113 protein-coding genes and 2 riboswitches (1 of these 115 running past the window's edge) are annotated in these 112,241 nt (G+C 71.7%); of the genes, 57 read left to right on the top strand and 56 right to left on the bottom strand.

Annotated elements, in window-relative coordinates; genetic code table 11:
* Together V6U86_RS25705 and V6U86_RS25700 are read right to left on the bottom strand one after the other, a co-directional pair.
* Positions 1–685: the 5' portion of an APC family permease gene (locus V6U86_RS25705; protein ID WP_334507378.1), read on the bottom strand. Its footprint begins 554 nt before the window's first position; only the first 685 of its 1,239 coding nucleotides appear in the window; it begins with the start codon at positions 683–685; its stop codon lies off the left edge, out of view.
* Positions 686–694: 9 nt separating this feature from the next.
* Positions 695–1,432 (bottom strand): phosphatase PAP2 family protein, encoded by a 738-nt coding sequence (locus tag V6U86_RS25700; RefSeq protein ID WP_334507413.1) that lies wholly within the window; start codon positions 1,430–1,432, stop codon positions 695–697.
* A 132-nt stretch (positions 1,433–1,564) separates the two neighbouring features.
* Between V6U86_RS25700 and V6U86_RS25695 the strand changes: the two genes are divergently transcribed.
* Positions 1,565–2,776 carry a DUF4032 domain-containing protein gene (locus tag V6U86_RS25695; RefSeq protein WP_334507376.1) on the top strand — a complete coding sequence of 404 codons (1,212 nt, stop codon included), beginning with the start codon at positions 1,565–1,567 and terminating at the stop codon, positions 2,774–2,776.
* A 324-nt stretch (positions 2,777–3,100) separates the two neighbouring features.
* Here V6U86_RS25695 and nagA read toward each other — a convergent pair whose 3' ends face one another.
* The 3 genes from nagA to V6U86_RS25680 all read right to left on the bottom strand — a co-directional run bounded on the left by nagA (position 3,101) and on the right by V6U86_RS25680 (position 6,281).
* Positions 3,101–4,210: an N-acetylglucosamine-6-phosphate deacetylase gene (gene nagA / locus V6U86_RS25690; protein ID WP_334507374.1), complete on the bottom strand. Its 1,110-nt coding sequence runs from the start codon at positions 4,208–4,210 to the stop codon at positions 3,101–3,103.
* A complete protein-coding gene (locus tag V6U86_RS25685; protein ID WP_334507372.1) occupies positions 4,207–5,178 on the bottom strand; it encodes an ROK family protein in 972 nt (323 codons plus the stop codon). Before V6U86_RS25685 ends, nagA begins: the two co-directional genes overlap by 4 nt.
* Before the next feature lie 173 nt (positions 5,179–5,351).
* On the bottom strand, positions 5,352–6,281 hold the full coding sequence (locus tag V6U86_RS25680) for an SIS domain-containing protein (protein WP_334507370.1): 930 nt from the start codon (positions 6,279–6,281) through the stop codon (positions 5,352–5,354).
* A gap of 199 nt (positions 6,282–6,480) precedes the next feature.
* On the opposite strand from V6U86_RS25680, the gene V6U86_RS25675 reads away from it, so the two are divergent.
* From V6U86_RS25675 to V6U86_RS25635, 9 genes are all read left to right on the top strand, one after another.
* The gene (locus V6U86_RS25675) at positions 6,481–7,266 is read left to right on the top strand and encodes a DeoR/GlpR family DNA-binding transcription regulator (RefSeq protein ID WP_053654382.1); all 786 of its coding nucleotides are present in this window, start codon (positions 6,481–6,483) and stop codon (positions 7,264–7,266) included.
* Positions 7,267–7,387: 121 nt separating this feature from the next.
* On the top strand, positions 7,388–8,398 hold the full coding sequence (locus V6U86_RS25670) for an ABC transporter ATP-binding protein (RefSeq protein WP_334507366.1): 1,011 nt from the start codon (positions 7,388–7,390) through the stop codon (positions 8,396–8,398).
* Positions 8,395–9,411, top strand: a complete 1,017-nt coding sequence (locus V6U86_RS25665) for an ABC transporter permease subunit (RefSeq protein ID WP_334507364.1) — start codon at positions 8,395–8,397, stop codon at positions 9,409–9,411. Before V6U86_RS25670 ends, V6U86_RS25665 begins: the two co-directional genes overlap by 4 nt.
* A 110-nt stretch (positions 9,412–9,521) precedes the next feature.
* Entirely contained in the window at positions 9,522–9,920 is a 399-nt protein-coding gene (locus V6U86_RS25660; protein ID WP_334507362.1) for a DUF3263 domain-containing protein, read from the top strand.
* A gap of 242 nt (positions 9,921–10,162) precedes the next feature.
* On the top strand, positions 10,163–10,801 hold the full coding sequence (locus V6U86_RS25655) for a hypothetical protein (protein ID WP_334507360.1): 639 nt from the start codon (positions 10,163–10,165) through the stop codon (positions 10,799–10,801).
* On the top strand, positions 10,798–11,193 hold the full coding sequence (locus V6U86_RS25650) for a phage holin family protein (protein WP_334507358.1): 396 nt from the start codon (positions 10,798–10,800) through the stop codon (positions 11,191–11,193). The genes V6U86_RS25655 and V6U86_RS25650 overlap by 4 nt, the downstream gene beginning before the upstream one ends.
* Before the next feature lie 22 nt (positions 11,194–11,215).
* The gene (locus V6U86_RS25645) at positions 11,216–11,815 is read left to right on the top strand and encodes a DUF3618 domain-containing protein (protein ID WP_334507357.1); all 600 of its coding nucleotides are present in this window, start codon (positions 11,216–11,218) and stop codon (positions 11,813–11,815) included.
* Positions 11,784–12,671: a hypothetical protein gene (locus V6U86_RS25640; RefSeq protein ID WP_334507355.1), complete on the top strand. Its 888-nt coding sequence runs from the start codon at positions 11,784–11,786 to the stop codon at positions 12,669–12,671. Before V6U86_RS25645 ends, V6U86_RS25640 begins: the two co-directional genes overlap by 32 nt.
* Before the next feature lie 149 nt (positions 12,672–12,820).
* Positions 12,821–13,330, top strand: a complete 510-nt coding sequence (locus tag V6U86_RS25635) for a GNAT family N-acetyltransferase (RefSeq protein ID WP_334507353.1) — start codon at positions 12,821–12,823, stop codon at positions 13,328–13,330.
* Between the two features lie 53 nt (positions 13,331–13,383).
* Here V6U86_RS25635 and V6U86_RS25630 read toward each other — a convergent pair whose 3' ends face one another.
* The 8 genes from V6U86_RS25630 to V6U86_RS25595 all read right to left on the bottom strand — a co-directional run bounded on the left by V6U86_RS25630 (position 13,384) and on the right by V6U86_RS25595 (position 22,664).
* The gene (locus V6U86_RS25630) at positions 13,384–14,316 is read right to left on the bottom strand and encodes an SMP-30/gluconolactonase/LRE family protein (protein ID WP_334507352.1); all 933 of its coding nucleotides are present in this window, start codon (positions 14,314–14,316) and stop codon (positions 13,384–13,386) included.
* A gap of 93 nt (positions 14,317–14,409) precedes the next feature.
* Positions 14,410–16,623: an AAA family ATPase gene (locus V6U86_RS25625; RefSeq protein WP_334507350.1), complete on the bottom strand. Its 2,214-nt coding sequence runs from the start codon at positions 16,621–16,623 to the stop codon at positions 14,410–14,412.
* A 36-nt stretch (positions 16,624–16,659) separates the two neighbouring features.
* Positions 16,660–17,172, bottom strand: coding sequence for a hypothetical protein (locus V6U86_RS25620; RefSeq protein WP_334507348.1), 513 nt, complete (start codon positions 17,170–17,172; stop codon positions 16,660–16,662).
* Positions 17,173–17,210: 38 nt separating this feature from the next.
* Positions 17,211–17,969 (bottom strand): GTP-binding protein, encoded by a 759-nt coding sequence (locus V6U86_RS25615; protein WP_334507346.1) that lies wholly within the window; start codon positions 17,967–17,969, stop codon positions 17,211–17,213.
* On the bottom strand, positions 17,947–18,429 hold the full coding sequence (locus V6U86_RS25610) for a DUF742 domain-containing protein (protein WP_334507344.1): 483 nt from the start codon (positions 18,427–18,429) through the stop codon (positions 17,947–17,949). The genes V6U86_RS25615 and V6U86_RS25610 overlap by 23 nt, the downstream gene beginning before the upstream one ends.
* Positions 18,426–18,899 carry a roadblock/LC7 domain-containing protein gene (locus V6U86_RS25605; RefSeq protein ID WP_334507342.1) on the bottom strand — a complete coding sequence of 158 codons (474 nt, stop codon included), beginning with the start codon at positions 18,897–18,899 and terminating at the stop codon, positions 18,426–18,428. Before V6U86_RS25605 ends, V6U86_RS25610 begins: the two co-directional genes overlap by 4 nt.
* Positions 18,896–21,499, bottom strand: coding sequence for a sensor histidine kinase (locus tag V6U86_RS25600; RefSeq protein ID WP_334507339.1), 2,604 nt, complete (start codon positions 21,497–21,499; stop codon positions 18,896–18,898). The genes V6U86_RS25605 and V6U86_RS25600 overlap by 4 nt, the downstream gene beginning before the upstream one ends.
* Positions 21,486–22,664 carry a hypothetical protein gene (locus V6U86_RS25595; protein ID WP_334507337.1) on the bottom strand — a complete coding sequence of 393 codons (1,179 nt, stop codon included), beginning with the start codon at positions 22,662–22,664 and terminating at the stop codon, positions 21,486–21,488. The genes V6U86_RS25600 and V6U86_RS25595 overlap by 14 nt, the downstream gene beginning before the upstream one ends.
* A 372-nt stretch (positions 22,665–23,036) precedes the next feature.
* Between V6U86_RS25595 and V6U86_RS25590 the strand changes: the two genes are divergently transcribed.
* On the top strand, positions 23,037–25,901 hold the full coding sequence (locus V6U86_RS25590; protein ID WP_334507335.1) for an alpha/beta fold hydrolase: 2,865 nt from the start codon (positions 23,037–23,039) through the stop codon (positions 25,899–25,901).
* Entirely contained in the window at positions 25,901–26,767 is an 867-nt protein-coding gene (locus V6U86_RS25585; RefSeq protein ID WP_334507332.1) for an ABC transporter permease, read from the top strand. Before V6U86_RS25590 ends, V6U86_RS25585 begins: the two co-directional genes overlap by 1 nt.
* A 9-nt stretch (positions 26,768–26,776) precedes the next feature.
* Here V6U86_RS25585 and V6U86_RS25580 read toward each other — a convergent pair whose 3' ends face one another.
* Positions 26,777–27,466 carry a DUF4232 domain-containing protein gene (locus V6U86_RS25580; protein ID WP_334507330.1) on the bottom strand — a complete coding sequence of 230 codons (690 nt, stop codon included), beginning with the start codon at positions 27,464–27,466 and terminating at the stop codon, positions 26,777–26,779.
* A 520-nt stretch (positions 27,467–27,986) separates the two neighbouring features.
* Between V6U86_RS25580 and V6U86_RS25575 the strand changes: the two genes are divergently transcribed.
* Entirely contained in the window at positions 27,987–28,442 is a 456-nt protein-coding gene (locus V6U86_RS25575; protein ID WP_334507328.1) for a DoxX family protein, read from the top strand.
* Positions 28,443–28,825: 383 nt separating this feature from the next.
* On the opposite strand, the gene V6U86_RS25570 is transcribed toward V6U86_RS25575, so the two are convergent.
* Positions 28,826–29,131 (bottom strand): ArsR/SmtB family transcription factor, encoded by a 306-nt coding sequence (locus V6U86_RS25570; RefSeq protein WP_334507326.1) that lies wholly within the window; start codon positions 29,129–29,131, stop codon positions 28,826–28,828.
* A gap of 91 nt (positions 29,132–29,222) precedes the next feature.
* Here V6U86_RS25570 and V6U86_RS25565 point away from each other — a divergent pair, with 91 nt between their 5' ends.
* From V6U86_RS25565 to paaN, 4 genes are all read left to right on the top strand, one after another.
* Positions 29,223–30,185 (top strand): DMT family transporter, encoded by a 963-nt coding sequence (locus V6U86_RS25565; RefSeq protein WP_334507324.1) that lies wholly within the window; start codon positions 29,223–29,225, stop codon positions 30,183–30,185.
* Between the two features lie 67 nt (positions 30,186–30,252).
* Positions 30,253–30,388, top strand: a riboswitch (SAM riboswitch).
* A gap of 10 nt (positions 30,389–30,398) precedes the next feature.
* Positions 30,399–31,685, top strand: a complete 1,287-nt coding sequence (thrC, locus tag V6U86_RS25560) for a threonine synthase (RefSeq protein WP_334507322.1) — start codon at positions 30,399–30,401, stop codon at positions 31,683–31,685.
* Positions 31,686–31,920: 235 nt separating this feature from the next.
* A complete protein-coding gene (locus tag V6U86_RS25555; protein ID WP_334507320.1) occupies positions 31,921–32,940 on the top strand; it encodes a GNAT family N-acetyltransferase in 1,020 nt (339 codons plus the stop codon).
* Positions 32,941–32,989: 49 nt separating this feature from the next.
* Entirely contained in the window at positions 32,990–34,663 is a 1,674-nt protein-coding gene (gene paaN / locus V6U86_RS25550) for a phenylacetic acid degradation protein PaaN (protein WP_334507318.1), read from the top strand.
* Positions 34,664–34,948: 285 nt separating this feature from the next.
* On the opposite strand, the gene V6U86_RS25545 is transcribed toward paaN, so the two are convergent.
* A complete protein-coding gene (locus V6U86_RS25545; protein WP_334507316.1) occupies positions 34,949–35,479 on the bottom strand; it encodes a GNAT family N-acetyltransferase in 531 nt (176 codons plus the stop codon).
* Between the two features lie 322 nt (positions 35,480–35,801).
* Between V6U86_RS25545 and V6U86_RS25540 the strand changes: the two genes are divergently transcribed.
* On the top strand, positions 35,802–36,005 hold the full coding sequence (locus tag V6U86_RS25540; RefSeq protein ID WP_030327804.1) for a cold-shock protein: 204 nt from the start codon (positions 35,802–35,804) through the stop codon (positions 36,003–36,005).
* Positions 36,006–36,217: 212 nt separating this feature from the next.
* Here V6U86_RS25540 and V6U86_RS25535 read toward each other — a convergent pair whose 3' ends face one another.
* Positions 36,218–36,991 carry a ribosome-inactivating family protein gene (locus V6U86_RS25535; RefSeq protein WP_334507313.1) on the bottom strand — a complete coding sequence of 258 codons (774 nt, stop codon included), beginning with the start codon at positions 36,989–36,991 and terminating at the stop codon, positions 36,218–36,220.
* 467 nt (positions 36,992–37,458) lie between these two features.
* Between V6U86_RS25535 and V6U86_RS25530 the strand changes: the two genes are divergently transcribed.
* Complete coding sequence (locus V6U86_RS25530; protein WP_334507311.1) at positions 37,459–38,640, top strand: hypothetical protein; 1,182 nt, start codon at positions 37,459–37,461, stop codon at positions 38,638–38,640.
* Between the two features lie 272 nt (positions 38,641–38,912).
* Complete coding sequence (groL, locus tag V6U86_RS25525) at positions 38,913–40,535, top strand: chaperonin GroEL (protein WP_334507308.1); 1,623 nt, start codon at positions 38,913–38,915, stop codon at positions 40,533–40,535.
* A 58-nt stretch (positions 40,536–40,593) separates the two neighbouring features.
* On the opposite strand, the gene V6U86_RS25520 is transcribed toward groL, so the two are convergent.
* The 3 genes from V6U86_RS25520 to V6U86_RS25510 all read right to left on the bottom strand — a co-directional run bounded on the left by V6U86_RS25520 (position 40,594) and on the right by V6U86_RS25510 (position 44,664).
* Positions 40,594–40,845 (bottom strand): hypothetical protein, encoded by a 252-nt coding sequence (locus V6U86_RS25520; protein ID WP_334507306.1) that lies wholly within the window; start codon positions 40,843–40,845, stop codon positions 40,594–40,596.
* A 78-nt stretch (positions 40,846–40,923) separates the two neighbouring features.
* Entirely contained in the window at positions 40,924–41,859 is a 936-nt protein-coding gene (locus tag V6U86_RS25515; RefSeq protein WP_334507304.1) for a GNAT family N-acetyltransferase, read from the bottom strand.
* 60 nt (positions 41,860–41,919) lie between these two features.
* Entirely contained in the window at positions 41,920–44,664 is a 2,745-nt protein-coding gene (locus V6U86_RS25510; RefSeq protein WP_334507302.1) for a S8 family serine peptidase, read from the bottom strand.
* A gap of 505 nt (positions 44,665–45,169) precedes the next feature.
* Here V6U86_RS25510 and V6U86_RS25505 point away from each other — a divergent pair.
* Together V6U86_RS25505 and V6U86_RS25500 are read left to right on the top strand one after the other, a co-directional pair.
* Positions 45,170–46,987, top strand: coding sequence for a glycerol-3-phosphate dehydrogenase/oxidase (locus V6U86_RS25505; protein WP_334507411.1), 1,818 nt, complete (start codon positions 45,170–45,172; stop codon positions 46,985–46,987).
* A gap of 88 nt (positions 46,988–47,075) precedes the next feature.
* Positions 47,076–47,612, top strand: a complete 537-nt coding sequence (locus V6U86_RS25500) for a hypothetical protein (protein ID WP_334507300.1) — start codon at positions 47,076–47,078, stop codon at positions 47,610–47,612.
* A gap of 79 nt (positions 47,613–47,691) precedes the next feature.
* Here V6U86_RS25500 and V6U86_RS25495 read toward each other — a convergent pair whose 3' ends face one another.
* Complete coding sequence (locus V6U86_RS25495) at positions 47,692–49,092, bottom strand: FAD-binding oxidoreductase (protein ID WP_334507298.1); 1,401 nt, start codon at positions 49,090–49,092, stop codon at positions 47,692–47,694.
* A 68-nt stretch (positions 49,093–49,160) separates the two neighbouring features.
* Between V6U86_RS25495 and V6U86_RS25490 the strand changes: the two genes are divergently transcribed.
* On the top strand, positions 49,161–49,445 hold the full coding sequence (locus V6U86_RS25490) for a DUF4031 domain-containing protein (RefSeq protein WP_334507296.1): 285 nt from the start codon (positions 49,161–49,163) through the stop codon (positions 49,443–49,445).
* Here V6U86_RS25490 and V6U86_RS25485 read toward each other — a convergent pair.
* On the bottom strand, positions 49,417–50,073 hold the full coding sequence (locus tag V6U86_RS25485) for an HD domain-containing protein (RefSeq protein ID WP_334507294.1): 657 nt from the start codon (positions 50,071–50,073) through the stop codon (positions 49,417–49,419). The genes V6U86_RS25490 and V6U86_RS25485 overlap by 29 nt on opposite strands.
* Positions 50,074–50,179: 106 nt before the next feature.
* Here V6U86_RS25485 and V6U86_RS25480 point away from each other — a divergent pair, with 106 nt between their 5' ends.
* A complete protein-coding gene (locus V6U86_RS25480) occupies positions 50,180–51,415 on the top strand; it encodes an FUSC family protein (protein WP_334507292.1) in 1,236 nt (411 codons plus the stop codon).
* A 13-nt stretch (positions 51,416–51,428) separates the two neighbouring features.
* On the opposite strand, the gene V6U86_RS25475 is transcribed toward V6U86_RS25480, so the two are convergent.
* Positions 51,429–52,679 (bottom strand): aminotransferase class V-fold PLP-dependent enzyme, encoded by a 1,251-nt coding sequence (locus tag V6U86_RS25475; protein WP_334507290.1) that lies wholly within the window; start codon positions 52,677–52,679, stop codon positions 51,429–51,431.
* A 46-nt stretch (positions 52,680–52,725) separates the two neighbouring features.
* Positions 52,726–52,846, bottom strand: a riboswitch (SAM riboswitch).
* A gap of 23 nt (positions 52,847–52,869) precedes the next feature.
* Here V6U86_RS25475 and V6U86_RS25470 point away from each other — a divergent pair.
* Complete coding sequence (locus tag V6U86_RS25470; protein ID WP_334507288.1) at positions 52,870–54,360, top strand: PrsW family intramembrane metalloprotease; 1,491 nt, start codon at positions 52,870–52,872, stop codon at positions 54,358–54,360.
* A gap of 51 nt (positions 54,361–54,411) precedes the next feature.
* On the opposite strand, the gene V6U86_RS25465 is transcribed toward V6U86_RS25470, so the two are convergent.
* Together V6U86_RS25465 and V6U86_RS25460 are read right to left on the bottom strand one after the other, a co-directional pair.
* The gene (locus V6U86_RS25465) at positions 54,412–54,579 is read right to left on the bottom strand and encodes a hypothetical protein (RefSeq protein WP_334507286.1); all 168 of its coding nucleotides are present in this window, start codon (positions 54,577–54,579) and stop codon (positions 54,412–54,414) included.
* Between the two features lie 93 nt (positions 54,580–54,672).
* Entirely contained in the window at positions 54,673–55,011 is a 339-nt protein-coding gene (locus V6U86_RS25460; protein WP_030327790.1) for a GroES family chaperonin, read from the bottom strand.
* A 160-nt stretch (positions 55,012–55,171) separates the two neighbouring features.
* Between V6U86_RS25460 and V6U86_RS25455 the strand changes: the two genes are divergently transcribed.
* Positions 55,172–56,482 carry an AI-2E family transporter gene (locus V6U86_RS25455; protein WP_442935010.1) on the top strand — a complete coding sequence of 437 codons (1,311 nt, stop codon included), beginning with the start codon at positions 55,172–55,174 and terminating at the stop codon, positions 56,480–56,482.
* 182 nt (positions 56,483–56,664) lie between these two features.
* On the opposite strand, the gene V6U86_RS25450 is transcribed toward V6U86_RS25455, so the two are convergent.
* Complete coding sequence (locus V6U86_RS25450) at positions 56,665–58,869, bottom strand: ATP-dependent DNA helicase (protein WP_334507281.1); 2,205 nt, start codon at positions 58,867–58,869, stop codon at positions 56,665–56,667.
* Positions 58,870–58,970: 101 nt separating this feature from the next.
* On the opposite strand from V6U86_RS25450, the gene V6U86_RS25445 reads away from it, so the two are divergent.
* The 4 genes from V6U86_RS25445 to V6U86_RS25430 all read left to right on the top strand — a co-directional run bounded on the left by V6U86_RS25445 (position 58,971) and on the right by V6U86_RS25430 (position 62,238).
* Positions 58,971–59,477, top strand: a complete 507-nt coding sequence (locus V6U86_RS25445) for a DUF402 domain-containing protein (protein WP_334507279.1) — start codon at positions 58,971–58,973, stop codon at positions 59,475–59,477.
* Positions 59,478–59,530: 53 nt separating this feature from the next.
* A complete protein-coding gene (locus V6U86_RS25440) occupies positions 59,531–60,472 on the top strand; it encodes a PPK2 family polyphosphate kinase (protein WP_334507277.1) in 942 nt (313 codons plus the stop codon).
* Positions 60,473–60,599: 127 nt separating this feature from the next.
* Positions 60,600–61,226, top strand: coding sequence for a DUF47 domain-containing protein (locus tag V6U86_RS25435; protein WP_334507275.1), 627 nt, complete (start codon positions 60,600–60,602; stop codon positions 61,224–61,226).
* A 4-nt stretch (positions 61,227–61,230) separates the two neighbouring features.
* Positions 61,231–62,238: an inorganic phosphate transporter gene (locus V6U86_RS25430; RefSeq protein WP_334507273.1), complete on the top strand. Its 1,008-nt coding sequence runs from the start codon at positions 61,231–61,233 to the stop codon at positions 62,236–62,238.
* 57 nt (positions 62,239–62,295) lie between these two features.
* Here V6U86_RS25430 and V6U86_RS25425 read toward each other — a convergent pair whose 3' ends face one another.
* A complete protein-coding gene (locus V6U86_RS25425; RefSeq protein WP_334507271.1) occupies positions 62,296–63,264 on the bottom strand; it encodes a Gfo/Idh/MocA family protein in 969 nt (322 codons plus the stop codon).
* 279 nt (positions 63,265–63,543) lie between these two features.
* On the opposite strand from V6U86_RS25425, the gene V6U86_RS25420 reads away from it, so the two are divergent.
* The gene (locus V6U86_RS25420) at positions 63,544–64,377 is read left to right on the top strand and encodes an NUDIX hydrolase (protein WP_334507269.1); all 834 of its coding nucleotides are present in this window, start codon (positions 63,544–63,546) and stop codon (positions 64,375–64,377) included.
* 421 nt (positions 64,378–64,798) lie between these two features.
* Here the strand turns inward: V6U86_RS25420 and pstB are convergent, their stop codons facing one another.
* The 7 genes from pstB to V6U86_RS25385 form a co-directional block, all read right to left on the bottom strand.
* The gene (gene pstB, locus V6U86_RS25415; protein WP_334507409.1) at positions 64,799–65,575 is read right to left on the bottom strand and encodes a phosphate ABC transporter ATP-binding protein PstB; all 777 of its coding nucleotides are present in this window, start codon (positions 65,573–65,575) and stop codon (positions 64,799–64,801) included.
* 17 nt (positions 65,576–65,592) lie between these two features.
* Positions 65,593–66,681 carry a phosphate ABC transporter permease PstA gene (pstA, locus tag V6U86_RS25410; RefSeq protein WP_334507267.1) on the bottom strand — a complete coding sequence of 363 codons (1,089 nt, stop codon included), beginning with the start codon at positions 66,679–66,681 and terminating at the stop codon, positions 65,593–65,595.
* The gene (gene pstC, locus V6U86_RS25405) at positions 66,678–67,769 is read right to left on the bottom strand and encodes a phosphate ABC transporter permease subunit PstC (protein WP_334507265.1); all 1,092 of its coding nucleotides are present in this window, start codon (positions 67,767–67,769) and stop codon (positions 66,678–66,680) included. Before pstC ends, pstA begins: the two co-directional genes overlap by 4 nt.
* 26 nt (positions 67,770–67,795) lie before the next feature.
* Entirely contained in the window at positions 67,796–68,905 is a 1,110-nt protein-coding gene (gene pstS / locus V6U86_RS25400; protein WP_334507263.1) for a phosphate ABC transporter substrate-binding protein PstS, read from the bottom strand.
* Between the two features lie 291 nt (positions 68,906–69,196).
* Positions 69,197–70,123: a mycothiol synthase gene (gene mshD, locus V6U86_RS25395; RefSeq protein WP_334507261.1), complete on the bottom strand. Its 927-nt coding sequence runs from the start codon at positions 70,121–70,123 to the stop codon at positions 69,197–69,199.
* A gap of 97 nt (positions 70,124–70,220) precedes the next feature.
* The gene (locus V6U86_RS25390) at positions 70,221–71,114 is read right to left on the bottom strand and encodes a polysaccharide deacetylase family protein (RefSeq protein WP_334507259.1); all 894 of its coding nucleotides are present in this window, start codon (positions 71,112–71,114) and stop codon (positions 70,221–70,223) included.
* Between the two features lie 155 nt (positions 71,115–71,269).
* Positions 71,270–71,989: a winged helix-turn-helix transcriptional regulator gene (locus V6U86_RS25385; protein WP_181518701.1), complete on the bottom strand. Its 720-nt coding sequence runs from the start codon at positions 71,987–71,989 to the stop codon at positions 71,270–71,272.
* Between the two features lie 241 nt (positions 71,990–72,230).
* Between V6U86_RS25385 and V6U86_RS25380 the strand changes: the two genes are divergently transcribed.
* The 7 genes from V6U86_RS25380 to V6U86_RS25350 all read left to right on the top strand — a co-directional run bounded on the left by V6U86_RS25380 (position 72,231) and on the right by V6U86_RS25350 (position 77,507).
* The gene (locus V6U86_RS25380; RefSeq protein WP_334507257.1) at positions 72,231–73,289 is read left to right on the top strand and encodes a hypothetical protein; all 1,059 of its coding nucleotides are present in this window, start codon (positions 72,231–72,233) and stop codon (positions 73,287–73,289) included.
* A 104-nt stretch (positions 73,290–73,393) separates the two neighbouring features.
* Entirely contained in the window at positions 73,394–74,182 is a 789-nt protein-coding gene (locus tag V6U86_RS25375) for an LmeA family phospholipid-binding protein (protein ID WP_334507255.1), read from the top strand.
* 105 nt (positions 74,183–74,287) lie between these two features.
* Positions 74,288–74,365 carry an Ms5788A family Cys-rich leader peptide gene (locus V6U86_RS25370; RefSeq protein WP_310503780.1) on the top strand — a complete coding sequence of 26 codons (78 nt, stop codon included), beginning with the start codon at positions 74,288–74,290 and terminating at the stop codon, positions 74,363–74,365.
* 202 nt (positions 74,366–74,567) lie between these two features.
* A complete protein-coding gene (locus V6U86_RS25365) occupies positions 74,568–75,416 on the top strand; it encodes a sulfurtransferase (RefSeq protein WP_334507253.1) in 849 nt (282 codons plus the stop codon).
* Between the two features lie 2 nt (positions 75,417–75,418).
* Entirely contained in the window at positions 75,419–75,739 is a 321-nt protein-coding gene (locus V6U86_RS25360) for a DUF1416 domain-containing protein (protein WP_334507251.1), read from the top strand.
* 284 nt (positions 75,740–76,023) lie between these two features.
* Positions 76,024–76,530 (top strand): winged helix-turn-helix domain-containing protein, encoded by a 507-nt coding sequence (locus V6U86_RS25355; protein WP_334507399.1) that lies wholly within the window; start codon positions 76,024–76,026, stop codon positions 76,528–76,530.
* 113 nt (positions 76,531–76,643) lie between these two features.
* Positions 76,644–77,507, top strand: coding sequence for a hypothetical protein (locus V6U86_RS25350; protein WP_334507249.1), 864 nt, complete (start codon positions 76,644–76,646; stop codon positions 77,505–77,507).
* Between the two features lie 19 nt (positions 77,508–77,526).
* Here V6U86_RS25350 and V6U86_RS25345 read toward each other — a convergent pair whose 3' ends face one another.
* The 3 genes from V6U86_RS25345 to V6U86_RS25335 all read right to left on the bottom strand — a co-directional run bounded on the left by V6U86_RS25345 (position 77,527) and on the right by V6U86_RS25335 (position 80,412).
* The gene (locus V6U86_RS25345) at positions 77,527–79,581 is read right to left on the bottom strand and encodes an amylo-alpha-1,6-glucosidase (RefSeq protein ID WP_334507246.1); all 2,055 of its coding nucleotides are present in this window, start codon (positions 79,579–79,581) and stop codon (positions 77,527–77,529) included.
* Entirely contained in the window at positions 79,578–79,958 is a 381-nt protein-coding gene (locus V6U86_RS25340; RefSeq protein ID WP_334507244.1) for an SCP2 sterol-binding domain-containing protein, read from the bottom strand. Before V6U86_RS25340 ends, V6U86_RS25345 begins: the two co-directional genes overlap by 4 nt.
* 79 nt (positions 79,959–80,037) lie before the next feature.
* On the bottom strand, positions 80,038–80,412 hold the full coding sequence (locus tag V6U86_RS25335; protein ID WP_112584197.1) for a DsrE family protein: 375 nt from the start codon (positions 80,410–80,412) through the stop codon (positions 80,038–80,040).
* Positions 80,413–80,424: 12 nt separating this feature from the next.
* Between V6U86_RS25335 and mtfM the strand changes: the two genes are divergently transcribed.
* Positions 80,425–80,529 carry a small membrane protein MtfM gene (gene mtfM / locus V6U86_RS25330; RefSeq protein ID WP_030327764.1) on the top strand — a complete coding sequence of 35 codons (105 nt, stop codon included), beginning with the start codon at positions 80,425–80,427 and terminating at the stop codon, positions 80,527–80,529.
* 232 nt (positions 80,530–80,761) lie between these two features.
* Complete coding sequence (locus V6U86_RS25325; RefSeq protein WP_238660123.1) at positions 80,762–81,349, top strand: FABP family protein; 588 nt, start codon at positions 80,762–80,764, stop codon at positions 81,347–81,349.
* A gap of 21 nt (positions 81,350–81,370) precedes the next feature.
* Here the strand turns inward: V6U86_RS25325 and V6U86_RS25320 are convergent, their stop codons facing one another.
* Positions 81,371–82,249 (bottom strand): aminotransferase class IV, encoded by an 879-nt coding sequence (locus tag V6U86_RS25320; protein WP_334507236.1) that lies wholly within the window; start codon positions 82,247–82,249, stop codon positions 81,371–81,373.
* Between the two features lie 69 nt (positions 82,250–82,318).
* On the opposite strand from V6U86_RS25320, the gene V6U86_RS25315 reads away from it, so the two are divergent.
* From V6U86_RS25315 to V6U86_RS25300, 4 genes are all read left to right on the top strand, one after another.
* The gene (locus V6U86_RS25315) at positions 82,319–82,747 is read left to right on the top strand and encodes a Fur family transcriptional regulator (protein WP_238666982.1); all 429 of its coding nucleotides are present in this window, start codon (positions 82,319–82,321) and stop codon (positions 82,745–82,747) included.
* Positions 82,744–83,856, top strand: coding sequence for a CAF17-like 4Fe-4S cluster assembly/insertion protein YgfZ (ygfZ, locus tag V6U86_RS25310; RefSeq protein WP_334507230.1), 1,113 nt, complete (start codon positions 82,744–82,746; stop codon positions 83,854–83,856). Before V6U86_RS25315 ends, ygfZ begins: the two co-directional genes overlap by 4 nt.
* A 23-nt stretch (positions 83,857–83,879) precedes the next feature.
* The gene (locus V6U86_RS25305; RefSeq protein WP_334507228.1) at positions 83,880–84,707 is read left to right on the top strand and encodes a 3-keto-5-aminohexanoate cleavage protein; all 828 of its coding nucleotides are present in this window, start codon (positions 83,880–83,882) and stop codon (positions 84,705–84,707) included.
* Positions 84,708–84,801: 94 nt separating this feature from the next.
* Complete coding sequence (locus V6U86_RS25300) at positions 84,802–85,761, top strand: asparaginase (RefSeq protein WP_334507226.1); 960 nt, start codon at positions 84,802–84,804, stop codon at positions 85,759–85,761.
* A 133-nt stretch (positions 85,762–85,894) separates the two neighbouring features.
* On the opposite strand, the gene V6U86_RS25295 is transcribed toward V6U86_RS25300, so the two are convergent.
* Entirely contained in the window at positions 85,895–86,692 is a 798-nt protein-coding gene (locus tag V6U86_RS25295) for an alpha/beta fold hydrolase (RefSeq protein ID WP_334507224.1), read from the bottom strand.
* Between the two features lie 112 nt (positions 86,693–86,804).
* Here V6U86_RS25295 and V6U86_RS25290 point away from each other — a divergent pair, with 112 nt between their 5' ends.
* The 6 genes from V6U86_RS25290 to V6U86_RS25265 all read left to right on the top strand — a co-directional run bounded on the left by V6U86_RS25290 (position 86,805) and on the right by V6U86_RS25265 (position 91,019).
* Positions 86,805–87,404, top strand: a complete 600-nt coding sequence (locus V6U86_RS25290) for a helix-turn-helix domain-containing protein (RefSeq protein WP_442935009.1) — start codon at positions 86,805–86,807, stop codon at positions 87,402–87,404.
* A complete protein-coding gene (locus tag V6U86_RS25285; protein WP_334507222.1) occupies positions 87,401–88,030 on the top strand; it encodes a hypothetical protein in 630 nt (209 codons plus the stop codon). Before V6U86_RS25290 ends, V6U86_RS25285 begins: the two co-directional genes overlap by 4 nt.
* Before the next feature lie 71 nt (positions 88,031–88,101).
* On the top strand, positions 88,102–88,416 hold the full coding sequence (locus tag V6U86_RS25280; RefSeq protein ID WP_334507220.1) for a DUF2516 family protein: 315 nt from the start codon (positions 88,102–88,104) through the stop codon (positions 88,414–88,416).
* Complete coding sequence (locus V6U86_RS25275) at positions 88,413–89,300, top strand: alpha/beta fold hydrolase (RefSeq protein WP_334507218.1); 888 nt, start codon at positions 88,413–88,415, stop codon at positions 89,298–89,300. The genes V6U86_RS25280 and V6U86_RS25275 overlap by 4 nt, the downstream gene beginning before the upstream one ends.
* Positions 89,301–89,311: 11 nt before the next feature.
* Positions 89,312–90,049, top strand: a complete 738-nt coding sequence (locus V6U86_RS25270; RefSeq protein WP_334507216.1) for an alanyl-tRNA editing protein — start codon at positions 89,312–89,314, stop codon at positions 90,047–90,049.
* 55 nt (positions 90,050–90,104) lie between these two features.
* Positions 90,105–91,019: an SDR family oxidoreductase gene (locus V6U86_RS25265; protein ID WP_334507214.1), complete on the top strand. Its 915-nt coding sequence runs from the start codon at positions 90,105–90,107 to the stop codon at positions 91,017–91,019.
* Here the strand turns inward: V6U86_RS25265 and V6U86_RS25260 are convergent.
* Genes V6U86_RS25260 through V6U86_RS25240 form a run of 5 tightly spaced genes read right to left on the bottom strand, consistent with a single transcriptional unit; the run spans position 91,010 to position 95,575 of the window.
* On the bottom strand, positions 91,010–91,978 hold the full coding sequence (locus tag V6U86_RS25260; protein ID WP_334507212.1) for a helix-turn-helix transcriptional regulator: 969 nt from the start codon (positions 91,976–91,978) through the stop codon (positions 91,010–91,012). The genes V6U86_RS25265 and V6U86_RS25260 overlap by 10 nt on opposite strands.
* A 23-nt stretch (positions 91,979–92,001) precedes the next feature.
* Positions 92,002–92,643, bottom strand: coding sequence for a response regulator transcription factor (locus tag V6U86_RS25255; protein WP_334507210.1), 642 nt, complete (start codon positions 92,641–92,643; stop codon positions 92,002–92,004).
* Positions 92,640–93,908: a sensor histidine kinase gene (locus V6U86_RS25250; RefSeq protein WP_334507208.1), complete on the bottom strand. Its 1,269-nt coding sequence runs from the start codon at positions 93,906–93,908 to the stop codon at positions 92,640–92,642. The genes V6U86_RS25255 and V6U86_RS25250 overlap by 4 nt, the downstream gene beginning before the upstream one ends.
* 11 nt (positions 93,909–93,919) lie before the next feature.
* Positions 93,920–94,654 (bottom strand): ABC transporter permease, encoded by a 735-nt coding sequence (locus V6U86_RS25245; protein WP_334507206.1) that lies wholly within the window; start codon positions 94,652–94,654, stop codon positions 93,920–93,922.
* A gap of 12 nt (positions 94,655–94,666) precedes the next feature.
* Positions 94,667–95,575 (bottom strand): ABC transporter ATP-binding protein, encoded by a 909-nt coding sequence (locus V6U86_RS25240; RefSeq protein ID WP_334507204.1) that lies wholly within the window; start codon positions 95,573–95,575, stop codon positions 94,667–94,669.
* 200 nt (positions 95,576–95,775) lie between these two features.
* Between V6U86_RS25240 and V6U86_RS25235 the strand changes: the two genes are divergently transcribed.
* Entirely contained in the window at positions 95,776–96,567 is a 792-nt protein-coding gene (locus V6U86_RS25235) for an EI24 domain-containing protein (protein WP_334507202.1), read from the top strand.
* Position 96,568: 1 nt separating this feature from the next.
* Positions 96,569–97,093 carry an O-acetyl-ADP-ribose deacetylase gene (locus V6U86_RS25230; protein ID WP_334507200.1) on the top strand — a complete coding sequence of 175 codons (525 nt, stop codon included), beginning with the start codon at positions 96,569–96,571 and terminating at the stop codon, positions 97,091–97,093.
* Between the two features lie 267 nt (positions 97,094–97,360).
* Here V6U86_RS25230 and V6U86_RS25225 read toward each other — a convergent pair whose 3' ends face one another.
* Both V6U86_RS25225 and V6U86_RS25220 read right to left on the bottom strand, forming a co-directional pair.
* Complete coding sequence (locus V6U86_RS25225) at positions 97,361–97,552, bottom strand: DUF397 domain-containing protein (RefSeq protein WP_334507198.1); 192 nt, start codon at positions 97,550–97,552, stop codon at positions 97,361–97,363.
* Positions 97,543–98,346, bottom strand: a complete 804-nt coding sequence (locus tag V6U86_RS25220; RefSeq protein WP_334507196.1) for a helix-turn-helix domain-containing protein — start codon at positions 98,344–98,346, stop codon at positions 97,543–97,545. Before V6U86_RS25220 ends, V6U86_RS25225 begins: the two co-directional genes overlap by 10 nt.
* A 189-nt stretch (positions 98,347–98,535) precedes the next feature.
* On the opposite strand from V6U86_RS25220, the gene V6U86_RS25215 reads away from it, so the two are divergent.
* Positions 98,536–98,841: a hypothetical protein gene (locus tag V6U86_RS25215; RefSeq protein ID WP_334507194.1), complete on the top strand. Its 306-nt coding sequence runs from the start codon at positions 98,536–98,538 to the stop codon at positions 98,839–98,841.
* Entirely contained in the window at positions 98,838–99,113 is a 276-nt protein-coding gene (locus V6U86_RS25210) for a hypothetical protein (protein ID WP_334507192.1), read from the top strand. The genes V6U86_RS25215 and V6U86_RS25210 overlap by 4 nt, the downstream gene beginning before the upstream one ends.
* Positions 99,114–99,138: 25 nt before the next feature.
* Here the strand turns inward: V6U86_RS25210 and V6U86_RS25205 are convergent, their stop codons facing one another.
* From V6U86_RS25205 to V6U86_RS25170, 8 genes are all read right to left on the bottom strand, one after another.
* Complete coding sequence (locus V6U86_RS25205; RefSeq protein ID WP_334507190.1) at positions 99,139–100,035, bottom strand: GNAT family N-acetyltransferase; 897 nt, start codon at positions 100,033–100,035, stop codon at positions 99,139–99,141.
* 1 nt (position 100,036) lies between these two features.
* On the bottom strand, positions 100,037–100,450 hold the full coding sequence (locus tag V6U86_RS25200; RefSeq protein WP_334507188.1) for a RidA family protein: 414 nt from the start codon (positions 100,448–100,450) through the stop codon (positions 100,037–100,039).
* Positions 100,451–100,670: 220 nt separating this feature from the next.
* Complete coding sequence (locus tag V6U86_RS25195; protein WP_334507186.1) at positions 100,671–101,678, bottom strand: LacI family DNA-binding transcriptional regulator; 1,008 nt, start codon at positions 101,676–101,678, stop codon at positions 100,671–100,673.
* Positions 101,679–101,697: 19 nt separating this feature from the next.
* Entirely contained in the window at positions 101,698–103,077 is a 1,380-nt protein-coding gene (locus V6U86_RS25190) for a GH1 family beta-glucosidase (RefSeq protein WP_334507184.1), read from the bottom strand.
* Positions 103,074–103,907 carry a carbohydrate ABC transporter permease gene (locus V6U86_RS25185; RefSeq protein WP_334507182.1) on the bottom strand — a complete coding sequence of 278 codons (834 nt, stop codon included), beginning with the start codon at positions 103,905–103,907 and terminating at the stop codon, positions 103,074–103,076. Before V6U86_RS25185 ends, V6U86_RS25190 begins: the two co-directional genes overlap by 4 nt.
* A complete protein-coding gene (locus tag V6U86_RS25180) occupies positions 103,904–104,902 on the bottom strand; it encodes a carbohydrate ABC transporter permease (protein WP_334507180.1) in 999 nt (332 codons plus the stop codon). Before V6U86_RS25180 ends, V6U86_RS25185 begins: the two co-directional genes overlap by 4 nt.
* A gap of 69 nt (positions 104,903–104,971) precedes the next feature.
* Complete coding sequence (locus tag V6U86_RS25175; protein WP_334507178.1) at positions 104,972–106,276, bottom strand: ABC transporter substrate-binding protein; 1,305 nt, start codon at positions 106,274–106,276, stop codon at positions 104,972–104,974.
* 182 nt (positions 106,277–106,458) lie between these two features.
* Entirely contained in the window at positions 106,459–107,217 is a 759-nt protein-coding gene (locus tag V6U86_RS25170; protein WP_334507177.1) for a maleylpyruvate isomerase family mycothiol-dependent enzyme, read from the bottom strand.
* Between the two features lie 114 nt (positions 107,218–107,331).
* Between V6U86_RS25170 and V6U86_RS25165 the strand changes: the two genes are divergently transcribed.
* On the top strand, positions 107,332–108,369 hold the full coding sequence (locus V6U86_RS25165; RefSeq protein WP_334507397.1) for a UDP-N-acetylmuramate dehydrogenase: 1,038 nt from the start codon (positions 107,332–107,334) through the stop codon (positions 108,367–108,369).
* Positions 108,370–108,392: 23 nt separating this feature from the next.
* On the opposite strand, the gene V6U86_RS25160 is transcribed toward V6U86_RS25165, so the two are convergent.
* Complete coding sequence (locus tag V6U86_RS25160) at positions 108,393–109,181, bottom strand: class I SAM-dependent methyltransferase (RefSeq protein ID WP_334507175.1); 789 nt, start codon at positions 109,179–109,181, stop codon at positions 108,393–108,395.
* A complete protein-coding gene (locus V6U86_RS25155) occupies positions 109,178–109,942 on the bottom strand; it encodes an SDR family oxidoreductase (protein WP_334507173.1) in 765 nt (254 codons plus the stop codon). Before V6U86_RS25155 ends, V6U86_RS25160 begins: the two co-directional genes overlap by 4 nt.
* A 204-nt stretch (positions 109,943–110,146) precedes the next feature.
* Here V6U86_RS25155 and mshA point away from each other — a divergent pair, with 204 nt between their 5' ends.
* Positions 110,147–111,511 carry a D-inositol-3-phosphate glycosyltransferase gene (mshA, locus tag V6U86_RS25150; RefSeq protein WP_334507171.1) on the top strand — a complete coding sequence of 455 codons (1,365 nt, stop codon included), beginning with the start codon at positions 110,147–110,149 and terminating at the stop codon, positions 111,509–111,511.
* Between the two features lie 94 nt (positions 111,512–111,605).
* Entirely contained in the window at positions 111,606–112,121 is a 516-nt protein-coding gene (locus V6U86_RS25145; protein ID WP_334507169.1) for a YbjN domain-containing protein, read from the top strand.
* Positions 112,122–112,241 lie beyond the last annotated feature (120 nt).

The raw sequence follows: 112,241 nt of genomic DNA, 5'->3' as shown, positions 1-112,241 counted from the left end.
GGTAGATCACGAGCACCACCCCGAGCGCCAGCGGCAGCGCGCGCGGAATGGTCCGCTGCGGGTCGCGGACCTCCTCGCCGAGCGTGGCGATCCGGGCGTACCCGGCGAAGGCGAAGAACAGCAACCCGGCTGCGGTGAGCACACCCCGCGCCGAGCCGCCGGGCTCGCCGAGCCGGCTCAGGTGCACCGGCCCGCCCAGCAGGCCGACGATCGTGACGAGGGCCAGCACCGCGAGCACCAGCGCGACCAGCGCCCTGGTCACGGCTGCGGTCTTGCCGATGCCGCGCAGGTTCACCGCGGTCACCGCGAGCACCGCGGCGGCGGCGACCAGCCGGGCCTGGCCCGGCCACAGGTACGCCCCGATGGTCAACGCCATCGCCGCGCAGCTCGCCGTCTTGCCGACCACGAAGCCCCAGCCGGCCAGGAACCCGGCGAACGGCCCGAGACGCTCCCGCCCGTAGACGTAGGTGCCGCCGGACTCCGGGTAACGGGCCGCGAGCCGCGCCGAGCTGGTCGCGTTGCAGAAGGCGACGAAACCCGCCAGCACCAGCGCGGGCAGCAGGCCGGCGCCGCCGGCCGCCGCCACGGCCGGGCCGAAGACCACGAAGATGCCCGCGCCGAGCATCGAGCCCAACCCGATGACAACCGCATCGGGTACGCCCAGCCGCCGCGCCAGTCGATCCACGACCAAACCCTAGGGGTACGAGGTGAACGGCCGGTCCCATGCGCGTAGCCGGCCGGGGAGCGGCAGATCGTCCCACGGCACCCGGTGCAGCAGCCGGTCCAGGAGAAGGCCCAGCAGCAGCCCGGCCACCGAGTCGGTCAGCCAGTGCCAGCCCAGGTAGGTGGTGGTGGTGAGGACGACCAGCGGTGGCACGATGCGGATCACGGTGACCAGCCGATCCGGTAGGCGCCGGCTGAAGCTGCGGGCCAGTGGGGCGAGCAGCAGTGCGATGACCCCGTACCAGACGATGGCGTTGGCGACGTGCCCCGACGGGTAGGACTGGGCGAACCGGACCGGCAGGTCGTCGTGGAACAGCGGCAGGGTCTGCTCGGGCGGCAGGAAGGGCTCCTTGACGCTGGCGCTCGGTGCCGCCCGTGCGGTCCAGACCTTGAGCGGACCGATCGTCAGGTAGGTCAGCACGAAGCCGACCACCGGCGGCAGGATCGGCCGCACCGACCGCAGCCGGACGGCCAGCAGCACGCCCAACCCGGCGGCGATCAAGGTCAGTGGGGTGCCCTGGCCGAGCAGGTTGAACACCCGGGCCACCCAGTAGGCGACCGTCGGTCGGTGCCCGTCGGCCCAGTCGGCGACCGCCCGGTCCAATCCGAAGAGCTGATCGGCGGCGAGTGCCACCGTCAACCCGACCAGACCGACGAGCAGGAGCGCGTCGAACCACCAGCCGGCCGGGCGGACGGGCCGTAGCCGCAGGTCACGTCGTACCGCTGTGGGTTTGAGCACGCGACCACGCTACCGGCCCGGCGCCAGGCCGGGGTGTGCGGCGCTGTGGGCCCAACCACGATCAGGAGCGGATACCGGGGGCGACCAGTCATGCTTGTGCCCGTGCGGATCACGTCTGCCCTCGTGGACCCGGCGCTGCTCGACCTGCCCTGGTCGACACCGCTGGAGGAGTGGCCTGCCCAACACCTGGTCGCGCTGCCGCAGGGCATCTCCCGGCACATCGTCCGGTTCGTCCGGTTGGGCGACTACGTGTACGCGTTCAAGGAGACCCGCGAGCGGATCGCCGAGCGGGAGTACGACCTGCTCCGGTCCCTGGAGCGGATCGACTTTCCCTCGGTCGAGGCGGTGGCGGTCGTCGCCGACCGGCAGACCGAGGACGGGGAGCCGCTCGAATCGGTGCTGATCACGCGGCACCTGCAGTTCTCGCTGCCGTACCGGGCGCTCTTCTCGCACACCCTTCGGCCGGAGACGATGAGCCGGCTGCTCGACGCGCTCGCCGCCCTGATCGTGCGGATGCACCTGACCGGTTTCTTCTGGGGTGACTGCTCGCTGTCGAACACGCTGTTCCGGCGGGACGCGGGCGCCTTCGCCGCCTACCTGGTGGACGCGGAGACGGGCGCACTGCACAACTCGCTCTCCAACGGTCAGCGCGGCGAGGACCTGGAGATCGCCCGCGTGAACATCTTCGGTGAGGCGTTGGACCTGCAGGCCGCCGGCCTGCTGCACGAGTCCATCGACCCGGAGGTGGTCTGCGAGGAGGTCGTGCAGCGCTACGAGCGGCTCTGGCACGAGATCACCTACGAGCAGGCGATCGAGCGGGAGGCCCGGCACGACATCGAGGGTCGGATCCGCCGCCTCAACGAGCTGGGCTTCGACGTCGCCGAGGTAGCTATGTCGTCAATCGACGGTGGGCGTTTCCTGGTCCGGCCGAAGGTCGTCGACGCCGGCTACCACACCCGGCGGCTGCTGCGGCTGACCGGGTTGGACGCCGAGGAGAACCAGGCGCGCAAGCTGCTCAACGACCTGGATGCCTACCGGGCGGAGAGCGACCTGATCGACGAGCAGCAGGCCGCTCACCGCTGGCTCACCGAGGTCTTCGAGCCGGTGGTCAGGGCTGTCCCCGCGCACCTGCGCCGCAAGCTGGAGCCGCAGGAGCTGTTCGCCCAGATCATCGAGCACAAGTGGCTGCTCTCCGAGCGGGCCGGCCGGGACGTCGGGATGCGCCACGCGGTGCAGTCGTACCTGTCCGACGTGCTGGTGCACCGCCCCGACGAGCAGGCCGTTCTCGGCGTGGAAGTCGACAGCCTGAACTGAGACCCAGCCTGGCCGCCCGAGGCTGCGGCGGCGGTCCGGGGCTGTCATGGTCCGGGGCTTGGCGGTTCGGCTGGGCCTGGCGGTTCGGCTTGCTCACAACGATGCCTCGTCGGCTCGGGCGTGACGACCGGACTATCTCACCGCTGCCTTTGGAGCTGATGTCGTAAACGATTCAGCCCCGTCGGTTCGGCCAGGCAGCGAGGCCTGAGCACCCTGACGATGAGACTGATGTCGTAAACGATTCAGCTCCAAAGGCTCTCCAGGTGCCATGTCGAGCTGGCCCGCATGTGGAGCAGGAGCAGGCTGCGCGCGAAAGCCCCGGCGTCACTCCACCCAGGAGCCCCCGCGCAGCACCCGCACCACGTTCAGGTCGTCGTCGAGCACCACCAGGTCGGCGCGGAGGCCCACCTGGAGGGCCCCGACCCGGTCGCCCAGGCCGATGGCCCGCGCCGGGGTGGTGGCCACCATCCGGGCGGCGTCGGCGATCGGGATTCCGGCGTTCACGGCGTGCCGCAGCGCGGCGTCCATGGTCAGCGTGCTGCCGGCGATCGCGCCGTCGCGGGCGAGCCGGGCCACCCCGTCGGCGACGGTGACGGCCTGGCCGCCCAGCTCGTACTCGCCGTCCGGCATTCCGGCGGCGGCCATCGCATCGGTGATCAGCGCGGCGCGGTCCGGGCCGGCGGTCGCCGTGACGAAGGTCAGCATGCCGTCGTGCAGGTGCACCCCGTCGGCGACCAGTTCGCAGATCACGGTGGGCGCGTCGAGCAGCGCCACCACCGGCCCCGGCTCGCGGTGGTGCACCGGCCGCATCCCATTGAACAGATGGGTGCCGACACTGGCGCCGGCGGCGACCGCGGCGCGGGTCTGCTCGTACGTGGCGTCGGTGTGGCCCACCGCAGCCACCACCCGCTGCGCGGTGAGCAGCTTGATCGCCTCCAGTGCGCCGTCGCGCTCCGGGGCGAGGGTGACCATCCGGATCGCGCCCCGGCCCAACTCGATCAGCTCGGTCAGCTCGTCGGTCGACGGGTCGCGCAGGTACTCGGGGTTCTGCGCGCCGCAGCGGGCGGCCGACAGGTACGGCCCTTCGAAGTGGACCCCCGCCAACACGCCTTCTTCGACCAACGGGGCGAACGCCTCGGTGGCCGTACGCATCAGCGGAAAAGGTGCGCTGACCAGGCTGGCCAGCAGGGTGGTGGTGCCATGGGTCAGGTGGAAGCCGGCCGCCGCGCGGGCCTCGCCGGCGTCCCCGGTGGTGAAGGTGTGGCCGCCACCGCCGTGGGTGTGCATGTCGACGAAGCCGGGCAGGATCCAGTGCCCGTCGCGCACCGACGGATACTCGGCCACCGCTGTGATCCGATCGCCGTCCCACTCGACACAGCCCTGTCGGATGACTCCGGTCGGGGTCACCACTCGGCCGTTCACCCGTACGGTCATCGCTTCTCCTGATGGTCACGGACACCTACGGCGTCCAGGGCGAGCAGGGCGGCACCGAGGCAACCGGCCTCGTCGCCGAGGGCTGCCGCGACCAGTTGCGGCTCCCGGTGGAAGGTCATTCGTTCGTGCAGCGCCGCCCGCAGCGGGGTCAGCAGCCCATCCCCGGCCTGGGCCAGGCCGCCTCCGAGCACGATCGTCGCCACGTCGAACAGCGCCTGCCCGCTGGCCAGCCCGTCGGCGAGCGCAGTGATCGCCTCCTGCCAGACCTGGCCGGCGAGCGGTTCGCCGGCTGCGGCCCGCTCGGCCACCTCCGCCGCGGTCACCGTCACCGGAGCGTCGGTGGTCTCGCCGGCGAGTTCGGCGTAGCGGCGGCCGATCGCGGCGGCCGACGCGACCGCCTCCAGGCAGCCGGGGCGGCCGCAGCCGCAGCGCGGACCGTCGGGCCGGACCAGGATGTGGCCGATCTCCCCGGCCGCGCCGTTGGCCCCGACGGCGGCCATGCCGTCGACGACGTGCGCAGCGGCGATGCCGGTGCCGATCGCCACGAACAGCACGTGCCCGGTGCCGCGTCCGGCGCCGAGCCGGGCCTCGGCGAGGCCACCGACCCGCACGTCGTGGCCGAGCGCCGTCGGCAGGCCGAGCCGCGCCACCGTCAGGTCCCGCAGGGGTACGTCCCGGAAGCCCACGTTCGCCGACCAGACCGCGACGCCGCGCGCCTCGTCCACCACCCCGGGCACGGCGATGCCGACTGCGATCGGGGTGAGCCCGTCGGCGCGGGCCTTGTCGGCCAGCCCGCCGGCCACGTCCAGGATGGTGCCGACCACGGCGGCTGGGCCGCGTGCGGCGTCGGTGGGGTGCCGCTCGGTGCGTACCACGACGCCGTCCGGTCGGACCAGGGCGCACTTCATGCCGGTGCCCCCGACGTCCAGCGCAACGACCACGCGGTCGCGCACGCCGCCGTCGCTCACGGTGCCAGCTCGGTTCGCGACTGCGGGGCTCGCAAACCCGGCTCACTCCTCGCGCTCACGGTGCCAGCTCGGTTCGCGACTGCGGGGCTCGCAAACCCGGCTCACTCCTCGCGCTCACGGTGCCAGCTCGGTTCGCGACTGCGGGGCTCGCAAACCCGGCTCACTCCTCGCGCTCACGCCAGCACCACGGACCGGGTCAGGTGTCGGGGCGCGTCCGGGTCGAGGCCCCGGCTGGTCGCCAGCGCGACCGCGAAGCGTTGGGCCAGGATCAGGTCGGCCATCGGGTCGACCGGCGTACGCCCGGCTGACCAGCTGCCCAGCACCGTGCGCCAACCGTGTGTGCGGCTGTGCACGAACGCCGCGCCGGTGGCGGCGACGTCCTCGGGCAGCCCGTCGGGGAGCTCACCGAACGCCCAGACCAGCCGGCCCGGCGCGGCGACCGAGATGGGCCCGTGCCGGTAGTCCATCGCCGGGTACGCCTCGGCCCAGAAGGTGGCCGCCTCGCGGCACTTCAGCGCCGCTTCCTGGGCCAGCCCGACCGTCCACCCCCGACCGAGGAAGGTGACCTGCTCGATGGTGGCCGGGTCGATCGGCAGCGGGGACCGCACCGCCACCTCGGCGTCGGCGGCGAGCGCGGTCACCGGGTCGCCGAGCTGGGCCCGGAGCAGGGCCAGCGCGGTGGTCGCGAAGCGGGTCTGCACCACCGACCGCTCGTCGGCGAAGGGCATGGTCACGGTGGCGGTGGCCAGCTCGACCGCCGGGGACGCCGGGTCGCCGACGATGACGGTGGTGGGTGTGCGCCCGCGCAGCGCGGCGAGCAGGTCCAGCACCTCGGTGGTGGTGCCGGAACGGGTGATCGCTATCAGGCGGTCGTAGCGGCGGCCGGCGGGGAACTCGGACGCCTGGAACGCGTCGGTCTCACCCTGGCCGGCCTGCTCGCGGCGGGCCGCGTACGCCATCGCCATGAACCACGACGTGCCGCAACCGACGACGGCGACCCGCTCGCCGGGGCGTGGCAGGTCACCGCGTACGACCTCGGCCAGCCGGGCCGCCTCCCGCCAGCAGTCGGGTTGGCTCGCGATTTCCGCGTCCACGTACGCCATGGGAACTCCTCGCAGGGCCGATCGGTGCTCAATACGGCTCGTTAGACCCGCATTTCGCGCGTTATTCTGCGCGAGCGCGGGTGACCATGGCAACCGACCAGTCGATCGCGCAGGTCAGTCTTTTGCGCCAGCCTAGTTTCGCGCACTAGTGTGCACGCAATCAATCACCGTCCGTGCAGTTGCTGGGAGGGCCCCCGCGATGGACCGGTACGCCAGATGGAACGCCCTGCTCGAAATGTTGACCGACAACGGCCGGGTCAGCGTCGAGGCGGCGGCCGAGCGGCTGGACGTCTCGCAGGCCACCATCCGGCGTGACTTCGACCAGCTCGCGCAGCAGCAGATGATCACGAGAACCCGGGGCGGCGCGGTCGCCAACGGCGTGTCGTACGACCTGCCCCTGCGCTACAAGACGGCCAAGCACTCGGCCGAGAAGCAGCGGATCGGGGCGGCTGCCGCAGCGCTCGTCACGCCGGGCACCGTGGTCGGCCTCAACGGCGGCACCACCAGCACCGAGGTGGCGAGGGCGCTCGCCGTCCGACCGGATCTGAACACCAGCGCCGAGGGTGCCCAGCTCACCGTGGTGACCAACGCGCTGAACATCGCCAACGAGCTGCTGGTCCGGTCCCGGATGAAGGTGGTGGTGGCCGGCGGGGTGGTGCGTCCGAAGTCGTTCGAGCTGGTCGGTCCGCTGGGCGGGGCGCTGCTGCGCGAGGTCACCCTGGACGTCGCCCTGCTCGGTGTGGACGCGATCGACCCGCAGCTCGGCGCAGCCGCCCACCATGAGGGGGAGGCGGCGATGAACAACCTGATGGTGGCCCGCGCCAAGCGCGTGGTGATCATCGCGGACTCGTCCAAGCTGGGCGGTCACGCCTTCGCCCGGATCTGCCCGGTCGAGCGGGTGGAGACGCTGGTGACCGACTCCGGTGCCGCGCCGGAGGTGGTGGACGCGTTCCGCGCTGCCGGCGTCCAGGTCGTCTGCGCCTGAGCGGTCACGCTCCGTCAATGAATTAGCCCGATCGGCGCGTCGATGCATACCGCGTATTGCGCGGCCCTACATACCGCGTATGGTGTCGGCTGTCACGCCCACCCATCGGGGGAGGTGCAGCTTGCCAGCTGTCCTGGAGATCGAAGGTCTACGTAAGACGTACAAAAGTCGTCGACGCGGCACCCGCAACGCGCTCGACGGCTTCGACATGCGGGTCGACGCGGGGCAGGTGCACGGCTTCCTGGGCCCCAACGGGTCCGGCAAGACCACCACGCTGCGTACCCTGCTCGGCCTGATCCGACCCGACGGCGGCCGGATGGCGCTGCTCGGGCACGAGGTCCCCGACGCGCTGCCCACGGTCGCCGGTCAGGTCGGCGCGATCGTGGAGAGCCCGCAGTTCTTCCCGCACTTCACGGCACGGGACACGCTGTCCCTGCTGGCCGGTGCCGGCGAGGTGCCCGCGACCCGGGTCGACGAGGTGTTGGAACTCGTCGGGCTGCGCGACCGGGCCGGCGAGCGGGTCAAGACGTACTCGCTGGGTATGAAGCAGCGGCTCGCCGTGGCCTCGGCCCTGCTGAAGAACCCGAAGCTGCTCATCCTCGACGAGCCGGCCAACGGCCTCGACCCGGGCGGCATCCGGGAGATGCGCACCCTGATGCGTACCCTCGCCGAATCCGGAATGACAGTGGTGCTGTCCAGCCACATCCTCGGCGAGATCCAGCTGATCTGCGACTCGGTCACGATCATCTCGCTGGGCCGGCGGGTCGCGTTCGGCCCGGTCGACGAGGTGCTCGCGCAGCACTCGTCCGGTGCGGTCCGGATCCGGCTGGAGGCGGTCAGCGACCTGCAGGTGGCCACCGAGGTGCTCACCCAGGCGGGGATCCGGGTCACCGGTCACCCGGACCACCTCATGCTGGCCGGTGTCGACAAGCCGGCGTCGGTGACCCGGCTGCTCGCCGAGAAGAACCTCTACGTCAGTGAGCTGGCGCCGATCGCCGTCGATCTGGAGAGCGTCTTCCTCGAACTGACCGCCACCGTGCCGGTCCCCGGCCAGCACCGGCAGGTCGACGAGTCCATGAAGGTCGGCGGCACGGGTCAGCCCGGGCCCGCCGGGGGAGGGTGGGGCGCGTGAGCCTCTTTCGTACGGAGCTGCGCCGGCTCAGCAAGCGGCGCTTCACCCGCTACATGACACTGCTCGGCCTGCTGGTGCTGGCCGCCGTGGTGGTCGGGGTGTTCTTCACCAACCAGAAGATCGACGCCGGCCAGCTCGCCAAGGCCGAGCGTCAGGCCGACCAGCAGTACCAGGAGCAGGTGCGCTGGAGCGAGCAGGAGCGCGCCGCGTGTGAGCAGGCCAAGACGGCCGGCACGGCGACCGACGGCCGCTACCCGGACGACTGCTCGATGATCACGCCCCCGCCCCGGGAGCAGATCGAGGCGAGTTGGTTCCTGCCCTCGACGTTCGACTTCAGAAAGACGTTCGACGAGACTCTGATCCCGTTCGCGGCGATCCTCGCCCTGGTGGGGTTCGTCATCGGCGCGTCCTTCGTCGGCGCCGAGTGGAGCACGGGCGGCATGATGAACCTGCTGCTCTGGCGGCCGAAGCGGCTCACCGTGCTGCTCACCAAGCTGGCCGCGCTGCTCACCGGCATCCTGGCGGTGACGCTTCCTGCCGCAGTGCTGTGGTTCGCCGGGTTCTGGGCGGTCGCCACGTTCCGGGGCAGCACCGAGAAGATGACCTCTGGCGTCTGGCAGTCATTCGTGCTGACCGGGCTGCGCGGCGTGGCGCTGGTGTTGGTGTTCACCACCATCGGCTTCGCCCTCGCCTCGCTGGGTCGACACACCGCGATGGCCCTCGGTGGCGTGGTGGCGGTGATGGTGGTCGGGCAGTTCGGCCTGGGCATCCTGCTGGACATGGCGGGCGTGCGGTTCGCCGAGGCCTGGCTGTTGCCCACGTACGCGCTGGCCTGGATGACGAAGACGGTCACCTTGCAGGACTGGAACGCCTGCAACGCGACCTACTACGGGGAGTGCAAGCCGGCCACGATGGACATCACCTGGCAGCAGTCGTCCGTCCTGCTCTCGGTCGGGGTGGTGGTGATCCTCGGGGCGGCGCTCTGGGCGATGCGTCGCCGCGACATCTCCTGACCTGACCGAAGTGACGCGGCGCGGCCGGCCCGGCCGTCGGGGTTCCCGGCGGTGCGGGCCGGCCGCGCCGCTTGCTGCGTCCCTGGTCGCAGCTGACTAGGCTGAGCGACATGTCCGCCGACACCACCCCGGCCGCCCCCGAGCCGTCCATCGACGCTCGTCCGGGTGAGGCCGCAGGTGCTGCCGGGCCGACCGTTCCGAATCCCCGACCGGCGCCGCCCATCGAGACCGCCGACGTGCCCCCCGCGGGCGAGCCGGCGCAGCCCGCCGAGCCCGCGCCGGGGCTGACCGAGCGGGAGCGGGCCATCCTCGCCTTCGAGCAGCAGTGGTGGCGGCACGCCGGCGCGAAGGAGCAGGCCGTCCGCGACACCTTCGAAATCTCGTCGACCCGGTACTACCAGCTGCTCAACGGTCTGTTGGACAATCCGGCCGCCCTCGCCGCCGACCCCGTGCTGATCAGCCGACTCCGCCGGTTGCGCTCCTCACGAGCCCGCAACCGCCGTCGCTGACCCCGCGCGAGGCCCGTCCGTTCCCGCCCCAGCCCCGGCGCCCAGCCCCAGCCCCAGCCCCGGCGATCTTGCACTTTCTGTCGTCGATTCGCGTTCTTTGAGCATTTTGCCGGGACAGCAAGTGCAAGATCGCGGAGGTGGTCAGCCGGGCGGCACTGCGGCCGCATGCCGGCTGGCCCGGCGGGTAGGCGAGAGGCGCGCCGAGGCCGCTTGCGACCTCGGGCCCAGGAAGGGAGCGGGGTATGACGGCAACGAACCAGAGCGGCAGAGGACAGCAGGCTCGCCAGGAAGCCTCGCGCGTCGGCCAGCAGGCCGCGCAGGCCGGGGGTCAGGTCGCCCACACCGCAGCTGAGCAGGGTGGGCAGGTGGCCGCAGAAGCGCGGCGACAGGCCCAGCAGTTGACCGGTGAGGCGACCGGGCAGCTCCGGGAGCAGGCGCAGTCGCAGCAGCGGCGGGCCGCCGAGGGTCTGCGTGACCTGGGGCAGAACCTCAGTTCGATGGCCGAACGGGACGGCGATTCCGGGCTGGCCGGCCAAGTTGTACGCAAGGCGGCCGATGCCGCCCAGCAGGCCGCCGGTTGGCTCGACGAGCGCGAACCCGGCGAGGTGTTCGACGAGGTGCGCACGTACGCGCGGCACCATCCGGCGACGTTCCTCGCAGGGGCGGCGGTGGCCGGGCTGCTGGTCGGGCGGCTCACCCGTGGCCTGACCGCGCCGGCCTCGGGCAACGGTCAGGGTGCGAGCGCGCCCGGTGCTGCGTCACCCGCGCAGGGCGCACCGGCGGACGTCGGCCAGCAGCCGTACGTGGGGACGGCACGGGCGCAGAACGTCTCGCCCGCCGGTGAACAGGCGCGGGACCTGCCCGGCGGGGTGGCACCGTGAGCGCCCCGGAGAAGGAGCGGACCCAGGCCTCCGTCGGCGATCTGATCGGCGATGTGACCCGGGACATGTCCACTCTGGTGCGCAAGGAGGTCGAGCTGGCCAAGGCCGAGTTGCGCGAGGAGGCCAGCCAGGCGGGTAAGGCCGGCGGTATGTTCGGCGGCGCCGCGTTGGCCGGGTTCCTGGCGGTGCTCTTCGTGTCGTACGCCCTCTGGTGGGGGCTGTCCAACACGATGGACCAGGGGTGGGCGGCGCTGATCGTCGCGGTCCTCTGGGCCGCCGTGGCCGGTGGTCTCTTCATCAACGCCCGGACCCAGCTGAAGCGGGCTCGTGCGGTGCTGCCCCGGACCAAGCAGACTGCCCGAGAGCTACCGGACGCCCTGCGGGGTCGGTGAACGAGTCGGGAGGGAACAGGTCATGTCCAGTGATCCGGATCGGATCCGGCGGGAGATCGAGACCACCCGCAACGAGTTGAGCAGTGACGTCGACGCGCTGACCGACAAGGTCAACCCGCGTCGGATCGCCGGTGACCGCGTCGGGCAGGCCCGCGGCGCGTTCACCCGAGCGAAGGAGAAGATGATGGGCAGCTCGAACCACCTGGGGCAGGAGGCTGGCCAACGGATGTCGCACGCGGCCGGTTCGGTACGCAACGAAACCCGTTCACTCGGGCAGCAGTCCCGCGAGCAGGCTCAGGGCAACCCGATGGCCGCCGGCCTGGTCGCCTTCGGAGTCGGTCTACTGGCCGCCTCCCTGATCCCGCCGAGCGGACGTGAGCGACAACTCGCCGGGCGCGCGCGGAGCATGGTGAGTGAGCACTCTGGTGAGCTGCGCGAGCAGGCGAGCCAGGTTGGCCACCAGATGCAGGACAACCTGCGGGAGCCCGCGCAGCAGGCGGCGCAGTCGGTCCGGTCCAGCGCCCAGCAGGGCGTGTCCGCGGTACGCGACCAGGGCCGTTCGGCCGCCGGTCAGGTGCAGGGAGAGACGCATGCGGCCGTCGACGACCTTCGACAGCGCTGACCCGACCGATGCGCCGGGGCCGACGCCGGTGATGCGGGTACGCTCCGCCTCCGCGCCGGCCCCGGGCCGGCCGGTGAACGAGGACCTGGTCTTCCGCTTCGGCCCGTTGGTCGGTGTCCTGGACGGCGCGACAGTCCCGGACGGTTTCGACACCGGCTGCGTGCACGGGCCCGAGTGGTACGTCCGGCACCTCGCCGCCCGGATCGGCGTCGCCGAGGCGGTACGCCCGGCCGCCCGGCTGACCAGCAACCTGGCCGCGGCCATCCTCGCGGTGCGCGCCGACCACGGCGGTCAGTGCGACCTCGACCATCCGGGCACCCCGTCCAGCACGGTTTGCCTCCTGCGGGACTGCGGCGACCAGGTGGACTACCTGGTGCTCTGCGACAGCCCGCTGGTCCTCGACGCCGGCGGGCAGGTCAGCGTGGTCACCGACAACCGGCTGGTCACGGCGATGACGGAGCTGCGGGAGACCGTGGCGATCGTGCCGGACGGCACTGCGGACCCGGTCACCCGGTTCCGGCACGCCGTGAGCGTCCAGCGGGAGCGGATGAACCGCACCCACGGCTACTGGGTGGCGGCTGCCGACCCGGACGCGGCGTTCCACGCGGTGACCGGGACGGCGCCCCGGCACGGTCCGGGGGCGCTCCGGCGGGCGGCCCTGCTCAGTGACGGCGCGTCCAGCGCGGTGGAGCAGTTCGAGTTGACCGACTGGGCTGGTCTGCTGGACCTGCTGAGCGTCGACGGTCCGGGCGCGCTGATCGACCGGGTGCGGGACGCCGAGCGTGACCACCCGGACCGACTGCGCCGGCACAAGTCCACCGACGACGCGTCGGTGGTGTTCTGCGAGTTCGGGTAGGCGGTTTCAGCATTCGGCACCCGGTCGGGTGACAACGGAGCGTGATGTGGAACACCTGGGCCGCCCGACCGGCCGGTACCGCTGTCCGGACCGCCAGTGGATGGCCAATGGGGTGGACTTAGCCCGATGAGGGCGGCAGACTGCGGCACGTGGCGGGTGCTGTCCGGCTGGAGCCGGTGGACGAACGGAACCTGGAGCCGTTGCTCTCCGTAGCGGCTGCGGAGGCGGAACCCGGTGACGTCATGCCCCCGGTCGAAGCGCCCGCCGGCTGGTCGCTCGCCCGCCGCGAGGCGTTCCGCGAATTCCACCGGGCGAGTTTCGGCGGGCTGGACGGTCCGACCCGTTCGCAGATGTACGCCATCCTCGTCGGTGGCGAGGTGCTGGGCATGGTCCGGATGACGCGCTGTGATGAGCCCGGCACGGTGGAGACCGGGATGTGGCTCGGCCGCTCGGCGCGCGGGCAGGGAATCGGCGCGGCCGCCCTGCGGGAGTTGCTGAACGCCGCGGCTCGGGCCGGTATGCGGGCGGTGGTCGCCGAGACGACCCCTGACAACATCGGCGCGGTTTCGGTGCTGCAGAAGTGCGGCGCGAAACTGCGCGAGGACGACGGCAAGGTACGCGCCGAGATCTGCCTCGATTCGACGCCTCCCGCCTTCTGAGGTGCCAGGTGGGGCCGGCGGCGACCGCAGGGGCCGCCGCCGACCGCCCGGGGTCAGGCCGGCAGCCGGACGATGTCGTAGTCGGTGCTCGGCGTCGACTCCACGTCGAACCGGCCGTTCACCACGTACAACGCCGAGCCGAGCAGGTCGCCGGTGGCCGGCGACCGCAGCTGCGGGCCGGTGATCTCCCGCTGCACCACTCCGGCGGTGTACCCGGCGTTCATCCGGACCACCGCGACGACGTTGGTCAGGTTCCGGATCACGTAGAGGGTGCGTCCGCGCAGCACCAGCCCGTCGGCCCGTTCCACCGAGTAGCCCCCGAGGTCGACGAGGCGGCTGCCGCCGGTACGCGGGTCGACGCGTACGAGCTGACCGGTCAGCATCTGCGCGACCAGCAGGTCACCGTCCGGCAGTGCCACGATCCCGTTGTGGTAGACGTCCGGAGTGGCCGCCGGACCGCTGAGCTGCAGCACCCGGAAGGCGGTGGGGGCCGGAAGGCGACCACCCGGGCCCAGGGGCACCACATACAGCACCTGCCGCGCGGAGTCGGTGAAGTAGACCGCTCGCTGGGTGATCACGAGGTCGTTGACGTAGCTGCCCGGAACATCGGTGAACTGGTAGTGGGCCAGCCTGGTGCCGGTGTTCGCGTCGTACACGCTCGCGCCCCCGCCGGAGAAGTCGGCGGTCCAGAGCCGGCCCTGCGGGTCGAGCTTGAGGCCCGCCTTGTCGGTGCCGGGTGTGCCGGGGATCAGCACCGAGCCGCGGCCGGTGCGTAAGTCGCCCCGCCACACGGCACCGTCAAGAATGGACCCCACGAAGACGGTGGTGCCACGACCGATCGTCAGTCCTTCCGGAGTGAACCCGTTCGGCAGCGCGATCCTGTCGGGGAACGGCTTCGCCGGATGAGCCGCCGCCGGTGCACCGACCGAGACCAGGGTCGCCGCCGCCACGAGGGGGACGATGAGAAGAGAGAGCAGCTTGCGCAAGGAACACCACCTGACGTCGCAGTGGATAACTCCACTGAGGAATGTGACGTCTTAGGAACGCCCTGGGCGCGACGAAAGGTTGTACTGGTCTGGTCACTCCCTGCCGGCGGCGTACGCGGCCAGGCTGGCGACCTGGGCCGGATCGAGCGACGGGCGTACGCGGGCGCGGGCGGCCGACACGTGCTCGGCGGTGACCGTGGCGGCGGCGAGCGACTCCCGCATCGCGGCCAACGCCGCCTCGCGGATCAGCGCCGCGCAGTCCGCGGCGGAGAAGCCGGTCAGCTCGTCACCGAGGGCGGCCAGGTCGACCTCCGGTGCCAACGGCACCTGCCGGGACGCCGCCCGCAGGATCTCCGCTCGGGCGGGCCCGTCCGGCGGTGGCACGTAGACCAGCCGTTCCAACCGGCCCGGCCGCAGCAGCGCCGGGTCGACCAGGTCCGGCCGGTTCGTCGCGCCGACCACCACCACGTTGCGCAGTGTCTCCACCCCGTCCAGCTCGGTGAGCAGGGCGGCCATCACCCGGTCCGTGGTGCCACCGTCGGTGGCCTGGCCGCGCACCGGTGCGAGCGCGTCCACCTCGTCCAGGAAGATCAGGGTGGGGGCCGCCTCCCGGGCCCGACGGAACAGCTCGCGGACCGCGCGTTCGCTCTCACCGACCCACTTGGAGAGCAGTTCGGCGCCCTTGACCGACAGCACGTTGGCCCGCCCCGAGCCGGCCAGCGCGGTGACCAGGTACGTCTTGCCGCAGCCCGGCGGCCCGTACAGCAGCACTCCGCGTGGCGGCTGCACCCCGAGCCGGGCGAAGGTGTCCGGGTAGGTCAGCGGCCACAGCACCGACTCGGTCAACCTCTGCTTGACCTCGTCCAGCCCTCCCACGTCGTCCAGGGTCACCGACGCCAGATCCAGGGTGGACGCCGCCATCGTGGTGGGCCGGACCACCTCCCGGGCGGCGGTGAAATCGGCCATCGACACCGTCGGCGTCTCGGCGGACTTCTGCCGCAGCGCCGCGCGTACCCCGGCCTCCCGGACCAGTGCGGCCAGGTCCGCCGCGACGAACCCGGGGGTGCGCGCGGCCACGTCGTCCAGCCGGACGTCGTCGGCCAACGGCACCTGCCGGGTCAGCACGGTGAGCTGTTCGCGGCGCAGCGCCTGATCCGGGAGTGGGATGCTGATCCGCAGCGACAGCAGGTCGGGTGCGCGCAGTGCGGGGTCGACCGCCTCCGGCCGGCTGGTGGTGCAGACCACGGCGATGCCGGCGCGAATGCTCTCCACGAGCACCTGACGGAACACCGTCGCCACCGGGCCGGGATCGTCCGCGGGTGCGAGCGCCTCGACGTCGGTGACCAGCAGCACCGCCGGCCCGCCGGCGCGGGCCGCCGTCGCCGCGCCGCGCAACCGCTCGGCGGCGGCCTGACCGGCCAGCGCCGCCACCTCCGGCGCCCAGAGTGGGTGGACGCGGGCACCAACCCGGGCGGCCACCGCCCGCACCAGCGCCGACTTACCGGAACCCGCCGGGCCGACCAGCAACACCCCCAGCGAGATGGTGGTGCCGAGCCGGCCCAACACCTCCCGGTGGTGGAAGCCGAGATCCAGCAGTTCGGTCAGCTCCTCGGCCTGGGCCCGCAGCCCCGGCAACTCGTCCACGTCTGGTGCGTCCTCCGCCGGCACGGCGTCGGTGCTCGCACCCGGCCGGGCCGGCGCGGTGTCGACCGGGGCCGGCCCGGCGTGGGTGGTCGCGCCGTGCTGCCAACCGATCACCGTGCCCATGGTGACCAGCGCGCCGGCCGCCGGCTCGACCGTGACCACGGTGAGCAGCGTGCTGGTCCAGGCGAAACCGACGGTGTTGGCGAGGCTGCGCCGCGCCGCCTCGACCAGGCTGCGGACCGAGGCGTCCGGCAGCACGTCCTGCGGCAGCAGCGACACGTCATCCCCGGCGGTGAGCACCTTGCCCAGCAGGGCGAGCCGGAGCATCTCCGGGCTGACCGCCGCGACGACCTCCACCGGTCCGGCCAGGACGACCCGGCTCGCCGGAACCAACGGCACCGGAGTCACCCGCACCTGACCACCGTCGCGCAGACCCAGGTTGCCCAACGTCAGGTCGTCGGCGTACAGCAGAGCGCTGCTCGCGCCCGGCCCGGCAGCCACCGCGATCCCGGCCGTCTCCCGGCGACCGGCAAGGCGTACCGGGTCGCCGGGGCGTAGCCCCAGCGCGGTCAGCGCCTCCGGGTGCAGGCGCACGATGCCCCGTCGGGCGTCCAGCGCCGCCGGCCGCAGGCTCGCCGTCAGGGTCAGGTCGGGTTGCGCCACTGCCCGACCGTAGCCGTCAGCGGCCAGCCCCGCCGGTCAGCGCCGCGGATCCAGTTCGTCCAGGAGCGTCGGGTCGCGTCGGATCAACTCGGCCAACCGGGCCGCCGGGTCCGGGGTCAGCCCGTCCGGGCCGGGAGCCCAGGCCGGCACCGTCCGGCCGGAGAGCGGCCAGGCCGGCGGGGGGTCCACCGGGGTCGGCGGAGGCACCGGTCCGACCGTGACCGCGGGCCCGTCCCAGGCGACCCGCATCGGGTACGCCCGCCCGGCGTGCTCCACCTGCACGGTCACCGCCAGCCCGGGGTACGCCCCGACGACCTGGCGGACCGCCTCGGCCACCTCCTCGACGGGTCCCCATCCGGCCACCTCGCTCGGGGCCTCCACCCCCGCGTGCCGCGGGTCGTGCCGACCCGACCGGGTGTTGCGGGTGTCGCCGCCGAGGCCGGGCGGGCTCGACGGTGCGGTGGTGTCGTCACGGTCGGCGGCCCGACGGCGCGACGCCTCCTCACGTCGGGCCAGCCGGGCCAGCGTCTCGTCCAGGTCGCCCCTCACCAGATCACCTCTTCCCGCCACGGCCGGAGCTGGCTGGCTCAGGCCTTCCTGTCCCGGGTAGCGCGGTCCAGCGCGCGGTCCAGGACGACCAGTAGGGCGTCCCGCACCGACAGCCGGTCGCGGGCATCGAACTGCACCAGGGGTACATGATCGCCGATGGCCAGCGCCCAACGGATCTCGCCGAGCTCCAGGGCCAGTCGCCCGTCGAAGGCGTTGACCCCGACGACGAACGGCAGCCCGGCCCGTTCGAAGAAGTCGATGGCCGGGAAACAGTCGTCCAGCCGGGAACTGTCCACCACCACCAGTGCGCCGAGCGCTCCCCGGGCCAGGTCGTCCCACATGAAGCCGAACCGGGTCTGCCCCGGCGTGCCGAACAGGTAGAGCTTCAGGCTCCGGTCGATCGTCACGCAGCCGAAATCCATCGCCACCGTGGTGGTGGTCTTGGCGGACCGGGCACCCGGGTCGTCCACGCCGATCCCGGCGCTGGTCATCTCGGCCTCGGTGGTCAGGGGCGCGATCTCGGAGATCGCCCCCACGGTGGTGGTCTTGCCCACCCCGAACCCACCGGCCACCAGGATCTTGACCGGGATCGGCGGTGCGGCCGGCTTACCGACCGGAGGCGGCACCGACCCCGTTGCGGAGGAGGGCCGGTACGGCGGCGGTGCGGACGCCGGTGGCCCGGCCCGGCCGACTATCGGCCCGGTGCCCGCAGACATGCCGTAACGGGCGGCGGCGCTGTTCGCGGCGACCCCGCCGAGCGGGGCGGCCGGCCATTCAGGAGATCGCACGGAGTCCATCAATCACTCGCAGGATGAGATCGGGGTCGACAGCGTCGTCGGTGTCGGTGACGTGCACGTCCAGGTGCCCGGCGGCGCGTAGGTCGCCGACCAGGACCCGGACCACGCCGAAGTGCAGTCGGGCGCGGGCCGAGATCTCGGCCACCGAGATTGGCTCGACGCAGAGCGCGATGATCGTCTGAAGTTCCGGTGCCAGCAGGGCGCCGGGCGGGCCGACCCACCCGGCGCCGTCCATGCGGACGGTCACCTGGGTCTCCAGCCCGATCGCCGGGTCGGCGCCCGCCACCCGCCCGGCGGTGAGCACGAACGGACGAGGACCGGACGGCTGCTCCTCGGCCGGCTCCGGCAGCACCGGTGTCGCCGCCGCGCCGTCCCCGAACGATTGTGACGTGCGCAGGTACGGGCGGATCCGAACTCTGGGTTCCGAATCCGGATCGTCGCCGGCGACGTCGGGGGTCACTGCTGAACGGCGTTCTTCAACTCGACGATCAGTCGCGGGGTCAGGGCGCCACCGGCCCGCCCGGCGAAGAGCGTCATCTCGTACGCGACGGTGCCCAGGTTCGCCGACCGGTCGGCGACCACCCCGAGCACGGAACCGCTGCTGATCGCGCTGATCAGCAGGTAACCGTCGGCCATGTCGACGATCACCCGGTTCAAGCCGCCGAGCGCGTACCAACTGGCGGCCCCACCGGCGAGGCTGGTCATCCCGGACACGACGGCGGCCAACCGCTCCGCGTTGGACCGGTCCTTGATCGCCGACATGGCCATCAGCAGACCGTCCGAGGAGACCGCGATCGCCTCCAGGACCCCGGCGGTGCTGGACGTGAAGGAGTCCAGCAGCCAGTTGAACGTACGGGCCTCCGGGCTGAGGTCCCCATTGGCGCCGGGCTGAGTCTGGTCGACGTTTTCGTGCAGGAAGGGGCTGGTCACCGTGATGATCCTTCTTCGTTCCGGTGGTCGGGGCTGACTTCGCGGAGAGCGCGGGCGACGCCCGCCTCGAACTCGCTGATGAGGTCGCGGACCTCGGCCGGGTCACCGAGGTGGGTAGTGGGCGGTTGGCAGGCCGGGACGGCGGTGAGGTTCTCCCCCGGTACCCGTCGGCTCAACCGGGGCCGCTGCGGTGCCGCATCGGTCGAGCCGCCACCGCGCGGCACCGTGGGGCCGGCGCCACCCGGTGTGCTGGGCAGGTCGACGGTCGTGCCCAGCCCTGCCGCAACCCGGGCCGACGGGTCGCTGGTCGTCCGCGCCGACGCACTGTCGGCGCCCGGTGCCACCTGCGACTCGGCGCGGCGTACCCCGGCTTGGAAGGCCTCGACCAGCGCGCGGGCGGCAGCGGGGTCCGCGCTGGTGGCGTCCACCGGCCGGGTCGTCGCGGCGGTGGCGTGCAGACTGGCCCCGGGCACGCGCTGCCGCACCCGTGGCCCAGCTGGCGTGCCCGCCGGTTGCGCGCTCTGGGGTTCGGGAACGGTCTCCTCCGGCTGACCCCGGCCGAACGCGTTCCAGGACGGGCCGGCGTCCAGGCTGCGGGTGGCCCGGCTGAGCAGGTCCGAGTCGAAGCGTGCCGGCACGGCGACGGCCGTCGCGCGGGGCCGCGCCTCGTGCTCGGCGTCGAGGGTCGCAGTGGTACGCCGATCCGGCACCGCGGCGCGGGCCACGGTGACGCCGGCGCGGTCGGCGCGGCGCAGCACCAGCGACGCCGACGGGATCTCCAGCTGTGCGGTCACCCCACCGCCGCCGGTGGCGGCCAGGGCAACCTGCCAGCCGTGCCGACGGGCCAACCGGCCCACCACGAAGAGGCCGAGCACCTCGGTCGGGGCCAGGTCGAGCCGTTCCCGGCGGGTGAACCGGGCGTTCTCCTCGGCCAGCCGTTGCTCGCTCATGCCGATGCCGTGGTCCACCACCGTGAGCCGCGCACCGAGGCCGGACGTCTCGGCGGTCACCAGCACCCGGGTCTGCGGCGGGGAGAAGACCGTGGCGTTCTCCATCAGCTCGGCCAGCGCCAGGACGAGGTCACCGACCACCGCCGGGGCGGCCGAGACGCCCGCCGGCACCTGCACCTCCACCCGCGTGTAGTCCTCGATCTCGCCGAGCGCCAACCGGACCACGTCGGCCAGCGGCACCGGCGCGGTGTGCGCGTCGGCCCCGGCCGAGCCGGAGAGCACCACGAGGCTGCCGGCGTTGCGCCGCAACCGGCTGGAGATGTGGTCGAGTCGGTACAGGTGCTCCAGGCGGCCGGGGTCGGCCTCCTGCTGCTCCAGCCGGTCGATCAGTGCGATCTGCCGACCCACCAGATTCTGGGTACGCCGCCCGACGTGGCCGAACATCTGCGCCACGTTGCGTCGGCCGGCGACCTGCCGCTCGACCAACTGCGCCGCAGTGTTCTGCACCCGGTCGAAGGCCCGCGCCAGGTCGCCGATCTCGTCGTTGGCGCGGATGTCCACCGGCTCCAACCGGACCGCCTGGGGTCTCTCCGTCTCGTCGTCGGTGACCCGGACCAGTTCCGCCTCGGCGACCCGGGCGACCCGGTCGGCCGAGCGGGTGAGCCGGGTCAGCGGTCGGGCCACCGTCCGCGCCACCGCCACGCTGAGCAGCACCACCAGCGTCAGGATCAACGCCGCCAAGGCACCGACCAGGTACGCGGCGGTCAGCGCCCGCCGCTGCTCGGCAGTTACCTCGGCGAGCACGTCGGCGACCAGCTTCTTTTCCACGAACTGGCCGAGCCGGATCATCGTGCGGACGGCCGGGAAGAGCGCCTCCAGCGGCACGTCGCGGACCGCGCCGGCCGGATCCCGGGCGCTGGTTACCAGGAAGTCGGGGCTGGTACGCGCGGCCACCGCCGCCTCGTTGAGCTGAGCCACCGTGAGCTGCTCGGGCGTGATCAGGCTGCGGAAGCGCGAGTTGTCGACCTGGAGCGCGGCGATGCACGCCACGTACCCGGCTGTGGTGTCCGGGGTGCCGATCGCCTTGACCAGCAGGCTCAGGGTGGCGCAGGCGCCGAGGCCCTCGTCAGCGCGGAGCAACCCGTCGAGGGCGAGCACCTGCCGGCCAGGCAACGTGTTGGTGTCCACGCTGAACGGCAGCCGCAGTGATTCGATGATCCCCTTGTTGACCGGGCCGAACGCGTCCATCACCTGACCGGGGTTGGCGGCTCGGGTCAGGACGGCCGTCCGCAGGTCGATGAGACTGGACACGCCGTCGAGGGCGCGGTCGACCTCGTCGGTCAGCGCGTCGCTGCGCGCCGCCCGGAGGTCGGCCACCCGGTCGTCCACGTCGGCGGACTTACGGACCAGCTCACCGCGTTCGACCCGGCCGAGCAGGAAGCCGACGGAGAGGACGCGTTCCTGCTGGAGATCCTGGACGAGGCTGCCGACCCGGCTGGCCAGCCGGACCCGCTCAGCGGTGTCGGCGGCCCGCTGTGCCGCGGCGACCCGGTCGAGCATCACCGGCACGGCCAAGCCGACCATGCTGAGCAGCGGGATCACCACGAGCAGGGCGAGCTTGCCGCGGATCCGGAGCCTACCGAGCAGCATCGAACGCCCCCCACGGTGCGGTCTCCGCATCAGCGGTCGCGCCGACCGGTTGCAGTGCCCGTGGCTCGTCGGCCGGCGGTTGCCACGGGTCCCGGTGTGGCGGGGTGTCGGGGCCTTCCGCGTGAGCCGCGGCCAGGGCGGCCCGACGGCGGGCCCGGCGGGCGGCGGCGACCAGCAACGCGGCGAGCCAGCCCAGCAACAGGGCGGCGACGACCCCCGCGCCGGCGGTCGACCAGCGGTCCCGGTTGAGTCGGTCGATGCGCTCGACCAGCAGGGCGTCCAGTTCGCTGAGGATGACCGGCTGAAGTTGGCGGGCCGAGTTGTGTGAGTTGACCGCGGCGGCACTCAACTGGCTCGGGTTGACCACGCCGGTGTCCTTGCCCGGCAAGGAGTACGCGGCAAGCGCCTCCGTCGAACGCTGATAGGTGTCCAGCGGGGTCAACACGTTGGCGCCGAGGTCGGTGCTCTCCGAACCGTCCACGGCCGAACGCAGGTTGTCGACGAGGTCGGCGGCGGGCGCCAGGGCGGAAACCCGTAGGCCGCTCAGCTCCATCAGGCCGCGCGGCTGGTCGGCGGCGGGGCGGCGGGAGACCAGCGTGCCGAGGTCGGCGAGCCGGCCGGCGGCGACCACCGCCTCGGGCAGTTCCTGGCCGGCGCTGTCCTGGAGGAAGAACGAGTCGGAGTCGGGGTCGCGGACCAGCCCGGAGCTTTCCCGGACCTTTCGGTGCAGGGCCAGCAGCAGGTCGGCGACTTCGGTGTACGCGGTGTAGGCGGCCTCGGGGTCGGCGACGCTGCGACCGCGCAGCGCCTCCAACTTGGCCCGTACGCCGGCCCAGCGCTCCTGGCTGAGCAGTTCCCCGCCGATGCGGGCGTCCACCGCGGCGGTCTCCTCGACCGCCTTGTTCAACGCCTCCCGTGCCACCGGGCGGCCGTTGACCGCGTTGGACTGGGCCTCCACGAGGGCGTCGGTGACCGCCGCCAGAGCGGTGAGGTACTGGACGCCGAGCCGTTCCCGGGCGGCGAGGTCGCGGTCGTCGGTGATCTGCCGCCAGTTCGACGTGACGAGCAGGCCCAACGGTGCCAACAGCGCTCCGATGAGCAGCAGGGGCAGCAGCCGGCCCAGCGTGGACGGCCGTCGACGGGCCCGCGGCGCGGGGACTGTCATGTGTGTCTCCTCCGGCGTGGGGCGCGGGTCGGCGCGGCGTCGGGCTAGCCGACAAGTCCCGTCCACCGGACCGGAAAACTAATCGAACCCCGGACTGGTCAGACCTCACTGAACGAGTCAGGTTTACGTCAGTTCGAGTCATGTCACCATTTGTCCTCGTTGCCGGCACGCTCCGTGTCGGCTGTGGGCGTGACATGGAGGGATCGATGTGGATATCCGCGGAAGATCGGAATTCACGGGATCCGAAGTCAACTCGCTGTGCCGCGTCGGACGTTGCGCGCTCGCACCCCACTCCGCACCGATCGGGGCAACCGGACGGACGTACGGCGGATCTCAGCCAACGCTCAGGCTGCGGGCCGTACCGTGTGCCGCATGACATCGCCGTCGCCGGCCGCGTGGTTCCGGCGTGCCCTGCCCACCCGTCGCCGCGCGACCGCCGCCGTGGTGGTCGTCGTGCTGTTGGCCGCCGCCGTGACCTGGGCGGTGTGGCCGCAGGGACCGGGCGTACGCACCGAGAGCGCGATGCTCACCGTCCGCTCCGGACCGTCCGGCGACCAGCCGGTGAACCTGGACACCACCCTCTACCTGCCGGACGACGCCTCGTCCGGTCGGAAGGTGCCGGCGGTGCTGTTGGCGCACGGGTTCGGCGGCACGAAGGAGTCGGTGCGTTCCGACGCGGAGGAGTTCGCCGGGCGCGGCTACGCGGTGCTCACCTGGACCGCCCGGGGTTTCGGCCGCAGCGGTGGTGAGATCCACCTGGACAACCCGGACTACGAGGTGCGCGACGCTGAGCGGCTGCTGGACTGGCTGGCCGCCCGGCCGGAGGTGCGCACCGACGCGGCCGGCGATCCGAAGGTCGGTGTGGTCGGCGGCTCGTACGGCGGTGGGTTGGCGTTGCTGCTGGCCGCCCAGGACCGTCGGGTCGACGCGATCGTCCCCATGATCACCTGGAACGACCTGTCTCGGGCGTTCCTGCCGGAGAGCACCGGCGCAGCGCCGACCGAGGGCGTGTTCAAGAAGGGCTGGGCCGGCCTGTTCTTCGGCGGGGGCGGCAACGTGGGCTCCGGCCCGGCCGGGCTCTCCGGCGCGACGGCGGCCCAGCCGCAGGGCGCACCGGCGTCGGCCGGCCCGCCCAGCCCCGGGCCGGGTGCCGGGCCGGGCACCGGCCCCGGTGGCGCCCCGACCGGTGCCGCCGACCCGTCCTGCGGCCGCTTCGCCGCAGACGTGTGCGCCGCGTACCTCCGGATCGCCACCACCGGACGCGCCGATCAGGCCGCCGTGGACCTGCTGCGCCGCTCCAGCCCGGCGGGTGTGCTGGATCGGATCAAGGCGCCCACCCTGCTGGTGCAGGGCGAGGCGGACACCCTCTTCCCGCTCGGTGAGGCGGACGCGAACGCCCGCGGTATCGCCGCCACCGGCACCCCGGTACGGGTCGCCTGGTTCACCGGTGGGCACGACGGCGGCAGTGGACCCCGTTCGGACTCCGACCGGGTGAAGTTCCTGACCGTCCAGTGGCTCGACCACTACGTCAAGGGCGAGGGCGACGCGCCCGGCGAGGACTTCACCTGGTCACGGATCGCCGGTTTCGACGCGCTCGACCGGGGTCTCGTCGCCACCGGTTTCCGCCGCGCCGACTACCCGGGCCTGACCGGCAACGCCCGCCGGGAGGTGACCGTCACCGGCCCGGCGCAGCCGATCGCGAACCCGCCGAACGGCAACCCGGCCGCCATCTCCTCGATCCCGTTCGCGGGCGGACTCGCCTCGCTGCTGGACGGCGTGGCCGGCGACGTGCCCGGCCAGCACGCCCAGTTCGAGTCCACCCCGCTGACCGAGGCGGTCGACGTGGCCGGGGCACCCACCGTCACGCTGCGGGCCGCGTCGCCCACCGGCGAGGCGGTGCTCTTCGTCAAGCTCTACGACGTCGACAAGGACGGCGCGGCCACCCTGCCGAACGGCCTGGTCGCCCCGATCCGGCTCACCGGTCTGCCGCAGCAGGTGCAGGACGCCCGCCCGGTCACCGTGACGCTGCCCGGGATCGTCCGCCGGGTGGAGGCCGGACACCGGCTGCGGCTGGTGGTCGCCACCTCCGACCAGGCGTACACCACGCCCGCCGAGCCGACCGTCTACACGGTGGCCGCGGACGGCGCGGTCAGCCTGCCCACTGTCGACGGCGAGCCGATCCCCACCGCGGCCACGATCTGGCGCTGGGTGCTCGCCGGTCTGCTCGCCGCCATCGTGATCGGGCTCGTCGTGGTCGTCGCCCTGGTCCGCCGCCGGCACCGCCGCCAGGACCGGTCGGTGCATCCGGAGTACGCGGACACCCCGCTGGCCGTGCGCGCACTGCGCAAGGAGTACGCGGACGGCTTCGTCGCCGTGTCGAACGTGGACTTCGAGGTGCACCCGGGTCAGGTCGTGGGTCTGCTCGGGCCGAACGGCGCCGGCAAGACCACCACTTTGCGGGTGCTGATGGGGCTGACCCAGCCGACCGCCGGGGAGATCTACGTCTTCGGTCGGCGGCTGGTGCCCGGCTCGCCGGTGCTGTCCCGGATCGGGGCGCTGGTGGAGGGGCCTGGCTTCCTGCCGCACCTGTCGGGTCTGGACAACCTGAAGGAGTACTGGCGGGCCACCGGGCGGCCGTGGGAGGACGCACAGTTCGACGCGGCGCTGGAGATCGCCGGGCTGGGTGACTCCGTGCACCGGAAGATCAAGAACTACAGCCACGGGATGCGTCAGCGTCTCGCCATCGCCCAGGCCATGCTCGGCCTCCCCGAACTGCTGGTGTTGGACGAGCCGACCGACGGGCTCGACCCGCCGCAGATCGCCGAGATGCGCCGGGTGCTCCAGCGGTACGCAACGGACGGCCGGGCGGTGCTGGTCTCCAGCCATCTGCTGGCCGAGGTGGAGCAGACGTGCACGCACGCGGTGGTGGTGAACAAGGGCCGGATCGTGGCGTCCGGGCCGGTGGAGGAGATCGTGGGCGAGTCGCCGAGCGTGCTCTTCGATGTCACCGACCCGGTGGCGGCGCGGGCGGTGCTGGACCGGCTGCACGGGGTCCGCGTGTTGCCGGAGAGCGACGGCCAACTGGTGGTCGACACCAACGGCACGGCCCGCAGCGAGGTGGTGGCGGAGTTGGTGCGCGCCGGCATCGGAGTGGATCGGGTGGTGCCTCGGCGGCGCCTGGAGGACGCGTTCCTCGCCCTGGTGGGCGAGAACTCTCGGGGAAGCGGTGACCGGTGATGGTTGTTACTGACGCGGGTGAGGCCCGTGGCTACCGGCCGTCGGCCACCATGCCGTTCGTGGCGGAGTTCCGTCGGCAGGCGTCCCGCCGGCGGACCCAGCTGGCGCTCGGGTTCATGGTGTTGCTGCCGCTGATCATCCTGATCGCGTTCCAGTTCAATTCCGGTGGCGACGACGACAACGGCCGCAACGAGTTCGCCAGCCTGGTCGAGCTGGCCACCTCGGGCGGGCTCAACTTCACCCTGTTCTCGATCTTCGTCTCGGCGTCGTTCCTGCTGGTGGTGGTCGTCGCGCTGTTCTGCGGCGACACGGTAGCCAGCGAGGCGAGCTGGGGCAGCCTGCGGTATCTGTTGGCGATCCCGGTGCCCCGGGCGCGGTTGTTGACGGTGAAGCTGGTGGTCGCGCTCGCGTACTCGGGACTGGCCCTGCTGCTGTTGGCCGGCACCGCGTTGCTGGCCGGCACCCTGCGCTACGGCTGGTCGCCGCTGCGCAGCACGGTCGCCGCCGAGTTGGAACCCACCGAGGGGTTGCTCCGGTTGCTGGCCGTGCTGGGTTACCTGGCGGTCGTCCTGCTGGTGGTGGCCGGTTTGGCGTTCCTGCTGTCGGTGACCACGGACGCCGCGCTGGGCGCGGTGGGTGGCGCGGTGCTGCTCTGGATCCTGTCCAGCATCCTGGACCAGATCACCGCCCTGGGCGCGCTGCGCGACTTCCTGCCCACCCACTTCAGCACCGCCTGGCTGGGCCTGCTCTCGACTCCGGTGCAGACCGACGACGTGGTGCGCGGCTGCATCTCGGCGATCAGCTACGCGACGCTGTTCTGGGGGTTGGCGTTCTGGCGGTTCACCCGCAAGGACATCACCTCGTAGCGGATCGGCTCACAGCCGACTGTCGGGCGGGCTCACCGACGACGGCACCGCGCTCGGTGCTGGCGGCGGGGCCGGCCGGGTCGGCACCGGCGCGGACGGGTCGGCCTTCTTCCAGGCGCTGACGCCGATCCGGCCGGTGTTGCCGAGGTCGATCGGCCCGTCCGGGTCCACCTCTGCGGCCGGCTGCCCGGCGGCGGGTGCCACGGTCAGGAACTCCCCATTCGTGGCCACCACTGTCGAGTCGGTCACCAGGTTGCGCCAGAGCACCACGGCGGTGGCCCGCTCCCCGGCGGCGAGGGTGACCTTCCGGGGCGGTTGGTCGAAGCCTGAAGTGATCCCCTTGGCGCCGTTGACCACCCGCAACATGATCGGCTCGCGCTCTTCGTCGAACACGTGCAGCACCGGGTAGCCGTTCAGCTGGTAGGGGCGGTCACCGCAGTTGACCAGCTCGATGCCGAGGGCGCGCAGGCCCATGGCCGCGTCCCCGCCGGTCGAGCGGATCCGAACGCCGGTCGGCGGGCACTCGGCCAGCGGGGCGACGGTCTCTGACGGGCTTGCGGTCGGGGTGGGCGCGGTCGCTGGTCGTGGGCCGTCCGGGCCGCCCTGGCCGCGATGATCGTCCGGAGTGCAGCCGCCGAGCACGAGAGCCGTCGCGATCGTTGCGCTGATGCGTCGTGTTGCGGTGTCGCGAGGGATCATCCGTTGATCCTCGCTCACCGCGGCAGCGCACCGCCGCGTGCCCTCGCTGGCCCACTGCACTGCCGCGCGCCCTCGCTGGCCCACTGCACTGCCGCGTGCCCTCGCCCCACTGCACCGCCAGACGAGAGGGTCGCTGACCTCTCCTGGTGAGCCTTTGGAGCTGAATCGTTTGCGACATCGCCTCCGTGGATCGCGCGGCGCCGTCCGGCGCGCGATATCCCTGGGTTTCGGCAGGCGATAAGGGGGGGTGGGGCCCGGGGGTGCCCTGCGTCTATGGCGGCTGGACGGCCCGTACCCACAGTGTGGGAGCGTGCCCACGGCGGTCGGCGTGGCTTGAATTTTCTTCTTTTCGCAGCTCAAGGGCCCGAGAGGCGTGCCTGTGAGGCTGTGCGCGCTCGACGCGAGGCTCTAGACGCCGGTACATTCCGGCCGGGGACTTTCCCACTAACAAGGAATTTATAAGCGTCGATACTTTCATGCCTCACATTGAAGGGGTCCGATTCCTTCGATGGAGGTACCGATGAACGCTTCTCGGCTCGGCGGGCCGACCCTGTCCCTGTTCCGCATCGTGATCGGCCTGCTGTTCACGTTGCACGGCTTGACCTCGGTATTCGGGTTGTTCGGCGGCAACCCGATGACCGGTGAGGCCATCGCGCTCGGCGCCTGGCCGGGCTGGTGGGCCGCGCTGATCCAGCTGGTCTGCGGCGCCCTGGTGCTGGCCGGTCTCTTCACCCGACCCGCCGCTCTTCTCGCATCCGGCTCGATGGCGTACGCCTACTTCGTCGTGCACCAGCCGGACGGTTTGCTGCCGTTGCACAACGGTGGTGAGCTGTCGGCGCTCTTCTGCTGGTCGTTCCTGCTGGTCGCGGCTCTCGGTCCGGGTTCTTGGGCGTTCGACACGCTGCTCGCACGTCGCCGCGACGTTCGGTCCGTGCCGGCGGCGCCGGTGACTGACAACAGCCCGATCGTCGTTTGACCGCACCTGTACCGCGCGTCGCCGGGGCCTCGACGAGGCGGCCCCGGTGACGCGCCCGGTCAGGGGTTCCCCGCCCTCGGAGTGCTTCGCGAGGGCCGCGCACCGGGGTCCCGGCTCTGCGCTCGCGCACCGGGGTCCCTCGCGCATCGGGGTTCCGGCTCGGCGCTGATGTCGTAAACGATTCAGCTCCATAGCGTGCGCGAGGGGCAGGTCTTACCCGCCCCGCAGCGTGCCTGGCGGCGACGACGCGGGAGGGCCGCAGCGTGCCTGGCGGCGACGACGCGGGAGGGCCGCAGCGTGCCTGGCGGCGACGACGCAGGAGGGCCGAAGCGTGACGGCGGCCGAAGCGTGAGGGCCGCAGCGGGAAGCCCGCAGCGGGAGCGTCAGGCCGGCGGGCGTTGGGCGAGGACCGCGTCCAGTAGGCCGGGGTAGAGCTGGTCCAGCTCGTCGCGGCGGAGCCGGACCAGTCGGCTCGTGCCGGCGGCACGGGTCCGGGTCAGGCCGGCCTCACGCAGCACCTTGAGGTGGTGGCTGCGGGTCGCCTTGGAGACGCCGAAGTCGAAGCTGCCGCAGGGGGACTCGCTGCCGTCGGCGAGCGCCCGGACGATCTGTAGCCGCACGTCGTCGGCGAGTGCGGCCAACACGCTGGTGACCGGTACGGCGGTCAGGTCGGGCTCGTGCGGCTCCATGTGACCAGTGTAACCCTTGTTCGACAATCATCGAACAACACCCTATGGTCGGTGTCGTTGGTTCGATGATACTCGAACATTGGAGTTGCCGATGCGATCCCGCGCCACCGCTTACCCACTGGTAGCCGTGCTCGGCTGGGGCGTGATGTTCCCGATCCTGGCCAGCGCGCTCAACCGGGTCGACCCGCTCAACCTGACCACCGCGCGCTACCTGCTGGCCGCCGTCGTCCTGGTCGCCATCCTGCTGTTCCGTGAGGGGGCCGGCGCGCTGCGGCACGGTGGTCGAGCACGGGAGGTGCTGGTGCTCGGAGTGGTCGGCTTCGCGGGCTTCAACCTGCTCACCAACCTGGCGCTCGAACACGCCGCCCCACAGCAGATCTCACTCTTCGTGGCCACCACCCCGGTGATCACCCAGCTCGTCCGTTGGGCTCGCGACGGCGTACGCCCGAAGCCGCTCCTGCTGGCCCTCTCCCTGGTGGCGCTCCTCGGAGTCGGCCTGGTGATCACGCGCGGGAGCCTGGCCGGGCTCGGCCAGTTCGGTCTCGGCGGGCTGATGATGATCGGAGCGGTGCTGGGCTGGGGCATCTACACCCACGGTGCCAGCCGGTTCGGTGAGTGGTCGCCGCTGCGCTTCACCACCCTGACCGCGCTCGCCGGCACGGCCGCCATGCTCGCTCTGAGCATCGGCGCCGACGCCGTCGGCTGGCAGCACGCGCCGGGCGCCGCCGACCTCGTGGCGGTCACCCCGCAGCTGGCGTACGCCGTGCTGGTGGGCGCCGTGATCTCGGTCCTGGCCTGGAACACCGGCGTGCAGCGACTCGGCGCCGCCAACGCCGCGCTGTTCATGAACCTGGTCCCGGTGACCACCTTCGCGGTGCAGATCGTTCGCGGCTACCGCCCCGAGCCCGTCGAGCTGGTCGGGGCCGCCATCACGATCGCCGCCCTGATCGCCGCGAACCTCGCCGCCCGCCCCCGGACCGCGTCGCTGCCCCGGCCGGGCGCGGTAACGGACCCGATCGCGGTGACCGACCCTGCGGCCGTGAGCGCCCGCTGACCCACTCCCTGGGATCCGCGCTGGAGGCCGTGCCCAGCTTTGCCTAGACTCGACGGCACAACTTAATACCTCATCCAGAGGGGCTGAGGGATACGGCCCGACGACGCCCCGGCAACCACCCCGCGCGCTCACCGCTGAGCGACCCGCGGGGCAGGTGCCAATTCCGTCCCCGCCGCACCGTGCGATGCGGGGAAAGATGAGAGGACTCTCGACATGACGTCGACGCTCGTCACCTCCGGCATCGACACCGCTGCCAGCCCGGCCCGCGCCCTGGTCTGCCGCGCCTGTTCGGCCCGCTACCCGCTCGCTGCCCAGCACGCCTGTTACGAGTGTTTCGGCCCGCTGGAAGTCGACTACGACAGCGCCGCACTGGCCACCGTCACCCGCGAACAGATCGAGGCCGGCCCGAACAACATCTGGCGGTACGCTGCGCTGCTGCCCGCCGGTCAGGACCCGGCGAGCCGGGTCACCCTCGACCCGGGGCTGACCCCACTGGTGGCGGCCCCGCACCTCGCCGCCGAGCTGGGCATCACCGCACCGCTCTGGGTCAAGGACGACAGCGCCAACCCCACCCACTCGTTCAAGGACCGGGTCGTCTCGGTGGCGCTCACCGCCGCCAAGGCGCTCGGCTTCACCCGGTTCGCGTGCGCGTCGACAGGCAACCTGGCCAACTCGGTGGCCGCCCACGCCGCCCGCGCCGGCGTGCCCTCGGTGGTCTTCATCCCCAGCGACCTGGAGCAGGGCAAGGTCATCACCACCGCCGTCTACGGCGGCGAGCTGGTCGCCATCGACGGCTCGTACGACGATGTCAACCGGCTCTGCGGCGAGCTGGTGGAAACCGACGAATTCGAGGACACCGCGTTCGTCAACGTGAACGTCCGGCCGTACTACGCGGAGGGCTCCAAGACCCTGGGATACGAGGTGGCCGAGCAGCTCGGCTGGCGGATCCCGGCGCAGGTTGTCATTCCGATGGCCAGCGGCGAGCTGCTCACCAAGATTGACAAGGCGTTCTCCGAGCTGGTGGAGATCGGCCTGGTCGAGGCGCCGGCCGGCGGTTGGAAGGTCTTCGGCGCGCAGTCCGCCGGCTGCAACCCGATCGCCACCGCTCTGCACGCCGACACCGACACGATCATCCCGGTCAAGCCGACCGGCATCGCCAAGTCGCTCAACATCGGCGACCCGGCGGCCGGCCTCTACGCCCTGGAGGCGGTCCGCCGCACCGGTGGCTGGATGGAGTACGTCGACGACGACGAGATCCGGGCGGGCATCCGCGACCTGGCGCGTACCACCGGGGTCTTCGCCGAGACCGCGGGTGGGGTGACCGTGGCCGTGCTGCGCAAGCTGGTCGAGTCCGGTCGGCTCGACCCGACGGCCGAAACCGTCGTGTTCAACACCGGCGAGGGTCTGAAGACCATCGACGCGGTGGCCGGGCAGGTCGGGCCGACCCACCACATCAAGCCCTCGCTGCGTGCCGCCCGCGACGCCGGCCTCCTCGGCTGATCCGCCGGGTAACTGGGTTTTCGCTGTGAGTGTGGAAAACCCGCCGCTACGGACTTGACGGCAGGAACCGGACGGCGCAAGATGCTCCGTGCGGGAGGGCATTTCGCCGAAGACTTTTGAAGTTCTTGCGACCCAACGCCGGAGGCGTTGTGCGAGTGTCCCTCCCGACCACGTTCGATCGGGCCAGCGATTAATTCGCTGGCCCGGTCGCTTTTCCGGGTGCACCCTCAGCGGCATGAGCATCACGATCGCGTCGTTCGACGGCGCCGACCGGACCGCGGTCGACGAGGCGTACCGGATCGGGTCGGCGGCCAACGACGCCGACCTGCCGGACTTCCCGCCCTCCTGCCGGCGCCGCTTCGACGCGCTGTTCCACACGCCGATGCCCGGCACCCAGTCACTCTGGGCGCTGGCCCGACTGGACGGCGTACCGGCCGGCTACCTCCAACTGGACCTGCCGCAGCTCGACAACACCGACAACGCCACCGCCGAGCTGCTGGTGCATCCCCAGCTGCGCCGCCGGGGAGTCGGCCGGGCCCTGCACGAGTACGGAGTACGCCTGCTGCGCGAGCACGGCCGCAAGCGCGTGGTGGGGATGGCTGTCTCCGCGCTGCCCGGTGGGCCGGCCCGAAGCGTGGCCCCCGACGCGTTCGCCGCCGCGACCGGGGCCCGGCCCGCCCTCGCCGAGGTGCGCCGCCGGCTTGACGTCAGCAAGCTCGACCGGGTCGCGCTGCGGGCGGCGCTCGCCGAGGCCCGCCCGCTGGCCGAGGGCTACCAGTCGGTCTGCTGGCAGGGGGCGACCCCGCAGGAGTACGTCGCCGACATCGCCTACCTCGACGGCCGGTTGCTGATGGACGCGCCAATGGGCGACGTGCAGTGGGAGCCGGAGCAGGTGGACGCCGAGCGCATCCGTGGCAACGAACGGGCACTGGACGCCCGGGGCCGGCGGCGCTACCACCTCGGGATGCGCCACGAGGCGTCCGGTCGCCTGGTCGCCTGGACGCTGCTGGACGTGGGCGCCTCCGCCGACTGGCACGCGTTCCAGCAGATCACCATCGTCGACCCGGCCCATCGTGGGCACCGGCTCGGTCTCATCGCCAAGGCAGAGAACCTGCACCACCTGCTCACCCACGAGCCGGCGGTACAGGTGATCGACACCTGGAACGCGGCCAGCAACAGCTACATGGTGGCGATCAACGAGCAGCTCGGCTTCCGCCAGGTGGACTCCTGGACCGACTGGCAGCTCACGCTCTGACGCGTATCGGCGCTACTGCTCGCGGTGGGGACTCAGGCATGATGGCGGCATGACGGAGACCCCGCATCCCCTGTACGACAGGCACGCCGACACCCTCAACCGTGCGCTGACCGCGATCACGGAGCGGGGCTACTGGTCCGCCTATCCGGAATCCCCCAGCCCCCGGGTGTACGGCGAGAGCGCCGCCGCTGACGGTAAGGCCGCCTTCGAGGCGTACCTCGGTGGCGATTTTCCGCTCGACCAGCCCGGCAGTGGCGCTCGGGTCGCCACCGAGACGAGCCCGTTCGGGGTGGAGTTGGCGGTGCGCTACCCGCACGCTGGCACCGGCGAGCTGGTCGACGCCGCCTCCGCCGCGCTGCCGACGTGGCGTGACGCCGGCCCGCAGGCCCGGGTGGGCGTCTGCCTGGAGATCCTCGACCGGCTGCACAAGCACATCTTCGAGCTGGCCAACGCGGTGCAGTTCACCAGCGGGCAGGCGTTCGTGATGGCCTTCCAGGCCGGCGGCGCGCACGCGCTGGACCGGGCGTTGGAGGCGCTGGCGTACGCGTACGCCGAGATGACCCGGCACCCGGGCACGGCAGGCTGGGAGAAGGCCGCCGGCAAGGGTGACCCGCTGCGGATGACCAAGACGTTCCATGTGGTGCCGCGCGGAGTGGCGCTGGTGATCGGTTGCAACACCTTCCCGACCTGGAACTCGTACCCCGGGCTGTTCGCCTCGCTGGTCACCGGCAACCCGGTGATCGTCAAGCCGCACCCGCGCGCGGTGCTGCCGCTGGCCATCACCGTGAGGTACGCCCGGGAGGTGCTCGCCGAGGCCGGGTTCGACCCGAACCTGATCATGCTGGCGGCGGAGGCGCCCGGTGAGAAGCTCGCCAGCGACCTGGCCCTGCACCGCGCCGTCCGGATCGTCGACTTCACCGGCTCCACCGAGTACGGCGACTGGCTGGAGACGCACGCCCGGCAGGCATCGGTCTACACCGAGAAGGCCGGGCTCAACACCGTCGTCATCGACTCCACCGACGACTTCGCCGGCATGTGCCGCAACCTCGGTTTCACGCTGACCCTCTACAGCGGGCAGATGTGCACCACCTCGCAGAACATCCTCATCCCGGCCGGGGGCATCGAAACCGACCAGGGGCACAAGAGCTTCGACGAGGTGGCCGGCGGGATCGCCGCTGCGGTCGGCAAGCTCACCGCGGACCCGGCCCGAGGCGTGGAGCTGACCGGCGCCATCGTCAACGACGGGGTGCTGGAGCGGTTGGCCGAGGTGACCAAGGTCGGCGAGCCGGTGCTGGAGTCGCGCGCGGTGGCCCATCCGTCGTACGCCGACGCGGTGGTGCGTACCCCGACGATCGTGAAGCTGACCGCGGACGACGCGGAGACGTACGGCCGGGAGTGGTTCGGGCCGATCTCGTTCGCCATCGCGACCGACTCCACCGCGCACAGCCTGGAGTTGCTGCGCCGGACGGTCGGCGAGAAGGGCGCGCTCACCGCCGGGGTCTACTCGACCGACGAGGCCGTGTTGGACGCGGCCGAGGCGGTGGCGGTCGAGGTCGGGGTGCACCTGTCCTGCAACCTCACCGGCGGTGTCTTCGTCAACCAGTCGGCGGCGTTCTCCGACTTCCACGGCAGTGGGGCCAACGCGGCGGCCAACTCGGCGCTGACGGACGGGGCGTACGTGGCGAACCGGTTCCGGATCGTGCAGTCTCGGCGGCATGTCTGATCTTTGGTCTTGGTTGCGGTTGGGGGTTTCCGGGGCAGCCCGACCCGCTCCGGGCGGTCAGGCTTGATCCCTGCGCGGGCCGGGCTGCCCCGGAAACCCTGACGTCGGCCCGGTGGTCGTCGGCTGTCCGGCCTGGAGCCGCTCTCACACTCCATGATCGTGCTCGATCCAGGATGTAGGGGCCTCCCGCTGGTGGCTTACCACTAGATCCTGGTTGCAGCGCGATCATGGCCATCTGCGCGGCATGGCCCCGACCGGCGCGGCGGTCGGCGTGGTGGTTCGGGGTTAGGCGGGGCGGCGCATCTGTAGTTCGGTGAGGGCTGAGATGGTGGGGTGGGGGACCCGTACGCCGGTGTCCTTGAAGCCCAGGCGCTCGTAGGCGCGGTAGGCGCGGTTGTTGCCGACCACCACCTCCAGCAGCAGCTCCGGTCGGCCGCAGGCGCGCGACCAGGCGGCCACCCCGTCGATCAGCTCGCTGAGCAGCCCGCCGCCGCGCCAGCTCGGCGTGACGTAGACGGCGTAGATCACGGTCAGCCCGGGTTCGCTCGGGGCGGCCGTGCCGCCGGCGTGCCCGACCAGTCGGCCACCGGGGTCGGCGACGAACTGGGCGTTGCTGGAACCGGCTGAGGTGTACGCGATCCGGGCGGCGAACTCGTTGTGCGGCCGGGCCGCCGCGTCCGCCAGGGTCTCCAGGAAGGCCAACGGCGCGTCGGCCAGCATCTCCAGGCGCAGCGCCCGCATGCGGGCGGCATCCTCCGGCCGGACCCGGCGGATCTCCGCGAGCCGCAGGGCCGGCGAGGCTGTGTCGGTGGCCATGTCCGCATGCCTACCACAGGATGGACGGCGTTTCGTCAGCTGTGCCCGATCGCCGTCACCTCGGGAGGGACTGCGGCCCTCCCCACTGCCCGCAATGATGGGCGCGAATCCGGTGGATCGGGCACCCGGCCGATCGGCGTGGTTGGAACGCCCCGCAGTGTGTCCGATTTGTGGGCGTGCGCGGCCGGCACTCCTCGTGTAGCGTGCGATTTCGGTCACCTAACTCAATGGCGGTCATCGATCGCTGAGTCGGTGGTCCGGGGCGCCCGGCTGCGTCGTGCGCCGGGTCAGGCAAGACCGCGCAGAGTAAGGGAAGTGCACCGTGGCACAGGGCACCGTGAAATGGTTCAACGCCGAAAAGGGCTACGGCTTCATTGCCGTCGACGGCGGTCAGGACGTGTTCGTCCACTTCTCCGCGATCGAGATGGACGGTTACAAGGCGCTGGACGACGGTCAGCGGGTCGAGTTCGAGATCGCCCAGGGCCAGAAGGGGCCGCAGGCCGAGCACGTACGCGTCACCGGCTGAGCCTGCCCCGGCCAGGGGCCCCGGGTCAGGGTTTGACCATGGCGACATTCTGAGAAGCGCTGCCGTCGCTCGACGGTCGGCTGCCGTCGCGCCGGTCTTCCTGCCCTGATCAACAACAACGAGGCCAGCCGCGTAGGGCGGCCAGCCTCGTTGATCTAATTCTGAAGTGGGCCAGCAGGATCGGGCTGGCCCACTTCACGCACCGCTACTACCTAGGGCCTGGGCGCGGAGCCCAGCGCGAGGCGAATGTACTCTCGCGCTTGCGGGATCGTCGTAATCGAGCGGTTCGGCGCCGTGCCCAGACGGAGATCGAAAGGGTTGGTAGCGCCGAAGTGTCTTCCGACCATCCACGTGGACAGTTGACCCCACTGGTTCGTCAGCTCGACGTGCCGCGACGTCAAGTTCGCGGTGACACCCCTCATTCCCGCACGATAGGTGCCCTCAACGTCGTTGAGGCGAGCGCCTTCCGCGACGAAGTGGACCAGTTGCTGCAGCGACCGCGCGACGTTCAGTCGTGGGCCGGCGCCGTTATCCGGATTGGTTGTCGCGAGCGTCTCGATCGCGCCGTACACGTTCCAGAAGCCGGTCGGCATTCCGTTCCTTTCGCGACCCGCTGCTTGGTTGATGGCATGATGAGTGGAATCGAAGCCGACGTCTAGGACCGCCTCGCTGATGCCGTTGAACATGCCCGCGGGGGTGGTGTTCGCCATCTGCTGTTGCAGCTCAAAAGAGTGGGTGTTGAAGGCCCACGTCCGGGGGGTGTTGTTGATCGTGTTGGAGAACCCCCAGACATACAGGTTGGTAGGACTTATCCAGAGGTGGACCTGTCGTCCGCCAGCCTCCAGCGTGACCTGCAAGAGGGCTGGGGTCAAGCCTTGCGTCCCCTGACCCTGGGTCCAACTGTCCCAGTATGAAACGGCATTCCTCACCGACCCAAGAAAGCTGGAGTACCTGATCATCGCGTTATCACCAGGCTGTTCGTCCATGACGAAATAGATATGCCTCAGACCGTTGTGATTGATTTGCGCTGAGGCCGGGGTGCCGCCCACCACGACAGCGCCGGAGATCGCTATAACTAGCGCCCCGACCCATGCAGCAGCCCTCCGCGCGAAATGTTGCGCTCTCTTCATACCGTCCGCCCTCATCCATTAACAGCTAGGTGCGACCCGCGCTTCCCGATCAGGACGCGCGGGGCAGTCCGCCTGATTCGACGCACTGCCCGACAAAAGTATTCGGAGCCTCTGACTTCTGACTTAACTTCTAATGAGGCCATCTGAACAAGGGAGCCGGGCGCGGTTCGAGGTGACACCCATAGTTAGCCCGCCCACAGGCAGAGCACCTACGCGTCACGGGCTGAGCTTCCCTGTTGATCGGCCCCGGTGAGTCGGGGCTGCGGCAGGGGCGCGCAGCCGGGAGGATCGTGAACCGTTCCAGCCGATGCCGAGGAGCGTTCATGACCGACCAGCCACCCCCGCCCACTCCCTCCCCCGGGTCGGGGGAGCCGGACCCGTCCTCGCCCGCCGGCAGCCCCGGCCAAGCTGGCCCGCCGCCCGGCTGGGGGCCGGACCCCTCCGCGGCTGGCCCGCCGCCCGGTTGGGGGCCGGACCCCTCCGCGGCTGGCCCGCCGCCCGGCTGGGATCCCGCGCAGGGTGGCTGGGGCGCGGCGCCGCCCCCGCAGGGCTGGGCGTTCCCACCCACCGGGGGCTACCCGCCCGGGGTGGGTCCCTACGGTGGGCAACCGTGGTATCCGGGGCCGCCGCCCGGCTGGTACCCGCCGGGCTACGGGTTCGACCCGAACGACGCCCTGGTCACGCCGCCCGGCGCCGGCCTCGGCGGCTGGTTCGACAGGTGCGGGGGAGCGTTACGCCGGGGCTGGCGGCAGTTGGTGCCGATCATGCTGCTCACCCAGGTGTTGCCGGCGGCGGTGCTGTCGGTGATCTCCATTGGGCTGGACCCGTCGGCGAAGTGGGCCGCCCAGGCCGGGTCGAATCCGAGCCCGGCGCTGCCGGACAATTTCGCCGTCGAGTTGCTGAGCCTGCTGGTTGTGTTGGTCGGCGGCGGTCTGCTGGTCGGGTTGGTGCAGGCCGTCGGGTGGGCCGCCGGCACCAGGGTGATCACCCAGCAGGCGGCCGGTCAGCCGGTCAGCCTGGAGTCGGCGCTGCGCTACGGCGTGCGTCGGGCACCCGGGCTGTGGGGCTGGACTCTGCTGATCAGCCTGCTGGTCGGCGTTGGCTTCTGCTTCTGCGTGCTGCCGGGCGTCTACCTGGCCTTCGCGCTGAGCATGGCCGGCCCGGTCTATCTCTTCGAGCGTCACAACCCGATCGGCCGATCGTTTCGGATGTTCCACGACCGGTTGGGCCTGCTGCTCGGCCGCGTCGCGCTGGTGGTCGTGGCGGTGATCGTCGGCACCGTGATCCCCGGCGCCCTGGAAGGGGTGGGCACGGCCCCGCTCGGAACGGATCCGTTCGCCTCGGCGGGCACCGCCGCCGGTGCGGTGGTGGTAATCGGGATCACCGCCGTGCTGGCCCTGCCTGCTCACCTGGCCCAGCTGATCGGCCTGCTGGTGACGTACGCCGAGCAGCGGGCCCATGAGGCGCCGGTGAACACCGCGGGACTGGTCGCGGAACTCGGCTGAGCGGCGGCATCGTGCTTGCACTCGGCAGGGGAGAGTGCTAAACAAGTCATTGGCACTCGCATACCGTGAGTGCCAATGGTCGGGACGGTGGGGCCAGGTTGCACCGGCGTGGAGACGCCGGGGCGACACATGGCCGGTCGTCGCGGGCTATCCGGCCCGGCCGAAGGACGTCGTCGTCGCCAGGTGGCGACGTCCCAAGGTGCGTACACCAGGCGGCCCATCCGGGGCACACATCTCGGGTGGCCCGTGAGTGTCCAGGAGGACAACGCCGTATGGCCAAGATGATCGCGTTCGACGAAGAGGCGCGCCGCGGCCTCGAGCGGGGCATGAACCAGCTCGCCGACGCCGTAAAGGTGACCCTCGGCCCCAAGGGCCGCAACGTCGTGCTCGAGAAGAAGTGGGGTGCCCCCACCATCACCAACGATGGTGTGAGCATCGCCAAGGAGATCGAGCTCGAGGACCCGTACGAGAAGATCGGCGCTGAGCTGGTCAAGGAGGTCGCCAAGAAGACCGACGACGTTGCCGGTGACGGCACGACGACGGCGACCGTCCTGGCCCAGGCCCTGGTTCGCGAGGGCCTGCGCAACGTGGCCGCTGGCGCCAACCCGATGGCCCTGAAGCGGGGCATCGAGGCTGCGGTCGCGAGCGTCTCGGAGGAGCTGTCCAAGCTCGCCAAGGACGTCGAGACCAAGGAGCAGATCGCCTCCACCGCCTCCATCTCTGCTGGCGACAGCACCGTCGGCGAGATCATCGCCGAGGCGATGGACAAGGTCGGCAAGGAAGGCGTCATCACCGTCGAGGAGAGCAACACCTTCGGGCTGGAGCTGGAGCTCACCGAGGGTATGCGCTTCGACAAGGGCTACATCTCGGCCTACTTCATGACCGACCCGGAGCGTATGGAGGCCGTCTTCGACGACCCGTACATCCTGATCGCCAACAGCAAGATCTCGTCGGTGAAGGACCTGCTCCCGATCCTGGAGAAGGTCATGCAGTCGGGCAAGCCGCTGCTGATCATCGCCGAGGACCTGGAGGGCGAGGCTCTCGCCACCCTGGTGGTCAACAAGGTCCGTGGCACCTTCAAGTCGGTCGCCGTCAAGGCGCCGGGCTTCGGTGACCGCCGCAAGGCCATGCTGACCGACATCGCCATCCTCGCCGGTGGCCAGGTCATCAGCGAGGAGGTCGGCCTCAAGCTCGACGCCGCCAGCCTCGACATGCTGGGCCGCGCCCGCAAGGTCGTGGTGACCAAGGACGAGACCACCATCGTCGACGGTGCCGGTGACGCCGAGCAGATCCAGGGCCGGGTCAACCAGATCCGGGCCGAGATCGACAAGAGCGACTCCGACTACGACCGGGAGAAGCTGCAGGAGCGGCTGGCCAAGCTGGCCGGCGGCGTTGCGGTGATCAAGGTCGGCGCGGCCACCGAGGTCGAGCTCAAGGAGCGCAAGCACCGCATCGAGGACGCCGTTCGCAACGCGAAGGCCGCCGTCGAGGAGGGCATCGTCCCGGGTGGTGGCGTCGCGCTGGTGCAGGCCGGCAAGACCGCCTTCGACAAGCTCGACCTGGTCGGCGACGAGGCGACCGGTGCGAACATCGTCAAGGTCGCGCTGGACGCCCCGCTGCGGCAGATCGCCGTCAACGCCGGCCTTGAGGGCGGCGTCGTGGTGGAGAAGGTCCGTAACCTCGAGTCGGGTCACGGTCTCAACGCCGCCAACGGCGAGTACGTCGACCTGCTGGCCGCGGGCATCATCGACCCGGCCAAGGTGACGCGCTCGGCGCTGCAGAACGCCGCTTCCATCGCGGCGCTCTTCCTCACCACCGAGGCTGTTGTCGCGGACAAGCCGGAGAAGACCCCGGCTGCCCCGGCTGGCCCGGGTGGCGGGGAAATGGACTTCTGAGTCCAGTTCCGACACACCGAACGGGGCGGGCCGCTGACGCGGTCCGCCCCGTTCGTCGTCAGGTCGGTAGGGGGCGCTGGTTGCGCCGTTTCTGTGCCCGGTTGTACGGCGGAAGCAGTTGGATCGGCGCGTCCACCATCTCCTGCGGCTCCTCGGCCACCGACGACTCTCCGTCGGTGGTCATCTCGGCCAGTTGCTCGGCGTCGCCGTAGTCCAGCCGGTCGAACGGCAGTTGGCCGGGGAGTTCACCCGCCGGTTGTTTCCAGGTGATCGGCGGGCCGTCCTCGGTCTGGTTGTCATCCGTGGTCATGGCTGCCTCCTCTACCGAAACGGTAGGGGGCATCGATGACCGATGCGGGCGAATGGATCTACGTCCTGTTTGCCCCAGTTAGGCCGTCGGTAGGGTTCGCCGGTACAGGAAGAAGACCCGCTCGATCCGCGCACCCGCACTGCTCGAATAGAACGGCTCCGGCCCCACCCAGCCAATCTCTGCCCGGTCCAGCCCCGCCGCCCGCTGGTCGCGCAGGCAGCGCCGCAACAGCACCCCGCCGATGCCCGACCCCTCCACTGCCGGCGCGGTGCCCATCGGCCCGAACCAACTCGGCCGGGACGACCCGTACGCGGCGAAGCCGAGCACCTCACCGTCCCGCTCCGCCAGGTGGCAACCGGCGTCCGCGCGCCCCACCGACCCGGCCAACTCGCCATCCCACGTGCCCCCGAAGGTGGACCGGGCGAACGCCGTCAGCGCCGGCAGGTCCGCCGGCTCCGCCCGCCGTACGGTGACGCCCTGGTCGGCCAGCCGCCGCTCGGCCGCCTCGGTGGACCGCAGTGCCGGCGACCCGTCGTACGACAGGTCCGCAGTCATGTTCCAGGCGGTCCGGTCCTGCTGGTAGCCGAGCGCGAGGGCGGCGCAGACCGCCGGCGTGTAGCGGACGTCGATGCCCGGCCACGCGTAGTACGGCGGATTCCCGGCCAGCAACACCTCGGTCGCCCCGCGCTCGGCGAGCACCCGATCGGCCCGCTGGAGCAGCGCCCGACCGACGCCCCGACGCCGGTGGTCGGGGAGGACCGCGACCAGGTCCACGTGCCCGATCCCCGGCTCGGCCGACGACATCGAGCAGATCAGGGCCCCCACCAGCTCTGCACCCCGGTACGCGCCGAGCCCGACCACAGGTCGGTCGGCGGTGGCCCGGGGCCAGAGAACGTCCACTATGGAGGTCGCCTCGGTGGCGTCCTCGGGTAGGTCGAGAGCCTGCTGGCAGAGCTGTACGACGCTGGGGAGCAGGTCGGCGGTCAGCTCGGTGACGGTGATCTCGGCGTCCATGGTCGCCGACCCTAGATCACCGGGTGTCGGGTCGCACCCCCCTGTTCCACGAGGCGTCGACTATCGCTGGGCGGCGCGAACAGCGGCGTACGCGTCGACCTGGCCGGCGCCGGTCACGTTCGACGGAGCACCGCAGGCGTCGGAGGGGCTGTCGGAACGATAGGTGGGCGTCGCCGCCGTGGCGGTGTCCCGAAGGATCTGCCGGGTCCGGTTCACGTCGCCGACCAGCGCCGGGTTCGCCGACCACATCAGCGCGACCACCCCGGCCACCTGCGGAGTCGCCATCGACGTGCCGTCCAGCGCGGCGTACGTGCCGCCCGGCATGGCCGACACCACACCCACCCCCGGCGCCAGCACGTCCGGCTTGCCCGAACCGCCCGGCACCGGTCCGCGCGAGGAGAACTCCGCGACCCGCCGCTGGGCGTCCACCGCGCCCACGGTCAGCACGTCCGGGTACGGTGCTGGCGGGTCGTCGATCGAGCCGCACCACGGGCCGGTGTTGCCGGCCGCGACGACCACGAAGATCCCGGCGGCGTCCAGTGCGGCGGTAGCCGGCCGCAGGACCCGACTGTCGCAACCCTCGATGGGTGGGCAGCCCCACGAGTTGGTCAGCACCTGCGGGGCGCGCTCCGGACGGCCGTCGGTGAACGGGTCGCCGCCAGCCGGAAAGGGCGCCAACATGAACTGGAGACAGTCCAGGTAGTGCCCGGGGCTGCCGAGGTTGCGGTCCAGGTTGACGCAGCCCATCCACTTCGCGTCCGGTGCCACCCCGATGCCGTCCCGACCGACCGCGCTGCCCACCGTGTGGGTGCCGTGCCCGCCCTGGTCGGTCGGGCTCCGGGTGTCGTCCCACGGGTCGTACCAGGAGTCGTCTCCACCACGGAACCCGGCTCGTAGCGCAGGATGGGTGCCGTCCACCCCCGAGTCGGAGCTGCCGACCACGATGCCGGCACCGGTGACCCGCAGTTGGGACCACACCCGGTCGGCGCCGATCTGGCGAATGTTCCACTCCGGGCCGGTGGGCTTGGGCGCGCTGCCCCGGCTCTGCCCGGCCGGGGCCGGCAGCGGGCGTAGACGCTGGCTGACCAGCACCCGGGCCACCTCCGGTCGGCTGGCGAGCCAGGCTCGCACCGCCGGGCCGCCGTCCACCTCGACCGCGTTGATCAGGTAGTACGACACCGGGTCGAGTCGCAGCCGGTTCACCTCCCGGAGCAGGTCGCCCTGGCTCTGCTCGGCGGTCGTCACGAGCCGCCGGTAGACCTCCGTCGCGCGGGCGTCCCGGCCGGCCTGGCCAGGCGCACCGGCCGGGAGGCCACTCAGGTCGGCCTGCGCGCGCAGCACCACGAACAGCCGCTCGCCGTACAGGCCCGGCTGGCCGGGGCCGAGGTCGACCACGCCGAACGCCACCAGCAGCACCACCGCCGCCACCGCGGCCACCCGCCTGCTCGGGGTACGTGCCGTCGGCCGGGCGAGCAGCACCGCGTACCCGATGGCGACCAGGACCGCGACGGCGAGCCCGACGCCGGCGGCGGCCGCCACCCAGAACGGAACGTCGCGGGTGCCGACCAGCAGCAGGGTGATCTCTTCCGGGTCGGTGAAGGCCAGCGGGCCGAGCGCGGCCAGGCCGACGAGCCAGCCGCTCGCCGTCCGGCCCGCACGCCTGGCCTCGGCCGGGTCGGCGGTGGACCGCCAGGCCGCGGCCCAGAGCGCGGCCAGCGCGAAACCCACCGGCGGCACCGTCAGCAGCGCGGGCAGCTGCGCGCCGGACTGGCCGGCCCCGGCCGCGAGCAGCAGCAGCGCCACCCCGGCGACCAGGCCGCCGACCAGCACCAGCCGAGCCGGCCGAGCCGGCCGAGCCGGCTGGGGCGGCCGAGCCGGCTGGGGCGGTCGGGGCGGTTGACCAACCGCGAACGCCGACCAGAAGGGGGCATCCAGCAGTGTCGCGGCCAGCACCCCCAGCGCGGCGGCCGCCAGCAGCGCGAGTGCGGTCTCCAGGAGGCCGCCGAGCGCTCCCAACCAGGCCCACGGCAGCAACAGCGCCAACCCGGCGGCGACCGCGAGCAGCGGCACCGGGCCGGGCCGCCGCCCGACCAGCTGCGGACCATCGCCGGCCGTCGAAGCAGCGTCGGCGTTCAACCCCGGGGTTCCGACGGCCTCGGCTCGGGCGGGGTCACCGCTCACTGCCGCACCACCGGTGCCGCCGGAAGCTGCCGATGCGGTGCCGTGGGCGGCTGCCGATGCGGTGCCGTCGGCGGCTGCCGATGCGGCGGCTGTCGACGTGGTGCCGTGGGCGGCTGTCGATGCGGTGTCGCCGGCGGCTGCCGACGCGGTGGCGTCGCCGGCGGTCGACGCGGTGGCGTCGGGCGGGGTGCCGGCATACGAACCGGACGAGCGTCGCATCGACCAACGCACGGCGAGCGCGCTGAGGGCCGCCGCGCCGGCCAGCCCGGCGAGGTACGCCTCGTGATGCACCGGCGGCACGACCCGCAGCAGGGTGAGCACCCCGAGGGCGAGTGCCCCGATCAGCCACGCCCGCCCGGTGGCCCGGACCGCAGCCGATCGGGGCAGCACGGCCAGCAGCAGGGCGGGTGTGCCGACCAGTACGACGGTGGCCAGGCCGAGCACCGGCCAGAGCCAGCCGAGCCGGTCCCGTCCGAAGCCCAGCAGCACCTGATCGGTGAGCCAGCCACCGGTCTGGGTGCCCACGGTGACCGCGACAGTCCAGCAGCCGACCAGCACGGCCGCGACGACCGGCCACGGGGAACTGCGGTCGCTGAGTCCGGGGTGCACAGGTTGACCTTGCATCCGAGAACCTTACGACCACGACGACGACTTTCGACCCGACCGCCAACCACCCGGCGACCTCCCCAACCGAGATCCACGCCGAGCTGATCGAAGGAACGCGTAGATCTTGGACAGTTTCCGTCAGCAAATGACGGAAACTGTCCAAGATCTACGCTGCGCCGGGGTCCGCTGCGCTGGGGTCCGCTGCGCTGGGGTCCGCTGCGCTGGGGTCCGCTGCGCTGGGGGGCGCTGCGCTGGGGGGCGCTGCGCTGGGGGGCGCTGCGCTGGGGGGCGCTGCGCTGGGGGGCGCTGCGCTGGGGGGCGCTGCGCTGGGGGGCGCTGCGCTGGGGGGCGCTGCGCTGGGGGCGCTGCGCTGGGGGCGGGGCGGGTGCTCACGGGGGTGGGCCGGACGGGCGCGATCCGCCGGGAGTTGGTGGCAGCGAGACGTGAAGGTCGTTCCGGGGCGAGCGGCGAAATGTCGACACGGTGGCACGGCGGTTACGGTGGACGGGTGCGTGACCCCAATATCTCCCGATCCGTCGCCGGCCAGCTCTCACCGGTCCGCCGTGCGTCCGACCTGCGTCGACTGCGTGCCGAGCGCTTCGATGTGCTGGTCATCGGTGGTGGGGTGACCGGTGCCGGTGCCGCCCTCGACGCGGCGTCCCGGGGCCTGAAGGTGGCGCTGGTCGAGGCGCGTGACCTCGCCGCGGGCACCTCCAGCCGGTCCAGCAAACTCATCCACGGTGGCCTGCGCTACCTGGAGCAGTTGGAGTTCCACCTGGTCCACGAGGCGCTCACCGAGCGGGGCCTGCTGGCCACCCGGCTGGCGCCGCATCTGGTACGCCCGGTGCCGATCATGGTGCCGCTGCCGGCCGGGCGGGGCCTGCGGGACCTGCCGGCCCGGGTCTTCCGCCGTTCGTACTACGGCGCCGGGGTGGCCGCCTACGACGCCTTCGCCGGGGTCTTCGGCGGTGGCCGGGGCATGCCGCTGCACCGTCACCTGACCCGGGAGGGTGCCCGGCGGATCTTCCCCAGTCTGCGGGCCGACGCGCTCGCCGGCGCCATCCGCTACTACGACGGGCAGGTCGACGACGCCCGACTGGTGGTCACCCTGGCCCGCACCGCGGCCAGCCTCGGCGCCACGGTGGTGAGCAGCGCCCGCGCCGTCGGGCTGATCCGGCAGGCGCGCGAGGTGACCGGCGTCCGCGTCCGGGACCTGGAGGCTCCGCCCGGCTCGCCGGACGCGGAGTTCGAGGTGCAGGCCCGCACCGTCATCGCCGCCACCGGTGTGTGGAGCGACGACATGTCCCGGATGCTCAACGACGTGGGCCTGCGGCCCGGCGTCCGGGTGCGCGCTTCCAAGGGGGTGCACCTGGTGGTGCCCCGCTCGGCGATCACCGGCGAGACGGGGCTCATCCTGCGTACGGCGAGTTCGGTGCTCTTCGTCATCCCGTGGGGCGGGCACTGGATCATTGGCACGACGGACACCGACTGGCGGCTGGACCGTTCTCACCCGGCCGCCTCGGCACGCGACATCGACTACCTCCTCCAGCAGGTCAACACCGTGCTGGACCGGCCGCTGACCACCGCCGACATCGAGGGGGTGTACGCCGGGCTGCGGCCGCTGCTGGCCGGCGAGGCCGACTCGACCTCGAAGCTCTCCCGTGAGCACGCGGTCTTCGAGCCGATGCTCGGGCTGCTGCTGGTCGCCGGCGGCAAGTACACGACGTACCGGGTGATGGCGTCCGACGTGGTCGACCGGGCCGCTCGCCGGCTCGGTGGCGCCCGCTCGTCGCGCACCGCCGACCTGCCGCTGCTCGGCGCCGACGGGTACCCGGCGATGTGGCGGGACCGGGCCGACCTGGCTCGCCGGCACGGCGTGCCGGTGGGCGTGGTGGAGCATCTGCTGGAGCGGTACGGCACCCTCACCCTGGACCTGCTGGCGCTGGTGGACGCCGATCCACTGTTGGCGTCCCCGCTGGCTGGTGCTCCGGAGTATCTGGCGGCGGAGGTCGCCTACGCGGCGCGGGCCGAGGGCGCGCTGCACCTGGAGGACGTGCTGACCCGGCGGACCCGGATCTCGTTCGAGACCAGCCACCGGGGGCTGGAGTCGGCGGAGCACACCGCCGAGCTGATGGGGGCGGTGCTCGGTTGGGATGCGGCTACCCGGGCACGTGAGGTCGAGCACTACCGCGCCCGGGTGGAGGCGGAGCGGCAGTCCCAGTTGATGCCGGACGACGCGGCGGCGGACGCGGCCCGGCTGGGCGCTCCGGATGTCCGGGGTTACGCGGCTGACCGGGGTGGCGACGACGATCAGGCGGAGCTGCGACCGTCCGCTAGATGACGAATTGCGACGTTACCAATGGGTAACTATCGATACCGGCCCGGATGGTGGTTTCGGACCATACCTACGGTGGGGTAGGTTTCCGCGCGTGCAACCCCGCGCGCGCCCTCGTCTGCTCGTACCCCTGCTCGCCGTCGCGCTCGCCAGCACCCTGACCGGGTGCTCACTCTTCGACCGGAACAAGCCGAGCACCCCGGTGGCGCAGTCGACCGCCGGCACGGCGGGTGGCGGATCGCAGCTGGAGATCCCCACCACGGTCGCCGCCGGTGAGGTCAGCCTGCTGCAGCGGCTCGGCGAGGACGGGCCGATGCGCACCCTGAGCGTCGAGCGCAGCGGCGCTTGGCGGTGCCTCGACTGCGCCGGCGACGGCGTGACCTCCCGGGGCACCCTCGCACCGGAGCTGACCGAACGGCTTCAGGTGCTGCTCGCCAACCCGGCGCTGGCCGACGAGACCGATCAGTCCCGCCGGTACCGCACCACCTGCATCGATGCGCTGACGTCCAGCCTCATCACCTCGACCGGGCTGATCACCTCACAGGACTGCCCAGGTGAGGAGCTCACGCCGGTCGGCGGGGAGATCCTGCTGCTGCTGACCCAGGCCACCCCGGCCGAGGTCAAGGGCTGACCGCAGCCGGACAGCCGTTGGCGCAGGCGGTCAACGGCATCGCCGCCACGACCGCGTCCAGACGGGCAGCCACCCGCGGTCAGAGGACCTTGCCCGGGTTGAGCAGGCCGGCCGGGTCGAGCGCCGACTTGATCGCCTGATGCACCCGGACGCCGACCGGCCCGATCTCCCGGGCCAGCCAGTCCCGCTTGAGTAGCCCCACCCCGTGCTCGCCGGTACACGTGCCGCCCAGGTCCAGGCCGAGCCGCATGATCTCGTCGAAGGCCCGCCGGCCCCGCGCCACGCTCGCCGGGTCGGCCCGGTCGACCACGATGTTCGGGTGCATGTTGCCGTCCCCGGCGTGCCCGACCACCCCGATCGGCACCTCGCACTCGGCCGCGATCCGTGCGACCCCGTCCAGGAGCGCGGCGAGCGCGGCGCGCGGCACCGCCACATCGTCGATCACCAGGCCGCCGTTGCCGCCCGGGTAGGCGTCCGCCGCGAACTTCTCCATCGCCGGGTGGGCCAGCCGGCGGGCCTGGAGCAGCGCCGCCGCCTCCATCGCGTCGGTGGCCGCGTAGACCTCGTCGGCACCGACGGCCTCGCACACCTCGGCCAGCACGGCCAGGTCGTCCGCCGCCCGGGTGCCGGTGTCGGCGGCGGCCAGCAGCAGGGCCTGCGCGTCGGTCCGCAACCCCATCGGCTGGTACGCCTCGATCGCCCGCAGGTGGGTCTGGTCCAGCAACTCCAGCAGGCTGGGGGTGAGCCCGCGAGCCGCGATCTCGGCCACCGCCGCTCCGGCCTCGGCGATGGATCCGAAGACCGCCACCAGGGTCAGCGAGTCGGCCGGGGCGGGCCGCAGCGCCACGGTCACCTCGGTGATCACGCCGAGGGTGCCCTCCGAACCGACGAACAGCCGGGTCAGGTCGTAGCCGGCCACCCCCTTGGCCGTACGTCGTCCGGTGCGCAGCACCTCGCCGGAGGCGAGCACCACCTCCAGGCCGAGCACGTACTCGGTGGTCACGCCGTACTTGACACAGCACATGCCGCCGGCGTTGGTGGCCACGTTGCCGCCGATGGTGGACGACTCCCAGGAGCCGGGGTCCGGCGGGTACCAGAGGCCCTGTTTGGCCACCGCCCCGGCCAGCGCCGCGTTGACCACCCCCGGTTGGACCACCGCGATCCGGCTCACCGGGTCGATCTCCCGGATCTCGTTCATCGCGACGGTGCTGAGCACCACGGCGCCGTCCACCGCGTTCGCCGCGCCGGCCAGCCCGGTCCGCGCACCCTGCGGCACCAGCGGTACGCCGTGCCGCGCCGCAGCCTGGACCACGGCGACCACCTGTTCGGTGTTGCGCGGGCGGGTCACCACCAACGGGATGCCGGCGGCGCACAGGTCGGCCTCGTCCCGCTGGTGCATCCGCAGCAGGTCCGGGTCGGTGAGCACGGCGTCGGCACCGAGCGCGGCGCGCAGGTCGTCGAGGAGCGCGGTGGGGGCCATGCAGCCGAGGCTAGGTCGCCGACCGGCGATCATCAACATGATCGACTCGGCGGGATAGCTTGGGCACCATGCTCTACCTGGACCGGCCGGCCTGGCCGTGGCGCGGTCGGCTCTGGTCGCACTTGATCAGTGACGTCTCGTACGCCGAACTGCACGCCTTCGCCGAGACGCTCGGCGCGCCCCGACGCGGTTTCGACAGGGACCACTACGACATTCCAGCCGACCGGTTCGCGGCGGCGGTGTGGCTCGGTGCGCGGGTGGTGCCGAGCCGGGAACTGGTCCAGTTGCTCCGCGCCACCGGGCTGCGTCGCCCGAAGCACCTGGTCAGCCCGCGTTCTCCGGCTCCCCGGTGAGCGCGGCCAGTTCGCGGCGCACGTTGTCCCGGGCGGGCTCTTCCCACCGGGTCGCCAGCGGCGGCAGTCGGAACAGCGCGGGCAGCGCCAGCAGGCCGGTCAACACCGCGGCCCGCCCAGCCCGGAAGGCCGGCTCCGGCACATGGGCGTACTCCCGGCGGATCGCCGCCGCGTACCGCTCGTAGCGGGCCGGCGGCGCGGCCAGCACGGCCAGGTCCGCATCGCAGAGCAGCGCGCCGTCGAGGTCGTCCGGCGCCACCGAGTGCCCGGCGGTGAGCAGCACCAGCCGGCGTACCTCGGCCACCTCGGACGTCGGCACCCCGAGCCCGGTGAGCACGTTCCCGGCCAGTGCCGCGCTGTCCTGTTCGTTGGCGTCGCCAGCGGCTCGGGGGTCGTAGACCGCGTCGTGGAACCAGGCCGCCAGCCGGACCACGTCGGCCCGACCGGCCAGGTCGGCGTGCTGGTCCACCACATCGAGCACCGCCGTCAGATGGGCCAGCGTGTGATAGTGCCGGTGCGGCTCCCGCCACCGGGCGATCACCATCTCCCCGGCCCGGGTCGTATCCGGATCGGACCTCGCGCCGGAATCCCGGGCCGCCGCCCGCCACCGGTCCAGCAGATCAACCACCGCCCGAGTCTGCCGCATCCGACCGCGACGCGCCGGACGGGAGGATTCAGCGAGCCCACCACGGGTAGTCGCGCCCATGGCCGTGGCCCGGGACAAGCGACCTCCGATGGTGCGACGTACCGCGCTGCGCGACGGGCTGGTGGACATCGACGGCGCGCGGATCGCCGAGGCCACCGAACAGCTGCGCCATCGCGGTCGAGCCACCCTGCACGACCGGCTGCACCGGGTACGGATGGCCGGCGGGCTCGCGGTGCAGGCCGGGCTGGCTGCGGGGATCGCGTACCTGATCTCGCACAAGGTGCTCGGCAACCCGCAACCGGTCTTCGCGCCGATCTCCGCGGTCGGCACCCTGGCCGCCTCGGTCGGCCAGCGGTTCCGCCGGACCGTGGAGCTGATCGTCGGGGTCGGCATCGGGGTGGCGATCGGCGACTTCCTGATCTACCTGCTCGGGACCGGGGCGTGGCAGCTCGGCCTGGTGGTCACTGTGGCGATCCTGTTCACCATCTTCGCGGGGGCGAGCGTGGCGATCGTCATCCAGGCGGCTGCCACGGCGGTGCTGATCGTGACGCTGAGCCCGTCGACCCAGGATCTGGAGATCCCCCGCTTCGTCGACGCGTTCCTCGGCGGTGGGATCGCGCTGCTGGTCACTGCGGTGCTGCTGCCGCTGAACCCACTCCGAGTGATCAACCGGGCCGCCCGACCCGCCCTGGACCTGCTCGCCACCCAGCTCGACGCCACCGCCGACGGGCTGCGCAACCGGGACCGCACCGGCATCCAGGCCGCACTGGATCGGCTGCGCAACAACAAGGAGGAGCTGGCCACGCTGGGCGAGGCGATCGAGGGCGCGAAGGAGACCGCCACCCTCTCCCCGGCCCGCTGGCACCGTCGCAGCGAGTTGATCCACTACGCGGAGGCGGCCGACCCGATCGACCGGGCGATGCGCAACAGCGGCACGCTGATCCGCCGTTCCGTCACCCTGATCGAGGACGAGGAGCCGGTGCCCGATCCGATGCCGGACGCGATCGGCCACCTCGCCGAGTCGGTCCGGCTGCTCAAGCACGAGTTCGCCGCCGGCGAGGAGCCGGAGAAGGCCCGGGAACGGTCGCTGCGCGCGGTCAGCGAGGCCGGCCGGGCGTACGGCGAGGGGGTCGGCTTCTCCGGCAGCGTGGTGATCGCCCAGATCCGCACCACCGCGAGCGACCTGCTGGTCGCCTCCGGAATCGAGCAGGAGGAGGCGAACCGGTGGATCCGCACCGCCTTCGGCGAGCAGGAGCGCCCGGTTGGTGAGCCCGCCGAGCCCGGCGAGACACCGAAGCCACCCACCGCCCCGCCGATCGGCTGAGCGCCGGCCGGCCTCAGCCCAGCTCGGCCAGCGCGGCGATCAGCCGGTCCACCTGGGCGGCCGTGCTGCCCAGCCCGATGCTGGCGCGCAGCGCGGTGGGCGGCAGGTCCCGCCGGCCGGTACGCCCCGCCGCCTCGCTGAGCAGCCGCCGGGCCAGCGGGTGGGCACAGAACAACCCGTCCCGTACGCCGATGTGGTGCTCGGCGGCCAGCCGCGTGGCCACCTCGGTGGAATCCCACCCGGCGACCACGAACGACACGATGCCGACCCGGGGCGCGTCCGGGGCGAAGGTGCGCAGCTCGACGACGTGCGGCAGGGCGGCGAGGCCGGTCCGCAGCCGGGCCAGGAGGGCCTGCTCGTGGGCGGCCAGCGCGGCCCGGTCGGCGTCGTCGAGCGCCGCGCACACCGCTGCCAGCGCAACCGCGCCGAGCAGGTTCGGCGTGCCACCCTCGTGTCGGGCCGGGCCGGTCGCCCAGGTCACGTCGTGGGTGGCCGGCCCGACGTGGCTGGTGGCCCCACCGCCGGCCAGGTACGGCGGGGCGGCGTCCAGCCAGTCCGCGCGGCCGATCAGCACGCCCGCACCGAACGGCGCGTACAGCTTGTGACCGGACACGGCCAGGTAGTCGACGTCGAGCGTCAGCAGGTCGACCGGGGCGTGCGGGGCGAGTTGCGCGGCGTCGAGCACGATCCGGGCACCGTGCCGGTGGGCCACCCGCGCCAGTTCGGCGACCGGCCACCGCTCACCGGTCACGTTGCTCGCACCGGTCACCGCGACCAGCACCGGCAGCGCCGGGCTGCTGCCCCGACGCAGCTCGGTGAGGGCGGCGGCGAGATCGCGTACCGCCCCGTCGGGATCGGTGGGCACCGGCAGCCGCACCGATCCGCGCGGCCAGGGCAGCAGGTTGGCGTGGTGCTCGCCGGCGAACGTGACGACCGTCGTGCCGGCCGGCACGGCCCGCGCCAGCAGGTTGAGTGCGTCAGTCGTGTTGCGGGTGAAGATGACGTGATCGTCGGCGCGAGCGCCGAAGAAGTCGCCGACCGTCTGCCGGGCCTGCTCGTACGCGAGGGTGCAGCGCCGCGACAGCGCTCCCGCTCCGCGATGCACGCTGGCGTACCAGGGCAGCAGTTCGGTCACCGCGTCGGCGGCGGCCCGCGCGCACGGTGCGCTGGCCGCGTAGTCCAAGTTGATCTCACCGGGTACGCCGAGGACGTCGAGCGGCGCGGACGGCAGGGTGGGCAGCGAGGGAACGAGAGTGACGGACACGCCGGAACCTCCGGGGTCAGGGACCCCGGGTGCGACATCGGGACGGGGTCCGCGCTTGCCCAGCACGCCGATCGGGCTGGGCCCGGTCATCACCCGGGGCACCCCACCGCGAACTCGACGAGGGTTGCCGGCCAGCAAGCCGGGGCTTGACGCTGGCGCTCGTGACCTGCCGGCAGCATAGCGGCTACCGATGCGACCGAACGAGCCGGCAGCGGATGGCTACGCTGACCGCATGGACGACACCCCGCCCGGTTCACCGCTGCCGCCGTCGCCCGCCACTCAGCCTGCGCCCGCCGTCCCGCCAGTGGGCGAGACGCCCCGGATGCCGCTGCGCCGGCTTGGCTGGCGGCGGTTCCTGGTGCTGGCCGGGGTGGTGCTGCTCATCGCGGCGTGCGCGGTGTTCATGGTCTTCACGCTCGGCCAGTCGCTCGGTGCGCAGGCCCTGCTGATCGGGGTGGTCGCCGCCATCCTGCCGGTGCCGGTGCTGGTCGGCTGTTTCCTCTGGTTGGACCGGTACGAACCCGAGCCGCTGAAGTATCTGATCTTCTGTTTCGCCTGGGGCGCGTTCGTCTCCACCGCCGCCTCGCTGACGGTGAACGACTTCGCGGCCAACCGTTTCGCCGACTGGGGCCTGCCGTCCGCGCTCACCGGGGTGCTGGTGGCGCCGTTCATCGAGGAGCTGACCAAGGCGCTGGGCCCGATCCTGCTGCTGGTGTTCCGCCGTCGTGAGTGGTCCGGGATCACCGACGGCCTGGTCTACTGCGGGCTCGCCGCGGTCGGCTTCGCGATGGTGGAGAACATCCTCTACCTGGGCGGGTTGGGGTATGCGTCCGGCGCCGACCGCTACGGCCCGGCCACCGGCATCCAACAGGTCATCGCGATCTTCATCCTGCGGATCCTGCTGTTCGGGTTCGCCCATCCCCTTTTCACCTCGATGACCGGTGTGGGGCTGGGCATCGCGTCCCGGACGGCCGACCGGCGCATCCGGGTGCTCGCTCCGATCGCCGGCCTGCTGCTGGCGATGATGCTGCACGGCACGTGGAACCTGCTGCCCACGCTGACCCAGGCCACCGGTGAGGCCATGATCATGCTGTACGGCTTCCTGGGCCTCATGGTGCCGGTCTTCTTCGGCACCGTGGGGCTGGCGCTGTGGCTGCGCGCCTGGGAGGGGCGGCTCACCGAGCGGGTCCTGCCCGACTACGTACGCGCCGGCTGGCTCAGCCCGCCCGAGGTGGCCGCGCTGAGCAGTCTCGGCAGGCGGCACGCCGCCCGCAGTTGGGCGCGGCGGGTGGCCGGCGACGGCGGGGTGCGGGCGATGCGGGGTTACCAGTCCGCCGCGACCCGGTTGGCCCTGCTGCGCGACGGGGCGCTGCGCGGCCTGGACCGCAAGCCCGCCGACCAGGAGCGGACCGCACGCGAGGAGCGGGAGTTGCTGGACGCGATCACCGCGTACCGGTCGTTCTTCGTCGGTCGGGACCCGCAGGCCCCGGCGGGAGTCTGGGACGGCAACCGCTACCTGCTGCGCTTCCCGGACGGCAGCCAACGCCCGGTGGACGCGCCGGACGAGCCGGTGGTGCCGATTCCGGTGGTGTTGGCGCCCGCCCCGGCCCCAATGGGGTACGCCCCGCCCGGCTGGCCCGGCCCGCGATCGGCGCCGCCCTGGCCGCCGACGCACCAGTGACGGCTGCCGGCTGCCGGCTCAGGCCAGGCGGCTCAGGTCAGGCGGAGCGGTTCACGTCATCAGCGAGGTGAGGAAGTCACCGAAGCCCTGGAACATCGCGATCAACGCGGCCCCGATGGCCCGGAAGATCTGCGCGGCGCCGTCCGGCCGGAAGGCCATGAAGTAGATCAGGAACGCGACACTGCCCCAGGTCAACAGTTTCTTCACGAATACCGGCATCGTCCCTCCCCAGGGCCACGGTCGCCGGATGGCTTCCCGTCGTGCGGCCGGGCAAACGGTGCGCGACGGTGCCTGGTGGCCGGGGGAGGTGCGTCAGAGGTAGAGGCCGGTCGAGTCGTTCTCGATCCGCTCGGCGGCGACGGCGTGCACGTCCCGCTCCCGTAGCAGCACGTAACCGCGGCCGTGCAGCTCGACCTCGGAGCGGTCATCCGGGTCGAAGAGCACCCGGTCGCCGGAGACGATGGCGCGGACGTTCGGCCCCACCCCGACCGCGGTGGCCCAGGCGAGGCGCTTGCCGACCGCGGCGGTCGCCGGAATGACGATGCCAGCGGTGGAGCGGCGTTCGCCCTCGCTGCCCTCCATTCGGACCAGCACGCGGTCGTGCAGCAGGCGGATCGGCAGGCCGGCGTCGAGATCGTTGTCGGCGGTCACGCCGCAGACGCTACCGTGTGGGCCGACGGCGGCCCGCCGGTGGTTACGCCGTAGGTGGCCGGGGCATTGTGTCGCGGAACCCCCCTATGGTGTCGGGAACGGACGTATGCTGTCCGACCTGTCGCCCTGGGCGGGCCGGGTTCTCTGCCAGGAGGTGCGCTTGAGCCGCTTCGAGCGGGTACGCCGGCGGCTTCGCCGCGCTTACCAGTCACGACAGGTGTCGACGCGGGCCGACGAGGGCGCGGTGAGTGACGCGCTGGACGACGCGTCGGCGGACGCCCGGGTGGCGTCGCCGGGCGTGCCGGGGCCGGCCGCGCCACCGAACGCCACGGTCTACGGCGCGGAACCCCCGACGGACCTGCACAGCTCCACCTCCAGTCGGGACGACGCCGACGTTCCGCACGGGCTGCGCATCGCCGCCGCGTGGTGTTGGCGACTGATCGTGATCGGGGTGGTGGCCTGGGCGCTGCTGCGGATCGTCGGCACGATCAAGATCGTGATCATTCCGCTGGCCATCGCGCTGCTGCTCTCCGCGCTGCTCGCACCGGCGGTGGGCTGGCTGCTGCGGGTCCGGTTCCCCCGGTCGCTGGCGACGGCGGTGGTGCTGGTCGGCGGTCTGGTCGCGGTGATCGGCACGCTGACGCTGGTGGTCAACGAGTTCATTCGGGGCGTACCGGAGCTGAGCCAGAAGTCGTCGGAAGGTGTCCGGCAGATCCAGAACTGGCTGAAGACGGGCCCGCTGCACCTCTCGGACACCCAGCTCGACCGCTACATCGACGAGGCGCAGGCCTGGATCAACAACAACACCTCGCGGTTCACCAGCGGCGCGCTGAGCACCGCCGCGACGCTGGCCGAGGTGCTCACCGGCACGCTGCTGGTCCTGTTCGCGACGTTCTTCTTCCTGCGCGACGGCAACCGGATCTGGCGCTTCCTGGTCCGGCTGTTGCCGGTGGCCGCCCGGTGGAAGGTCGACGACGCGGGCCGCGCCTCCTGGCAGACGCTTGTCGCCTACGTCCGCGCGACCGTGCTGGTCGCCTTCATCGACGCGGTCGGCATCGGCATCTTCCTGGTCGTCTTCGACATCCCGTTCGCCTTCCCGCTGGCCGCGCTGGTCTTCCTCGGCGCGTTCATCCCGATCGTCGGTGCGGCGCTCTCCGGTGGCGTGGCGGTGCTGGTGGCCCTCGTCGACAGCGGCCCGGTCACCGCGTTGATCATCCTTGGTGCGGTGATCGGCGTGCAGCAGATCGAGGGGCACGTGCTGCAACCGCTGATCATGGGCCGGGCGGTCGCCCTGCACCCGCTCGCGGTGATCATCGGCATCGCCGCCGGTGTCGTGCTCGCCGGCATCACCGGCGCGTTGGTCTCCGTACCGCTCATCGCGGTGCTGAACACCGCCGTCCGCCGGCTTGCCGCCCGAAGGGTCCCGGACACCCCGCCCGACGCCGTGGTCGTCGCCTCCCAGGCCCCGTAAGACCGCGCCCGCGCCTTGTGCGCCCGGACCCGCTGGGCCACGCCGTCGGCCGCCTGATCACGCACGAACATGGAAAGAGTGGCCTCCCGCAGCGGGGAGGCCACTCTTTCCATGTTGTAGCGCGATCTTGGCCGTGCGCCGTGCGCCGTGCGCCGTGGCGTGGCGGGGCGGGGCGGGGCGGGTCAGGACTTGGCCAGGCGCTCCAGGGCGCCCCGGGCCACCTCGGGGCGGGTCGTGTACCAGAACGGGGGCAGCGAACGGCGCAGGAACGGCCCGTAGCCCCGGGCCGTCTCCAGCCGGGAGTCGAGCACCGCGACCACGCCCTTGTCGCCGGTGGCGCGAATCAGCCGGCCCACACCCTGGGCCAGCCGGACCGCCGCGATCGGCACGCTGACCGCGGCGAAGCCGGAGCCGCCGCCCGCGTCCACGGCCGCCGCGCGGGCAGCCGCCAGCGGTTCGTCCGGCCGTGGGAAGGGCAGCCGGTCGACGACGACGAGCTGGCAGGCGTCACCCGGCACATCCACCCCCTGCCAGAGCGACATCACCCCGAACAGGCAGCTGGCGCGCTCCTCGCGGAAGCGACGCACCAGCAGCGGCAGCGCCTCCTCACCCTGGAGCAGCACCGGCAGGTCGGTCCGCGCGCGCACCAGCTCCGCCGCCTGCTGCGCGGCCCGCCGGGAGGAGAAGAGCCCGAGAGTACGACCACCGAGTGCCTGGACCAGCCCGAGCAGCTCCTCTCCGGCAGCCTCGGGCAGCCCGGAGACGCTGGGGCGGGGAAGGTGCGCGGCGACGTACAGGATGCCCTGTCGGGCGTAGTCGAACGGCGAACCGACGTCGAGTGACCGCCACCCGGGGCCCTCGGTGGCCGGTACGACGGCGTTCGGTGTGACGTCACCCGCGAGGCGGTGGCCGGGCGTCTCGGCCGCCGGACGGCCCGGACCGGTGCGGGCGGCCAGCGCGGCGGCGGCGGGGGTCGGCGGGGCGGGCGGTGGCGCGTCCAGCCCGAGGGCGCGGGCGACCGTGTCGAACCGGCCACCGAGCGCCAGGGTCGCCGAGGTGGCGACGACTGTGCGTTCGTCGTACAGGTGGGTGGCGAGGGTGCCGGCCACCGACAGCGGCGCGACCACCAGCGCCCGCCGGCTGCCGCTGTCGTTCTTTTCCACCCAGGCCACGTCGTGGTCGCCCTCCTCCAGCAACCGCTGCGCGGTGGTGGAGAGCTCGTCCAGGGCGGCCTTGGCCTGCTGCTTGCGCACCGGGTCGGGGTCGTCGGACTTGACGTCGCCGATCGTGTCCAGGGCCGCGCGGGTCGCCGCGTCGAGCAGCGTGCACGCCTCCCGCAGTGGCGTCGGCAACCCCGCGGTGATCCGCCCGGCCGGCGCCTCGGCCAGGCCGACCGCGAGGGCGTCGCCGGCGGCGGTGAGCGCCTCGGCGGTCTCCGGGCGCAGCAGCGTACGGGCCCGCCGGGTGGTCCGGTCGATCAGCTCCGGCACCAGCTCCGCCTGGGCGGCGGAGGAGACCCGGTCGGCCAGCTCGTGCGCCTCGTCGACGATGAGCAGCTTGTGCGGCGGCACGATGTGCCGGCCGGCGAGCATGTCGACCGCGAGCAGGCTGTGGTTGGTCACCACGATGTCGGCCTCGCGGGCACGGGCCCGCGACGCCTCGGCGAAGCACTCCTGCCCGAAGGGGCAACGGGTCGCACCGACGCACTCGCGGGCCGGCATCGACACCAGCCGCCAGGCCTGATCGTCGACGCCTGGGTCCAGTTCGTCCCGGTCGCCGGTGGCGGTCTTCTCGGCCCAGTCCCGCAGCCGCTCGATCTGCTTGCCCAACCGGCCCGCCTCACCGAGCCATTTCGTCCCGCCGCCGGGACGCGCCGCCGGGGCGTCGAAGAGGGTGTCCTCCGGCTCCTCCTCGGTGGAATTGTCCAGTCGGGCCAGGCAGAGGTAGTGGTGGCGGCCCTTGAGCACGGCGAAGGTGGGCCGACGGCCGAGCACCGGCTCGACCGCGTCGGCGAGCCGGGGCAGGTCGTGGTCGACCAGCTGGGACTGCAACGCCAGGGTGGCGGTGGAGACCACCACCGGGCCGTCCACGGTGAGCGCCGGCGCGAGGTACGCCAGCGACTTGCCGGTGCCGGTGCCGGCCTGGACGAGCAGGTGCTCGCCGCCGGCCACGCACTCCTCGATCGCCGTGGTCATCTGCAGCTGGCCGGGGCGTTCCGCGCCGCCGGGCACCGCGCCGACCGCCGCCGCCAGCAGCTCCGTGCCGCTGGGCCGGGCACCCCGCCGCCGGCCCTTCGCACGGGCCGACGGGGTGGCGGAACCGGTGGCGGTGCGGGGCGGAGTCACCGTGCGACGGTACCCGGCACCGCCGACACCGGCCGCGCCCATCCGCCGCGTGGCGCGATGCCGGCCGGGTAGGGCGATGCGGCGACGTCGTCCGGTTACGGCCGCGCTACGACGCGTGGGCAGTATCGGTTAGGGTGCGAATCATGCCGAGCGACATGGTCCGAGTGATCTACCGCAAGTACGACGGCAGCGCCCACCGCGACTACCCGGCCCGCCGGCTCACGGAGGACGACCTCGGCATCTGGCTCGGCGTGCCCGAGGGCACCCAGTCCGTCTACCACGGTCGGCCCTCGGTGGAGAAGATCCCGTTCGTGCTGTTGGTGCCACATCGCGGCTGGTGGACGGCAATGTTCAACCCCCCGCCCCGCACCAGCGAGGTCTACTGCGACATCACGACCCCGGCCCGCTGGGAGTCCGACGACACGGTCCACCTGATCGACCTGGACCTGGACGTCGTCCGGCGTCGGGCCACCGGGCTGGTGGAGCTGCTCGACGAGGACGAGTTCGCCGAGCACCGGGCCCGGTTCGGCTACCCGGACGACGTGGTGGCCGAGGCGGAGGCCGCGGCACAGCGGCTGTTCGGGGCCCTGGGCGACGGCACCGAGCCGTTCGCCACCGCGTACCGCAAGTGGTTGGCCCTGGTGGTCTGACGCCGCGCGGCGCTCAGCGGGCGGAAAGGCGGCGGGTGGGTGATGATCCGTGCATGAGCGCACCCCAGCAACTGCAGATCGTGGCGCCGGACGGCGGCTCGGTGCGGGAACTGCTGCGGGTCACCGCGCCGGTGGATCTCGGCGCGATCGACCCACGGTCCATGCCCGGCCTGCCGGAGCCGGCGGGCCGCGGCGAGCACCGTAAGACCTGGGCGCGGGAGCAGGTGGAGCTGGTCGGCGAGGAGTTGGGCCGGCAGCAGGAGATGCTCTTCGCGATGGCCAGGACCAGGTCGGAACGCCCGGCGCACCGGGTGCTGTTGGTGCTTCAGGCCATGGACTGTGGCGGCAAGGACGGCACGATCAAGCGGGTGGCCGGCGCGATGAACCCGCTGGGCCTGCACATCCGCTCGTTCGGGCCGCCGACGCGCCAGGAGCTGCGGCACGACTTCCTCTGGCGGATCCGACGGGAGCTGCCGCCGCCGGGGTACGTGGGGATGTTCAACCGTTCGCACTACGAGGACGTGTTGATCGCCCGGGTCGCCTCGTTGGTGCCGGAGGCGACCTGGCGAGCCCGCTATGACGAGATCAACGCGTTCGAGCGGGAGCTGACCGAAGGCGGCGTGACCCTGATCAAGGTGATGCTGCACATCTCGTACGCCGAGCAGGGCAAGCGCCTGCTGGGCCGGCTCACCGACCCGCGCAAGCACTGGAAGTACAACCCCTCCGACATCGACTCGCGAGGGCACTGGGACGACTACCAGGCCGCGTACGCCGAGGCCCTGAACCGGTGCGGCACGGACGCCGCGCCGTGGTTCGTGGTGCCGGCGGACCGCAAGTGGTACCGGGATTGGGCAGTGGCCCACCTGCTGCGTGAGACGTTCGACACGCTCGATCTGGGGTATCCGGCTGCCGATTTCGACGTGGCACGGGAGCGGAACCGCCTCCTGGCTGGGGGAGCGGGTGCCGGTGGGGCGGTCGAGGTGAACGGCAGATGAACGAGCGGTGAATGGTGCCTGGCCAGGGGTGGGCCGGCGATTTCCCGGTTCCGCCGTTTCCTAGCATTCACCGAGCGGGCGCTCTCGGGTGCCGCCACCCTTCCACCGACGCGACGAGGTCTGTGCTGTGAAGTTTTCCTTCCGCCCCACCGAGGGCGCCTTCTACGAGCTCTTCACCAGGGCCGCGCAGAACCTGGTCCGGGGCACCGCGCTGCTCAACGAGCTGGCCCTGCCCGGCGTGGACGTGCAGTCCGTCAGTGAGCGGCTGACCGAGGTCGAGCACGACAGCGACCAGATCACCCACGAGCTGTACAAGAAGATCAACTCCACGTTCATCACCCCCTTCGACCGGGAGGACATCTACCGGCTCGGCTCGCTGCTGGACGACGTGATGGACCACCTGGAGGCGGTCGGCGACCTGCTCTACCTGTACGGGCTGACCGAGCTGCCGGCGCTGCCCCGCGAGCTGCACGAGATGGTCAACGTGCTCGACCAGCAGGCCAAGCTGACCGCCGAGGCGATGCCCCGGCTGAAGTCGATGAAGGATCTCGAGGACTACTGGATCGAGTGCAACCGGCTGGAGAACGAGGGCGACCGGATCAACCGGCAGCTGCTCGTCCGCCTCTTCTCCGGTGAGTACGACGCGTTGACGGTGCTGAAGATGAAGGAGGTCGCCGACGAGCTGGAGGCCGCCTGCGACGCCTTCGAGCACGTCGCCAACACCGTCGAGACCATCGCCGTCAAGGAGTCCTGAGCCGGTGTCTCCCGAACTCATCGCCGTGCTGGCGGTGATCGCGGTTGCCCTGGCGTTCGACTACACCAACGGCTTCCACGACGCTGCCAACGCGATCGCGACAAGCGTCTCCACTCGGGCGCTGACACCCCGGATCGCCCTGGCGCTAGCCGCCGTGGGCAACTTCATCGGCGCGCACTTCGGTGCGGGCGTGGCCAAGACCGTCGGAGACGGACTGGTCACCCTGCCCACCGGGGTCGAAAGCCTCGGTGTGGTCTTCGCCGGTGTGCTCGGCGCCATCGCCTGGAACCTGATCACCTGGTACTTCGGCCTGCCATCGTCGTCCTCGCACGCGCTCTTCGGCGGCCTGGTCGGCGCGACCCTGCTGTCGGCCGGCGGCATCGTCCAGTGGGTCACCATCGGCGAGAAGGTCATCCTGCCGATGGTGCTCTCGCCGATCGTCGGCCTCACCCTCGGCTACGTGCTGATGCTGGCCATCCTCTGGCTGTTCCGGAAGGGGCAGCCGGGCAAGCTCAACCGGGGCTTCCGCTGGGCGCAGACCGCCTCGGCGGCCGCCATGTCGGTCGGTCACGGCATGCAGGACGCCGCGAAGACCATGGGCATCGTGGTGCTCGCCCTCTACACGGGTGGCTTCCAGGACGACAAGTCCCACATCCCCGGCTGGGTGTTCTGGACCTCGGCGACGATGCTGGCGCTGGGCACGTACGCCGGTGGTTGGCGGATCATCCGCACCCTCGGTCGTAAGATCATCGACCTGGGTCCGCCGGAGGGCTTCGCCGCCGAGACGGTGGCCAGCGCGGTGCTCTACTTCAACGCCCTGGTGCTGAAGGCACCGATCTCCACCACCCACACCATCACCTCGGCGATCATGGGTGTGGGCGCGACCAAGCGACTCTCCGCGGTCCGCTGGAACGTCGCCGGCAACATCGTGATCGCCTGGATCGTCACGTTCCCGGCCGCCGCGCTGATCGCCTGCCTCACCTACCTGCTGGTCCGGCCGCTCTTCGGCTGAGTTTCGGCAAGGGCCCCCGATCGCGGTCTCGCCGTGGCCGGGGGCCCTTGCGCTGTTTCAGACGTACCTGACGCCGATCTGCTCGCGGACCGTGTCCAGCAGGGCCATCACCTCAAGGGTGGTGGCGTGCGGCACCATCGGGCTCTCGGTCAGGCCGGCGGCCAGGCAGCGCTGCACCTCGATCGCCTCGTACTGGTAGCCGTTGCCGGCCTCCTCAGCGACGATCGTCTCCGGCTCCGCGCCGGCCCGGTGCAGGGTCACCGAACCCGGCCGGAAGAACGGCTCCGGCAGGTCGATCCGCCCCGTGGTGCCGGTGATCGAGGCGGTCTGCCCGCTCAACCCGACCATGCCGCAGCTCAGGGTTGCCAGGGCCCCGGTGTCGTAACCGAACAGGACGCCGGTGTTCTCGTCCGTCCCCTCCGGGCCGAGCTGCGCCCAGGACCGGATGTGCTGCGGCACCCCGAGCAGCAGGTGAGCCAGACTGATCGGGTAGATCCCCAGGTCGAGCAGGGCGCCCCCGCCCAGCGCTGCGTTGCGCATCCGGTGCTCCGGCGGGAACGGCCCGGCCACCCCGAAGTCGGCCCGGACGCCGGTCACCGTGCCGATCGCCCCGTCTGCAATCAGCTCGACCACCCGGAGGACCATCGGATTCAGTCGCATCCACATGGCCTCCATCAGGAAGACCCCGGCGGCGCGGGCGGTCTCCACCAACTCGGTGCTGGTGGCCAGGTCGAGGGTGAACGGCTTCTCCAACAGCACCGCCCGCCCGGCGGTGAGGCAGGTCATCGCCGCCTCGTAGTGCGCGGAATGCGGAGTCGCCACGTAGATCGCGTCCACCTCCGGGTCGGCGGCCAACTCCACCCAGGAGCCGTAGGCGCGCTTCGCGCCGTACGTGTCGGCGAAGCGCTGTGCGCTCTCCGCGGCGCGGGAACCGACCGCGACCAACTCGGCGTCCGGCACCAGCCGGAGGTCTTCGGCGAAACGGCTGGCGATGTGGCCGGTGGCCAGGATGCCCCAACGAGTCATGCCGGAACGCTAACCGAGCCAGGTGAACCGCCCGCTGCCCGGCCTGCTCCCGCTGCCCGGCCTGCTCCCGCTGCCCGGCCGACGCCTCGGGCCTGACGCCCTGATGAGCGTGATGACTCTTAGACATATTGATGCCTCAGAGTCATCATGCTCGCCGACCGAGCCGACCGAGCCGACCGAGCCGACCGAGCCGACCGAGCCGACCGAGCCGACCGAGCCGACCGCTCCATCGCCCAGCGCGCGGCCGGCGTTCCCCCGGCGGGAACTAGGCTCGCGGGCATGACGATCGACAGTGCCGGCTTCGCCGCCCCGGCCGCCCTGGTCGAGCACGCCCGCCGGTTCCAGGCCGAGGGTGGCACCCCGGCCACGCCGCGCGTCGCGGCCACCGTGCTGCTGCTGCGTCCGACCGACGCCGACTTCGAGGTGTACGTCATCCGCCGGGTCGCCGCGATGACCTTCGGCGGGATGTACGCCTTCCCGGGCGGCGGCGTGGACCGCTCCGACTCGGAGGCGCACCTCGACTGGGCGGGGCCGACGCCGGACGAGTGGGCGGGTCGGCTCGGCGTGGCCCCGGACGCCGCGCAGGCGGTGGTCTGCGCCGCCGCACGGGAAGTCTTCGAGGAGGCGGGTGTGCTGCTCGCCGGTCCGAACCGGGAGACCGTCGTAGGCGACGTCAGCGGCGACGACTGGGAGGCGGCCCGGCAGGACCTGGAGGGACGGCGGCTTGGCTTCTCGGCGCTGCTCGCCGACCGTCAGCTCACCCTCCGATCGGACCTGCTGCTGCCGTGGAGCCGGTGGATCACGCCCGAGTTCGAGCCGCGCCGCTTCGACACGTACTTCTTCATCGCCCTGCTGCCGGCAGGACAACGGACCCGCGACGTCTCCGGCGAGGCCGACCACACCCTGTGGATTCGCCCGGCGGACGCGCTGGCCCGCGCGCAGGCCGGCGAGCTGACCATGCTGCCACCGACCCTGGTCACGCTGGCCCAGGTGGCGGCGGCCGGAGACCTGGCTGGGGTGGCGCGGGCGGCGGCCGATCGAGACGCCGCCAGCCCAGTCACCCCGCGCCTGGACCTGCCCCCGGACGGCGAACCCCGCTTCGTCCTGGGCTGAGCCCGCACACTTCGTCGCAGTCTCGGCCCACCCGCCCGCCCGCGCGCGCTCGCTGTTTGCGCCCCCTCGATGCACGCCGCCGCTGCCCCCGCCGCCGCCGCCGTCACCACCACCACCACCACCACCACCGCCGCCGCCGCCGCCGCCGCAAGATCGTGCTCGATCCAGGAAGTAGTGGTTTGGTCGCGCGAAGGAAACCACTACTTCCATGTTCGAGCGCGATCTTGCGGGGGCGGCGGGGGCGGGATGGCCCGGCCGCGCGGTGGGGCCGCGCGGTGGGGCCGCGCGGTGGGGGCCGCGCGGTGGGGCGCGGTGGGGCCGCGGGGCGGGGCGGCGGGGCGGGGCTGCGCGGTGTCGGCGGCGGACATGGCACCGGCGCCCACGCCGGGAGGCGGGGCGCCGGTGACCGGACGTGGTCGGCTCAGCCGAAGCGGCCGGTGATGTAGTCCTCGGTCTTCTTCACGCTCGGGTTGCTGAAGATCTTCTGGGTGTTGTCGTACTCGATCAGCCGGCCCGGGTCGCCGGTCTTCTCGATCGAGAAGAAGGCGGTCCGGTCCGACACCCGCGCGGCCTGCTGCATGTTGTGCGTCACGATGATGATCGTGAACTTGTCCTTTAGCTGGAACATCAGGTCCTCGATCGCCAGTGTGGAGATCGGGTCCAGGGCGGAGCACGGCTCGTCCATCAGGACGACCTGCGGCTCGACCGCGATGGTCCGGGCGATGCAGAGCCGCTGCTGCTGACCGCCGGAGAGGCCCGCGCCGGGCTTGCCCAGCCGGTCCTTGACCTCGCCCCACAGGTTCGCGGCGCGCAGGGCCTTCTCGGCCGCGTCCTCCAGGATCGACTTCTTGCGGACCCCGTTGAGCTTCAGCCCGGCCACCACGTTCTCGAAGATGCTCATGGTGGGGAACGGGTTCGGCCGCTGGAAGACCATGCCGATCGTGCGCCGGACCGCGGTGACGTCCACGTCCCGGTCGTAGATGTCCTCGTCGTCGATGGTCAGGCTGCCCTCGACCCGGGCCCCCGGCAGCACCTCGTGCATCCGGTTGATCGACCGCAGGAACGTCGACTTGCCGCAACCGGACGGCCCGATGAGAGCGGTGACCGTCTTAGGTTCGACCGTCAGGTTGATGTTCTCGATCGCCTTGAAGCCGCCGTAGTACGCGGTGACGTTCGTGGCGGAGACGCGCTTGGCCATGGTGGTACCTCCGGGGTTCATCGGCTGATCCTGTTGCGACGGGCCAGCAGTTTCGCCGCGATCGTCAGGATGAGCACGAGGGCGACCAGGGTGAGTGCAGCAGTCCACGCCCGCTCCGGCGCGTACTTCGACGCTTCGCCGGCCTGCTGGTAGACGAAGAGGGCCAGCGACGACTGGTTGTTCTCGAAGGGATTGAAGTTGATCGCCGCGCCACCGCCGGCGACCAGGAGCACCGGTGCGGTCTCGCCAGCCGCACGGGCGATTGCGAGCATGACGCCGGTGACGATGCCGGGTAGCGCCGTGGGCAGCACCACCCGCAGGATCGTCTTCCACTTGGGTACGCCGAGCGCGTAGGCGCCCTCCCGCAGCGGGGCCGGCACGAGGCGGAGCATCTCCTCGGTGGACCGGACGATGGTCGGCAGCATCAGTACGGCGAGGGCCAGCGCGGCGGCGAAGCCGGAGAAGCTCGGCCGGCCGTCGTTGAACCACGGCGACACGATCAGCACCCAGAACGCCAGCACGAAGAGGCCGGTGACGATCGACGGGATGCCGGTCATCACGTCCACGAAGAACCGGATCGCGAAGGCGAACTTACCCCTGCCGTACTCGACGATGTAGATCGCGCAGAGAATGCCGAGCGGCACGGTGATCAGGGTGGCGATGCCGACCTGCTCCAACGTACCGATGATCGCGTGGTAAGCGCCACCGTTCGGATCGCGGGCCCCGATGTTGTTCATCGAGGTGTTGAAGAAGTTGCCGTCCAGCCGTTCGGCGCCCTTGCTGACCAGGGTCCAGACGACCGATGCGAGCGGCAGCACCGCCAACACGAACGCGGAGTGGATCAGCGCGCTCCAGGTGCGGTTGCGGGCGGAGCGCCGCCCCTCAACCGCGTTGGCCGCGGCGAAGAGCCCGACCAGGTAGAACACCGCGCCGAGGACGATCACCAGGACCGGGCCTCCGATGGAGGCACCGTAGACGACCACGGCGGAGAGCGCGAGGGCCGCCACGGCGACGGCCGGCGCGGCGTACCGGGGCAGCCGTCGTGCCCGCAGTGAGTCTGGCTGGGCTGGCGGCCGGGTGCGGTGGGAGGTGGCGGTGGTGGTCATGCGGCGGACTCCGTGAACTCCCGGCGACGGTAGATGATCGTCCGCGCGATGATGTTGACGATCAAAGTGATCGCGAACAGCACGAGGCCGGAGGCGATCAGGGCGCCCCGCCCGGTCTCGTTCGCCTCGGCGAACCGGTTTGCGATGTTGGCCGCGATGGTGTTGCCACCGGATTCGAGCAGGTTGAACGAGATGGCGTAGGTAGAGCCGAGGGTCAACGCCAGCGCGATTGTCTCGCCCAGCGCGCGACCCAGGCCAAGCATGACCGCGGCGATGATGCCGGGGCGGCCGTAGGGCAGCACCGCAGTACGCAACATCTCCCAGCGGGTGGCGCCCAGGGCGATGGCGGCCTCCTCGTTGGCCGTCGGCGTTTGGAGGAACACCTCGCGGCTGAGTGAGGTGACGATCGGCAGGATCATGATGGCCAGTACGAGTGAGCCGAGCAGGATCGAGTTGCCGTAGGGGCCGTCGCCGCCGAAGATCGGGATCCAACTGAAGTACTTGTTGAGCCAGACCGAGAGGTCCGAGACCGGGCCGATGAGGTAGTCGCGGCCCCAGAGGCCGAATACCACGCTGGGTACGGCGGCCAGCAGGTCGATCAGGAAGCCGAGGCTGTTGCCGAGCCTGCGGGGGGCGTAGTGGGACAGGTAGAGCGCGATGCCCATGGCCACCGGCACGGCCATGAGTAGCGCCAGTGCGGCGGTGAGCACCGTGCCGAAGGCGAGTGCGCCGATGCCGAACGTGGGCGGGCTGTCGTTCGGAAACCAACCCTCGAAGGTCCAGAAGTTCTCGGTGTTGGCGCGTAGGGCCGGCACCGCCTTGGCGATCAGGAAGATCGCGATGGCGGCGATGATGACCAGAACCGTTGTGCCGGCGGCTAGCGTGAGACCGCGGAAGGCCCGCTCGGCGCCGAACCTGCGGCTGCGTGGCAGCGCGCCGCCGCCGCCCAGCCCGGTGCCGCCCGGGGTACGGGTGCTGACTGGTGCCTCGGCCACACGCGCCGAGGCACCGGCGGGCCACTCGTGACTCTGGGTCACGCGCGTCCCGCCGGTGCCGGCGTCGGCCGAGCGGTGAGGGGTTTCACCCATCTGCTCGCTCGATTCGATTGGTGAGGTCAGGAGAGGTTCTTGACCGCGGTCTCGACCTTGGCGCGGACCGACTCCGGCAGCGGGGCGTAGCCCAGGTCGGTCAGCGAGTTCTGGCCCTCGGCGCTGGCCGCGTGGCCCAGCAGCCCCTTGACCAGCGGCAGCTTGTCGGCCGCGAGGCCCTTGCTGCAGACGATCTCGTACGTCGCCAGGACGATCGGGTAGGCCCCGGCCTCCGTGGTGTTGTAGTCGATCGCCAGCTTGAGGTCGTCGCCCTGGCCCTCGACCTTCGCCCCGGCGATGGTCTTGCCGGCCGACTCGGCGGTCAGCGCGGCCCACTCGCCAGCACCGTTCTGCACCTTGGCCATGTTCAGGCTGGAGTTCTCCGCGTACGACCACTCGACGTAGCTGATCGTGCCGACCGTGCTCTTGACCTTGCTGGCCACGCCGTCGGACTTGGCGGCACCGATACCACCCGGAGCCTTCCACGCCTTGGCGTTGCCGAAGGTCCAGTCCGACTCGGCGGTCTTCGACAGGTACTTGGTGAAGTTGTCCGTGGTGCCCGACTCGTCGGAGCGGTGGACCGTCTGGATGGCGGTCGACGGGAGCGTGGCACCCGGGTTGTCGGCCTTGATGGCCGCGTCGTCCCACTTGGTCACCGTGCCGGCGAAGATCTTCGCCAGGGTGGCCGGCTTGAACTGGAGGTTGTCCACGCCGCTGCCGGCGTTGTAGACGACCGCGACGGGGCCGATGACCATCGGGAGGTTGAGGGCCTTGCCTCCGACGCACTTGGCGTCGGCCTGCGGCTGCTCCTCCGGCTTGAGCGCGGAGTCGGAGCCGGCGAAGTCGGCGGTCCCGGCGATGAACGCCTGGATGCCGGCGCCCGAGCCGGAAGCCTCGTAGTTGATCGTGGTGCCCTGGCACTTCTGCTGGTACGCCTTGATCCACTCGGCCATGGCGTTCTTCTGCGCCGACGAGCCCTGGGCGTTCAGCGTGCCGGTGGCGCAGTCGACCGCGGCGGCCGAGCCCGAAGCGCTGGCGCCGGGGGCGGGCTCGTTGTTGTCCGAGCCGCATGCGCTGAGACCGAGCGTCGCAGCAAGAGCGAGGCCGGCAATCGCGCCGTACCGCTGGAGCTTCACCTGAGGGGTTTCCCTTCGCGTCTGACTTGGCACCCCGATCCCGGGGCCCGAGGACCGGCACTGACCGGCTGACACGAAAGTTAGAAGTGCCAGGTAGCCGGTTTGCCGGTCGCAAGTGAACGCAAGGTGAACACGTACGGCCGCTCAGGTGACCGCTCGCTGAGGGTGAGTTGTCCGTTAAGTGAACCCGGGCACCCCTGTCGGAAGTATGGGCATATTTCCGTTTCGCCGTTATGTCGCCGACGCCCGGCCGTTACCCACCGGTGACCCGATCAGGGCCGCAGTCGACGGTCAGCCCAGGTGGTAGTTGATGTGCGCGGACCAGCGGGCGAAACCCAGCCGTTCGTAGAGCGCGACGGCACCGGTGTTCGAGTCGTCCACGTAGAGCATCACCCGGTCCAGGCCGCGCTTGTCCCGCAGATGGGCCAGCCCGGCGGTGGTCAGGGCCCGGCCGAGCCCGCCGCCGTGCGCGGTCGGCTCCACTCCCAGGACGTACACCTCGCCGATCCGGGCCGACCCCGGCCGCTCGTGCACCTTGGTCCAGTGGAAACCGAGCAGCCGGCCGGTCGCGGTCTCCTCGGCGAGCAGGAAGCCCGCCGGGTCGAACCACGGCTCGGCGAGGCGGACCCGCAGGTCGTCCGACGTCCACCGGCCCTGCTCGGGGTGCTCGGCGAAGGCCCGTGCGTTGAGGGCCAGCCAGGCCGCGTCGTCCGCCCCGGGCCGGAACGCGCGCAGCGCCACCCCGTCGGGCAGGCGCAGCTCACCCAGCGGGGCGGCCAACGGCCGGCGCAACTGCCAGAGCACCCGGGCGCGGGTGAAGCCGAGGTCGACGGCGAGCGCGGCGGCCGACGGGTGGTCGCCGTGCGCCCACGCCCGCAGCGGCCCGGTGGCCGAGGCGAGTACGCCCCGGGCCAGCGCCCGACCGGTGCCCCGTCGCCGGTACGCGGGGTGCACCACCAGCTCGACCCCGATTCCGCCGACCGGGTCGGTGGTGTCCAGGTGCGCGTACCCGGTGAGGGTGCTGTCGTCGGCGCGGGCGATCAGGTGCACGGCGGGGGCGTCGGGGTCACGCAGCCGCAGCAGGACGTGTTCGTCGAGCGGGTCCGCGCCGTCGGTGTCACCCGCGGAACTGGCGAGGGCCAGTACGTCGGCGATCTCCGCCGACGCCAGTCGGTCGGTCCTGGTCACCTGGTCGCTGGTCGGCTCCGCGCTGCTCATTCCGCCACCGTATCCGCTGCCTGTCGTGACGCCCGGACCGTCGCGGTAAAGCACCGGACCGTCGCGGTAAAGCACCGGACCGTCGCCGTAAAGCGGCTCACGTCGGGTCGGTGGGGAGTGCCTCCAACTCGAACCGGGCGGTCAGCTCGGGCAGGATCCGGCGCAGCGCGTCCACCGTGCCCTGCCGGTCCCCGCCGGCGTCGTGCAGCAGCACCACCGAGCCCGGTTCGGCCTGGTCCAGCACCGTGGCGGTGATCTTGGTGGCGCCGGGCAGGTCCCAGTCCGACGGGTCCACCGACCAGTGCAGCGGGGTCATGCCGAGCTGCCGGGCCACTGACACCACCGGGTACGTCCAGGCCCCGCCCGGCTGGCGGTACCAGACGATCGGGGCGTTCGGCGCCGCCGCCCGGATCGCCGCGTTCGTGCGCAGGAGGTCGGAGCGGATCGCGTCGGCCGACCGGGCGCCCAGGCGGACGTCGTGCTGCCAGGAGTGGTTGCACACGGTGTGCCCGTCGTCCACGATCGCCTGGACCAGGTCCGGGTGGTTCTGCGCGTTCTCGCCGACCAGGCAGAACGTGGCGTGCACGTCATATTCGCGCAGGAGGGCGAGGACCTGCGGGGTGTAACGCGGGTCCGGCCCGTCGTCGAAGGTCAGCGCGAGCCGAGGGCTGCCGGTGGTGGCGTGCGCGCCGAACAGTTTGTCGCCCGCGGCGTCCTGTCCGGACCCGTCCTGCCCGGTCGCCACCGGCCCCGACCCGTCCTGGCCGGTCACCACCGGGCCGGCGCTGGCGCTCGGCGCTCCGCCCGGCTTACCGGCGCTGGGTTGGTCGGCGTAGTGCGGCCCGTCGGCGCTGGTGGAGAGGCCGGTGGAGTGCGTGGGTTTCTGGTCGGGGACGAGGCTGCGGCCGAGCACGTACGCGGAGCCGAGCAGCCCCGCCACGACCAGCGTCACGATCCCCGCAGCCCGCGCGGTGGAACTGCCCCGCGTCACGACTTCCGCCCGGCTCGCCGGTCACGCCGGCCCGTCGCCCCCGTGTTCAGTGCGCGCACCATCGCCCCTTTCTCCGACAAACCCGGCAGTCAGAATAGAGCCGCCAAGCTGGTCAAAAAGGGCATATGGGAAATCGTCCAGTGCGGTCCCGCGAATCAGACCGGCAGGGGCGCGTGCTCCGCCTCGGGAAGCGACCGCGACGGCGGGACGACGAACTTGTAGCCGACCTGGCGGACGGTGCCGATCATCGACTCGTACTCCGAGCCGAGCTTGGCGCGCAGTCGCCGGACGTGCACGTCCACCGTGCGGGTGCCGCCGAAGTAGTCGTAACCCCAGACCTCGCGCAGGAGCTGGTCCCGGGTGAACACCCGGCCCGGGTGCTGGGCCAGGAACTTCAGCAGCTCGAACTCCTTGTAGGTGAGGTCGAGCGGGCGACCCTTGAGCTTGGCCGCGTAGGTGTCCGGGTCGATGGTCAACTCGCCGGCCCGGATCGAGCCACCCGCGCCAGCTGTCGCGTTGCTGAGCCGGCCCACCGCCAGCCGCAGCCGTGCCTCGACCTCGGCGGGGCCGGCCGAGGCGAGGATGACGTCGTCGACGCCCCAGTCGGCGTTGAGCGCGATCAGACCGGCCTCGGTCACCACCGCGACCAGCGGCACGCCGAGCCCGGTGGCGTGCAGCATTCGGCAGGTCGCCCGTGCCTCGCTCAGCTCCGATCGGGCGTCCACCATCACCGCGTCCGGGCTGGGGCCTGCGACCAGGGTGCGAACGTCGCGCGGCGCGGTACGGACCGAGTGCGGCAGCAGGTCGAGTGCCGGCAGCACAGCCGACGGTTCCCCTGCGCGCGCGGTCACCAGCAACAGGATCTCCACGATCACCTCCGTCCCGGCGGCGCGAGGCCGCGCGCGACCAGTCGCACCCATGAAGGAGTGCGCTGAGAAATTGCGTGGTCCCGGCGTCGCTGACGGGCGGGTAGCGCGTTGAGCCTAACTGATTGCCTCGGCCGCGCCTCCAGGCCATATCCTGTTTGTCTATCTTGCCCCTGATCGTGGCACGGATTTTAACGTCGCTGAAACCCATGACCACCGCGTCGGGCGGTCGGTCTGGCACGATCGGGTCGTGTTCCCCTCCACCTCGCCCGAGGCCGGCCGCGAATCGTGGCCCGCCGGGCCCCAGCCGGGCCCGGCCGCCGCACCGACGCGCGGCCAACCGCCCGCGCCGCGTACAGGTCCGGCCACCACCGATGGCGATCGCCGCGAACGGGGTGGGCCTCGCCGGGCCCGTCGCGCCGGTGAGCCGGCCCGCCGATCCGAAGACGAGATCGACGAGCCGGAAGAGGAGGTCGTACCCCCGGTCGAGGTGCACCGCCAGCTGGCGCTGACCATCGCCGGCTTCGCCGCGCTGCTCGGTGTCGGCCTGGTGCTCGGCGCGCAGACCTCGGGCCCCGGCCACCGGTTGCCGTTCGCCGCCATCGTCTTCGGCGTCCAACTGCTGTTCGTGCTCGCCTGGACGATGGCCATGCGTCCGCCCGCGTTGCTGGTGGTCGCGGGGATCAGCGCCGGGGTCGCGGCGCTGGCCGACATCGCCGCGGTGCAGACCGACGTCGCCGGCCTGGCACCGCTGGGCTACCTGGCCGCTGGCGGGTTCCTCGCCGCGGTGCTCGGCCAACTGGTCCGTCGGGTCGACCGGGTTCGGGTCACCGACTCCCTCGGCGCCACCCTGCTCATCGTGGTCGGGGTGGTGGCCTTCGGCACCCTGATCGTGCTCAGCCGGATCCCGGCCGGCACCCAGGCGATCACCGTGTGCCTGACCGCGAGCGGTGTCGCGCTCACCGTCGCCCGGCTCACCGACGCCGTGCTGCCGTGGCCGCGGCTGGCCCCGCAGGTGCCCCGGGGCGCCGCCGGTGTGGTGGCCGGCGCGATGGTCGGCACGTTGACCAGCGCCCTCCTCGGCAGCTACCTGGTGGCTCCCTTCACGCCGACCCGGGCCGCCGTGATCGGCCTGGTCGCGGCGGTCACCGCCGTCCTCTCCGACCTCGCCGTGGGGTACGCGGAGGCGGGTCGGTTGATGGCCGGTGAACCGCCCACGATGTGGGTGGCCCGGCACATGCAGGGCCCGCTCGGTGGCTTCGCGCTGGCGGCGCCCGCCGCGTACGCCATGTGCATGCTCTTCCTCTGAGTCACGGTTGAGCGCGCAGCCGGTCGGGTACCTACGGTTGCGCCGCCCTGCGGCGTCGGTACGAACGCCCCGTCGCGGCGCGACGGGCGGAGACAGGAGGCGGCGTGGCGCGGGACTATCCGGTGGACGAGGCGCGACCCCGACGGCGTGGCCGCAAGCTGCTCATCGGGCTGTTCGTTCTGCTCCTGCTGCTGGCGGGGTTGCTGGTGGTTGCCGACCGGGTGGCGGTCGGGGTCGCCGAGCGGACCATCGCCGACCGCATACGACAGGAGATCGCCAAGCAGGGCGCGCAATCCGCCGCACCTGATGTCGAGGTGGGCGGAGTTCCGTTCCTCACCCAGGTGCTGGATGGCCATTACCAGCGGATCACCATCAACCTGCGGGACGTGCAGGCCCCGGTCGAGGGCGACGCCGTCCGGCTGCCGGTGCTGGACGTGACCGCCCGCAACGTGCGGGCCTCGCTGGACACCCTGCGCACCGGCCGGGGCGACGTCGTGGCGGACACGGTGAACGGCGCCGGCACGATCAGCTACGAGAGCCTGGCCGCGTTGCTGAACCGCCCGGGGCTCACCCTCGGCGAGCAGAACGGCAAGCTCACCGTGACGGCCCCGGCCGACATCCTCGGTCAGAAGCTCACCATCACCGGCACCGCCGACGTCACCGTCGCCGACAACGGCGCGGTCGCCCTGCGATTCAACGACCTGGATGCCGCGGGTCTGCCGAACCTGCCGCTGGCCCGTGCCTTCCTGAGCAACTACGCCAAGAGCATCTCCATCGACGTGCCTCTTCCCGAACTGCCGTTCCAGCTCGCTGTTCGGGAGGTCCGTCCACTGCCGGAAGGGCTGGCGGTCACCGCCGACGCGAAGAACGTGCCGATCAACTCCGCTGGCTGAGGCCGCAGGCGCGGTCGGAGGCCGAAATCCTCGGCAGCCCTGACGATTCCCGGATGCTGGTCGGCGCAGTGGCAGCACGGTCAATGGCTGGTAGGCTCCGTGGCCATGGGGACCCACCTCACCAAACGGCGCGCGGTCGACCTGTGCCGCGTGGCCACCTGCCTGTGTCGCCCCGTCATCTGACGGCGGGGCTGTCTTCGGCCGCCTGACGGCGGCCACCGGCACAGGGTTCTCGCACCCTCCGGTTATCCCACCGAACGCCCGGCAGCGGCGCCGTCGCACAAACCCGTGATCCCGTCCTTCCGCTGGGTCCCGCGCGTGGTGCGACATATACGTCAATCGATGCGCGTTGGCTCACCATCCATCCTCACCAGGGAGTGAATCGATGAGTCGCGACACCGCACTCGTTTCGGCCGAGTGGGCCGAGAAGAACCTCGACGCCCCGGGCGTCGTCTTCGTCGAGGTCGACGAGGACACCTCGGCCTACGACACCGGCCACATCGCCGGCGCCATCAAGGTTGACTGGAAGACCGACCTTCAGGACCAGGTCCGCCGGGACTTCGTCAACAAGACGCAGTTCGAGGCGCTGCTCTCCGAGCGGGGCATCAGCAACGACGACACCGTCATCCTGTACGGCGGCAACAACAACTGGTTCGCCGCGTACGCCTACTGGTACTTCAAGCTCTACGGCCACCGCGACGTGAAGCTGCTCGACGGCGGCCGCAAGAAGTGGGAGCTGGACGGCCGTCCGCTCGTCACCGACCAGGTGTCCCGCCCGGCGACGCAGTACGTCGCGCAGGAGCCGGACACCTCCATCCGGGCCTTCCGCGACGAGGTCGTCGCCGCGATCGGCACCAAGAACCTGGTCGACGTGCGCAGCCCCGACGAGTTCGCCGGTCGTCTGCTCGCCCCCGCCCACCTGCCCCAGGAGCAGGCACAGCGGGCCGGCCACATCCCCACCGCGATCAGCGTGCCGTGGTCCAAGGCGGCCAAGGAGGACGGCACCTTCCGGTCCGACGACGAGCTGCGCAAGATCTACGGCGACGCGGGGCTCGACGACGGCAAGGAGACCATCGCGTACTGCCGGATCGGTGAGCGCTCGTCGCACACCTGGTTCGTGCTCCAGGAGCTGCTGGGTCACCGCAACGTCAAGAACTACGACGGCTCCTGGACCGAGTACGGCTCGCTGGTCGGTGTGCCGGTCGCGCTCGGCGACGAACCCGGGGAGGCCTGATCATGACTCTTCCCATCGCTGCGGGTTGCGCCGCGCCGGATCAGGCCGCGCCGCTGCCGGCCAGCCTGGATCTGGAGAAGGAGACCGTCATCACCGGCATCGTCCGCGCCGCCGACGCCGAGCCGGTGCCGGGCGCGTACGTCCGGCTGCTCGACTCGACCGGTGAGTTCACCGCCGAGGTAGTCACCTCGGCGGCTGGGCAGTTCCGGTTCTTCGCCGCCCCGGGCTCCTGGACGCTGCGGGCGTTGTCCCGGCACGGCAACGGCGACACCGCGGTCACTGCCGGCCGGGGTGTCAACGAGGTTGCCGTCACCGTCGCCTGACCCACTGCTCTGATCGACCGGGGCCGGTCACCCTCCTGGGGTGACCGGCCCTCGCGTCACTGGTCCACTACCCATCGTCAATCGATCGCACCGGCGCTTCGGTTGCGCTGGTGTCGGTTCCACGACAGTGGTGGCGCGTGATGCGGCCGAGGTCGGCGCGAGGGATGCGCCTTGTGGTAGTCGAACGAAAGCGCAGTGTCATCAAAGTAGTGGCCGGTCCAATTAAATTCATTGGCGTACGTCACTATCTAGGGGTGGAGAACACGGTTCGTACGGACAGCGGCGTGTCCGGTCAAGAGGTTCCGATCGTCGTCTGCGTCAGCGCGGATGGCTTGGTGTTCGAGCAGGTGCAGCGACAGGTCGACGGGATCGGTCAGGTGGTGAGCTTCGCAGACCTGGTCGAGTTGCGCGCAATGCTGTTCCCGTCGCCGAACGCCCCGGCACCGGCAGCCGGGGCGGCTTCCCCGGGGGTGGTGGCGCAGGGCTTGGTCGAGTGGGGTGGGTTGGCCGTCGACCGGGCCGCAAACCGGGTCACCTGGCGCGGCGACCCGCTCCCGCTGACCCCCGACGAACGGGATGTGCTCACCCTGCTCATCGGCCCGCCGCTGGTGGTGTGGAGTTACGAACAGCTCTGCGCCTCAGCGCTGGGTGGCGCGGACACCGCGACTCTGCGGTCCACGATCAAGCGGCTTCGCCGCAGGTTGCGGGGTCTGCCGGGCGGACCGCAGGTGCACACCGTGCGAGGGGTCGGCTATCGACTCGACCGGTCGCCCCGGCTGAACGACCACTGACCCACCGTCGCCCCGCCCTGCCGACCGGCTCCGCCGCCGACCCGACCGGCTCCGCCGCCGACCCGACCGGCTCCGCCGCCGACCCGGCGGGGGGCGCGTGACACCATGGCCGGGTGAGCGGTGCTGTCCAGACGGATTGGGCCTCTTCGACGGGCCCCGCCGCGCCGGCTCCGGCCCGGTCGCGGCGGCGTTGGCTGCTGGCCGCGACCGTGGCCTGGGCCCTGTTGCTGGCCGGGCTCACCTGGGTGTCGGTGCGGGACGACCCGCCGACCGTGCGCGAACAGCGGTCCCTCGATCAGGCCGGCCCGGTGGTCGACCGGGCGGTCGGCGAGTTGGCCCTTGCGGCCGGTGCGGCGGATCTGCTGGAGCTGGGCCCGGCGCGGGTCGCGTCCGGCTGCCGGGTCACCCCGTTCGCCGACGGCGCGAGGCTGCGGCGCGAGGTCGGTGTGCTCGCGGCCACCGGTGACGAGCGGGCCGTGCTGGCCGGTATTGCGGAGCGGCTACCGGCGAGCTGGCGGGCCGGGGTCGGGCCCGGGGTGGATGGCCCCGAGCTGCACGCCGACGCCGGAGAATTCGTGGCCGTCGAGGGGCGGCCGACAGTTGACGGCAGGGTGCGACTGATCGTCGACACCGGTTGCCGGCCGGTCGGCACCGGCTACCGGCCGGCCCCGGCCACCGCCCTCGGCCCGGAGACGGCCGCGCTGAGCGCCGCGCTGCGGGCAGTCGACCGACCGGCCGACGCCGCGCCGGAGCTGGTCACCGCGCCCTGTCCGGGCGGCGGGTTCGCCCGCACCGCGCGGTCCGCGAACGGTTCCGGCCCGGCGCCCTCGACGGCCGCACTCGCCCCGCTGGCCGGCAACGCCCCACTGCTTGACCAACCCCCGGTGTACGCGTACCGCACCGGTGCCGTCACGGTGCTGGCCGAGATCAGCTCGGACGCCACCCGACTGGCCGCCACCGTGGGTTGCCCACGCTGAGCCGGGCAGCGGGCCCTGGTCAGCCTCCGCTCGGCTGATCCTCCGGGCCACGGCTGCGGCCCAACGCGTCGACGGTGCCCCACCGGCCAGGGATGTCCAGCAGCTCGATTCGGCCCATCCCCGGTGGCACGGCCGGGTCGATGATCAGGTGCTCGCCCTGCGGCTCCAACCCCAGCATCACCCGCAGCAGCAGCAGCGGGGTGCCGCTCGACCAGGCCTGCGGGCTGCACGCGGTCGGGTACTCCACCGGGAAGTCGGTGAGGTCCCGGGCGTAGCCGGCGAAAGCCTCCGGCAGCCGCCCCCCGAAGTATTCGGACGCCGCCAGCATCGTGTCGCAGAGCAGCCCGGCCTCCTCCCGGAAGCCGTACCGCCACAACCCCCAGGCGATGATCGAGTTGTCGAACGGCCAGACCGTGCCCACGTGGTAGCCGATCGGGTTGTACCGACCCTCGTCAGCGGCGAGCGTCCGCACCCCCCAGCCGGAGAACAGTCGTGGCCCGAGCAGGTGCTCGACCACCTTGCCGGCGCGCGACTCGTCCACGATGCCGCTCCACAGCAGGTGCCCGATGTTCGAGGTCAGCGCGTCCACCTGCCGGCCGTCGGCGTCCAGCGCGAGCGCGTAGTGCCCCCGCTCGGGGATCCAGAAGTCGCGGTCGAACCGCCGTTTGAGGTCGGCGGCCTCGCGCTCCAGTCTGTCGGCGAACGCCGGGTCGTTCCAGAACTTCCGGGCCAGCCGGGCGGCCCGGATCTTCGCGTCGTACGCGTAACCCTGCAACTCGCAGGTGGCCCGGGGGAAGCCGGGCAAATGACCGTCGGCGTACGAGATCGCGTCCCAGGAGTCCTTCCAGCACTGGTTCTGCAGACCGGTCTCCGGGTTGCGGGTCTGGTACCAGAGGTAGCCGGTGCCGAGCAGGTCACCGTAGGTGTCGATCCACTCCAGCCCCGCGCGGACCTGCGGCTCCAGCCTGCGGATGAGTGCGGCGTCGCCGGTCCACAGTTCGTACTCGTCGAGCAGGATGATGAACAGCGGCGTCGAGTCGGCCGACCCGTAGTACGGCGAGTGTGGCTGCTCCTCGAAGCCGGCGGTCTCTCCGTACCGCAGCTCGTGCAGGATCTTGCCGGGTTCCTCGTCCCGGAAGTCGTCCACCCGGTGACCCTGGAGTCCGGCCAGCATCAGGATGGTCGGCGGGACCAGCTCCGGCAGGAACGGCAGCACCTGCAACGAGGTGATGATGCTGTCCCGGCCGAACAGGGTCATGAACCAGGGCAGCCCCGCGGCGATCAGCCGTACGCCCAGGGCGATCGACTCGTAGCGCAGTGCGGCCAGGTCGTTGAGGCTGCGCCGGTACGCCCCGGCCAGCGGCTGGCAGTCGCAGCCGAGCTTCGGTGCCCGGTCGATCAGCTCCTGCTGCTCGGCTCGGATGGCGTCCGCGCTGCGGCTGCCGCCGTACGGGAGGGTGGCCCGGATGTCCTCGCCACGGGCCCCGAAGACGAGGCTGGACACGTGCAGTCGGGTGGTCCAGCTGCCGTTGCGGGCTATCCGGACCCGGAAGGTCATCCCGGTGTCGTCGACCTGTGCCGGCGCGGTGGTGCTGACCACCATCTCCCGGTGGAACGCCTCCCGCCGGTAGGTCAGCCGCAGCTCGTTCTCGGTGACCGTGACGGTGGTCCGGCCCCGCTTCTGCCGAGCATTCTTGATCTCGAACAGGTCGGCGAAGTCGGCCCCGACCTCGATTCGGAGGGTGCACTCGACCTCCGCGCCGAGGTGGTTCAGCACGGTCAGTTCCTCCTCGAAGCTGCCCACGATCGCTCGGCTGCGGATCACGGACGCCTTCGCGTCCAGATAGTGCGTGGGTTCCCCCGGGGCGAGGAAGAACTTGGTGCGGTACGACTCGGCATCGTCGACGGAGAGGGCGTGCAGCCGCTCGCCGTCCAGGGTGAGCACCCACTTCGACAGGAAGCGGGTGTCGAAGGAGAACAGCCCGGTGGGGAAGTCGTAGGACGGTTCGATGTCCCCACGCCGGTCGCTGACCAGGAAGGTGTTGCCGTCCAGAATGCTGACGAGGTCCTTCACCTCAGTCGCCCGGCTGCTCGGCGGGCCGTTTCGCGGGGGTCGCGGGTGCCGGGCGGGTTCGGAAAGAACCGCCGGAAGGCGAGGAAGAGCACCACGTTTCCGCTGAACGTGCTCTCGTTGCGCAGCACCGCCGCGACCCCTTGGGCCTCTCCGGTGATCAGCCGGTCGAAGAGGGCGGCGCTGCTGTACCAGATGGCGTCGGCCGGGCCACGCTCGCGGCTGACCTGCACCGACCCGGGCCGCATCCGCACCAGCCAGTGTTCGGTCCGGTGGTCTTCGCCGAGGTCGATCTGGAGGGTGCCTTCGGCCAGGCCACCCAGGACCTCCGGGGCGCGCGACGGCAGTTCTTCGAAGAACCTCTCCGCCGCCTCGGTCACATCCGAATCGTAGGCAGCCGTCCGAGATGTCGGGTCGGTATCGGCACTCCGCTCGTATCGACCCTCCGCCGCAGTCCGGTCAGTAGACGAGCGCCTGCGCGCCCTCGGCCAACGCCTCCTCGACGAAGACTGCGGCACCGGCGATCCGGACCCCGGGGAGTACGTCGTCCGGGCCGATCTCCCGTCGGGCCGCGCACTGGGTGCAGGCGGTCACCCGGCCGCTGGTCAGGATCACGTGCAGCAACTCGGCCAGCGGTGCGGAGTGCGGCAGGTCGAACTGCTGGGCGCGACCGGGCAGGGCGAACCAGGTCGACTCACCGGTGAGCCAGAGCGAGACGTCCACCCCGGCCGCGACCGCCGTCGCGGCGACGGTGAATGCCTGCGCGCACCGCTCCGGGGCGTCCGCCCCAGCGGTGGCCTTGACGACGAGAGTGCGGGCCATGTGGCCCAGCATAGGATGGCCGGGATGGTTACCGAGATCGGGTTTGTCAGCCTGCTGGTCGCTGGCCTGGGCGGGCTCGCCGGTGGCCTGGTCTACCTTGCCGTACGCATTTCGAGAGGACGCTGGTGAGCGCGAGGAGTGAGCCGGGTTTGCGAGCCCCGCAGTCGCGAACGAAGGTGGTCCAGTGAGCGCGAGGAGTGAGCCGGGTTTGCGAGCCCCGCAGTCGCGAACGAAGGTGGTCCAGTGAGCGCGAGGAGTGAGCCGGGTTTGCGAGCCCCGCAGTCGCGAACGAAGGTGGTCCAGTGAGCGCGAGGAGTGAGCCGGGTTTGCGAGCCCCGCAGTCGCGAACGAAGGTGGTCCAGTGAGCGAGAATCCGCTACAGCCGCCGTGGCTGAACGCGCCGCCGGTCGAGGAGTACCCGTTCGAGGAGAGCCACGACCTGCGGGTCGGGCCGAAGCTGCACCCCGCGCTGGATGCCCTGCTGCCGTACATCGGTTTGTGGCGCGGTCGGGGCAAGGGCGGCTTCCCCACGATCGAGGATTTCGACTACGCGCAGGAGATCCGGATCAGCCACGACGGTCGGCCGTTCCTGCACTACGAGTCGCGTGCGTGGATCCTCGACGAGCAGAGCAAGCCGGTCCGCCCGGCCGGTCGCGAGGTCGGCTGGTGGCGGCCGGTGCTGGTCGACGGGCGGGCGACCGACGAGCTGGAGGCGCTGCTGACCACCCCGACCGGGGTGATGGAGCTGCACCTGGGCAAGCGCACCGGCACGCAGGTCGAGTTCGCCACCGACGCGGTGATCCGGACTCCGACCGCCAAGGAGGTCACCGGCGGGCACCGGCTCTTCGGCATTGTCGAGGGTGCGCTGCTCTACGCCCAGGAGATGGCCGCCATGGGGCACGGGCTCAGCCCGCACCTCTCCGCCCGGCTCGTCCGGGTCGGCGGCTGACCAGCCGGGTCGGCGGGCTGACTAGCCGGGGAAACCCAGCAGGGCTTGCAGGGCGGGGGTGCGCGGGCAGTGGTCCCGGCGCACCCCGTCCAGCATCCGGACCTCGACGAGCCCGCGTACCGAGGAGCTGAACCAGACCCCGTCGGCGTCGTGCAGCTCGGCGGGCGTGACCATCCGTTCGGCGGCGCTCAGGCCCAGCTCGTCGGCGTGGGCGAGCAGCCAGGCCACTGTGGTGCCGGGCAGGATGCCGGTCTTGGCGGCCGGCACCGTGCAGAGGGTGTCGCCGGTGAGCCACACCACGTTCGCGATCGGCCCCTCCAGGGCGTACCCGTCCGACGAGACCCAGAGCACGTCGTCCACCCCGGCCCGGTGCGCCCACCGGCGGGCGGCGCTGTTGACCGCGTACGAGGTGGATTTGATGCCGGCGGGCAACCAGTCGAGCCCGGTCCGCGCGTCGGCGGGCACCCCCAGCGGCAGGATCGCCACTGTGATCCCGGTGCGGCGGGCCCCCCGCGACGACGCCGGCACCTCGGTCAGGGTGGCGTAGACGGTCGGTGGGCCGCCGGCCTCGGAACCTCGGGTGCAGACCAGCCGCAGCGCACCCTCCAGCTGGGTGGGCCAACCCGCGCGTACCGTGTCGAGTAGGTCGACCAGCGCGTCCGCGGCGGGCAGGTCCAGCTCGACGGTGGCCGCGGCGGTGGTCATACGGGCCAGGTGCTCGTCGCGCAGCCATGGCCGGCCCTCGCGCAGATGCATGGACTCGAAGAGCCCGTCGCCGCGTAGGACGCCCAGGTCGTCGCCGCGGAGCACGGGCTCGTCGGCCGCGATGAGGCCCCGCCCCAGCACGGCGATGCGCGTGCCCGCAGAGGCCGGGGCGTTGCCGGCTGACGACGTCACCATGACCGCCGAGCGTAGCGGCGTCCGGTCGCGCGCAGGGGGTCGGTGCGATTGCCGAACTATGATCGGACCGTGTCCGAATCCTCCCTCGCGGAAATGCTGCGGTCCCGTGGGCTGCGGCTGACGGCCCAGCGGCAGCTTGTCCTCCAAGCCGTGCTCGATCTGGGCCACGCCACCCCGGAGCAGGTGCACACCGCCGTCCGGGAGGTCGCCGCCGGCGTCAACATCACCACCATCTACCGCACGCTTGAGCTGCTGGAACGGCTCGGTCTGGTCACCCACACGCACCTGTCGCACGGTTCACCGACCTATCACGCCGCCGGTGAACACCAACACGTCCATCTGGTCTGCCGGGAGTGTGGCGCGATCGACGAGATCGATCCGGAGTTGCTCCGCCCCCTCGCCGACCAGTTGGCCGCGCAGCGCGGGTTCCGGGTGGACATCGGGCACGTGTCACTCTTCGGCGTCTGCGTACGCTGCGAGAACGGGGACGAAAAATGATCGACATCGCGGGTGCGGTGGCCGTCGAGAGCATCGACGAGGCCAGCCGCGACCAGCCGGATCCGGCGCACGTCGCGGCCGGCGTGCGGGGGGTGGCCGCGCACTACGGCGACCCACTGCGTGAGCAGCGCACCCTCGACACCGCTGTCGGTCTGGTCGACCGGTCGCATCGAGGGGTCATCGCGGTGCCCGGGGAGGACCGGGCCAGCTGGCTGCACACGATCACCTCGCAGCACCTGAACACCCTCTCCGCCGGGGAGGGCACCGAGTTGCTGGTGCTGTCGCCGCACGGCCACGTCGAGCAGCACGCCATGGTCGCCGAGGACGGCGAGACCGCCTGGCTGGACACCGAGCCCGGTGCGACCCAGGGCCTGCTGACCTACCTGGAGAAGATGCGGTTCTTCAGCAAGGTCGAACCACGCGACGCCACGGCCGAACGGGCGCTGTTGTCGCTGGTCGGGCCGGCGGCCATGGAGGCGCTCGGCACGCTGGGCGTGACCGGGCTGGCCGCACCGGACGTGGTCGCGGTGCCCGGTCCGAAGTTCGCGCACGGTGCCGTGCCACCCCGGGCGAGCGTTCGGTACGACGTGAAACCGCTGCCGATCGGCGGCTGGGCTCGACGTGGTCCGCTCGGGGTGGACCTGCTGGTGCCCCGCTCGGCGATGGACCAGGTGGTGGCGGAGCTGCGCGGCGCCGGCGTGCCGGTCGCGGGGCTCTGGGCGTACGAGGCGATCCGGGTGGCTGCCCGGCAGCCTCGGGTCGGGGTGGACACCGACCACCGGACCATTCCGGCCGAGGTCGACCTGATCGCCCCGGCGGTGCATCTGGACAAGGGTTGCTACCGGGGGCAGGAGACGGTGGCCCGGGTGCACAACATGGGCCGCCCGCCGCGTCGCCTCGTACTGCTGCACCTGGACGGGGTGACAACCGATCAGCCGCCGGTGGCCGGTACGCCGGTGACCCTCGACGGCCGGGCGGTCGGCTTCGTCGGCACCGCGGTGTTGCACCACGAGTTGGGCCAGGTTGCCCTCGCGGTGTTGAAGCGGAACGTCCCGGACGACGCCGCGTTGCTGATCGGCGAGACCGCGGCGGCGATCGACCCGTCCTGAGCGGGCCGTCTAGGATCGCCGGCATGACGACAGGGACGTTGATCACGGTGGCCCCGACCGGCGCTGAGTCGGCCAAGGCGGAGGTGCCGGCGCTGCCGGTGACCCTCGACGAGTTGCTGCTCACCGCCAAGGAGTGCGAGGCGCTCGGCGCCGCCGTGATCCACGTCCACATCCGCGACGACGAGGCCCGGCCGACGCTCGACCCGGTGCGGCTGGCCGACACGGTGGCGGCGCTTCGGGAGAGCACCGACCTGATCGTGCAACTCTCCTCCGGCGGCGCGGTGACCGACCCGGAGGCCGCCCGGCTCGCCGTCCTCGACGCCCGTCCGGACATGGCCTCCTGCACCATGGGCACTGTCAACTTCGGCGACGACGTCTTCCTCAACCGCTGGGAGTTCATCGTCGACCTGCACTCCCGGATGCAGGAACGCGGGATCGTGCCGGAGTACGAGATCTTCGACCTCGGCCACCTGTCCGCGTTGCAGCGGTTGCTCGGCAAGTACGGGCTGCCGGCCGGCGGGCACGTGCACGTCGACTTCGTGATGGGTGTGCCGGGCGGTATGCCGGGCAACACCGAAACCCTGGTCGCGGCCCACCGGATGCTGCGGGACCTGCCGGAGGGCACCACCTTCTCGGCCACCGGCGTCGGCCGGAGCACCCTGCCGGTGCTGTTGGCCTCGCTGTCGGCGGGCGGGCACCTGCGCGTCGGCATGGAGGACACGGTGACGTACGCGAAGGGCCGCCCGGTCGAGTCCAACATGCAGTTGGTCGCTCGCGCGGTGGGTTTCGCCCAGCTCGCCCAGCGTCCGCCGTTGACCACCACGGAGGCCCGCGAGCTGCTCGGGCTGTAAGGGCGGGTCTGTCCCGCGCTCCTGTCACCCGGGCGGTGGATGTCCTGGTCACCCCGGTGCCGGGCACCCCCGGACCGTCGGTACCGTCCAGCGCGTGACGAAGACGTACGAGGGCGGCGCGCCGCTCGCCGAGGTGGTCCGGTCCGGGTTCGTGGAGGGTGCGCACCGCGGTTCGGTGGTGGTGCTGGACGCCGCCGGTGTCGCGGTGGCGTCCGCCGGGGACGTGGCCTCGCCGATCTTTCCCCGCTCGGCCAGCAAGCCGATGCAGGCGATCGGGATGCTGCGGGCTGGCCTGGCCCTGACCGACCCGGCCGACGTGGCGCTGGTCTCGGCGAGTCACGCGGGCGAGGAGTTCCACCTGGCCCGGGTCGGCGCGTTGCTGGAACGCGCCGGGCTGGACGCGTCGGCGCTGCACTGCCCGCCTGATCTGCCGGTGGGCGCTGCGGCCCGGGAGGCGGTGCTGCGCGCCGGTGGCGGTCCGAGCCGGGTGCAGATGAACTGCTCCGGCAAGCACAGCGGAATGCTGCTGACCTGCGAGGCCGCCGGTTGGCCACGGGAGGGCTACTGGCGGCCGGAGCACCCGCTGCAGCAGCGGTTGCGGGCCGCCATCGAGGAGTTCACCGGCGAGCAGGCGGCGGCGGTGGGTGTCGACGGCTGCGGTGCCCCGGTGCTCGCGGTGTCGCTGACCGGTTTGGCCGGGGCGTACCTCCGGCTGGTCGACGCCGAGCCCGGCTCGGTGCCGCGTACGGTGGCCGACGCGATGCGGGCGTACCCGGAGATCGTGGGTGGCACTCAGGCCGACGACACCCGGCTGATGCGTGGTGTGCCGGGGCTGCTGGCCAAGGTCGGGGCCGAGGGCGTGCTCGCCGTGGCGCTGCCGGGTGTCGGCGCTGTCGCGCTGAAGATCGACGACGGCGCCGACCGGGCGCGGATGCCGGTACTGGTCTCCGCGCTGCGCCGGCTCGGCGTGGATGCCCCGGTGCTGGCCGAGTACGAAGAGGTGCCGCTCTTCGGCGGCGGGGTGCCGGTCGGGGCGGTCCGCCCGCTCTGGTGACGCCGCCGGTCCGCCGGTCGGCGGTGTGGCTGCCCGACTCGGCGATCGACGCCTGATCGAGCGCTATACCTCACGGGTATGAATATGACTCGGAGGTATAGCGCTCGTCGCGGCGTCAGCCCCGTCGTGCGGGCTAGCGCAGGAAGTCGAGCAGTGCGGCGTTGACCGGTTCCGGGCGCTCCAGCGGCAGCAGGTGCGCGGCGTCCGGCACGTCGGGCAGTCGTACCGCGCCGGGGACCTCGGCGGCGATCCGGTCGGCGAGTCGATTGATGTCCGGCACGTCCGCGGCACCGGCGGTGACCAGGACGGGGATCGTCAGCTCGCCGAGTCGGCCGATCGCCGGTGGCGTCAGCTCGCCCACCTCGACCGCGCCGAGCGCCAGCTCGGCGGCGAGGGCACGCTGGTCCATCTCCTGCGCGAACGCGACCAGCTCGGGGTCGACGTCCTGCGGCTGGCGTCGCGGGCCGATCACCCAGAATCGCACCTCACCGGCCGCGCCCGCGACGAAGTCGTCGGGGTCGACCTCTCCGACCAGGTCGTCCCAGAGGTCGTTCGCCTCGTCGGACCACTCGTTGCCGGAGACTGCCGTGTCGAACAGCGCGAGCGCGCTCACCCGGTCGGGGTGGGCCAGCGCGGTGTCGATGGCGACCGCCCCGCCGAAGGAGCAGCCGACCAGGGCGGCCCGGGGCAGGTCGAGCGCGTCCAGCAGCCCGGCCACGTCGTCGTGGTGCGTGAACGGGGTCGGGGGGAGCTCCGAGTCGCCGTAGCCGCGCAGGTCAGGGACGATCACCCGGTGCTGGGTGGCGAGCGCGGCCAGCTGCCCCCGCCACATCCGCCGGTCGGCGATGCCGGCGTGCAGCAGGACGACTGGTGAACCGGTGCCGGCCTCGTCGTACGCGATGCTTGCTCCATTGACTGTGATCTTGTGCACGAACGGACCGTACGGATCGGCCGAGCGGCGCGCAAACGGGATGCTGAGACCTTGCTAACTATGGTTAGCGTTTTGCTTGCAAGAGTTAGCGCCAGCGACTAGCGTCGCTGCCATGGCCACACCCAAGGACCTTCCCGACGTCGGCGGGTTCATCCGCGATCTGCGGCGCAACGCCAAGATCTCGCTACGGCAGCTCGCCGAGCAGGCGGGGGTCAGCAACCCTTACCTCAGCCAGATCGAACGCGGCCTGCGCAAGCCCAGCGCCGAGGTGCTCCAGCAACTGGCGAGCGCGCTGCGGGTCTCCACGCCGGCGATGTATTTGCGCGCCGGCCTGCTCGACGACAAGGAAGGCCACGGGGTGCTCGCCGCCATCGCCGTGGACGCCGACCTGACGATGGCGCAGAAGCAGTCGCTCAGTCAGATCTACGAGACGTTCCGCCGGGAGAACACCCGGCTGGCCGAGGCCCAGGCCGAAACCGAGGCAGCCCAGGCCGAAGCCGGGGCAGCTCAGGCCGCCGACCAGCCCGCCAGCCAGGCCGCCGACCTGGCCAACGTGGCCGCCACCGGCCCCACCACCGTGGGCGGCACTCCGACCGAGGCCGTGCTCGAGTCGGTCGCCGTCACCGAGGCGGGCACCGCCCCCGCCCCGGGCAGCACCAGCATCCCCCAGAAGAAGAAGGCCGCCGAGGCGGCCGAAGAGGAGACGTCATGAGCGAGCCGAAGACCAACCGCATCCCCGCCCCGATCTACGCGGCGGCCGGCGCAGGTGAGCTGGCCATCGAGCAGCTGCGCAAGCTGCCCGCCATGGTCGGCGTGCTCAGCACCCGGGTCGTCGCCGACCTCGGTGGTCGGGCCGTGCTGACCGGCTTCGAGCTGAAGCAGAAGGCCACCGAGACGCTGCGTACCGCCAACGAGACCGCAGACCTGGCGAAGCTGCGCGAGGTGACCGACATCGACAAGCTGCGCGCCGCCGCGACCCGCAACGCCGCCCTGGTGGTCGCGGGCGCCCAGGTCGCCCAGGAGCGGGCGTTCGCCGCGTACGACGCGCTGGTCGCCCGCGGTGAGCGGGTCGTCGGCGCCGGCGTGCTGGAGGCCGCGGAGACGGTCAACGCCGACATCGAGGCCACCGAGGCCGTGACGCCGGCCACCACCACCCCGACCGCCCCGGCTGCGGCCCCCGTCGACACGCCGACCCCGGCCGACGTGGCCGAGATCGCCGAGGCCAAGCCGACTGCGGTCAAGAAGGTCGCCCGCGCGCCGAAGGCCGCCAAGCCGGCCGAGACCCCGTCGGCGAAGCTCCCCCGGGCCACCAAGCGGACCCGTCCGGCCGCCGAGTAGCTCCTCGGGTCGACGACCCCGGCGGCGTCCTTGTCGGACGTAGCCGGGGTCGTGGACATAAACTTGCCGACATGGCCAACGCCGCGCCGATCTTCGCCTTCGCCGTCCGTGAAGTGATCCAGCTGATCCTGCTCGTCTTCGCGCTGATCGTCCAGGGTGTCGCCCTGGTGCACGCGATCACGCAGCGCTCCGATGCCTTCCCGGCCATCGGCACGCTGCCCAAGGGAGGCTGGATCGCCATCCTTGCGGTCTGCCTCGTGCTCACCCTGCTCGGCTTCGGCCCGATCAGCCTCTTCGGACTGGTCGGCATCGCCGCCGGCCTGATCTACCTTCTCGATGTCCGAATCGGCCTCCGCGAGCTCGGTGACGGCAAAGGTTTCTGGTGAGAGGTTTTCGCTGGCCGCCACCACCCGACAGTGGGCCTCGCACCTGGGGGCCCGGCCCGGGTGGGCCGCGTACCGGCCGGCCGGCGCTGCCGGAACCGGAGACCGAGCTGGTCGCCACCCCGCACGGCGTACGGCTGGAGCGGCTGGTCACCGGCACCGGTGACCCGGTCACCGTGTTCGCGCACGGGCTGGGCAACGGCATCGCCACCACCCGCCCGTTCGGCAGTGGGGTGAACGGGCGCAAGGTGTTCTTCCAGTTCCGCGGGCACGGCCGTTCCGAGGCCCCGGACGGGCCGTGGGACTACCTTGACCTGGCCCGCGATCTGCGGGCGATAGCCGACCTCGGGGGCGCCAGCCGGGCGTTCGGCGCGAGCCTCGGCGCGGGCGCCCTCTGCCGACTCGTCGCGGAGAGCCCGGAGCGTTTCGACAAGCTGGTCTTCTTCCTGCCGGCGGTCCTCGACGAGCCGCGCGGGCCGGCCGCTCGGGAACGCATCACCGACCTGCTGGAGGCGGTGGAGAGCGGGGACGCCTCGGCGGTCGCCGACATCGTCACGCTGGAGTTGCCTCCGGCGGTGCGCAACACCCCGGCCGGCTGGGCCTACCTGCGGCAACGGCTCGACCAACTGCTCCGCGACGGCCTCGCCGACGGTCTGGCCACGTTCACCGACCAGACACCGGTGCGCCAGATCGGCGACCTGGCGGCGGTCAGCGCGCCAGCGTTGGTGATCGGTTGCGCGGGCGACGACCTGCACCCGGTCGAGGTCGCCGAGCGGCTCGCCACCGCGCTGCCCCAGGCCACCCTGCACGTGTACGACCGGCCAGGCGTGCTCTGGTCGGAACGCGCCGATCTGCGGGACCGCATCTCCGGCTTCCTGAACGAGTAACCTGCCCAGTCATGGGCGTCACACAGCATGGCCGGACGCACCGGCTGGACCTTGCCGACCCGACCCTGCGCGAATGGACATGCACCGTCCTGCACGCCGATGCCGAGCAGGGCATCGTGCTGGACCGTTCGGCGTTCTATCCGGGCGGCGGGGGCCAACCACCCGACCATGGTGTGCTGCTCTGGCAGGGCGTGCAGACCCGGATCGTCGGCACCCGCAAGGGCGACGACCCGTACCTGATCCCCGCCGAGGGTGACCCGTTGCCGCCGGTCGGCACCGAGGTCGTCGGCGCGGTGGAGGACGAGCGCCGCACCCGGCTGATGCGCACCCACTCCGGGCTGCACGTGCTCTGCGGTGTGGTGTTCCGTGACTTCGGCGCGCTGGTGACCGGAAACTCGATGGAACCGGGCGAGGCCCGGATGGACTTCAACCTCCCCGAGGTGCCGCCCGACTTCAAGAGCCGCATCGAGGAGCTGGTCAACGCCGAGGTGGCCGCCGACCGCTCGGTCGCCACCCGGGTGCTGCCGCGCACCGAGGCGCTGGCCCTGCCGGACATCATCCGCACCCAGTCCAACCTCATCCCGGCGGATGAGCAGGAGGTCCGGATCGTCGACATCGTCGGGCTGGACGTGCAGGCCGACGGCGGCACCCACGTCGCCTCCACCGCTCAGATCGGCAAGGTTCAGGTCGTCAAGGTGGAGAGCAAGGGCCGGGCCAACCGTCGGGTCCGCGTCCGGCTGGTGGATTAGATCCGCTTACGAATTCGGACGTCGGTTGTCAGGTATTCCTGACAACGTCGCAGGCATGACACAACCGCTAACCGGAAAGATCGCGCTCGTCGCCGGTGCCACCCGTGGTGCCGGCCGGCAGATCGCCGTTCAGCTCGGCGCGGCCGGCGCCACGGTCTACGCCACCGGCCGCAGCACCCGGACCGGCCGCTCCGAGATGGACCGACCGGAGACCATCGAGGAGACCGCCGAGCTGGTCAGCGCGGCCGGCGGCACCGGCATCGCCGTTCAGGTAGACCACCTGGTGCCCGAGCAGGTCCGCGACCTGGTCACCCGGATCGACGCCGAGCAGGGCCAACTCGACGTGCTGGTGAACGACATCTGGGGCGGCGACCCCCTGGTGACCTGGGACAAGCCGGTCTGGGAGCAGCCGCTCGACGCCGGCTTCCGTACCCTGCGACTGGCCGTCGACACGCACATCATCACCAGCCACTTCGCGCTGCCGCTGCTGATCCGCAAGCCCGGCGGCCTGGTGGTGGAGATGGGCGACGGCACCAAGGCGTACAACGACGAGAACTACCGGCTGTCGGTCTTCTACGACCTGGCCAAGGTCTCGGTCAACCGGCTCGCCTTCAGCCAGGCCCATGAGCTGAAGCCGCACGGCGGCACGGCGGTGGCGCTCACCCCCGGCTGGATCCGCTCCGAGGCGATGCTGGAGCACTTCGGCGTGACCGAGGAGAACTGGCGCGACGGCGCCGCCACCGACCCGAACTTCCTCATCTCGGAGACCCCGGCCTTCGTCGGCCGGGCGGTGGCCGCGCTCGCCGCCGACGAGGACAAGGCCCGCTGGAGCGGCAGGTCCGTCGACGCGGGCAGCCTGTCCAAGGTGTACGGGTTCACCGACCTCGACGGCAGCCAACCCGAGGGGTTCCGCTACATCACCGAGGTCGTCGACGCGGGCAAGCCGGCGGACGTGACCGGCTACCGGTAGAGCGCAGCGAGCCGGGCGGCTGCCCCGGCGAGGAGTGCCCGCAGCTCGGGTGGGTCGAGGACCTCCACCTCGGGGCCGAGCCCCAGCAGTTGGTGGTACGCCACCTGGGTCGACTCGACGGGCAGCCGCGCCACCACCCAGCCCTGCCCGTCGGGTTCGCTGGCGGCGGCGACCAACTCGTCGTACACGTTGGGGGCGTCGACCAGGTGCCGGAGCTGGCGCAGGCCGGCGGGGCTCAGCCGGACGGCGACCTCGGCCCGCAGCATGGTCCGCAGGAACGACCCCGCCTGCTCGCGCCAGTGCCCGGCCAGGTCGAAGCCCTCGTCGCGGTCGAAGTGCTCGTCGCCCACCTCGGCCCCGGTGACCCGGTCCACCCGGTAGGTGCGCACATCGTCGCCGACCCGGCCGACCAGATACCAGACCCCGCTCTTGAGCACCAGGCCGTACGGCTGGACCCGGCGGGTCACCTCCCGGTCTCCGCGTCGGTAGCGCAGCTCCACCACCAGGTCCGCCCAGACCGCCCGCGCCAACTCCGGCAACCAGAGCGGCGCCGCGGTCTCCCGGAACCAGCCCGGCACGTCCAGGTGGAACCGCTGCCCGGCGCGGGCCGGCGCGTCGCGCAGGGCGGGTGGCAGCGCGGCGAGCACCTTCAGCTCGGCGGACGCGACCGCGTCGGCGAGCCCCATCTCGCCGGCCGGCCCGGGCAGCCCGGCGAGGAAGAGCGCCTCCGCCTCGTCCCGGGTCAGCCCGGTCAACCGGGTGCGGTACCCGCCGAGCAGGCGGTAACCGCCGGCCCGCCCCCGGTCGGCGTAGACCGGCACCCCGGCGGCGGAGAGCGCCAGCACGTCCCGGTAGACGGTCCGCTCGGAGACCTCCAGCTCCCGCGCCAGCTCGCTCGCGGTCATCGACCCGCGCGACTGCAACAGCAACAGCAACGAGATCAGTCGGGACGCGCGCATCCGCCCATCCTGCCCGGTGCCGCTCACCGCCCGCCGGGCGTCAGCAACCCCCGGTCGTACGCGGTGGCCACCGCGGCAGCCCGGTCGTTGACTCCGAGCTTGGCGTACAGGTGCAGCAGGTGCGTCTTGACGGTGGCCTCGCTGATGAACAGGCGGGTCGCCGCCTCCCGGTTGGAGGCCCCGCGGGCCACCAGGGTGAGCACCTCCAACTCCCGTTGGCTGAGCGGCTCCTCGGCGGGAGCGCGCAGCCGGCCCATCAGGCGGCCGGCGACGCTCGGCGCGAGCACCGACTCGCCCCTGGCCGCGGCCCGTACCGCGCGGACCAGCTCCTCGCGGGGCGTGTCCTTGAGCAGGTAGCCGGTGGCGCCGGCTTCGATGGCGGGCAGCACGTCGGCATCCGTGTCGTACGTGGTGAGCACCAGCACCCGGGCGGCGCTGCCGGCGCGAGCCAGCCTGCCGATGGCTGTCACTCCGTCCATGCCGGGCATCCGCAGGTCCATCAGCACCACGTCCGGCCGCAGCGTCTCGACCAGGACCAACGCCTCCGAACCGTCCGCCGCCTCGCCCACCACCTCGAAATCGGGGTCGCCGGTGAACATCCCCCGCAGACCGTCCCGCACCACCGGATGGTCGTCGACGATCAGCAGTCGAACCGGGGCGGTCAACCGGCACCTCCGGGTAGCGCGGGAACGGACGCCGAGATGGCGGTGCCGCCGCCCGGCTCGGATTCGACGGCCAACTCGCCACCGACCCGGGTCACCCGTTGCCGCATCGCGGTCAGCCCGTACCCGCTGCCCAACTCACGGGGCAGCGGCTGATCGGTGAGCTCGAAGCCCGTCCCGTCGTCACGGACATCGAGGGTGACCACGTCCGTCATGTACGACAGGGTCAGCCCGACCCGCGACGCGGCGGCGTGCCGGGCCACGTTGGACAGCGCCTCCTGGGCGGCCCGTAGCAGGGTCACCTCGACCTCCGGGTGCAGGGGGCGGGGCGTGCCGGTGGTGGCGACCTCGGCCCGTACCCCGTTCAGAGCCGACCAGCGCCCGCCCAGCTCGACGAGCGCGTCCGGCAGCCGGGATGTCTCCAACGTCTCCGGGCGGACCGCCCGCACCGAGCGGCGGGCCTCGGTCAGGCTCTCCCGGGCCAGCGCGAGCGCGTTGTCGACGTGCCGCCGCCAGTCGGCGGAGCGGTCGCGGGTCTGCTCGGCCGCCTCCAGTTGGGTGATGATGCCGGTCAACCCCTGCGCCAGGGTGTCGTGGATCTCCCGCGCCATCCGTTGGCGCTCGTCCAGCACGCCGGCCTCCCGTGCCTGGGTGAGCAGTTGGGCGTGCAGCCCGGCGTTCTCCTGGACCGTCTCGGTGAGTTGACGGTTGGCCTCGCCGAGTTCCGCCATCAACCGCCGGCGTTTGGCGTCCTCCAGTTCGGCGATCATCGCGAACCAGGTCACCGAGCCGGCGACCACCAGGTTGAACAGCACCAGCACCAACCAGAGCGGCCAGTGCGACATCGCTACCGCGAGACCACCGCCCTGAGAGGTGGCGACGAAGGCGGCCGTGGCGATCACCCCGGCGATCCGCAAGCGCTTGGGCAGCACCGGAAAGGCGTGGGTGTAACCGATCCAGGCGAAGAAGCCGTACCACGGGCTGGCGGCCACCAGTGCGGCGGCGAACGTGAGCAGCCCGACGTAGTAGACCGCCATCAGCTTGCGCCGGCTCTGCCAGCCAGGGTGCAGGGTGAGGAACCAGACGATCCAGCATCCGGCCGCCGCGGCGATGGCCAGGGTGGGCGCCGTCGCGAGGCTGCGGGGTGCCGGGACGACGAGGACCAGCAGGGTGCCCAGAGCCAGCCCTCCGTAGGGAAGTACGCGATAGAGCGTCGCCTCGCGCGCTCGCCAACTGGTCAGACGGCCGTGCCCACCGCTGCTGGTCATCGCATCTCCGCTCACTCCCAGCGGAACAGTTTCGCCGCGCCGACGCCGGCCGCCACGGCAATCACCGCCATTATCGCCAGGTGCAGCGGTCGCGGCGACGTGCCGGTCCAGGCGTCGAGGAGCGCCTGCACCCCGGGCGGCGTGTAGTCGCCGATCCGTGCCACGACGTCCGGGAGCAGGAACCGGGGCAGGTAGACCCCGCCGAAGAACATGGTGACCAGGAACAGCGGCACGGCCAGGGCCTGTGCCGCCTTCGTCGTCCGGGCCACGGCGGCGACCAGCAGGCCGAGCGACAGCAGGGCGGCGGTGCCGAGGATGAACGCCAGCGTGAAGCCGAGCGGGTGCCGGGGGAACGGCACCCCGAACGCGAGCCGGGCGACCAGGATGAGCAGCAGCGCGCTGGCCAGGATCCCGGCCAGGGCCAGCACCAGTTGGGCGGCGAGCAGAGCGGCCGGGTGCGCCGGGGTGGTCGCCAGCCGACGCAGCACGCCGCGTTCCCGGTAGGTGGCCAGCACCGAAGGCAGCGTGTTCACCCCGACCATGGCGAGGGTGACCACCAGCAGCGACGGGGCGAAATAGCTGACGAAGGTCTGCCCGTCGAAGGTCGGATCCGGCTTGCGCAGCGAGGGGACCAGCCCCAGCACCACCAGGATCAGGGTGGGCAGCCCGATCGTGGTGAGAAGCGTAGGCAGGTCACGCAGGTAGAGGCGCGCCTCGGTTCTCAGGATGTTGCGGAAGGCGTGCATGCTTGCTCCCTCTCAGTTGGCGGGCCGGTGCCCGGTCAGCTCGACGAAGGCGTCGTCGAGGGTGGACTGCTCCAGCCGCAGGTCCGCGGCGACGATCTGGTGGCGGGCGAGCACCGAGGTGACGGCGTGCAGCAGGTCACCGGTGCCGGTCACCACCACCTGGCTGCCGGTTCGCTGCACGGCGGACACCTCGGGCAGGTCGGTGAGGAGTCGGTCGTCGACCGGAGCCGAGGGCCGGAACCGGATCCGCTGCTCGGGGGCCACCGTCGACACCAGGCCCGCCGGGCTGTCCAGGGCAACCACCCGACCCCGGTCGATCACCGCGACCCGGTCGCAGAGCCGCTCGGCCTCCTCCATGAAATGGGTGACCAGCACGATCGTCACCCCACTGTCGCGGACCTGTTCGATGAGGCCCCAGGTGTCCCGGCGGGCCTGCGGATCCAGCCCGGTGGTCAGCTCGTCGAGGATGGCGATCTCCGGGTTGCCCACCAGGGCCAGCGCGATGGAGAGCCGCTGCTTCTGACCGCCGGAGAGTTTCTTGTACGGGGTGTTCCGCTTCTCGCCGAGGCCCAGCTTGTCGATCAGCTCCGCCGGGTCGGCAGGGTTGCGGTAGAACGAGGCGTACAACTCCAGCGCCTCGGCCACCCGCAGCCGGTCCGGCAGTTGACTCTCCTGGAGTTGCACCCCGACCCGCTGGCGTAGCTGGGCCGCGTCCCGGCGGGGGTCGAGCCCGAGGACCGACACCCCGCCCCCGTCGGGGACGCGCAGCCCGGCGACACACTCCACGGTGGTGGTCTTGCCGGCGCCATTCGGACCGAGGACGCCGAAGATCTCCCCGGCCTCCACGGCGAACGACACGTCGTCCACCGCCACCAGGTCGCCGTACCGCTTCTTCAGGTGGGTCACCTCGATGACCGGCATCGTGCCGCCTTCCGCCGCCGCTGACTTCGTACCCCTCAAGGGTTGTCGGGGTGGCCCGCCGGCGAATCGACCGGTCGGCGACGAACCTCGGCGTCCCCGGTGGATCACTGCCGTCCGTCAACCGGTTGATGTGTACGTGGTGCGTTGCTGCTAGCGCTCCGCCCGGCGGATCCGAGCATGGCTGGTTAGGCTGCTCGATCGTGGACGTCAGCAGAATCGCCAGCCCGGTGACCGGGGTCGTCGGACGCTTCCTCGCCGGGGCAGGGCTGCTCCTGCGCGGGTTGGGCCTCTACGTCCGCAGCCCGGGGTTGATGCTGCTCGGCATCGTGCCGGCGCTGATCTCGGGCGTGCTCTTCCTGGCCGCGTTCGCCACGCTGGTGTACTTCGTGGACGACCTCGCCGCGCTGGTCACCCCGTTCGCCGACGACTGGTCGCGCACCGGCCGAAGCCTGGTCCGGGTGGTCGCCGGGCTGGCCTTCCTGGGGGTCGGCGGCCTACTCGGCGTGCTCACCTTCACCGCGGTCACCCTGGTCATCGGCGACCCGTTCTACGAGAAGATCTCCGAGCAGGTCGAGCAGCGGTACGGCGGCACGCCGGGCGCGGTGGACGTGCCCTTCTGGCCGTCGCTGCGCCGCAGCCTCGCCGACTCGGTACGCCTGGTGGCGCTCACGGCGCTGGTCGGCATCCCGCTCTTCGTCGCCGGCTTCATTCCGGTGCTCGGCCAGACGGTCGTCCCGGTCATCGGGGCGGCGGTGGGCGGCTGGTTCCTCGCCGTGGAGCTGGTCGGCGCGCCGTTCTACCGACGGGGGATGCGGCTGCCGCAACGCCGGGCGATCCTCAAGGCGGACCGCCCCACCGCGCTCGGCTTCGGCGTGGCGGTCTTCCTGTGCTTTCTGATCCCGTTGGGTGCCGTGCTGATCATGCCGGCGGCGGTAGCTGGCGCCGCCCTGCTGACCCGCCGTTCGCTCGGCCAGCCGATCGAGGAGAGCTGACATGCAGATCACCCTGGTCGAGGGGGACATCACCGCCCAGCGGGTGGACGCCGTCGTGAACGCCGCGAACTCGTCCCTGCTCGGCGGAGGTGGGGTCGACGGTGCCATCCACCGCCGTGGCGGGCCAGCCATCCTGGCCGAGTGCCGGGCGCTGCGGGCGTCCCGCTACGGCAAGGGCCTGCCCACCGGCCAGGCGGTGGCGACGACGGCGGGGGAGCTGCCGGCCCGCTGGGTGATCCACACCGTGGGCCCGGTCTGGTCGGCGACCGAGGACCGGTCGGCGCTGCTGCGCGACTGCTACGCCAACAGCCTCCGCGTGGCCGACGAGCTGGGCGCGAGCACTGTGGCGTTTCCGCTGATCTCCGCCGGCATCTACGGCTGGCCGCTCGACGACGCGGTCCGGCAGGCGCTGTCGGTGCTGCGCTCGGCCACCCCGGCCACCGTCACCGAGGCCCGCCTGGTGCTGTTCGGGGCGGACACCCACGCCGTCGCCCGCCAGGTCTTCGAGGAGCGGCCCTCGCCTTGAACACCTGCCACCCCGGCTCAACCCGGTTGAGCATGGAATTGCGGTGGGGGGTAAATGTGTGTATAGCCCCAAACCGGGCGCCACAACTCCATGATCGACGAGGTTGAGCCGCACCTTTCCGCGATCTTGCACATTCTGTCGCGACATAGGGGGCATTCTGCGCATCTCAGCGACCGAAATCGCAAGATCGGCGCGGGCGGGGGAGATCGCTATCGCGGGCCAGCGGGGTAGAGACCGGTCGGGCGTTAATCGCGCGGCTTAACGCGGTTACGGCCGATCGAAGGTCTCCGCGACGAAAGCGCGCCAGGCTGCCCGCCCAAAGGTCAGCGTCCCGCCGTCACGATCCTTGGTATCCCGGACCAGCACGACGCCGGGCAGGTTGTCAGCGACCTCGACACAGTTGCCACCGTTCGTCCCGGACTTCGTCGACTTGCGCCAACGGGCGTCGGTCATGTCCATGTCTTCGCCGCTTCCTTGATCAAATCTAGAGAGGGCCGGCGGGGGAGTGCGTCCCGAAGGACGGCCTCCCACGTCTTTTGGAGCGTAGCAATCTCGCCCGCGCCGCTGACGGTCTGCGATCGCACCTGATAGTCGGTATGCCCGACGACCGTGTCGTCGGGCATCGTGGCGAGGATGAACCCGCCTTGAAGGCCAGGGTAGAGGCCGGCATCATCCGGCACGACATGAATTTGCACGTGCGGCAGTTCGGCGACGGCCACGAGGTGTTCGAGCTGTTCACGTATTAGCGTGCGGTTGTCGTTCACAGTCCGCCGGAGCACCGCCGCATCAAGCACGATCACCACCTGAGGCGGGTCCTCGCGATTAAGGACTGCCTGCCGGTCCATCCGCGACCGGACCCGCCGCCTGGTTTGTTCAACAGTGAGAAGACCACCGGCTTGAAGCGTCGCCTGTGCATACGTCTCGGTCTGTAGTAGCCCTGGCACGAAGGCCGGTTCGTACCACCTCAGGGTCTTCGCCTGCTCCTCGAAGGTGATCCACTCCCGCAGCCAAACGGGAGCCATGTCGAGTGCGGTGAGCCGTTCGAGCAGCCGCATGAAGATTCCGCCCGTTTTCAGGGCCTTATCGATGGCTGCCACGTAGTCGTTGGTAGGCGGGCGGGTGCCGGTCTCAACGGCGCTGACATGAGTGCCGGAGTAACTGATGAACCTGCCGAATTCGTCTTGGTTCATTCCCCGGGCGGTCCGCGCATGGCGCAGCTCGTCGAGCAGGATTTCCGCCGCCGTAATGCTCACGTTCTCCAACCCTCCCCCAACATGTCAACCCTGCCCCTCACCAGCGGCTACGCATCCCGTCGGTGTCGCTCCACCATGGCCGATTCGCTATCGAGGTTAGGCGGTTACCGAGAAGAGTTCCATGAGCAGGACCGCTCCGTAGGAACCGGCAGGAACGGTCCTTCTGGAACTGCCGGTAAGGGGGAGCCCGTGCCCGAAAACGAGCCCGCGTCCGCGCGGAAGGTGAGGTCGGGCGATGTCCTGCACCTGACCCGCGCGGCGAGTGTGCAGTTCATTCGGCCGATCTTCGTCCGCGTGATCCGGCTTCCCGACTGGGTCACCTACGACGGCTGGCTCTGGATTGAGGGCTACGAGCTGGGTCGGAAGGGCGAGGCGGTCACGCGTCGGTCGCTCTTCGTCCAGACAGCGGGGCTGATCTGGCAGGACGGCCCGGTGCCGGCCGCCCGGCCGGCGGCCTGTCAGCCGGTCCGCCGCAGACCGGTGCGGGTCCGATGAGCGCCCGACCTCGGCCGCACCTGCCGATGCGCCCCGCGTGGCTGTGTCGCAACTGCGCCGCGCCGTGGCCCTGCGGTCCGGCTCAACTCGACCTGATTGCCGAGTTCTACGGTCACTCGATCGCTCTGGCGTTCTACCTGGCCTCGTCGATGCAAGACGCTGTCGACGACATGTACGGCCTGGGTGGTCGCCCGGATCTCGCCGTGCTGCACACCCGCTTTCTCGGCTGGCTGTCCCTGGCCCGCCGGTCACGTCGGACAGATCGCCGTTGAGGGACGGGCCCAGGGTGCCTGCGGATCAGGTCAGGTCGGCCAGGCAGGTCCACTGGGATGCCACCGGGCGGTAGCCCAGTCGGGCGTTGATCGCGAGCATCGGCCCGTTCGCCTCGTCGTTCGAGGTGTACGCGACGCGCACGCCGTTGGCGGCGGCCCGGTGCAGCGCGGCGGTCTTGGCAAGCCGGGCCAGCCCTCGACCTCGGTACGCCGGGACGCTGCCGGTGTAGTCCGACCACATCCGGTCCCCGTCCCGCTTCACCAGGCTGAAGGCGACAACCGCACCATCGATCTCGGCGGCGATGCTGGCCGTCTTGTCCAGGCCGAGGTTGTCCCAGACGTCGTACTGCCAGCTCTGGTAGCTCTTGCTGTCCACCGGCACGTCACCCGGCTCGTCGACGGCCGAGGCCACGTCGGCCGTGTACAGCAGGTGCGGGTCCACATCGACGATCGGGTGCAGCTTTACGCCCGGGGGCGGGTCGGGTAGCGCGGGTGCCAAGTTCAGATCGAGCGCCGAATAGCGCACCTCGCGGCTCGGCTCGTAGCCGTGCCGGCGCGCGAACGGCAGCGCCTCCGGTTGGGCCGTGGCACGCACCCGGCGGATTCCCAAGGGGCGGAGATAATCGGTCGCGGCCGCCAGCAGCGCACTGCCGATGCCGCGTTGGCGGTGCTCCGGGTGTACGTGCAGCAGGTTGATGCCCCCGACGTCCGCCATCGACGTGTTGCCGATGCGTTCGGCGGACACCCAGCCGACCACCTGGTCGTCGACCTCGGCCACGAAGGCCGTCCAGTCCTCCTCGGGCGGCGGTTCGGCGATCATCTTCCGGGTCGACTCGACCCCGCGCACCAGGTACGGGAAGACCGTCGCCCGCAGGGCCACCACGCCCGGGGCGTCGTCCGGCTGCGCCACACGGATCCGCATGTCAGGCCCCCATCCGTACGGCGGCGACGGCCTCGACCTCGACGAGCTGGTCGGTGTAGCCGAGCACCGCCACCCCGAGCAGGGTGCTGGGCGGATCGTGGTCGCCAAAGAAGTCCCGCACCACCTCCCAGACGGTGACCAGGTCCTTCTGCTGCGACGACGCCACGTAGACGGTGGTCTTCACGACGTCGGTCAGCCGCGCGCCGGCCGCGTCGAGAGCGGTCGTCAGGTTCGTCATCACCTGCCGGGCCTGCGTCGCGTGATCGCCCGGCGCGACAGTGCGCCCGTCGGTGTCCAGCGGGCACGCCCCGGCGGTGAACACCAGTCGGGCGGGTGCGTCGACGGTGGCCGCGTAGGCGTACTCGGCGACGTCGGAGAGGGCGGGGACGTGCAACAGCGCGACAGGTTCCGGCATGCCGCGAGGCTAACCGCGATCGCAGACCCGGGCGACACAATAACGTCGCGACCCACCTCGGCCGGAGGCGACAACTTCAAGGAAACAGTGGCCTCGGCGCGTCCTGAGGGGACTATTTCCCTGAAGTTGCGCGGATCTTGCCGCGCCCGCCCGCCCGGGGCGGGGGCGGCGGCGGCGGCGCGGGGGCGCGGGGGCGCGGGGGCGGGGCTCGGGGGCGGGGTCAGGCGGAGGCGCGGCGGATCAGCTCGGTCGGGAGCATGACGGCCGGCTCGATGGTCTCCCCGGCGGCCAGCCGGAGCAGTTGGCGGGTCATCCGACGGCCCAGCTCCACGATCGGCTGCCGGACGGTGGTCAGCGGCGGCTCGGTGTAGGCGGCGGTCTCGATGTCGTCGAAGCCGACAACCGCCACGTCCTCCGGAACCCGTCGGCCGGCCTCGCGCAGCGCCCGCAGGGCGGCGTGCGCCATCAGGTCGGAGGCGGCGAAGACGCCGTCGAGGTCGGGATGCTCGGTGAGCAGGTGGCGCATCGCCGCCGACCCGGATTCCCGGGTGAAGTCACCGATGGCGATCAGCTCGGGCAGCCCCGCGTCGGCGACAGTGCTGCGGTAGCCGCTGAGCCGTTCGATTCCGGCGACCATGTCCTGTGGCCCGGCGATTGTCGCGATCCGTCGACGACCGCTGTCGATCATGTGCCGGACGGCTGCGGTCACCCCGGCCACGTGGTCGACGTCGACGTACGGGACGGGCACGTCGCCGAGCGGCCGGCCGCTGACCACCACCGGGATGCCGAGGCGGGCCAGCGTGCCGGGCAGCGGGTCGGCGCCGTGCAGCGACGCGAAGAGCACGCCGTCGACGTGCCGGCCGGTGGTGTACCGCTCGACCCGCTGGTGCCCGGCCGGCGAGCCGGCGAGCATCAGCACCAGTTGCTTGTCGGCCGCCTCCAGCTCCTGGCTGACGCCGCGGATGATGCCGGGAAAGACCTGGTCGTCGGAGAAGACCCGGGTGGCCGCCTCCGGCATGACCAGGGCGATCGAGTCGGTGCGCTGGGTGACCAGGCTGCGCGCGGCGAGGTTGGGGACGTACCCCAACTCGGCGACCGCCCGGGTGACCGCCTCGCGGATCGGCTCGGCGACTGTGGTGGAGCCGTTGACCACCCGGGACACGGTGGCGCGGGACACCCCGGCCCGGGCTGCCACCGCTTCGAGCGTCGGCCGCTGCGCCGTCGTCATCGCGCCTTCCCCCCGCTCATCACAGCCCGTTCCGGGAGATCACCTCCTGGTACCACCGGGCGCTGGCCTTCGGTGTGCGCCGCTGGGTCAGGTAATCGACGTGCACGATCCCGAACCGCTTGCGGTAACCCTCCGCCCACTCGAAGTTGTCCAGGAATGACCATACGAGATAACCACGCAGGTCCACGCCCCGGGAGATCGCCTCGTGGGCCGCACGGAGGTGCCCGTCGAGGTAGGCGATGCGATCGGCGTCGATCACCTGCGCCGGACCGTCGGGCGAGTCGGCGCCGGCCTTGTCGGGGAACGCCGCACCGTTCTCGGTGATCATCAGCGGCACACCGGGGTAGTCGGCGGCGATCCGCTCCAGCAGCCGGGTGAGACCGGCCGGCTCGATCATCCAACCCATGTCGGTGAGCGGCCCGGCCGGCGGCAGGAAGTGCACAGCGCCCTCGGTGCCCGGGTACGCGTCGTTACCGGCGCCGTCGGGGCGACCGGCCACGTAACTCGGGGCGTAGTAGTTGATGCCGAGCAGGTCGACCGGGGCGGCGATCAGCTTCTCGTCGCCGTCGCGGATGAACGTCGGCTCGACGATCCGGGCCACGTGCTCGCGGACGTCGTCCGGATAACCGCCGGCCAGCAGCGGGTCGAGGAAGATCCGGTTGTGCAGGCCGTCGACCAGACGGACCGCGGCGGCGTCGGCCGCGCTCTGCGGGTCGGCCGGGCGCACGTCGGCCGGGTTGACTGTGATGCCCACGCTGCGCGCGCCGGCCGCCCGCAACGCCCGCGCCGCCAGGCCGTGCCCCAACAGCAGATGGTGTACGGCGGTGAAGGCCGCCGCCGCATCCCGCTCACCCGGAGCGTGCACGCCGTTGGCGTAACCGAGGTAGGCCGAGCACCACGGCTCGTTGAGCGTGGTCCACACGTCGATCCGGTCGCCGAGGCGGGCGTACACGGCTGTGGCGTAGGTGGCGAAGTGTTCGGCCGTGTCCCGGTTGGTCCAGCCGCCCCGGTCACCGAGGGCCTGCGGCAGGTCCCAGTGGTAGAGGGTGACGATCGGGTCGATTCCCCGATCGAGCAGTGTGTCGGTGAGCCGGTCGTAGAAGTCCAGCCCACGGGGGTTGGCGGGGCCGGTGGCGTCGGGCTGGATCCGGGGCCAGGCGACCGAGAACCGGTACGCCCGCAGGCCCAGCTCGGCCATCAGCGCCACGTCGTCGGCGTACCGGTGGTAGTGGTCGCAGGCGACGTCGCCGCTGTGGCCCTGGTAGACCTTGCCCGGTGTGCGGCTGAAGGTGTCCCAGATGGACGGGCCGCGGCCGTCGTCGCGGGCCGCGCCCTCGATCTGGTACGCGGCGGTGGCCGCCCCCCACAGGAAGTGCTCGGGAAACCGGAGTTCTTTCACGCCTTGACCGCACCTTCCATGATCCCGCCGATGATCTGCCGGCCGAACAACACGAAGACCAATAGCAGGGGCAGCGTCGCGATCGCTGTCCCGGTGAACACCTGCGACATGTCCTGGTAATACCCGTCCGACAGCGCTCGCAGCGAGAGCTGCACGGTGGGATTCGCCGGATCGTTCAGTACAGCGTACGGCCACAGGAAGTCGTTCCAGGTGGTCATGAACGTGAGCAGGCCGAGCACGGCGGCGGCCGGGCGCAGCGCGGGCAGCACCACGTGCCACCAGATCCGGGCGGTGCCGCAGCCGTCCATCCGGGCGGCCTCGATCAGTTCGTCGCTGATGGCCTGGCCCGCGTACTGCCGCATCATGAACACCCCGAACCCGGTGACAAGCGCCGGCACGATCACCGCGGGCAGTCGGTCGTTCCAGTGCAGCTTGGTCATGAGCAGGTAGAGCGGGATCACGCCGAGCTGGGTCGGCACCATCATGGTCGCGATGATCACCAGCAGCAGGGCGTTGCGGCCACGGAACCGCAGCTTGGCGAAGGCGAACCCGGCCAGGCTGGAGAAGAACACCACGGAGATGGTGACCGTGCTGGCGACGATCACCGAATTGATCAGGCCGGTCGCGAAGTACGCGTCGGTGTTGTCGAACAGTCGGGCGATGTTCGCGCCCAGGTTGCCGCCGGGGGTGATCGGGGGCGGCAGTTGACCCATCGCATCGTTGGAGCGGCTGGCGACGACGAGCATCCACCAGATCGGAAAGATCGATAGGCCGGCCGCGACGACCAGGGCCAGGTAGGTGAGCGGGCTGGCCCGCCAGAGCCGGCTCATCGCGCCGCTCCCTTCCGTCCGTCGGGCCCCGATCCGCCGCCGAGCCGGCGCAGGAGCAGCACGTTGACCACCGCGACGATCGCGATGAGCGCGAAGAGCAGCCAGGCGACCGCCGAGCCGTACCCGAAGTTGTAGTGCGGGGCGAAGGCGTTCTCGAACATGTACATGGTCAGGGTCTGCGACTCACGCAGCGGGCCGCCGCGGATCGGGTTGGTGCCGGAGTGGAACATCCGGGGCTCGGTGAAGAGCTGCAACCCTCCGATGGTGGCGATGATGGTGCAGAAGACGATCGTCGGCTTGAGCAGTGGCACGGTGACCGACCAGAACTGTCGGACCCGGCTGGCGCCGTCGATCGCCGCGGCCTCGTACAGATCGCGGGGGATGGCCTGCATCGCGGCCAGCAGGATCAGCGCGTTGTAGCCGGTCCACCGCCAGTCGACCATGGCGGAGATGGCCACCCAGGAGGCGAACCGGTTGGATTTCCAGCCGATCGCGTCCACCCCGACCAGGTCGAGCAGCCAATTGATCATGCCGAACTCGCGGCCGAAGAGCACCCCGAAGACGATCGCCACCGCGGCCGTGGAGGTCACGTTGGGGACGAGCACCGCCATCCGCCAGCCGGTGCGGGCCCGTAGGCCCCGGTTGAGGAGGTTGGCCAGCCAGAGCGCGGCGAGCAGTTGCGGCACCGTGGAGATCACGAAGATGCCAAGCGTGTTCACCAGCGCGTGCCAGAAGTCCGTGTCGGCCAGCAGCCGGGTGTAGTTCTCCGCCCCGACGAACGGGTGGTCGGTGCCGAGCAGGTCCCAGTCGTGCAGCGAGACCCAGAAGGTGTACGCCAGCGGGTAGGCCCCGAATACCGCGAAGAGCAGGAAGAACGGGGCGACGTAGAGGTACGGCGAGTACCGGGTGTCGAGGCGGCTGAGCCGACCCCAGGAGGGGTGGGGGTTGTCGGCTTTCGGCGCGACCGGTGGGCGGGCGTCGAGCTGGACGGTCATGCCCGGGAACTCCTTTCGCCGTGCGGGCGGGGTTCCGGTGACCGGAGCCCGCCCGCACGTTCGCTCGGGCTACTTGGCGGCGGCCTTCTTGGCGTTGGTCACCGCGTCCGTCCAGCCCTGCGCGGGGCTGCGCTGGCCCAGCTCCACGGTCCGTACGGCGTTCTCCACCTCGGTCCGGACGGCCTGGTTCTTCGGGCCCATGTAGACCGGCTTCAGGCTCTTCGCGCCGGTGCCGAAGATCGAGCCGACCGGCGCCCCCGAGAAGTACGCGTTGGTCGCGCCGGTGATCGCCGGGTCGTCGAGCGCCTGCGGTGACGAGGGCAGCGGTCCCTTGGCCTTGAACGCGCCGATCTGCCCCTTGGCGCTGGTGAGGAACTTGACCAGCTCGATGGCCTCGGCCTGGTGCTTGCTCTGCTTGGGCACGGCGAGGTGCGATCCACCCCAGTTGCCGCCGTTGCCGGGCACCCGGGCGATGTCCCACTTGCCCTGGGCGGCCGTACCGGCGTTGGCCTCGATGACGCCGGTCATCCAGGCGGGGCAGGCGATGGTGGCGAACTTCGACTGCTTGAAGGCGGAGACCCACTCTTCCGACCACGATCCGTACTTGCCGGAGAGGCCCGAGTCGATGATGTCCATTGTGGTGTCCCACGCCTGCCGTACCGCCGGGTTGCTGTCGACGACCAGCTTCTCGCTGGTGTCGTAGTAGCTGTAGCCGTCGCTGTTGCCGGCGGTCTGCAACAGGATGGTGTTGAACGTGTTGGTGGCCGCGTCGAGGAAGGACGCCCCGGTCTTGGCCGCGACGAACTTCTCGCCGGTGGCGATGTAGTCCGGCCAGGTCGGCCAGAGCTTGGAGACCTCGTCGCGCTCGGTCGGCAGGCCAGCCTTTTCGAAGAGGTCCTTGCGGTAGCACATCGCGATGCCGCCGACGTCGGTGCCGAGGCCGATGAGCTGCTTGCCGTCGGCGGTCAGGCCGGCGTTCCACTTCCATTCGAGGAAGTTGCCCTTGAGGTCGGCGGCACCGTGGTCCAGCAGGTTGACGAAGTTGGCGGGGTTGGCCTTGTACTCGACCATCAGCCCTTCCTCGATGGCCACCACGTCGCCGGCGCCCCGGCCGGCGGCGAGCCACTGGGTCAGCTTCGGCGAGTACTCGTCGAGGTTGGTGCCGGTGCCGCGTTCGACGATCTTCACGTTGGGGTTCGCGGCCATGTAGTCCTGGTAGAGCTGCTCGTAGCCGAACTGGCCGAAGACGTCGACGGTCAGGGTGACCGGTCCGTCGCCCGGCTCGTCGCCGCCGCCGCAGCCAGCGGTGACGAGCAGGGCGGTGGTCGCGGCGAGGGCCACCGCGGCGAGGCGGCGGCGCGGGAGGACAGCCATGGGTTTCGACCTCTCTCAAGGCGGGCGGGTGATGGCAGATGATTCAGAGAGCGCTCTCACGACAGGGTGGTGGGTCGCCGACCAGCTGTCAAGAGAGCGCTCTCTGCGCGTCGTGGCCCTGCCCGAAGCCGACGAGGGCGCCACCCCTTGCAGGGGTGACGCCCTCGTTCGCGGTGGGTCCGTCAGCCGGTGCGCAGACCGTCCAACAGAGTGCGATCGCCGACGACATCCAGCGTCTCGAAGCTCACCCGCCCCCAGAGCGCCAGAAGCAGGTCGCTCGCGGTGCCGCTGACCTGGGCGCGGGCGTGGTGATCGTCGTGGTCGAAGATGGTCGCGGTGTCGAGCAGCGCCACCCCCTCGCCGCGCAGCCGCAGATACCACTCCTGCGCCGCGTCGGTCGCGCAGAGCTGCACCACCCCGCGCCAGTCACCCGGCACCTGCCGCCGGCCCGCCGGAAGCCAGGTGTCCAGCACCTCGCTCACCCCGTCGGCCGCGAGCTTCGCCTCCACCGGGTCACCAGCCGCGATGGCGAGCTGCGCGTCCCAGCGGTGCACAGCCGTCTCGTGCGCCATCCGACGCGGCCAGAAACCCGCCTTCTTCGGCTGCGGAGCCCAGTTCCACGCCGGTGCCTCCGGGTCCAGCCCGTCGAAGAGGGTCATCACCCGGTCGTAACCCTGCTGCCACAACTGGAGCGCGTTCACGCCCGGGTCGGCCTCGAGCTTCTCCCGGCGAGGCGGTTGGCTGGTCTGGCCAGCACCGGCGAACGACGAAACCCAGTGGTAGATGCCGGCCATGTGCAGCGTGAGATCGTTGACCGTCCAGCCCGGACAGGACAGCACCGGTGTCTCCGGCGGCGCCTCGGCCACCGCCGCAGCGAAAGCCGGACCTTCCGTCCGGAGCGCGCCGATCCAGAAATCCTTGCTGCCCTGCAGTCTGCTCATCGCCATCCTCCCGGGGGTGCCGGGCGACCAGTGGGTGCCACGGCTAATTGTCAGCCTAAGGTGAAGGGCGTGCCAGACGCCTCCGCCCAGCCGACAACCGACGCCGATCGTGCCATCCCCGGTCCACTCGCCGGCTACACCACCCTGCGAACGGGTGGGCCGGCAGAGCGGATCGTGGCCGCCGGCAGCGCCGACGAGATCGTCCGGGCGGTCCAGGCCGCAGCGGAGCCGGTCCTGATCCTGGCCGGGGGCAGCAACGTGGTGATCGGCGACGCCGGCTTCCCCGGCACCGTCGTCCTGGTGCGCTCCCGTGGCGTGCGGGTCATCGCCGAAGACGCCGCCTCGGTCACCGTACGGGTCGACGCCGGCGAGCCGTGGGACGACCTGGTCGCCACCACGGTCGCCAACGGCTGGGCCGGGGTGGAGTGCCTCTCCGGCATCCCCGGCTCGACCGGCGCCACCCCGATCCAGAACGTCGGCGCGTACGGCCAGGAGGTCGCCGAGACGATCACCGGCGTCGAGGTGTACGACCGGGTGGAGGGCACCCGCCAGGTCATCCCCGCCGCCGACTGCGGCTTCGCCTACCGGGGCAGCATCTTCAAGTACGTGGACCGCTGGGTGGTGCTCTCGGTCGACTTCCGGCTCACCAGGTCTGCGCTCTCCGGGCCGGTGCGCTACGCGGAGTTGGCCAGAGCCCTCGGTGTCGAGGTCGGCGACCAGGTGCCGCTGGCGGACGCCCGAGCGGTGGTGCTGCGGCTGCGCGCGGGCAAGGGGATGGTGCTCGACGCCAACGACCCGGACACTCGCTCGGTCGGCTCGTTCTTCACCAACCCCGTGCTCGACCGAGCGACGTACGAACAGCTCCTGGAACGCTCCGCCGAGCTGGGCGACCCGCCCGCCTGGCCCGGGGCGGACGGCCTGGTGAAGGTGAGCGCCGCCTGGCTGATCGACAAGGCCGGCTTCGCCAAGGGCCACTCCGGCGAGGGTGGCGTGGCCATCTCCAGCAAGCACACCCTGGCGCTGACCAACCGCAGCGGCACCGCCCACACCAGCGACCTGCTGACCCTGGCGCGCACCATCCGCGACCAGGTCCACGCCCGCTTCGGCGTAACCCTGCACCCCGAACCGGTCCTCATCAACTGCACCCTCTGACCGGCGCGGGAGCTGGATCGGGGTCAGGGGAGGGGCCAGGGGAGGGTTAGTTCGCCGTGGCGCCAGCGGGCGGGGTTGTCGAGGATGGGCCAGCCCGTTTCGCGGAGCCGGGTCACCGCCCGCAGCCAGCGTTGACGGGGGCCGAAGGTGGCGTACGGGGAAGCGGCCTGCCAGGCGTCGTCCAGAGCGCGGATCAGAGCGTGCACCGGCTCACCGGGAACGTTGCGATGGATCAGCGCCTTGGGTAGCCGCTCGGCCAGCTCAGCAGGGCTGCCCAGCGTGGTGAGCTTCGCGGCCAAGGTCAGCGTCCGGGGGCCGTCGGCGTCGATCAGCAGCCAGCTGGCGAGCCGCCCCAACTCGTCAGACGTGCCCTCGACGAGCACTCCACCGGGGGCGAGCGCGGCGGTCATCGTCTGCCAGGCTTCGGCCACCTCGCTCTCGTCGTACTGTCGCAGCACGTTGAACGCGCGGACCAGCACCGGCCGGAGCCCGGCCAACTCGAACCCACCCCGGGCGAACGTCAGCCCGGGTGGGTCGGCGGCCGGGGCGGCGGCCGCCACCCGGGCCGCGTCGATTTCCAACCCGACCAGCCGTACGTCCGGGCGTACCCCGGCCGCCAGCCGGGCGCGCAGCTCCACGGCGGTCACCGGGGTGGCGCCGTAACCGAGGTCGACCACCAGCGGGTCGTCCGCTGCCAACAGCCGGTCGGCGCAGCTGGCGACGATCCAGTTGTCCACCCGCCGGAGTCGGTTCGGGTTGGTCGTGCCGCGCGTGACCACTCCGAACGGCCGGCGTCGCGCCGCAGGGTTCACGTCAACCGGTGGACCTTGTGCTGGGCGGCCTGCGCCCGTGGCCGGACCACCAACCGGTCGATGTTGACGTGCTCGGGGCGGGTGGCGCACCAGGCGATGCAGTCGGCGACGTCCTCGGCGACCAGCGGCCCCGGCACCCCGGCGTAGACGGCGGCTGCCCGTTCCGCGTCGCCCTCGAAGCGGACCAGCCCGAACTCCTCGGTCTTCACCATGCCCGGGTCGATCTCGATGACCCGCAGCGGCCGGCCACACAGCTCCAAGCGGAGCGTGCCGGCGATGGCGGTCTGCGCGTGCTTCGCGGCGGTGTAGCCGCCCCCGCCCTCGTACACGGTCAGGCCGGCGGTGGACGAGACCACCACGATGGTGCCGGAACCCGACGCCTCCAGGGCGGGCAGCAGCGCCTGGGTGACCCGCAGTGTGCCGAGCACGTTCACGTCGTACATCCACTGCCAGTCGGCGACCGAGCCGGACTCCACCGGGTCCAGCCCGCGCGCTCCACCGGCGTTGTTGACCAGGAGGGTGACCGGCCCGGGTGCCTGGGCGGCAGCCTCGGCCAGCCCGGCCACCGACTCGTCCGAGGTGATGTCGCAGGTCACCGCGGTGGCCTGCCCGCCGGCGGCGGTGATCTCGGCGACCAGGTCGGTGAGCCGTTCGGCGCGGCGGGCGGCGGCGAGCACGTGGAAGCCCTCGGCGGCGAGGCGGCGGGCGGTGGCCGCGCCGATCCCGCTGGACGCTCCGGTGACGATGGCGACTGAGGTCATCCCGACATTGTCACCCTGGCCGTGCCAGCCGCCCCGACCGGGCGTGGGCCGGCCATTGGCGGTCGATCGGTGATGAGGTCCGTCACCCCGAGGGGCCGCGCGGGGAATTTCCGAAGCCCGATGGGGAAGATGGCACCTGGCGTACAGGTTGACCGAGAAGCGCCGGTCGTGCGAGACGGCATCAACCGTGGCGAAGGAGCGGATGTGGCGGAAATGCACACCGGTGTCGGGCGTCAGCGAGGTGCCCAACCGTGGCCCCGGCCGCGCCGCATCGCCACCCTGTCGGTACACACCTCACCCCTGCACCAGCCCGGCACGGGCGATGCCGGCGGAATGAACGTCTACATCCTCGAAGTCGCCCGGCGGCTCGCCGAGGCCAACGTGGAGGTGGAGATCTTCACCCGGGCCACGTCCGGTGACCTCCCTCCGGTGGTCGAGATGGCGCCCGGCGTGCAGGTCCGACACATCACCTCCGGCCCGCTGGAAGGTCTCACCAAGGAGGAGCTGCCCGGTCAGCTCTGCGCCTTCACGGCGGGCGTGCTGCGCGCGGAGGCATCCCGGCCGCCCGGCCACTACGACCTGATCCACTCGCACTACTGGCTCTCCGGCCAGGTCGGCTGGCTGGCCAAGGAGCGCTGGGGGGTGCCGCTGGTGCACACCGCGCACACCCTTGCCAAGGTCAAGAACGCCCAGCTCGCGGCCGGTGACCGGCCGGAGCCCAAAGCCCGGGTCATCGGCGAGGAGCAGGTCGTCGCCGAGGCGGACCGGCTGGTCGCCAACACCCGGTTCGAGGCCAGCGACCTACTCCACCGGTACGACGCCGACCCGGCCCGGGTCTCCGTTGTCCAGCCGGGCGTCGACCTGGCCCGGTTCCGGCCCGCGCCGGGCGACCGGTCCGCGGCGGCCCGCCAGGCCCGCCGCCGGCTGGGGCTTCCGGTCGACGGGTACGTGGTTGCCTTCGTCGGTCGGATCCAGCCACTCAAGGCCCCCGACGTGCTGATCCGCGCGGTCGCCGCGTTGCGGGAGCGCGACCCGGCCCTGGCCGACCAGGTGACCGTGGTGATCTGTGGTGGGCCCAGCGGCAGTGGGCTGGACCGGCCGACCGCCCTGATCGAGTTGGCCGCCAAGCTCGGTGTCACCGACGGGGTGCGGTTCCTGCCACCACTCACCGGGGACGACCTTCCGGCCCTGTACCGCGCGGCGGACCTGGTCGCGGTGCCGTCGCACAACGAATCGTTCGGGCTGGTCGCCCTGGAGGCGCAGGCCTGCGGCACGCCGGTGCTGGCCGCCGCCGTCGGAGGGCTGGTCACCGCCGTCCGGGACCAGGTAAGCGGGGTGCTGATCGACGGGCACGACCCGGTCGACTGGGCCCGCGCGCTGGGCAGTCTGCTGCCGAACCGGGCCCTCCGGTCGGTGCTGGCCCGAGGTGCCGAGCAGCACGCCCAGCATTTCTCCTGGGACCGTACGGTCGCCGGTCTGCTCCGGGTCTACGGCGAGGCGATCGCCGGGCAACGCGCCCGGCTCGCAGCCGACCTGGCGGGCGACGCGGCGCTCTCCTGTTCCTGGTGACCGACCCGCGCGCCTGGGGGCCCCGGCGCTCCTGGTGACCGGGCCGTCGGTCGCCACCCGGTGCGCGAGCCGGGTCGGTCGTAGAGTGGGTCCGGTGAGCCCGAAGAGCGATCTTGCGACCCTGATCGAGTCGGTCTGTGCCGAGCGGGACCTGGCCTGCGAGTCGACCGGCCCCGGCTCGTACGCGGTGACGCTGCCGGGCACCCACAAGCTCAAGACGGTCTGCAACCTGATCGTCGGCGAGCACGCGCTGCGGATCGAGGCGTTCGTGATGCGCCAGCCGGACGAGCGCCGCGAGGAGCTGTGGGCCTGGCTGTTGCAGCGCAACGCCCGGATGTACGGCGTCTCCTTCTCCACCGACGCGGTTGGCGACGTCTACCTGACGGGTCGGGTCAACCCGGCTGGCGTGGACGCCGACGAGTTGGACCGGCTGCTCGGCGCTGTTCTCTCGTACGCCGACGAGTCTTTCGACACGATGCTGGAGATCGGCTTCGGCAGTTCGATCCGGCGCGAGTACGAGTGGCGGGTCAAGCGGGGCGAGTCGACAGCCAATTTGGCCGCCTTCGCCCACCTCTTCGAGCCCTCCGGCACCGGCCCCGACGCAACCTGACCCACACCAGCGCCCCGCGCCCCGCGCCCGGCCCCGCCCCGCGCCCGGCCCCGCCCCGCGCCCGGCTCGGCACGGCGCTCTGCTGGCTTGCCGTCGCACCCACACCCCTCTGGGCGACGG

It is taken from the genome of Micromonospora sp. CPCC 205558 (assembly GCF_036902955.1).
GTDB lineage: Bacteria > Actinomycetota > Actinomycetes > Mycobacteriales > Micromonosporaceae > Micromonospora.
Note: the sequence above shows the minus strand (reverse complement) of the source record. Positions and strands in the feature narration are given on the sequence as shown.

Excerpts from the sequence above, each read along its gene's own strand:
- nagA (WP_334507374.1), bottom strand. The coding sequence starts at position 4,210 with ATGACCGTACGGGTGAACGGCCGAGTGGTGACCCCGACCGGAGTCATC.
- V6U86_RS25680 (WP_334507370.1), bottom strand. The coding sequence starts at position 6,281 with ATGGCGTACGTGGACGCGGAAATCGCGAGCCAACCCGACTGCTGGCGG.
- V6U86_RS25675 (WP_053654382.1), top strand. The coding sequence starts at position 6,481 with ATGGACCGGTACGCCAGATGGAACGCCCTGCTCGAAATGTTGACCGAC.
- V6U86_RS25660 (WP_334507362.1), top strand. The coding sequence starts at position 9,522 with ATGTCCGCCGACACCACCCCGGCCGCCCCCGAGCCGTCCATCGACGCT.
- V6U86_RS25655 (WP_334507360.1), top strand. The coding sequence starts at position 10,163 with ATGACGGCAACGAACCAGAGCGGCAGAGGACAGCAGGCTCGCCAGGAA.
- V6U86_RS25645 (WP_334507357.1), top strand. The coding sequence starts at position 11,216 with ATGTCCAGTGATCCGGATCGGATCCGGCGGGAGATCGAGACCACCCGC.
- V6U86_RS25640 (WP_334507355.1), top strand. The coding sequence starts at position 11,784 with ATGCGGCCGTCGACGACCTTCGACAGCGCTGACCCGACCGATGCGCCG.
- V6U86_RS25615 (WP_334507346.1), bottom strand. The coding sequence starts at position 17,969 with ATGGACTCCGTGCGATCTCCTGAATGGCCGGCCGCCCCGCTCGGCGGG.
- V6U86_RS25600 (WP_334507339.1), bottom strand. The coding sequence starts at position 21,499 with ATGCTGCTCGGTAGGCTCCGGATCCGCGGCAAGCTCGCCCTGCTCGTG.
- V6U86_RS25595 (WP_334507337.1), bottom strand. The coding sequence starts at position 22,664 with ATGACAGTCCCCGCGCCGCGGGCCCGTCGACGGCCGTCCACGCTGGGC.
- V6U86_RS25590 (WP_334507335.1), top strand. The coding sequence starts at position 23,037 with ATGACATCGCCGTCGCCGGCCGCGTGGTTCCGGCGTGCCCTGCCCACC.
- V6U86_RS25585 (WP_334507332.1), top strand. The coding sequence starts at position 25,901 with ATGGTTGTTACTGACGCGGGTGAGGCCCGTGGCTACCGGCCGTCGGCC.
- V6U86_RS25580 (WP_334507330.1), bottom strand. The coding sequence starts at position 27,466 with ATGATCCCTCGCGACACCGCAACACGACGCATCAGCGCAACGATCGCG.
- V6U86_RS25575 (WP_334507328.1), top strand. The coding sequence starts at position 27,987 with ATGAACGCTTCTCGGCTCGGCGGGCCGACCCTGTCCCTGTTCCGCATC.
- V6U86_RS25570 (WP_334507326.1), bottom strand. The coding sequence starts at position 29,131 with ATGGAGCCGCACGAGCCCGACCTGACCGCCGTACCGGTCACCAGCGTG.
- V6U86_RS25565 (WP_334507324.1), top strand. The coding sequence starts at position 29,223 with ATGCGATCCCGCGCCACCGCTTACCCACTGGTAGCCGTGCTCGGCTGG.
- thrC (WP_334507322.1), top strand. The coding sequence starts at position 30,399 with ATGACGTCGACGCTCGTCACCTCCGGCATCGACACCGCTGCCAGCCCG.
- V6U86_RS25555 (WP_334507320.1), top strand. The coding sequence starts at position 31,921 with ATGAGCATCACGATCGCGTCGTTCGACGGCGCCGACCGGACCGCGGTC.
- paaN (WP_334507318.1), top strand. The coding sequence starts at position 32,990 with ATGACGGAGACCCCGCATCCCCTGTACGACAGGCACGCCGACACCCTC.
- V6U86_RS25545 (WP_334507316.1), bottom strand. The coding sequence starts at position 35,479 with ATGGCCACCGACACAGCCTCGCCGGCCCTGCGGCTCGCGGAGATCCGC.
- V6U86_RS25535 (WP_334507313.1), bottom strand. The coding sequence starts at position 36,991 with ATGGACGAACAGCCTGGTGATAACGCGATGATCAGGTACTCCAGCTTT.
- V6U86_RS25530 (WP_334507311.1), top strand. The coding sequence starts at position 37,459 with ATGACCGACCAGCCACCCCCGCCCACTCCCTCCCCCGGGTCGGGGGAG.
- groL (WP_334507308.1), top strand. The coding sequence starts at position 38,913 with ATGGCCAAGATGATCGCGTTCGACGAAGAGGCGCGCCGCGGCCTCGAG.
- V6U86_RS25520 (WP_334507306.1), bottom strand. The coding sequence starts at position 40,845 with ATGACCACGGATGACAACCAGACCGAGGACGGCCCGCCGATCACCTGG.
- V6U86_RS25515 (WP_334507304.1), bottom strand. The coding sequence starts at position 41,859 with ATGGACGCCGAGATCACCGTCACCGAGCTGACCGCCGACCTGCTCCCC.
- V6U86_RS25510 (WP_334507302.1), bottom strand. The coding sequence starts at position 44,664 with ATGCAAGGTCAACCTGTGCACCCCGGACTCAGCGACCGCAGTTCCCCG.
- V6U86_RS25495 (WP_334507298.1), bottom strand. The coding sequence starts at position 49,092 with ATGGCCCCCACCGCGCTCCTCGACGACCTGCGCGCCGCGCTCGGTGCC.
- V6U86_RS25490 (WP_334507296.1), top strand. The coding sequence starts at position 49,161 with ATGCTCTACCTGGACCGGCCGGCCTGGCCGTGGCGCGGTCGGCTCTGG.
- V6U86_RS25480 (WP_334507292.1), top strand. The coding sequence starts at position 50,180 with ATGGTGCGACGTACCGCGCTGCGCGACGGGCTGGTGGACATCGACGGC.
- V6U86_RS25470 (WP_334507288.1), top strand. The coding sequence starts at position 52,870 with ATGCGACCGAACGAGCCGGCAGCGGATGGCTACGCTGACCGCATGGAC.
- V6U86_RS25465 (WP_334507286.1), bottom strand. The coding sequence starts at position 54,579 with ATGCCGGTATTCGTGAAGAAACTGTTGACCTGGGGCAGTGTCGCGTTC.
- V6U86_RS25450 (WP_334507281.1), bottom strand. The coding sequence starts at position 58,869 with ATGGGCGCGGCCGGTGTCGGCGGTGCCGGGTACCGTCGCACGGTGACT.
- V6U86_RS25445 (WP_334507279.1), top strand. The coding sequence starts at position 58,971 with ATGCCGAGCGACATGGTCCGAGTGATCTACCGCAAGTACGACGGCAGC.
- V6U86_RS25440 (WP_334507277.1), top strand. The coding sequence starts at position 59,531 with ATGAGCGCACCCCAGCAACTGCAGATCGTGGCGCCGGACGGCGGCTCG.
- V6U86_RS25425 (WP_334507271.1), bottom strand. The coding sequence starts at position 63,264 with ATGACTCGTTGGGGCATCCTGGCCACCGGCCACATCGCCAGCCGTTTC.
- V6U86_RS25420 (WP_334507269.1), top strand. The coding sequence starts at position 63,544 with ATGACGATCGACAGTGCCGGCTTCGCCGCCCCGGCCGCCCTGGTCGAG.
- pstB (WP_334507409.1), bottom strand. The coding sequence starts at position 65,575 with ATGGCCAAGCGCGTCTCCGCCACGAACGTCACCGCGTACTACGGCGGC.
- pstA (WP_334507267.1), bottom strand. The coding sequence starts at position 66,681 with ATGACCACCACCGCCACCTCCCACCGCACCCGGCCGCCAGCCCAGCCA.
- pstC (WP_334507265.1), bottom strand. The coding sequence starts at position 67,769 with ATGGGTGAAACCCCTCACCGCTCGGCCGACGCCGGCACCGGCGGGACG.
- mshD (WP_334507261.1), bottom strand. The coding sequence starts at position 70,123 with ATGAGCAGCGCGGAGCCGACCAGCGACCAGGTGACCAGGACCGACCGA.
- V6U86_RS25370 (WP_310503780.1), top strand. The coding sequence starts at position 74,288 with ATGGGGACCCACCTCACCAAACGGCGCGCGGTCGACCTGTGCCGCGTG.
- V6U86_RS25365 (WP_334507253.1), top strand. The coding sequence starts at position 74,568 with ATGAGTCGCGACACCGCACTCGTTTCGGCCGAGTGGGCCGAGAAGAAC.
- V6U86_RS25360 (WP_334507251.1), top strand. The coding sequence starts at position 75,419 with ATGACTCTTCCCATCGCTGCGGGTTGCGCCGCGCCGGATCAGGCCGCG.
- V6U86_RS25335 (WP_112584197.1), bottom strand. The coding sequence starts at position 80,412 with ATGCTGGGCCACATGGCCCGCACTCTCGTCGTCAAGGCCACCGCTGGG.
- mtfM (WP_030327764.1), top strand. The coding sequence starts at position 80,425 with ATGGTTACCGAGATCGGGTTTGTCAGCCTGCTGGTCGCTGGCCTGGGC.
- V6U86_RS25320 (WP_334507236.1), bottom strand. The coding sequence starts at position 82,249 with ATGGTGACGTCGTCAGCCGGCAACGCCCCGGCCTCTGCGGGCACGCGC.
- ygfZ (WP_334507230.1), top strand. The coding sequence starts at position 82,744 with ATGATCGACATCGCGGGTGCGGTGGCCGTCGAGAGCATCGACGAGGCC.
- V6U86_RS25305 (WP_334507228.1), top strand. The coding sequence starts at position 83,880 with ATGACGACAGGGACGTTGATCACGGTGGCCCCGACCGGCGCTGAGTCG.
- V6U86_RS25290 (WP_442935009.1), top strand. The coding sequence starts at position 86,805 with ATGGCCACACCCAAGGACCTTCCCGACGTCGGCGGGTTCATCCGCGAT.
- V6U86_RS25285 (WP_334507222.1), top strand. The coding sequence starts at position 87,401 with ATGAGCGAGCCGAAGACCAACCGCATCCCCGCCCCGATCTACGCGGCG.
- V6U86_RS25280 (WP_334507220.1), top strand. The coding sequence starts at position 88,102 with ATGGCCAACGCCGCGCCGATCTTCGCCTTCGCCGTCCGTGAAGTGATC.
- V6U86_RS25270 (WP_334507216.1), top strand. The coding sequence starts at position 89,312 with ATGGGCGTCACACAGCATGGCCGGACGCACCGGCTGGACCTTGCCGAC.
- V6U86_RS25265 (WP_334507214.1), top strand. The coding sequence starts at position 90,105 with ATGACACAACCGCTAACCGGAAAGATCGCGCTCGTCGCCGGTGCCACC.
- V6U86_RS25260 (WP_334507212.1), bottom strand. The coding sequence starts at position 91,978 with ATGCGCGCGTCCCGACTGATCTCGTTGCTGTTGCTGTTGCAGTCGCGC.
- V6U86_RS25250 (WP_334507208.1), bottom strand. The coding sequence starts at position 93,908 with ATGACCAGCAGCGGTGGGCACGGCCGTCTGACCAGTTGGCGAGCGCGC.
- V6U86_RS25245 (WP_334507206.1), bottom strand. The coding sequence starts at position 94,654 with ATGCACGCCTTCCGCAACATCCTGAGAACCGAGGCGCGCCTCTACCTG.
- V6U86_RS25240 (WP_334507204.1), bottom strand. The coding sequence starts at position 95,575 with ATGCCGGTCATCGAGGTGACCCACCTGAAGAAGCGGTACGGCGACCTG.
- V6U86_RS25230 (WP_334507200.1), top strand. The coding sequence starts at position 96,569 with ATGCAGATCACCCTGGTCGAGGGGGACATCACCGCCCAGCGGGTGGAC.
- V6U86_RS25225 (WP_334507198.1), bottom strand. The coding sequence starts at position 97,552 with ATGGACATGACCGACGCCCGTTGGCGCAAGTCGACGAAGTCCGGGACG.
- V6U86_RS25210 (WP_334507192.1), top strand. The coding sequence starts at position 98,838 with ATGAGCGCCCGACCTCGGCCGCACCTGCCGATGCGCCCCGCGTGGCTG.
- V6U86_RS25205 (WP_334507190.1), bottom strand. The coding sequence starts at position 100,035 with ATGCGGATCCGTGTGGCGCAGCCGGACGACGCCCCGGGCGTGGTGGCC.
- V6U86_RS25200 (WP_334507188.1), bottom strand. The coding sequence starts at position 100,450 with ATGCCGGAACCTGTCGCGCTGTTGCACGTCCCCGCCCTCTCCGACGTC.
- V6U86_RS25195 (WP_334507186.1), bottom strand. The coding sequence starts at position 101,678 with ATGACGACGGCGCAGCGGCCGACGCTCGAAGCGGTGGCAGCCCGGGCC.
- V6U86_RS25185 (WP_334507182.1), bottom strand. The coding sequence starts at position 103,907 with ATGAGCCGGCTCTGGCGGGCCAGCCCGCTCACCTACCTGGCCCTGGTC.
- V6U86_RS25180 (WP_334507180.1), bottom strand. The coding sequence starts at position 104,902 with ATGACCGTCCAGCTCGACGCCCGCCCACCGGTCGCGCCGAAAGCCGAC.
- V6U86_RS25175 (WP_334507178.1), bottom strand. The coding sequence starts at position 106,276 with ATGGCTGTCCTCCCGCGCCGCCGCCTCGCCGCGGTGGCCCTCGCCGCG.
- V6U86_RS25170 (WP_334507177.1), bottom strand. The coding sequence starts at position 107,217 with ATGAGCAGACTGCAGGGCAGCAAGGATTTCTGGATCGGCGCGCTCCGG.
- V6U86_RS25155 (WP_334507173.1), bottom strand. The coding sequence starts at position 109,942 with ATGACCTCAGTCGCCATCGTCACCGGAGCGTCCAGCGGGATCGGCGCG.